Raw genomic sequence first — 115,343 nt, forward strand, 5'->3', positions numbered from 1 at the left:
GTGGTAAATACGGATGTCACGGCCTTAGATGAACAAAGAAAAACCCAGTGGATAGATACTGAATCGCTACAAGACTTTCTTGACCCTAATGATAGCAGTAAAACTATTGAGGGCTACCCGGCGCCCAAACGTGCCATATTTATTGCTAATGTCTAACAATAAAATGCAACCACAGAGGACACCGAGTCTCGGCTACACAGAGAAATAAAGGTAGCGTTTGTGTGATTCCCGACTAGAAATTCGGGAATGATGACCAAGACCTTGAGGAGCCTCCTATGCTATTTTTGTTAGCTTTATTGATAGTTAACACCTTTTAAGTAACCTGAAATTTCTGCTGTCATTCCCGAAGTGTTTTGTCGGCAATCTATTTTCTTTCCAGAAAAAAGCACATGTATATACCAGTTCCCATGATACTTAGCCACTTTTACAAAACTAAATAATGCCAAAGGAAATGATGTAAGTTATAGTAACTTCAAGTAGTTAAGTTACCTTTAATCGGTTAATTCACTTACATAACTTCGCCCAGTTTTACTAAGGAACGCTATGAATGATGTTTGGTTAGCAAGACGTCTGACAAAAGTTACCAACAGACAACAAGATCACCGTGACCCTTTTCAGCGTGACAGAGCCAGAATATTACATTCTGCCTCTTTTCGTCGTTTGCAAGCAAAAACCCAAGTAATGGGTAGCGGAAAAAGTGATTTTTATCGCACGCGCTTAACCCATTCATTAGAAGCCGCGCAAATTGGCTCGGGCATAACGGCGCAGTTACGCGGCAAATACCCAGAGCTATGCGCAGCACATTTCCCTAAAAGTGATAGTTTAATAGAAACAATTTGCTTAGCCCATGATATTGGCCACCCGCCTTTCGGCCACGGTGGTGAAACCGCGTTAAATTATATGATGCGTGATCATGGTGGTTTTGAGGGTAACGGCCAAACTCTGCGCATAGTGGCGCGCTTAGAAACCTTTAGTGAACACTTTGGTATGAATTTAACCAGAAGAACACTACTTGGTTTAATGAAATACCCACAGTTAATAAATAGCCTGAGCAGAAAAACCAAGCCAGAGTGTGTTGAAAGTTTTCGACAACTCAAAGCCGATGACTGGCACCCTGCCAAGGGTTTATATAGCGACGATCAAGATATTATTGACTGGGTACTTGAGCCACTATCAAGCGCAGATCGTACCTTATTCCAAAGTATGAGCAGTCAAGGTGAAAACATGCCCGCTAATAACCAACATAATAAAACCCGTTTCAAATCCCTAGATTGCTCCATTATGGAGCTAGCCGATGATATTGCTTACGGTATTCATGATCTCGAAGATGCCATAGTAACCAACATAGTCAATCGCACTGATTTTGACCGAGAAGTAATAGCCAAGCTGCAACAAATTGACGACCCTTGGCTACAAGAATATAGCAAGACCCTAACGGATAAGCTTTTTAGTGATCATCATCACCTACAAAAAGATGCCATTGGCGGTTTAGTCAATTATTTGATTACCGCGATAAAGCTAAGTGATTTAAATGAGCAAGATGAGTTAAACTTTGCTGAGCCGCTACTACGCTATAATGCCACCTTACCAGCATCGACAGCACAAGCACTGAACATATTTAAAGATTTTGTTTACTTTTATGTCATCAAATTAACTAGCTTGCAACGCCTAGAATATAGAGGTCAACAAATAGTGATGGAGCTTTTTCAAGCGCTATCATCAGACCCTATACGTTTATTACCGACTAATAGCGCTAAGCGCTGGCAACTAGCCTTTGATAACAAGCAAAACCCACAGCGAGTCATTGCTGATTATATTGCCGGCATGACCGATGATTACGCCACTCGCCTTTATCAAACCCTGTTTAATGCCCATGGCGCGTCCGACTACCGGTTAAGCTAAGGTGTTAGATAATTTACCAAACATGAGATTATTGCAGCAATGCTAGAGATATACGCTGGAAAAAACGCCTTAAAGACCATACAAGAGCAAGGCTTTAAACAAGAACTTTTCACTAATTTCCTTGGCGCTAGTGGTGGCCCTAAATGGTTTACCCTGTTTGGTTTAGATAAATACCTTTTTGGTGAGTTTTTCAAAGGCCGCAGTTCAGAGCTAAATTTAATCGGCTCTAGTGCCGGTGCCTTTCGCGCGGCATGTCTAACACAAAATAACCCGGTACAAGCCATAGAGCGGTTAGCACATAATTATGCCCATACTGTTTATTCAAAAAAACCGAGTGCCGAGGAAATAGCAAGTACAGCGGTAGATATAGTTGACCAGATATTTTCGACTAATGGCGCCGTTGAGGTTATCAACAATAAAGTATTTAAAGCTCACTTTTTAGTGTCTAAATGCCATGGCTTAACCGCTTTTGATAATAAGCTGTTGCAAGGTGCTGGATTAATTAAAAGTATCTTGCTAAATAAAATGGCTAGAAGGTTACTTAACAAGCAATACCAACGATATATATTCAAACAGCCAAGCAGCACCTTAACAATAAATGACCCCTATAATTTCAGCAATGTTTATCAAAACTTAACCCGCGATAATATTAAAAGTGCCCTACTCGCTTCCGGTTCAATCCCAATGGTGATGTCGGGCATCAAACATATTGCTGGCTCAGCTAAAGGCACCTACCGAGATGGTGGCATTATTGATTATCATTTTGACTTTTCCTTGAGCAATGGTGGTCAAGGGCATAGTTCCGATAATTACAAGGTCGATAAAGACAGTCAAGAAGTTGTAAGTACTGGGAAAAATGACGGTTTAACCCTGTATCCGCACTTTTGCTCAGCACCAAAAGCGGGATGGTTTGATAACAATTCAACTCGCCAAGTACTCACCAGCAGTTATGAAAATACCGTACTGCTAGCCCCATCAGCGAAATTTATACAATCACTGCCTTTTAAAAAAATCCCCGATAGAACTGACTTTACCGAGCTTGATAGTTCAACCAGAATTAAGTACTGGTTAAAGGTATTAGAACAAACAGCTAGGCTAGCAGAGTGTTTTAATGAGTTTGTCATGAAACAAGATATAACAAAGATTAGGCCATTTCAGCCATAAAGGAGTTGGAATGGTAGCTAGCAGAGAAATAATGTGCCCAAAGTAAAAATTGTCATTCCCGAAGTCTCTAGTCGGACGTGGCATGGATGCTACTTATGAAACAATGCAGACGGTACAGGAAGTACCTTATTAGAGAATGTAGGAGTAATTATCCTGAGCATATTGTCAGCAATCGCCACTTAAGCTCTTGTGTCTTCTCGGTGTAGCGAAGCCCCTGTGACCTCTGTGGTAAATTTGCTTAAAGTTACTAAAAACATTAAATCACAACCACCGAGAACACCGAGGTGCTACGCCCTACACAGAGGAAATAACTTGAACTAGTAAAGAACATAAAGTTATGAAAAACATGCTTATTTTTACTTGTTATTTCAGATTTAACCTCTTCTCTGTGGTGAAACATTACTTAAAGCTCTTTCTTAATTTCACTAATAAATAATTCAAAGTCGACCAGGTGATGGTTAATTACCGCTTCTACAATATCCATATTTAACTCTTTATAGTCATGAACCGCTATATTACCTAGTCCAATCATCTTCTTTAAATTAGTCGCCACAGATGATGAAATAAGTCCTGCAGAAGTCAGAATTTGAAAGCTATCACGACTACTTTGCGGTATTGCCAATTGCTTATTTTTATTCAAATAATTAGCAATATCAATAGAAGCTTCACAAGCACGTTGCAAATTTAAAATAACAGAGTCCTGCCGGGTATAATCATGAGAGAAGTTATCCCCTGCTTCCGCATAAACTTCACGAATACGCTTTAAGCAACGAGTAATCGTCGATAATTTATTTACTAAAACATCATCCATATCATTCTCCTTTAAATGCCGTTAATAACGATGACCGTTCTTCATTTAAATGCTGATACATAGACATTACTTGCATTTCAAATTCGCCCTTATAATCCTTAGCATCATACAAACAATTGCCTTTATTAACAATTTCATTTTGCATCACTGTCGAAGCGGATAATAAATCAATTAAATCGACATCGACATTAAATTCTACCGCTAATTCTTGCTGTATTTCCCAACGAGTTACCGTAGAGATCTTATTTGCTAACAACACAGCTAAATCAATATCACTGTTTTTGTGAGCTTGATTACTCACATGAGAACCAAATAAATATAACAGTTTTATATCAGGAAAATACTGTTTAAGGGCAGTAATAAGCTGAGTATTAAGATCAATGACCATATAGATTCTTATAAAAGATGACGAGAACTGTGATGATTATATACTAAATGATCTAGACAAGAAAAAAGACAATCAGGGAAGTAACTATAAATATTAAATCGCTACCACCGAGAACACCGAGAACACCGAGGCGCTAAACGCTACACAGAAGAAGTGACTTAAACCTGCCAAAGCCCCTGAACACAGATACACTAAGCTTTAATAATTTCTTGCAAAAAAACTTTAAAATCATCACCCAACTCTGGATGACGTAAAGCGTACTCTACATTAGCTTTCATATAACCGAGTTTAGAGCCGCAATCGTGAGACTTACCCGTCATATGAAACGCTTCAACGGTTTCAATTTTCATTAAACTGGCAATAGCATCGGTCAATTGAATTTCATCACCGGCACCAGGCGGTGTAAATTCGAGCATGTCCCAAATTTTCTCTGATAGCACATAACGACCAACCACAGCTAAATTCGACGGTGCTTCATCCATAGGGGGTTTTTCAACCACTGCAGTCATAGCTTTAGATTCACCGGCAGCAAGCTTGTGCCCTTCACAATCAGCCACACCATAATTACTAACCATGTCCATAGGAACAGGCTCAACCATAATTTGACTATGCCCTACTTCGTTATAACGCTTTAACATAGCGGCTAAATTTTCAGTTTTTAAATCCGCTGTGGCATCATCTAAAATAACATCAGGTAAAACCACCACAAAAGGCGAATCGCCAATAATAGGACGTGCTTTTAACACCGCATGACCTAAACCTTTAGCTTCACCTTGGCGCACATGCATAATAGTTACGCCTTTAGGGCAAATTGCCTGTATTTCTGATAAAAGTTGACGCTTTACACGATTCTCTAAGGTGGTTTCCAACTCAAACGATTTATCAAAATGATTTTCAATGGCATTTTTAGACGAATGAGTTACTAAGACTATTTCTTTAATTCCCGCAGCCACACACTCATCAATAATATATTGGATCATAGGTTTGTCGACTATTGGCAACATTTCTTTGGGGATGGCTTTTGTGGCGGGTAGCATACGAGTACCAAGACCTGCTACTGGGATTACTGCTTTTGTTATTTTGTTGTTCAAAACTTTACTTCCATTTATTATTTATATATTAATACTATTGCTATTAATCATTTCCAAAAAGGTCACGAGTATAAACTTTATCAATTACATCGACTAAATTATCGCACATACGGTTTAAAACAATGACATCCGATATTTCTTTAAACTCGGCCAAGTCAGTAATCACCCGAGAATGAAAAAACTCAGACTGCTCACCCACAATTATGATTGACGCGTGAATAATATCAAATAGCAAAAATACTCATGTCGTTTATTAACTTCAGCTTGGGTTGTTTTGGGGCATTGAACCAGCGTTCAACTAAAACATTGCTTTTAAACAATTGTCCCCAACACAGGATACTTCATCATCACGCCACGAAAGGGTGGTAACATTATCAACCTTAAGAACTAAATAATAACGATTACTCATAGTTGAATAAGCGTAAAACTCAATAATAAAAAAGAATATAACAGGATTACTGTAACCACTAATCATTGCTTACGGTGATAAAATCATTGACTCTAAGTTTCTCGTAACGACACAAAAAAGCAAATAAAACACAATAAAAATAAAGCTAACTTTTACGCGCACTTGCTATTTTCTGGATTGTATCATCCAATTGAGGGATGTCCCTTATAACTCATATTAGATAATTTCGATTTTCATATTCAACTATTTAAAGTTTATTCGTTACTGCCAGCCAAACAAAACTCAACAGTTTTAGCTGCCTGATAATTCTACTTGGTTGATTACAAAGTCGGTAAAACCATTCAAGACCAAATTTACAGAACATTTTCGGTGCTCTTTTAACATTACCGGTATAGACATCGTAAGTTCCGCCAACACCCATAAAAATGGCCTTTATTCCTGCTTTCTTGCACTCAAAAATAAAAAGCTCTTGTTTTGGGGACCCTAATGCAACTGTTACAATTTGTGCACCACTATCTTTTATTTTTTGGATCATTTCTGCTGTACCTTGAAAAAAACCATTGTGATAACCAGCTATTGGCGTTTCATATTCAGCTACTAGTTTTCGTCTTGTTTTTGTTAACACATCTTCTGTCGCACCAAGTAAAAAAACAGGTGTGTTTCTTATACCCGCTTCCTTCATCAGAGACTCCCACAACTCACAACCTGGTATTCGCTGCAATTTCATTCCGCTTTTATGTTGTAAAACTTTTACAACACCAATACCGTCTGCATAGCGGATGTCACATTGATTTAAAACGTGCGCAACGTCATGACTAGATAACGCGGAAAGAACTTTTTCAGGGTTAACAGCAACTGCTGCAGTAGCAAGATTACTAGAGAGCCTAGAATACATTTCACTAAGAATTGCTTTTTTATCTGCAAATATGGCAACTTGTAAATTGCCAACTTTTATCTCTTGCATGACCCACCCTTAATTCGGTTAAAGAATCCTAACAACCCACGAGATATTTTATCTGGGCTAAAATATTGTAAAACATGTTGCTTGCCAACAGCTCCCATTTCAACTTTGTGTAAACAACATTGTAAAATAGCCTTTGCTACCTCTTCTGGTTCACTACTATCACATAAAATTCCAGCTTTGCCATTAGGAACTACGTCAGGAATCGCTTGATAATTTAATGCAACAATTGGTACCCCGTATGCCATTGCCTCTATATAACACATGCCAAATGAATCATACTTAGAGGGTAAGCAAAAAACATCAGCCTGCTGATATATTGAGCTTTTCTTTTCGTAAGAAACCCAACCTAAAAAGAAAACTCGCTCATTTAAATGAAGCTTATCCACTAGCTTCCTCAATGCGTTTTCATAAGGACCGTCACCAGCAATATGTAACTCATAATTCGCTGGCAGATATGACATTGCTTTTATAACATGTTGAAAACCCTTACCCTCTATCAACCTAGCCATGGATAGAATTTTCACTTGTTCACTGCTGCTTATTACTTTAGTGGTATTAGCAGCTATCAACAGTTCAGAGTCAAGCGGATTAGGAGCAATAAAAATACGTTTTTCTAAAAAAGGATAGTACTTTAAAAATTGTTTTTCCCACCACGGTGTTAACACAATGATGCCATCAGAAAGCAGTAACATCACTTTCAATAATTGCCTCTTCCAGCTTGACTCAAAATAATCAGCAATTATAGGGGAATGAAAGTGAAAGAAAATTTTATGGCCTCTCAATTTAGCCAACACAGCTAGAGTAAACTTTCTCGTTAAACTGAGCCACTGAGCACAATGAAACCAATACATCACATCTTTCTTTCGATCGAATATGATATGTTTCACTACCGATAAAAACAACTTAAATTTGTTTTTATCATCATGTGAGCAAAGGTACTCAATACTATTTTTATTCAGTACACTTGATTGCTGATAACCTACCAAGGCAGTACTTATACCACCTTTTCCACTTTTTATACTTGTAGAAACAACGCAAATTTTAGTTTTCAAAAAAACACCTTATTTACAATTTTATTAACATATAACACAAAACAATCAGTTTAAAGCATAACCAGGCTATTTTTTAAATAGCAAGAAAAAACTTTGTTAAGCTTAGTCCCCTACTCATTGTATAGAGCCCTAGGGCTCTATAAGTGTTCCTACCCTGTTGTCATATCTATTACTTAAAGCAATAGATTCTATTTGTTGTAATGTCGTAAAATAATGTGGTTTATTCTGAGTAATTGTTTTTACGATTTCTGCCGGATTAGTTACATCTACATATAACGGATAGTTAGCTCCTAAAACTTTCACTACAGGCTCATTTTTAGCTGTTAGCAGTGGAAGATTCCAAGTCAGTGCATCAAAAAATTTAATCGGATAGGTTAAATTATCATATTCATTAATGGGTCTAGAGTGAAACATATACGTTATATTATTTTCTTTTATAAATTTATCTACCCCTACTTTATCTAAAGTGTGAATAGTTACTTTTTTCCTTGATGACGTTGATAAACTATCTAGATAATTAAATATCTCTTTATCGTAGGTAACAATATAAAATAGATACTCTTTAGGCGAGTATTCTACCAAGTTGATAAAGTTATTTATTCCTGAGTATTTATAATTAATCCCCCCCAAATACATAATCTTTATTGCTTTTAATCTCTCATTAGCAACATCCTGGGTGGCTTTTTGACATTCGATATCACAAGCTGGGGGGAGTTCAAAACTATTTATAACCTTTAGTTTGTTTTTCGAAAAGAACACTATTCCCATCTCATTCGTTGGAAAGGCAAAATCCGTCGCAATATAAGCATAAAATTTAATGGTTAGCTGGTTAAAAAAAACAGTAACTCTTTTCCTGAATGTTTTATATTCCTCGGGAAATAGCTCTACATAGACATCTCGTATATAGACAACAACTCTCTTAGATTTCCTTTTTAATATAAGCAAGCTAATTAAATCAAATAAACTTATGCGATTGGTCGATGACTCTATATACAAGAGATCTGTTACTTTAGCACTCAAACTTTGTTTAAATTTATTAAAGCCGTCAGCAAAAATAATGTTGGAACTCTTTATTTGAGCTATTTCTTTGTTTATTCCATTAACCCTTACTAAAGGGCCTGTAGTGATGTTTTTACTGTAAGGAACTGAATATGATGTTATTTTATTTTTCAATATATTCCCTCAACCCTTAACCCGGATGGTTTTAAGTAAATAATAGTTAAATACATAATATTTAGCCCTGCATATAAAAATAAAGTTATTGTTAACTCTCGGTAGTATTTCACATTAATCTGCTTAAATAGGAACGGGATCAATATAATGTAACCCAATGATATAATACCTGACAGCCGAATTCCTAATGTAGTGAAACCAAATAATGAAAAACCTAACAATATGCCTGTTGCCATCAGTAAAAACATAAGCACATCTTTATGGTATTTCGATATAAATAACTGTCTGTTTTGTTGAAGAATATAGGTTGTTGTTGCTTGGAAAAAAAGGGTGAAATAAATATACGCAGATTTAGATAAACTCACTAAATTAACTAGCTTGTCTTTTTCATCTTTATTAAAGAGCACATCATAAATTTTGGCAAAAATATAACTATCGTACGCAGAGCCCAAAATGAATTTTTCATAAATACTGCTAAAAAGCAAAACAAATAAAATAATAAAAGAAAATGAAATGATAAAACTGTTTCTTCTTATTACTTTTTGACCGAAAAACATCAAGATAAATATAGTTGCTGTAAAGTGAAAAAAGACTGCCATCAGATAAAAGATAATAGTTAAAAAATATTTTTTATTCGCGCTTGTATATATCGCGAATAAAATAAAAAGGGAGGCAACCATTGATCTGATAGATTCGTATGCGCCACCCGTAAAAAAAAATATAAAAAATACTGACAGTGCTATAGATAAATTAACTTTTGATAGTTTTACAATACTAATGACTAGAAAAAAAGTGATGGTCGCATATATCAATAAAACCCCTCTAAAGCCCCAATTTAAGTAGTGAGAAAATATACTTATATAATATATTGATGGCTCATATATTTTTTCTAGCTTTCCTATTCGTTGACCTAGCTCATAGGAATTAAGCGTAATTTCATCTAAATAAATTGAATGATAATTACTTAAATCAAAACCTAAATACCTAAAACTCATCAACATAATTAATGGTAATATGATTAAAGGTATAAACTTAAAGTAAGGATTTTTCGTTATAAACCTTATCCCAGCTAAGAACTGAACATTCATTAAAATAAAAACTTCAATTAAAGCAAACATATTCTTCCAATATCAATTTTCTTAACTAGATTTTGACCATTATACATGTATGAATTTACCTTCACTTTATTATAATCCTGTAGAATAATATTAAATAAAATAAGAGGAATTAATAATAAAAACACTATCGCATGAAGAATATCACCTTCATTGTCGTGCTTAGCAATATTGTAAAAAACTGGCTAAAATAAGAGTGAATATTAAGCACAATGGAAGCTACTTCCAAAATATACAGTTTTAATAAGGGTATTATTGATATTAAAAATTAATGTGTAGCTTAGTAGACCTGCGATAAAAGCCTAAATTTTCTCTTCCATTTACCTCTAAATAGTAAGTGTACCGTAGGTGCAGTCAATTACATCTATAGGTATATACATGCAAATAACAGGTCTACACTTCTACAAACTATTTAAAGTAACGTTTAACTACACCCAACAGAGTCAACACTTGATTTTTCTCAATGCTAGTGTGATTTTCATACAAATCAATACAGTCTGCCTGTAGTTCTTGGTCAAATGCTAAAAGCTTTATATTAATCTTAAAGTAATCATCTAAATACGTTTTCAAATCCTGATTAGTATTATACCAATAGTCCAAAGGATTCATATGCTTTCTTGTATTCAAAGAGGAATTACTAACCCCTAACTTTCTTAATAAATAATTTGTTATTATTTTAGGTGCTTTGGATATTGGAAGTGCTCGACCGAATAATGTCACTGTTTTTTCTGATATTTTAGATCCCGTTTTTTCCCAGACATACTTAGCGGCATCTGGGTACTTCATTAATATCCATTTTTTATAAATGTTATGTCCGAACCTTAACTCTACTGGTATAGATAAACAAAACTCCATAAACTCTAAATCATAAAATGGTGAATATGTTTCACTAAACTCTTGTGATATTAACAGTCCCTGATTAATACCAGAAAACCCTCTAGTATAAAATTTGAAAATTTCTTCATTTGAGTAATGTTCAGGAATACTTTGATCATTGAACCTCCCCTTTAAAACAGTTGAATATGCTCCACTACTCTTATTAAATTGTATTTTATGTGTTTTTTCAGAAAAATAAGTTCCAATAACCACATCGCCTAATTGTCCAGAGTGGACTAATCCAAAACAATTTCTATTTAATAAATCTAAACAACTTTTGCCATGTGCCAGCCCATAATATAAAGCTCCACCTGCTGATATTTCAGTTATTTTATCTATGTTTTTTAAAAAGGAGCCGTTATCTAGAGCTTTAAAAATCCACTCATGTTTAAGATCCCTTGCTATTTTTTTAGGGATTGTTTCATCTAAATAATCTGACTCTGAAAAAGTAAAGTTTATAATATTTGACCCATAGCCTAAATCATGTGCCACACAATTTGTCATTCTTGAATCTAAACCACCGCTTAATGCTACTAAATGCTTATAACCATATTCACGGTCTTTTTCAAATGCCCTAGTAACCGCTTGCCTAAAAAGCATATCTAATTTTTCAATTATTTCTGCCTCACTTTGATTTTTATTCGGAGTATTATCAATTTGATGGTATTGCTTAACTTCAACCTTTGAATCAGTTATTTTTATATAATGTCCAGCGACTAACTTTTCAACTTCATTGAACATAGTATTATTTTCAATTAAAAAGCCGTAAGTTAAAAGAGCATAACTAGAATTTTTATTTAGTGTATAAGAATGATTTTCTTCTTCAAAAACCTTGATTAAGAAATCAATTTCAGAACCAAATAGAAACATTTCTGAAGGTAAGTAGGAGTAAAAAACTTGCTTACTACCAATGTGGTCGGTAAAAATAATTAAACTATTATCTGACTTATTTAAAAGGCAACCAGAAAAGCTACCTCTAAATTCAGTGAAAAATTCATCACCTTTTTCTTCATACATATTTACAGTTGTTTCGGCGAAATTTTGTGCTTTAAATTCATCCTGCAAAGCAAGTGAGTTTAAAATTACCCCTTCAATAACAATAGTATATAAATCGTTATCTAAAAAAACCTTGTCTTTATCGAACTTATTAACAGTTAATTGCTTAATACTTAAAAATTTATTTTCAATATCATGCTCATTTAAGTTCTCTCTTTTGTTAAATGATATGTGAGATAAACTTTGCTTACTATTGTAACAACCAACAAAACCGGGCATAAAAAGTTCCTAGTGTGATTTGTAATATTTTAAAACAAACGCTCTAAAGCTTTTATTAGTAAAGAAGTACAGTGAAAAAATAAGTAATGTATAAATAATGGTAACAATACATAAAGCAAAAATGTCTGGAAAATTCAAGCCTAAAATCAGTTCATAAAAAAGTAATGATGGCAATAATGCTATAATATTTAATACCAACGGAATAAACAAGTGACTTATGTATTCATTAAATTTAATATCAATTAGCCTAGCTACCAAAAACTTCCAACCTGGGTAAAGTAAGCCTATCCGCAAAATAAGAGTTCCTATTAAAAATGTCATAATGCCATCAGATGCCGTTAAATATATAAACGGAGGAAATATAAAGAACAGGAATAAATTCCAGTAAAACCCCATATCGGCACGCCCCTTTGCTAATTGCAATGAACCGGTAGGATTACCAAAAACAATAAATAAACATGAAGCACTAATTAACTGAAAGTATTTTGCTGCATCAGCCCAATCTTGTCCAAGATACAAATCTAAAAGGAAAGGAGAAAATAAAGATAAAAGAAAATAAATAGGGAATACTGCGAAAGTAATAATAGACAAAGAGCTTAAGAACGCACTTTTTAATCCCTTTTCATTATCTTGTATTTTTGCAAAAACAGGGAAGCTGACTTTATTTATAATCGGGTTTAGCATTTGAAATGGTTTATATGCTAACATTTTAACTATGCTATAAACCCCTAATACTTCAGTCCCTAGTACTTTACCAATGATGATAATATCAAACTGAGAATTAAAGTAATTAAGACTTCTTTCCCCCATTTGAAATAAACCAAAGCCAATCATACTTTTTATTTCGTTATAACTGAAATAAAATTCAGGCTTGTGTTTCTTAATGCCTTTAACAAGAAAAATTGTATTGGCAATAACGACTTTAGTTAATGAAGCATATACAAGTGAATAAACCCCATAACCTTCTACTGCACATATAACAGCGACAACAAAAGCAATTATTGATGATAAAATTTCAACTTTTGCTAACTTATTAAAAAATAGCTCCTTTTGGTATAAAATTCGATATTGATTACCTATCGAAGAAAATACAAACGTTAAGGCCAATAACCTAATTAAATTAGTTAACGAATTTTCATCATAAAATAAGGCAATAGCGGGTGCTAGAATATAAACAATTACAGCTAATACAATACCCGCAATAATATTTAACCAATATAAGCTCGATAATTGATTTTTAGTTATATCTTGCTTGTGTATTATCGCACTAGATATTCCCATATCCATAAAAAGTGCACTAAAACCAATAACAACGGAAACGATAGCCATCAAACCAAAGTCTGAAGCATCTAAATACCTTACTAATATGGCCATTTGAGCTAATTGTAAAACAGCAACAATGATTGAAGATAAGCCTGTCCATTTCACACCAGCAAGTGCTTTTACTTTTAAAGACATATTAAGAGAAGAAAGCTTTTATTTGAGTAATAACATGCGCAATATCAGTTTTAGATAATCCATAATACATTGGTAACCTTAATAATTTTTCACTCTCTTTTGTAGTGAACTGGTCTTCACCATTAAAGCGAGAGTATTTTTCACCTGCAATTGATGAATGCAGTGGTATGTAATGAAAAACTGACATTATTTCCTGCTCTTTTAAAAAATCAATTAAGGCTTGCCTTTGGCTTAAGTCTTTTAGTTTTATATAAAACATATGTGCATTGTGCTCAATTTCGCTAGGAATAAAAGGCAACTCTATTAATTTTTTATCGGCAAGTTCTTTTAACCCTTGGTAATAGGTATTCCATGATGCCAAACGATTATTATTAATTACATCAGCAGACTCTAGCTGGGCATATAAATATGCAGCTTGTAATTCGCAAGGCAAATAACTACTACCAAGATCAACCCATGAATATTTATCAACAGCACCACGAAAAAACAAACTACGGTTAGTTCCTTTCTCACGGATAATTTCAGCACGTTCTACAAATTTATCATCATTAATAATGAGTAATCCGCCTTCTCCTCCACTGGTATAATTTTTTGTTTCATGAAAGCTAAAAGCACCTAAATGACCAATTGAACCTAACGTTTTACCTTTATAAGTAGACATTACACCTTGAGCAGCATCTTCAATTACATATAAGTGATGGCGCTTAGCTATTGCCATTATGGTATCCATTTCACAGGCGATACCCGCATAATGAACGGGTACAATGGCCTTGGTTTTATCCGTTATTGCTTGCTCAATTAATGTTTCGTCAATATTCATTGTATCTGGACGAATATCAACAAAGACAATTTTTGCGCCACGTAATACAAATGCATTTGCGGTACTAACAAAGGTATAGCTAGGCATGATAACTTCATCACCTGCTTTTATATCAATTAAAATAGCGGCCATTTCTAGTGCTTGAGTGCAGTTAGGTGTTAATAGCGATTTAGCACAATTTAATTTTTTATCAAACCATTGATGACATAATTGGCTGTATTTACCATCGCCTGATATTTTATTGCTTCGCATAGCCGATAAAACATATTGATCTTCATTACCGGTGTATGGGGGGGTGTTAAAAGATATCATTGACTTCTACTTTTTTATTTTATTGTGGTTAATATAGTCTACTATGAGGTTCACTTTATTCTCAACTTCTTAAACCTATCACCAAAATTTGTTTCCTCTGCAAATTTAAAGCGAACAGGGACTTTATAAATATCTAACTTTCCTCGACAGTAACTACGGATTAACTTATTTTCTGATGTCCCATCGTGTAAAGTCACCTGTACGGCTACCATTTACCCAGTTATTTTGTTTTTATCGCAGTATACAATGCAATCATCAATGATATCTATATTGACTCAACTTAATTCATTTGAAACGTCATAAACCTCTTTTTGTATGAAGCGAAGCCAAGGAGAAAATTTTGTATTTAACATAGGTATCTTATCAAAGTATTAGCTTATTGTTATTTCACGAGTTAAAGATTCAGTTAAGTCTTGCCCATCCCAAATAATATTAAAATCTAAAGCAGCTCCAATAGGAACAACCCTATCAATACCATCAACACCTTTAGACAACCACGTTGAAAAATCAGAAGGTTCAATACCAAAGTAAGATAAGGTTTGAATGTGTCTGGATATTTTAGCGCTAAGATCAAGAAGAGTATCAATTCTTGCCTCTAAAAACAAACCTGAACCACAATGCTCAGAAATATCCATTGAAGATTCCACAGAAGTCATTATACAAGAAACTAAATTTTCATCTTTTACTTCTCTTTTTTTAGATTTATTTTCAATCGCATGGGCACAAGTATAAGTGTACTTATTAATAAAATCGGCATCTGACAACTCATGTTCAAATTTCTGAAGTCTGCTGTCAACGGCATGCCAAAATCGTTTTTCTTGAGTTACATTATCACCTAACCAATAAACAGTACGAGGTGATGAACAGGCTTTTTGACCAAAAGAATAACTGTCATTAACAAATTTTTGCGCTAGAGCATTCAGTTTTTCATCTGATAACTTCTCTAGAGCATCTGTAGATAACACGGCAATAGAATATTTATTGGCAAATTTAATATCAATAGCTCGAGGAGATACCGGAGCCGCACATATTGTTGAAATAGTACTGTCTCCTCCCCAAATAATTCGCACATCACAATGAGAAGCAAAATATGCATTAATATCACTATTGTGTTCATATCCAACAAGTGCAATAGTATTTTTGATTTTAGTAAATTCATCTCGTGCAAATAGTGTATTTAAACTACCTACAATAAGATCTTTTTGAACACTTTCCTTACCTGAAACTCTAATAACATTACGGTTTCCAAGTAAAACTGAAATGATCAAAGAATAAATAAATATCGTATCTACATTAGATGGGGCAATATGAAAAACAAGACCTCTAGACACTTTTAACTTGTTAGTATTTCGGTTAAAAAAATCATTTTTAACTTTACGAATACTCGCTTGCCGCATCCAAAAACCCAACGCCACAATTTCAGGAAAGTTTTTAAACTTAGTATCTGTTAATAATAACTTCGAAAAAGCATCAACAAATTCAATAACAACATCATTAAAAGGCTCAAGACTACCTGCTGTGGTATTTATAATATATTCTAAATCATCCCGTCCCTCAGGAACCAGTATATTTATTTTAGTTAAGTAGCTCATTTTGAAGCCTCACTTGCATGGGTATCACTACACCCTCTCACTTCTGCCTTAGCAACACGACCATGCACTAAAAAATATTTTCCTTTGAAGCCGCATTTACAATCATCCTCACCAACAATAGTTCCTACGTCTTCAGTTAATAATCTATGTCCAGGATAACTTGAGGGGAGTGCAGAATGAACTGCTATCACACCATCTTCACCAAATGGGACTGGCTCCATATTTTGCATATTTAGCATTTCGATATCTGAATACACAGGAGTATGAAGATAACCCTCTGAACATTCGACAAATATAGAGCCTACCTGCTCAACCATGCCATAAAAATTATGTACACTGTTAATACCTGCTAACTCTTTAGCTGCGCTTTTAAAGGTTGCATTATCAACAGCAATATCTTGTAACTTTTTCCACCCGCCACTATGAATTAAAACAGCATCCTGTAAATCAATTTTTCGATCAGAAGATTTTAACGCTTGAAGAAAGTACTTCCAAACCATAAAGGTAAAACCAAACAAAAAAATCTTTTGGCCTTTATTTTTTTCCATAAAAGTAACAATGGCATCAAAGTTAATATTCATATCATCATCAAGTGCATAGGTATGATTTCGACCAAAAGTTGATAACCCAAGTATACCGGCACCACGAGCTGAAAAAGACAACCTATCCTTAATTACGTTAGGATGATCAATAATTAACATTGGCAATCTTTTTTTACCTAAAAATTGCTGCATTATTTTAACTAATACTTTTGTTTGTGCGGTCGATGTATCCCTGTCAAGATAGATTCTAGAAACTTTCTGAGATGTTGTTCCTGATGATGTCAATGTCTTAACAATACTTTCATCGTTGACACTTTTCAAAGCAAAATCTTTAAATAATCTAACGGGAAGCAGTACTTTTTTACCCTCTGAAGAAATAGAATCTACAATGCGTTTATAACTTTCACAATTAGCATAATGAAAATCATCTAAGAATTTTAAACGTGGTTGCAGAAGCAACTTTTTTTCTTTTTTATTTAACTCATATGGAGATGATAAAGTATAAAACTCTTCTAAATTATTCATTTACTTCCCTATACTCTTCAACAAGAGTTTATAATCAATTTTACCATTTGCTGTTCTTGGTATTTCCAATAACATTTCAACTTCAATATTATTAATATTAATTTTATACTCATCTGCTAACAATTCTTTCAATACAGCCTCATCGGCCTCATCAATTAAGCAAACAACTAATAGATCATCCACACCGGTAGCAACAACATTGTATTGTTTAGCTTCCAGCCATGTTTCTATAGAATCTAAACTAAGTCTTAAACCATACATTTTGATGAAACGCTTTAAACGACCCGTTATATAAAAAAAGTGATCATCATCAAAATAGCCAAGATCACCCGTTTTCAACATGCCTTGACACTCATCATCAAGAGCCAAGTCACTTAATGACTCGGCATAACCCAACATAACATTCGGCCCTTCATAGTGAATTTCACCTTCTACAAGGGCATCTTTAACTAACTCGCCATTAGTATCAACAATAGTCAATTTACCGTTAGGTATTGCAATACCGATAGAGCCGGCCTTAGAGGCTAAACGATCAAAAGGCACATAACTCATACGAGCTGTTGCTTCGGTTTGACCATACATTACGACAAATTCTTGCCCTTGGTTAGTGCACTCGTCCATAAAATAGTTAATAGTCTCAACATCCAACTTGCCCCCTGCCTGAGTTATGTAACGAATCCCCTGAGTATTAAAACGTTTATACTTAAGCTTTCTAAGCATTTGATAAAGAAAAGGGACACCTGCCATACTGGTAACTTTAAAGTCGTTTATTTTCGCCCATAATTCGCGACTAATAATACCGTGTTCAGAAAGTACAATTGCAGCTCCTTTATGAAAGTGGCTATTAATTACAGACAGTCCATAAGAGTAGTTCATTGGTAAGGTGGTAATAGCACGATCATCACAAGTAAGACGCAAATATTGTGCAATAGACTCTGCGTTAGCTTGCACATTATCTGCAGACAAACGGACTAATTTCGGTGATCCTGTAGAGCCAGATGTAGAGAGTAATAAAGCAAGTTTGGGGTTTAACTTTAGCTTATCATTATGGCATTGCTCAATTTCACCTTCACTGCAAATTAAGTTAGGACGATAACAAGCAACTAGGTTATCAAACAAATCTTCTGATAAATTACTATCCAACAATAGCAAGGGGTGTTCTGCTTTTAAACATGCTAAATAGGTAACTATTGATGCTTTAGAATTAGAAACTTTAGAAAAAATCAACGCTTTATAATCAGGCAGTTTATTTATAAACTCATTAACTTCTTCCGCTAGCATAGCAAAGCTGATTTCAGAGCCTTGATCATCAACAATAGCAATGTTTTTTGAATGTTCCGCTGAAAAATTCCAATATCTTGTTTGCATAAATAAACCAATAAACTAATAAAAATTCAGGCATGCTTATATAAGCATGCCGCCATCAACGCCAATAACTTGCCCTGTTACATACTCGCTTAAATTTGATGACAAATAAGTAACCGTTCCTGCGATTTCTTCTGGTGTACCAATGCGCTTCATACCAATAGAACTTACACGCTCAGCAAACACATCTTCGGTAATAGAACGAACCAAGTCAGTATCAATAAATCCTGGAGCAACAGCATTCACTCTAATCCCGGTAGCAGCCAATTCTTTTGCCAAAGATTTAGTAATACCTATAACAGCAGCTTTAGAACCACTATATACGGATTGGCCTCTATTACCGTTAGTCCCCATAATTGAGACAATATTTACAATGCTACCTGATTTATTCCTAGACATTATGCGAGAAGCATACTGGCTCATGTACAACACAGAAAAAGTATTAACCGAAAACGTATTTTCAATCTGCTTTTTAGTAACCATACCAATCAATGCATCATCAATAACACCTGCATTATTGACTAAAACATCTAATTTTTTAGATTTTTTAAGGAACAATCTAAATGCTGTTTTAACCGAATCAGCATCCGCAACATCACAAACAAAGCTTTCAGCTAGAAAACCTTCATTTGTTAACTTATCTACCACTTCAGTCACTTTTTTTTCATCACGGCCATTTATAAAAACTAATGCACCTTGCTGACAAAATTGGGTAGCGATAGAGAGGCCAATCCCGCGTGTTGCACCAGTAACGATTGCGACTTTATCTTGAAGTAGCATGCTATAGCGTAACCTCATATTTTTTCAATATTTCTTTTGCTTTAGCAACACTACTCATATCAATAATATCATCAGTATCTAACATAATATCAAAGCGTTCTTCTAGCGCAGCTATCAATGTCATGTGAGCAACAGAATCCCATTGGGCAATACTATTGTATTCCAAGTCATCCACTACAAGTTTTTCATCTACGCCTAACGCTTCTACAAAACATTGTACTAATACACTTGAACCCATTTCCAACTCCTAATTATATTAAATTAAACGGTTTTTTATAACTCACTTCGCAGACTAATAATAGAATTATATTCTGCATCAAATTTGACACAGCTATGTGTATCCAAAATACACTTAACTCCATCTTTCATTTTAAGTAACACGGTTGATTTAGTTCCCATAAACACTTTAAAAATAGCAATAACACGAGGACAAATTAACAGAAACTCTAGCCATAGAAACCTACAACGCAATTTTTTTATGATAACCTAAAAGGCACTCATCAATATTGAATGAAAACTTGTTATACAAATTCAAAACTTTCGTATTTGAAGAAGATACCATTGTAGTTATTTTATCTACATTTAAATATTGAGCTCTTTTGAAGGCAGCAGTCCACAACGGTAAAGCAAACATACTATAATCAGAACTAACACCTGTCAGAATCCAACTAACTGTATTTTCTTTTTCATTAAGATATTCAGCATGAAAACCTACATTTTGCCCACGAAAAACACCTTTAAACAAACTAAAAGGCGCTTTTGCTAGGTCATCAATCCAGTTTTCATTTCTATTTTTAGCTTTACATTCCTCCACATAGCAATCCTCTATCAATCGCCCATGATGAAAATCATTTCTTGCAATGTCTTTAAACCCTTGCAAATCGCCTTCACACGCCTTAACTAACTCTAGGGAAAAACGGTCTAATGAAGATATATTTTTATTAGCTGGTTTCATTAAAGATAATTTCATACTTGTTTCAGCAAAATAGTAACCTGTTTCTGTCAAAGCTTTTTTGCTAATTTTATCATTACCATTAACTCTTATTTGAATGAAAGAAATTTCATTTCGAAGACACCATCCATCTAGCTTTCGGAGCAAAGAATAAGTATCATTAAAACAAGAAGAATGAAATTCTATAACATCACATGTTCCTATGCCCATTACTTTTTCATCCCACGGTGTTAGCCTAACTGTAAGCCAACTATCATTGTGATATATTTTTTCCATAGTTTATCCTGTCAAGCTTAACAAGTAATGTCCATAACTATTCTTCATCATGAGTTTAGCCAATTCGGTTAAGGCTTCTGCTGATAGCCAATTATTGTAAAAAACGATTTTTCCTAAACAAGCTACACTTCCAGTTAACAACATAGAGTTCATTTTAGCGAGGGTAGGGCCAACAATACTGTGACCGTCAAGCCAGACATCATCTTCCAGAATATGTTCACCTTCAGAATGCCATTGACGACCCGCCAATGTATCCCCAAATTTCATATGACTCCACAATTGAGAATGAGCACCAACACCAACATTATGGCCAAGCCAATTATTACCGCCTAGTGAACCAATAATGCTGTAGTGAGCTATCCAACAATTATACCCCACATGTGTCCTTACACCATGAATAATGGTGCCATGATGGATGGTTGTATAATCACCTATGTGGAAATAATCAACATCTATATATACATCTCTACCTATATAGCAGACAAGTCCAATAGTGTTTTTTTACATCTAGGACTAAGTACAACATTATATTGAATAATTGTTTTATCCCCTATATGTACTTCACAATTTTTATTTTTATGTCATCAAACATTTTTGACCTTTAAACGCATAACGGATAAGACACTTTCATAAAACGTCTATTTAATGAATATCAGTTAACTGTGTTACCAAATTTTCAGAATTAAAATATTTTTTATTCTTGATTAAAGTCTTCAATCCTTATTCTATTCACATCAAAGACTTTAAGTTTGAGGCTCTCAACCAAGCTAAAAGGCGTTATATCATTTCTCATATAAATTTTTAGAGGTAATTGCATTACCCATCGCCTGTTACCTTTCGTACGCAAAAATAGCAATACCAACATCCTCAAGAACTTTTAAATATTAATTAAAAAAATTAAAAAGTATAAAGTCAGCGAACAGTGTAGAGCGTTCCCAAAACGTGTGAAATACTCATGATTTTTATACCAATGAAACTAAATATTGTCCATAACTATTTTTTATCATAGGTTTTGCCAGCTCTTTAATTTTTCAACCGTTAGCCAGTTTTGATTAAATGCGATTTCTTCTAAACGAGCTTCTTCACTTTCAACCATTGACTGTGTTGTTTTCACAAAATGACTGGCGTCAAGTAAAGATTCAAGGGTTCCTGTGTCTAACCAAGCAAAACATCGCCTTAGCATTTCTACGGTAAGCTCGCCTTTTTCCAAGATGTACGTTATTAACACAAGTTTTTTCAAGCTCGCCACGGGCAGAGGGTTTAATTGATTTAGCAATTTAAATCACGCTATTATCATAAAAAACAGGCCTGTTACTGCTTAATTTGATTTTGGCTTAGTGGGTTTTTCTTCTATTGAAAGTGCTTTATTATTTTTATCCAACATAAACACCCCAAGGTTCTGTACTTTTATTTACTAGTGTCATAGCACCAATAGAGCAACCTTCAGCAGTAATAACGCCTAGAAAAACCTTTGAACCTGCACCTATAATAACATGATTACCAATATGAACTTGCTTCTTGGTTTCTTTTTTGTATTTACTAGGTAACGTAGGGCTCCTTAGTGACCGACCTTAGAAACATTCCATTTACATTCCTTTTTTCACCACCCGCAAGTAAACAAAAGGTGCTATATGAACCTACATACCTAGACTAACTTTGCCCGAAACAACACAAAAAACATCTATTCTTAAGTTATCATCTATTGATATTAATTCAGGATCATAAACACTTGCTTTATCACTGATTTTTACATCTTGACCTAAAATTTAAACCCCATATTATCTAATTGTTCGCTGCTCAAATATGCCAGATCATCCCTCAAAAATTCTCTGTAATTGTTTGACTAAATTTACCTTTGAAAAATATCGTTTAACATTTTTTTTATTTTTGCTAACAGTCACTTGATCTAACAGTTCAAGCTCTAAGACATTCACATTAAAAACGTTAATATCTAAACTTTTAAACAAGCTAAAAGGCGTTATATCATTCCTCATATAAACTTTTTTACCTAAACCCAAGAGTGTAATTGTGTTCCCCATTGCTTGCTGTCTTTCATGTGCAAAAATAGCAATATCAACATTTGCAAGTATTTTTAAATATTCAGTAAAAGGCATAAAATCAACTAGCGCGGCAAAACGATTTCCAAACATAGATTTCCCAAGCTGTTTAATTTTCTCCGCGTGAGTTCTATCTCCATATGATAATGGACAAATAATATTAAAACTTTTATCTTTTAACATACTTAGTTTTTTGAATGTTTCTTCATGATTATTGGTAGGATCCGCAGAGTTCCCAACTAATACAGTCAACATTTTTTTTGATACATCAGGTAATGTTAATTCATTATACAGATTACTTGGGTACATAATACATTCATAATATTTCCCCTTTGCTCCATATAATTTTTTAGCTAGTTCATAGTCACCTTTAATAAAAGTTATGTAACCAGCGAAGCGCTCTTTAATCTTATTGTCAAAAAACTGATGTATTTTTTGTTTCCATGTTTCGGCTGGGGATATTATAGGTTGGTATAAGTCTCCTCCCCATAGTACCCAGTACGCTTTAGATAAAATAGAGGGATTAAAATATAAATACTTGTTAAAACTCCCCGTAAAAGCCCCATGTACAATTACTTTATCTGAATCTTTCAAATAACGGGACACTTCCTTCCATAAGATAAAAAAGTTCTTAGAGCTATTTAAATTTAATTTAAACTCAACAATATTATTTTGCTTAGGTAAAGGAAACTTTTTTTTATTTAAATTTGAAATATTTAAAAACAAATGATCAGAAGTATTAAAATTATTGTTTATCAACTCGATAAAGGGTTTTATAAACTTCTCGTTGCTTACAATATGTACAACCCTATATTTCATTTCATTTTACATATAAGTTGTGTTAAATATTGACCATATTCATTTTTCATCATCGGTTTAGCCAATTCTTTTAATGCTTCTGCTGATAACCAATTATTGTGAAAAGCGATTTCTTCTAAACAAGCTACTTTCAACCCTTGTCTGTGTTGTATGGTTTGTACAAAATGACTGGCTTCAAGTAAAGATTCAGGGGTTCCTGTGTCTAACCAAGCAAAACCTCGCCCTAGCATTTCTACACTAAGCTCACCCTTTTCAAGGTAAACATTATTAACACAAGTTATTTCAAGCTCACCACGGTCAGAGGGATTAATTGATTTAGCAATTTCAATTACACTATTATCGTAAAAATACAGTCCTGTTACAGCGTAATTTGATTTTGGCTTAGTGGGTTTTTCTTCTATTGAAAGTGCTTTATTATTTTCGCCAAACTCAACCACGCCAAAGCGTTCTGGGTCTTTTACTTGATAACCAAAAACTGTTGCGCCTTTGCCTTCTTCCGCTCTATTTACTGCATCTTTTAACTTTGGTGAAAAGCCTTGCCCGTAAAAGATATTGTCGCCTAATACTAAACAGACATTATCATCACCAATAAAATCTTCACCTATGATAAACGCTTGTGCTAATCCGTCAGGGCTTGGTTGTATTTCATAACTTATATTGATACCAAACTGCGAGCCATCTTTTAATAAGCGTTGGTAACCACTAATGTCTTCAGGGGTTGATATTATTAATATATCTCTAATACCTGCAAGCATTAATACTGATATGGGGTAAAAAATCATGGGTTTATCGTAAATAGGCAATAGCTGTTTTGATACACCCATGGTAATTGGATATAAGCGTGTGCCTGAACCGCCTGCTAAAACTATACCTTTCATTTAAACTTCCTTTACCATAGATTCTGAATTAAGTTCAGATTGATTATTTACTTTAACGTTATTATTAGCACCTAGGCGTTCACGTTGATATGATCCGTCTTGCACTCGTTTACTCCATTCGTTATTTTTCAAATACCATTCTACTGTTTTTCTTAACCCAGTTTCAAAGGTTTCAGTTGGTGTCCAGTTTAATTCTTTTTCTATTTTTGATGCATCAATTGCATAGCGCATATCGTGACCTGGGCGATCTTTCACATAGGTTATTAACCCTTTGAAGCCGCTTGAATTTCCGCCTGAACAGGAATGAATGTTACTAGGTACTAATTCTTCTAATAACATACAAATAGTTTGCACTACTTGTATGTTTTGCTTTTCGTTATGACCACCTATATTATAGGTTTCGCCTATTTTTCCTTCAGTAACTACTTTATATAGTGCTCGGGCATGATCTTCTACATAGAGCCAATCACGAATTTGTTCACCTTTACCATATATTGGTAATGGCTTACCTTCTAGCGCATTTAAAATAACGAGGGGTATCAATTTTTCTGGAAAATGAAATGGGCCATAGTTATTTGAACAGTTAGTAATAATAGTAGGTAAGCCATAAGTACGTAACCATGAGCGTACTAAATGATCACTTGCCGCTTTTGATGCTGAATAAGGGCTACTAGGGTCGTATGATGTTGTTTCAGTAAATAAATCAGTCGTACCATCTAAGTCGCCATACACTTCATCAGTTGAAACATGATGAAATCGAAAGTTTTGTTTTTGTTCTGTTAGTAGTTCATTCCAGTATTGGCGCGTAGCTTCTAGCAACGTATATGTGCCAACAATATTAGTTTCTATAAACGCAGATGGTCCGTCTATTGAGCGATCTACGTGGCTTTCAGCCGCTAAATGCATTACTGCATCGGGTTTATGATGTTTGAAAACACGATCTAACTCTGCACGGTTACAAATATCAACTTGTTCAAATACATAACGTTCCGAATCAGAAATATCAATCAGTGACTCTAAATTACCCGCATAAGTGAGTTTATCTACATTGATAATAGAATCTTCGGTATTTTGTATTATATGTCGAATAACTGCAGAACCAATAAAACCTGCACCACCTGTGACTAATATCTTCACTACTTCCAAATTCCTTTGGTGTCTATTACATTTGCTAACTCTACTTTATTGGTTTTAAACTCTTTATGATCAACTAACATTAGGTGAATATCTGCTTCTTCAATGGCACGTTCAAAACTTATTAGTTCAATATTTGTTATATGGTTCGGTAATTCATGAATGTTAGGCTCTATACCTAAAGTTCGACCTGAATGAATGCTTGCTAGCTGTTGCGCTATATTTAACGCAGGGCTCTCACGTAAATCATCAATATCAGGTTTAAACGCTAAACCATAGCAAGCAATCGTTACCTCTTTAGTTATTTTACTTGGATTGGCTTGTAAAAAATCAGCTATGGCTATTTTAACTTTATCAATTACCCATTGAGGTTTTGAATCATTCACTTTACGTGCTGTATGAATTAACTGTGCTTGCTTGGGTGTTTTAGCCACAATAAACCATGGGTCAACGGCAATACAATGCCCTCCAACGCCAGGGCCTGGTTGTAAAATATTTATTCTTGGGTGTCTGTTAGCTAAAGAAATTAGCTCCCAAACATTAATATCAAGCTCGTCACATATTATTGATAATTCATTGGCAAAGGCTATTTGTACATCTCTACAGCTATTTTCTGTTAACTTAGCCATTTCAGCGGTACGCGCATTGGTAATAACACAATCACCTTGTACGAAGGTTTTATATAGCTCTACAGATTGTTCTGAACATTTAGTTGTCAAACCGCCTATTACTCGGTCATTTTCCACCAATTCACGCACTACATGGCCGGGTAATACACGTTCTGGACAATGTGCTACTCTAATGTCTGATTCTTCACCGTGAGTTTTTGGAAAAGTAAGGTCACTTCTGTATTCAGCTAGCCAATCGGCCATTTGTTCAGTTGCACCTACAGGGGAAGTTGATTCTAGAATAACTAAATCACCTTTTTTAAGTACCGGCGCTATAGATTTAGCTGCTGCTTGAATATATTTAAGATCCGGCTGAGGGATATCACCTTCATTTTTAATCGGTAAAAATGGCGTTGGTACAGCAATCAAAAAGGCGTCGGCTGGCTCTGGCTTTAATACAGCTTTTAGTTTTCCGTCTGTTACCGCTTTATGAACAATAGCGTCTAGGTCTGGTTCTACTATATGAATTTCACCACGATTTATGGTGTCAACTGTGTTTTTGTTTACATCAACGCCAATGACGTTTTTTCCGTATGCGGCGAACATTGCTGCTGTTGGTAGACCTATGTAGCCAAGACCAATTACTGATATTGTTTCGAATGACATTTTTATTTTATTACTCTTGTATTTAAGACCTAAGGCCAAATTTAGTAAGTGCGCGAATAAATTCCCGCCTACAGTATTCTTTATTTATGCTCTGCTAATATGTCTAATATTTTACCGCATGCTTTGCCATCACCATAAGGGTTATGGGCAAAACTCATTGCTTTGTATGCTTCTTCATTATCCATTAATTCATTAATTGCAGAAGTTATTACATCAACATTGGTTCCTACTAATTTAACTGTACCTGCATCTACAGCTTCAGGGCGTTCCGTAGTATCACGCATTACTAAAACAGGTTTACCTAAGCTTGGCGCTTCTTCTTGAATGCCACCCGAGTCGGTTAAAATAATATACGCACGGTTCATTAAATAAATAAAAGGCAAATACTGTTGAGGCTCTATTAGAAAAATATTTTTTATGTCTTTCAATATGCGGTTAACAGGCTCACGTACATTGGGGTTTAAATGCATAGGGTAAAGAATTTGAGCTTCTGGATATCTTTTAGCGGTAATGGCTAAGGCTTCGCAGATACGTTCAAAGCCACCACCAAAACTTTCTCTTCTATGACCAGTAACTAGTATTAACTTTTTATTAGCATCTAACATAGGAAATTGTTCGGCTAATTTATCATGTAGCGTACTGTCATTATCAATTTTATTTTTGATCATTAACAATGCATCAATTACCGTATTACCCGTTACATGAATGTCGTTTTCTGAATAGTTTTCTACCAATAGATTTTGTTTTGATATTTCTGTGGGTGCAAAGTGATATTTTGTTAAAGCACCTGTTAGTTTGCGGTTACCTTCTTCAGGCCAAGGTGAATAGATATTACCTGTGCGTAGACCAGCTTCTATATGCCCTACGGCTATCTGTTCGTAATATGCGGCTAAACTTGCGGCAAATGTAGTGGCTGTATCGCCATGTACAAGTACTATATCTGGCTTAAACTCTTGTAGTACAGGTTTTAATTCTAATAAAATGCGGGCAGTAACTTCGTTAAGTGTTTGTCCTGCTTTCATTAAGTTTAAATCATAATCAGGCTTGATTTCAAAAAGGTCTAGTACTTGGTCTAGCATTTCTCTGTGTTGTGCTGTTACGCATACTTTGGCTTCGAATCTTGAGTCTTCTGCTAATGCGTGTACAAGGGGAGCCATTTTGATGGCTTCTGGGCGAGTGCCAAATATTGATAATACTTTCATTTTAGCTATTTAGATTCTCAATGTTAGAGGTTTTTATTTAGTAATATGTCGAATAGCCAGATTATAGATAATAAACATCACTAAAAAACCTATCAACATTACACTTTCAGCAACTTGAAAATATTCACCTGCTAGACCTATTACCGACATAATTACAGCAATTGTTGATATAGCGACTAAGGTTTGACGTGAGGATAAACCTGCACGTTGCAATATATGATGTAGATGATCTCTGTCTGGTTTAAACGGCGACTTACCATTCTTATAACGTCTTACCACGATGGCTAACATATCCATCAATGGTATTGCACAAATCCACAGGGCGGTTATTGGTCTAAAGGATGCTTGTTCGCCTTGAGTGCCCATAGTTAATAACCAAATAACACTTAGGCCGACAAACATGCTGCCCGCATCACCCATAAAAATCTTTTTGCATTCTTTATTAAAAAACTTTTCGAAGAAGCCTAAGTTATACATTAAATAAGGTACTGTTGCCGTAGCTAGTATCAAGGGGTAACTTAAATAATCTGTTTGTCCACTCATAATAAATAAAATGGCAATTGAAGTAAAAGTATTAATACTTAGGCTACCAATCAAGCCATCAATACCGTCAATCATGTTATAAGCATTTATAACGACGATAATACCGACATAAGTAAAGATTATACCCAATGGGCCTAGCGTTACCTCACCAAAACCAAAGATGTTACCTAAGTTCGAAATATAGCCACCAACACCATAGATCATTAGGCTAGCAATAATTATTTGTCCGACGATACGAACACGTACACGTAGGTCAAACTTATCATCTAGGGCGCCAATAAAGACCATCATAGCCGAAGCAATAAGGTACATACGCAGCTCTAAGGTATTAGGTAACCATAATAGGCTGGCAGCAAGAACCGCTAAGAATATTGAAATACCACCAATAAGGGGAATATGTCCTGAGTGCTGTTTGCGCTCACAAGGTTTATCAACTAAACCGATTTCTATTGCTACTGGGTTAAAAAATTTAATCGCTAAAAACGCAAAGATGAATGCGGTAGTAGCTGTAGCAAGAATATACATAGTTAAGTTCCGATAGCGTTAGCTAAATTTTCGCCCTAAAGGCCTAAAGGTAGTTAAAAATTAATTTCAAAGGTGATAACAAAGACAATAAAACAATATGACATTATTGTTCATTAAATCAATCAACTACCTTGTTTCTGATTTTATTATAATTAGTGAGTTTTCTAACGGGCAGAGTATACTTGAGTTAATAGACTATTGCAGTAAGAAAGTGTTTCTTATTGTAAGATTACTACAAGTAATAATTACTGACCATGCCCTTTAGACTCACATTTGTTAGTTATCTTTTCTGCTAAAGTATCGAATCAGTACGATTAATACCGATAATATGCCACCAAGCATAGTACCTAATACCACAATTAACGCGCGTTTTGGTTTAGCTTTGGTATCAGGGACTTGTGCAGGGTCTATGGTTTTAAGGACATATTCTTTTTTAACCATAGTTAACATCATGTTTTTAGTTTGCTCTTCAATCAGCTGATAAAACACCACTTCCATTGAGGCAACTTTAATATTAATTAACTGATTAGTTAAATAGTCTATCGATGCTTTTGCCTCAATTTGGTCTTGCTCACGCATAAATTCGTTAATATCGTGGATTAACCAGGTTAACCATTGTTTTGCCATTGCAGGAGAATAGAATTCAATATCGATATTAACCATTGAAGTGGTTTTATCTTGAGCAACTGTTACTAAATCGGAAAACTCCCTATAAGCTTCCCAGGTCGATGGTTCAGGGGTTTTCGGCGCTTTTACTTCTCTTATCCACTTGTTGGTTGTTTTATCATATAGCTCATCATCTAAGATCAAGGTATCACTTGCCCTATCCCAGTTTTTTGCTGCCATCAATGGCACTAACAACTCATGTTTACTGATAAATCCTTCGATAAATGAACGTGACTTTAAGATCTCTAACGCTAACGCCGTTTTATCACCACCGCCACCGCCAAGATTTATGCCTGCCATACTGGCTAAACCTGCCATACCCGCGAGTGCGCCAAGACCACCTGCGCCACCTTCACTTGAAGCTGGTGCTAATATAGCTGAAGCTTTATAAATATCAGGTTTAGACAGCGCGAAGAAAACAGAAGCAACTGCAAAGATCATACTGATAATAATGATGGTAAATTTACCCGCCCAAATAGCACGCCAAAGTTCAGCTAAATCAATCTCATCATCATCGTTTTGAGTTTGTTGAAGCAGCAGTTGTTGCTGCAGTAACTGTTGTTGCAATAATTGCACACTGGCATCATTTGACATTATTTGGGTATCTACTACAGAGTTTTCGACTGACTTTGACACTATTCACCATATCCGCTTGGCATATATTACTCGTATTCGCTTTATTAGCTTAACGAGCAACAATAAAATTTGCCGCATTATACGAAGAATCCTAACAAAGTGAAAGAGCTTCTAGTTTGTTATAACCTTGAATAATGAAAAACATGGATTCCCGACAATATATTTCGGCAATGACGGCAATAAACAATGGATTTCTAACAACTTTCGCATTGTCTAAATAAGGAGCATCCATGCCACGTCCGACTATACACTTCGGGAGTGACGAACCAAACTGATGAGCCACTGAAAACACAGGAGCATTATGACTATACAGCAGCAGTTAACTAAAGTTTTTCTGTACCGTTTTTAAGTTTTTTTAAGCTTTTTAATAAATTAGCCAGACGCTCTATTTTAATATTACTCAGTTGACGGTAATCAAAGTATGGGCAAACAATAAGTTTCTTCTGGCTATCAATAGCAAATTCATCATTTAACCACACTAAATTAGCATTGAGTTGACCGTTACTGATTAACGCTTTGGCATGGCCTTTACCACAAATGATATGTACTATGTCTTTGCTCGGCTCTAACTGCGGCGCGGAGAAGAGCAAGGCAGTTTTATGTTGTGCTTGTAATAGAACTTTATCACGATAGTCTTGCCATGTTGGCGCTTGCGTTGAAAAGTCATAATACTTTTTATCCAAAGCATAAAGCACTTTAGCGTAGACATTAAATACTTTACGCCAGCCATTACCACATGATTGATTAATCGCGCTAATTTCACCATTAACCAGTGGCATAACGGCAGTCAAGCTTTGATATTCGAACATATTAGGCTTGTTTGCTATATAAACAGCAAAGTTAAAACCACTATCACCAAAACCGATATTAGTCATATTTCCGCTATCCCCCTTTAATTATTTATCACACTAATATTTACCCTGCTTTAATCAAGCAATTCAGGCCAATTTACTTTTGAGTCATCTAAGGAATTTTTACAGCTCATTGGCTCATCGCCTTGGTAATTTCGACAGCCCCAAAAATCACCATTTTTACTGGTACGAAAAACCATTTCAGCATTACATTTATCACAGGTTGGTATAAGACTTTTACATGAATCATTTAAACAAAGTTTAAAGCCGAGATAGCGTTTACGTGTCATGGGACTGGCACATTTTGCACAAGGTTTTTCTTTGTGCTGACAACGAGGAAAGTGAGAACAAGAATAGAAATCGCCATAGCGACCGCTGCGTTTTGTTAAAACACCAGTTTCACAAAGCAGACAATTGATATCCTCGACCACTGATTGACTTACCGTGCTGCCAAATTCATCCAGTTCAATTTGATGGTCATCCACCAGCTCTTGCACAAAGGGGCTAGCCGTTGTCATATCGGCAATGATATAAACTCGGGTTTTGGCTCTGGTAAGCGCGACATAAAATAAGCGTCGTTCTTCGGCATAGGCAAAGGTTTCTTTTTTCGCCAGTAGCGCATCAACAAGTGCAGGGGTTACTTTTTCAGAAGGAAAACCATGGACCCCTTTTTTGAGACCAATAATAATGACATAATCTGCCTCTTTCCCTTTAGAGGCATGAATAGATTGCGACTCTATCTTTAATAACGGGTATTGACTATTCAATCGTTTAAGATCTAGCTGACTCGGTAAAAGAAACCAAAAACGAGCAAGTAAGTACACACTAACAGGCTGATCTACCTTTACTGAAATAGCCGCTAAAACATCATCAATGGCGCCATTTTCCAGTTCATCAATAACAGTCGATTTTTGTGAATTGACTCGGCTACTATCTCGTTTGAGCAGCGATACAGCCGGCGCTTTAACCTGGTGCAAAGAGTTAATGGTTTTATTAATTTGTGCCGGGTTTTTACTGATAAAAGCTGTGGCGACTTCTCCTATTTTGTTATTAAACCTAAAGGTTAGGTCTAATTCTGCTAGCGTGGTAGCGCCAAAGTAATTTTCAAACTCAGTTGTCAGGGTAACATCAGCGCCACTAAAGCGGTAAATCGCCTGCCAATCATCACCGACAGCAAATACCGAACATGCTTTATTATTATCACGTAAAGCTTTGACTAAACGCGCTCGTGGCTCTGATATATCTTGAAACTCATCTACCATAATATAACGCCATGGCGAATGAAACTTTCCCGTTTGAACATACGCTAACGCTTTATTAATCATATCGTCAAAATCAATTTCACCGTGAGATTTTAACTGCTGTTCATAAGCGCTTAAAATTGGCTTAAGTAACGCTAACGCCTTTTTGGTCTGTTTTGGCTGCGCTGAGTTAGCGATGACTGTATCGGTTAAAGTGCTGTCTAAACACGCTGATTTATAGAGCCCAACTAGCTGAGAAAATGTTTTCGCCAGCTCTGTTATTCTGCCACTTTCTTTTAGTTTTGCCAGTATAAACTCGCTAGGTAACGCTGCGAAGTCAATTTTTTTAGCCGTCAATGACGCCATTAAGGCGCTAAGCAAGGTGCCTTGTTTATGTTGAGCATAAGTAAACTCTAAACATTGAGTGTTAAATTTTTCATGAGTATTTCGTCGCCATTTAATCGCCTGATGGTATTCGTCTTTATCTATATAGACAGCGGTATCGCCATGCTCATCTAGCCCATAATATTCAATATATAAATTTAGCTCAGGTAAGAAAAAATTTGGCTGATATTGTTTACCACCTAACGTTTTCACCTCATAAGCATAGTTAGCTTGATACTGATATTTGATACCATGAGAAAATAACCAATTGGCAATATAAAGCTCAGCAAAGTTTTTCACCTGCTCGCCTTTAAAGGTGCGAATATCATTGTCGGTTAAATATTGGTAATACTCGCCAAGGCTATCAAAATCAAATTCGTTACGCTCAAGGTAGTAATATTGACTGAAATATTCGAGCACAAGCTGACGATATTGGCCCGACTCATTCATTATCTGGTCAAAATAACCTTGAATCCATTGAAACTTTGCTTTTTCATCTTGTGCAAATACCGATAAGCTAGGCTTGCTCCCTTCAACCTGGGCAATAATACTAAGCCCAAGACTATGAAAAGTAGTCGCGCTTATTTTTTCAGTCGATAATTTATCCTTTATTCTTTCATCCATTTCATCAGCCGCTTTACGACCATAGGCTAAGAGTAATATTTCGCCCTTACCCGCCTGTTGGCTAGTTAATAAATAACCTGCGCGACCAACCATAACACTGGTTTTCCCCGTGCCAGCGCCAGCTAACAACAGATTATTATCATTATCGATAATACATGCTCGGCGTTGAGCTAGTGTTAATGGATTAGACTCAACCGTATCAAAAAAACTTTTATAGGTTTGAAGTTGTTTATTGATATAACGTTCACGACACTCAGCTATACCCTGCTCGGTCCACTTTTGGTAAAAGGATAACAGTTGCAGTTTTTCAGCAAGATCGGCCAATGCTTTACTTGCCTTACTTAACTTACTTGAGTTGCTTGAGTTGCTTGAGTTAAGCCAAGGGAACCAACGTTTACCTTCTTCATTTGCCGATAATTGCATACGCTCAATGCTTGATTGGCGTAAGTAGCGATTAGTTGTAACTTTTTTTATCGCCGTTAATAAGGTGTCAACACGGTTAATATTGGCTAATACCCAAAGCTGTTCAAGCTTACTCTTTTGCCTGCGTTTGGCATTATAGGCAAGCATAGTAAAGACATAGTTTTTGTTTGCCGTTTTAAAGGACATAATTTGTCCGAAAAAACTCAGGTGAAATTCAGGGGGTACTAGCAACTCTTGCCATTGAATGGTGAGTAAGCGCTGGTCAACGTCAATAACTAAGCCACTTGCACTGATCTTTATTACCGTTGGGAGACCAATAAATCGGCCAAGAAAACTTGAAGATATACATTTCATTGACAACAAAAACCCAAATACGGAAAGAGAAAAAAGCCAGAATGATTATTCTATCATTAGTACTGTGTTCAGGTACCAATGAAGTGATAAACAAAGTAGGAAATTAATAAGCAACTTGAGATAAAGGAGTTAATAACCTTAATACTCTCATTAAATTCATCACCAAAACATAAAGTATGCTATCAAAATATCAGCTAGCACTTTTGACTACTGTAAAAGTTTAATTTTTAAGAATTAAAGGAAAAAACATTAAAACACAACTAAGATTAGTTGTATAAGTTAAAAAGGGTAAAACAGCTCAGGAGAAACAAATGAAATCCATTAGAATTGAGGATTACATGAACAAACACCCTGTAACCTTTACTATTGACATGTCAGTTGCAGAAGCTTCAGAAAAATTAATTGACTCCCCTCAAAACGGTGGACCGGTACTCGATGTTTACCAACGTGTTATCGGTTTTTTATCAGAGCAAGAGTGCTTAATTCACCTGCTTGAAGATACCTATTTAAGTGAGCCTCACGCGACTGTGGCAGATATGATGCGAACCGATGTCCTAACGGTAGGTTGTGAAAACTCTGTAGTCGATTTAGCACAACAAATGACTAAAAACAAACCAAAGCTTTACCCTGTGGTTGATGAGAATAAACGGTTACTAGGTATTATTACCCGCAGTGATATTTTAAAGGCTATCAATATTCACCTACGCTCATTTTATCAAAAAGGCCATGGTCGCCTGGTATAAATAAAGGCTAAAAATACCCGCTTCCGCCATGTGTAAAAGTACATTCAGTGCTGTGCCTACATGAATGGGTGATAACGCAGTCTATATTTCCAACACCCGCAGCCGTTCCCCTTCATTAAAGCATAAATTTTTACTGTTTTTTCATTGAAAACACTGAGCATATTTTAAAGTAAAGCAGCGTGTAAAACTCATCGCTAAAAAACTTTATTCTGCCTTGGTTTGTTGAAAATTTATACTATGCTTTTATCAAGTACTGTAACTTCCTCATATTTAATTGATTTTCAGTTGATTTTAACTAATAAAGAAAAATAAAGGTTAAGGTGACTTATGCTTTCAACCAGTTTTATAGTTTATTTTATCGCCACTATATTATTAACCATCACCATGTTATTGGTGTCTCATTTACTCAACCCTAAAGTCCCCGCCAGAACCAATAATGAGCCATTCGAGTCTGGCATCGTTGGTCAAGGAAGTACTGATATTCGATGGAATATCAATTACTTTTTAGTGGCTATCTCGTTTGTGATTTTTGATATAGAAGCCGTCTTTTTGTATGTTTGGTCCATCGTGGTGATGGAAGCCGGTTGGCATGGTTTTTTTATCACTTCTTTTTTTATATTCATCTTACTAACCGCCCTACTCTATGAAATCAAACAAGGCGCCTTTCTCTGGGGTGAGAAAATTCCCGTTAAAAGTGTGCACACCCCGTTAAGTAAAGAGGCTTAAAATGCGTTGGCAATTAACTAAACCCGAGCAAGTAATCGATACTCAAGTGGCGGGTATTGAAGACCTCACCGAGAAGAATTTACTTTTAGCTAAATTAGATGACTTAGTAGCTTGGGGTAGAGGAAATTCTCTTTGGCCTTTTAATTTCGGTTTATCTTGCTGTTACGTTGAAATGGCCACCTCTTTTACCAGTCGTCATGATATCGCCCGTTTTGGCTCCGAGGTAATACGTGCCACGCCTAGAGAAGCTGATTTAATTGTCATCTCTGGTACTGTTTTTTTAAAAATGGCCCCCGTTATACAATACCTTTATGAGCAAATGCTCGAGCCTAAATGGGTGATTTGCATGGGTTCATGTGCCAATTCTGGTGGCATGTATGATGTTTATAGTGTTGTACAAGGCGCTGATCGGTTTTTACCAGTTGATGTCTATGTACCTGGTTGCCCGCCTCGCCCTGAAGCTTTAATGTACGGCTTAACCTTATTACAGCAAGCCATCAAGGAAGGTTACTCAAAACAAAAAAGGCCGCTTAATCGTATCATAACAGCTGAGGAAATTGAAAAATTTGCCACCCGTAATCTAAGAGATGAAAAAAATGCTTCTCGTATGGCAGTCACAACACTTCGAACGCCCGATGGAGTCTAGTTTATGACAGCAGAGAATAATAATAATAAGATAACCGATGAGCTAATAGCGCAAATCCCTGAGCTGTTTAAGCAATTCAATAAAGAGCATTTTGCTCCTCAAACTACCTGTGACGACATAGTGACTTTATGGGTTTCTAGTAAAAGAGTAATTGCAATTTTATCCTTTATGAAAAGCATCACTGACCCCTTTGATATGTTATACGATTTATATGCTGTTGATGAAAGGCTGCGTTTAGATAAAAACCAGTACCCTATATTAGATTTCACTGTGGTTTATCAGCTGTTATCAATTAACAGAAATAAACACATTAGATTTAAAGTTGCCCTCGATGAAACACCGCTAGAAATTGCAACCATCACGCACTTATTTAAAAATGCCAACTGGTATGAAAGAGAAGCATGGGATCTGTTTGGTATCACCTTCATTGATCACCCACTGCTAACCCGAATTTTATTACCACCAACGTTTAAGGGCCACCCATTACGTAAAGAATTTCCTTGTCGAGCGACAGAGAATGACCCTTTTACTTTAGATGAACAAAAACTACAAAAGGAACAACAAGCACTAAAATTTATTCCTGAGCAATGGGGCATGAAAAAAAGTAACGATGATAACGACTATATGTTCCTTAACTTAGGACCAAACCACCCGAGTGTTCATGGTGTCTTTCGCATCGCCTTACAGCTCGATGGTGAACGTGTTATCGATGCCGTACCCGATATTGGCTTTCATCATCGCGGCGCTGAAAAAATAGCAGAACGCCAAACCTGGCATGGTTTTATTCCCTACACAGATCGCATCGACTATTTAGGCGGCGTGATGAATAACTTCCCTTATATTTTAGCCATTGAAAAATTAGCCGGTATTGAAGTCTCTGAGCGGGTTAAGTGCATTCGCGTGATGTTGTCTGAATGTTTTCGAATATTAAGTCATATGTTGTTTTTTGGTACCTTTGCCCAAGATATAGGTCAGTTGTCACCTATATTTTATTTATTCATCGATAGAGAAAAATTATTTGCCATTATTGAAGCCATAACAGGTGCAAGAATGCACCCCAGCTGGTTTCGTATCGGCGGTTTAGCACAAGACCTACCCCAAGGTTGGGATAAAATGATGCTTGAATTCACTGATTATTTTCCAAATAAATTAGATGAATACGAGGTCATGGTGATGCAAAATAGCATTATTAAAATACGTAGCATAGGTATAGGTAAATATACCAAACAACAAGCCATTGACTGGGGTGTAACCGGGCCTGGTTTACGCGCGACCGGCTGTGATTATGACTTAAGAAAAGTATCGCCTTATAGCGGCTATGAAAATTACGACTTTACCGTACCTCTCGATGATCAAGGTGATGCCTATGCTCGCTGTAAACTTCGGGTAGAAGAAATGCGCCAGAGCATCCGTATTATTAAGCAATGTATTAAACATATGCCTCAAGGTCCATATAAAGCCGAACACCCATGCACAACACCCCCGATGAATAACCTCAGTAAAAATGATATTGAAACACAAATTCAGCACTTTTTAAATACCAGCTGGGGTGCTGTTATGCCAAATGGTGAATCATCTTTTGCCGTTGAAGCCACTAAAGGCATTAACAGTTATAGCATTATCAGTGATGGTACCAGCTCAAGTTATCGTACCCGCATCAGAACGCCTTCTTTTCCACATTTACAAATGATCCCTGAAATATCAAAAGGTTTAATGCTTGCCGATTTAATCGTCATTATCGCCAGCATAGATTTTGTTATGGCTGATGTTGATAGATGATACTTATATATGGCTCAGTTCCAAAGTACTTGACCACTTCAACTGTTCTCTAAATGGCAGCCATATGATTTAACAGGAAGTATTGCTGAAGTGATAAAAGCGAGCTTCACAAGCAAGGATGCTTGTGTAGAGCCCCAGGGATGGGTTTACGCGTTTCGCTTGGTTACTCAGCAATACTAAACGACAACAGAGCCTTATATTTATATATGCAGTGAAGTAAAAATAAACGAGGAGATGCTCTATGACATTAGCCAACGAGATCCCAACAAATGAAACAGTTGAGCTCAGTGATGTTGAAAAAGCCCAAATTGATACCTTGTTACTTAAAACGCCCTATACCTCTGGGGCGAGTATTGATGCCTTAAAAATAATACAAAACCATCGCGGCTGGGTTAGCGATGGCAGCCTGTTAGCTTTAGCGCTTTATTTAAATTTACCCTTAGCCGATCTAGATTCCCTAGCCACTTTTTATAACCTTATTTTTCGCCAGCCGGTTGGAAAAGTGGTCTTGCACCCCTGTGATGGCATTAGTTGCGATCTTATGGGTGGCCAAAAAATCAGACAGTGCCTAAACAAACAGCTAAAAATAACCAATGGCCAAACCACAGATGATAATCAATTTACCCTGATCCCGCTGCCCTGTTTAGGTGCATGTGATAAAGCGCCAGTAATGATAGCCAATGAAACACTGTTCGAGCTAATACAAGCAGAAAACTTACCCTTGATTTTAAACAACTTAATCAAGGAAAAGTCTACATGAATACTGAGAAAAGTAGCGAGAAAAGTACTTATCCGACCAAGCCTTTAACCCGTTTTATCACCGATGATGATAACTGCTGGCAGTTACAAGAATATCAAGACTTAGGCGGTTATGATGGCTTAAAACATGCTTTAACCCTATCGAGAGCCGCGGTATTAGATGAAATAAAAGCATCCAATCTCAGAGGACGAGGCGGTGCGGGTTTTCCTACCGGATTGAAATGGAGTTTTGTGCCGCAAGGTGATGACGCCCCTCACCCAAAATACCTTATAGTGAATGCCGATGAAATGGAACCCGGCGCATTTAAAGACAGATTATTATTAGAAAAAACACCACATCAAATCATAGAAGGCTTACTTATCGGAGGTTATACCTTAGATGCCGACATAGGCTATATTTTTATTCGAGGTGATTATTATAGCGCTATCCAACATATCGAAATAGCACTGCAAGAATGCTACGACAATAAGCTCTTAGGTAAAGATATTCTTGGCAGTGGTTTTAATTTTGAAATACATATCCATACCAGTGCTGGACGCTATATTTGCGGCGAAGAAACCGCTTTAATCAACGCCCTTGAAGGCAAACGAGCCATCCCCAGAGCAAAGCCGCCCTTTCCACAAGTGGCAGGCTTATGGGGTAAACCTACCATAGTAAACAATGTCGAAACATTTTGTAATTTACCTCATATTTTAAATTTTGGTGCCGATTGGTTTAAATCTTTGGGACGGTTTAAAGATGCTGGAACAAAAATATTTGGCGTTAGTGGTCGGGTTAAAAACCCTGGTTTATGGGAGTTACCTATGGGTACACCTATTGGTGAAATTATTGAGCATTATGCCGGCGGTATGTCCGATGGTTATAAATTAAAAGGCTATCTACCAGGAGGTGGTTCAACCGATTTTTTATTAGCGAAGCACTTCGATACCCCGATGGATTATGACGAAATAGGCAAACAAAGAAGCCGTATGGGCACAGGCACCATTATTGTCTTAGATGATAAGTACTGTCCTGTGGCTATGGTATTAAATTTAGTTAAATTTTTCGCTCAAGAATCCTGTGGTTGGTGCACGCCATGCAGGGATGGTTTACCTTGGGCTGCGGTATTACTTGAGAAAATTGAACAAGGTAAAGGTGAGTTAGCTGACATTAAGCAGCTGGAAGATTTATGTAAATTTGCCGCCCCCGGCAATACTTTTTGTGCCCTGGCCCCAGGTGCGGTCGAACCCTTACAAAGTGCCCTCAATTATTTTAGAGATGATTTTGAACAACATATAAAACAAAAGTCATGCCCATATTGCGTTCAAAGCTGCGAACAAAGCCATTTGGAGGAAGACCATGACAAATAAAGTCACTATCTTTATTGAGGACTTACCCTACCAAGTAGCTAATGATATTAACTTGCTGCAAGCTTGTTTGAGTTTAAAGTTGGATATCCCCTATTTTTGTTGGCACCCCGCGATGGGCTCGGTCGGTGCTTGTCGACAATGTGCGGTTATGCAATATCAAGATGAAGAAGATACCCGAGGCCGATTAGTGATGTCTTGTATGACGCCTGTATCTGAAGGCATGCGCATATCATTTAGCCATGAAAAAGCCGAAATCTTTCGTGCCACCAATATAGAAGCCATGATGACTAACCATCCTCATGATTGTCCGGTCTGTGAAGAGGGCGGCGACTGTCACTTACAAGATATGACTTTGCTCACTGGCCATATAACACGCCGTTATCCTGGCACAAAACGTACTCATAATAATCAATACCTAGGGCCTTTTTTAAACCATGAAATGAATCGCTGCATAGGATGTTATCGCTGCGTACGATTTTACCGTGATTATTGTGGCGGTAATGATTTAAATGTATTTTCTTCAAAAAATAACATTTTTTTTGGTCGTGCAGAACCGGGTAATTTAGAAAATGAATTTAGTGGTAATTTAGCTGAAGTATGCCCAACAGGGGTATTTACCGATAAGCCGTTTAGCCAACACTACATTCGTAAATGGGACCTTCAATCAGCGCCGTCAATTTGTACTCATTGTAGTGTCGGCTGTAATACTTATGTCACTGAACGTGGTGGTATCATCCGCAAGATCAACAATCGATATAATGCAGCAATAAATGGTCATTTTTTATGTGACCGTGGCAGATTTGCTTATCAACATGTCAATCATGACAATAAATTAACCCAAATATGGTCTCGTGCTCAGCAAAGCCAAACAACACATATTTTTGATAATGAGCAAGCACATAGCCAATTATCCCAATGGCTCAATGAAACTGATGCACAAGTATTAGGCATTGGCTCTGCCCGCTCCTCCCTTGAAAATAATGCCGCATTACATAAGTTAGTCGGTGGCAATAATTTTTATGCCGGCATAGCCAATAATGAATTAAAGCAACTGCAGTTATTAACTAAAACCTATGAAAGTAAGCAAGTGGCTTTAGTTTCTCTTAGCCAAATAGAACAAAGTGATGCGGTACTTTTAGTGGGTGAAGATGTAACACAAACTGCACCTAGATTAGCCTTATCGATAAGACAAATGACTAAAAATGCTGGCATTGCTCAAGCCGCTAAACTGGGGATAAAACCATGGCAAGATGAAGCCGTGAGAAATATAAGCCAAGATAGTAAATCACCGCTTATTATTATCAATACTGATGAAACTAAATTAGCTGATGTGGCAAAATATAACCTAAAGCTAGCCCCGAATAAACAGCTTGAGTTGCTTATAGAGATTGAAGCTTATCTAACCAGTAAATATGCGCTAACACCTTCTGCTGAAACGTTTTCTGACCTCGCCATCGCTATCGCCGAGGAATTACTTGCCGCAAATAACCCTGTAGTTGTCACTGGCACCCATAGTTTTGATATTGCCTTATTATCAGCATGCTTGAGGCTGAGTATTTTATTAAGAAAACATAAAAATAACTCAGGTTTTTATTGTGCAACATCATCGATTAATGCCTTAGGACTGTCTTTATTAGCACAGCCTGATCATGATATTGACAATTTAATACACTCGATAAAATCTACCCCGCCGACCCTACTTATCATCATGGAAACGGATTTATACCGGTATTGCGCCAATGAAAAACTAAGTAAATATTTAGATAACATTAAACACATTGTTGTTATTGAACAAATAATGAACGATACCGTGAAAATGGCAGATTTAGTATTGCCAGCGGCCTCTTTTGCTGAACAACATAGCAGCTGGTTAAATAATGAGGGTAGATTACAACGAGCTTATGCCGTTATGCCAGCAAGTGATATGAGACAAACGCCAGTGCAATGGCTAGCACAACATAATGCACTTGATGATGGACAAAACCTTTATCGCTACATGCAAACTATCACGCCTCTTTTACAACCGATAATGCAAATTGTAACGACTGATAAAAGTGACTTTCCCGTCGCTCGCCAACCAATGCGTTCATCGGCTCGAACGGCTTTTTTCGCTAATATAGATGTTAAAGAATATGCGCCAAAACGTGATAAAAAATCCAATTTAACCTTTACCATGGAAGGTGTTGCTGGCTTTAGACAACAAACACTCGATAATAGCCAACATAAAATAACCACGCCAGTGACGGGTGTCTGGTCACCTAAATGGAATTCAAATCAAGCGCTGAATAAAGACTTAAAGCAATCAAGTTTTCAAGATGAAGCGGACTCAAGCTTAGGCGCAGATTTAGGCTTGAAAATATTTGACCAGCTCAATAGCCAAGAGTTTACAGTACCTGCTGCGCAAATAGATTCACCAAGTCAGCCATTAAATAACCTAAGTATTTGTCCTCAACATCATATTTATAGCAATGACGAGCTTGCCATTTATTCGTCAAGCATTCAACAACTAAGACCTGAGCCGGTAATTTCACTTAATCAACAGCAAGCAAACCATTTATCCCTTAAATCAGGTGAAAATATCATTATCAGCTCTGATGATTATAATATCTCTTTGCCCTGTTTTATTAGCAAGACTCTGGCAGATAAAGTGGTTTTAGTACCCTTTACAGAATTTCTTCGCTTAGGAACTAACATGCACGTTGCAACTAAGCACTCTGCTGGCAATGCTGAGGGAGAATGTAATGACTAGCTGGTTAACACCCTTAATCATATTAATTGTACTGCTGCTGTTAGGAGCTTGGTCTATTTGGCTAGAACGCAGAGTGCTGGCTTTATGGCAAGTGACTAAAAATATCCAGCCTTCGTTAAATAACCTTGAGGAAGAATGTAATGACTAGCTGGTTAACGCCATTGATCATTTTAATCGTTTTGCTCTTATTAGGAGCTTGGTCTATTTGGCTAGAACGCAGAGTGCTGGCTTTCTGGCAAGACAGATTAGGACCAAATCGTGTTGGCCCCTTTGGTTTATTGCAAGTTGTTGCCGATATGATAAAGATTTTCACCAAAGAAGATTGGGTGCCACCCTTTGCTGATAAAGTGCTCTTTATCATCTCGCCTATGATAGTCATGATCATGACACTGTTAGGCTTTGCCATTATTCCCTTTGCGCCAAATATACAAATTGCCCAATTTGATCATGCCTTATTATTTTTATTAGCCATCAGTTCATTATCTGTTTACAGCATCATGCTAGCGGGATTTTCATCTAATAGTAAATATGCGCTGTTAGGGGCTATGCGCACCGCAGCTCAAATGATCAGCTATGAAGTATTTATGGGTTTAGCGTTAATGGGCGTGGTGATTTTAGCCGATGACTTTAGTTTATCTGCCATCGTGGCAGCACAAGCAGATGTTTGGTTTATTTGTTATCAGCCATTAGGTTTCGTGCTATTTTTTATTGCCGGTATAGCAGAAATTCATCGTGCGCCGTTTGATTTACCTGAAGCTGAAACAGAAATCGTCGCAGGTTTTCATACCGAATATTCCAGTATGAAATTTGGCATGTTTTTCATTGGTGAATATTTAGGCGTGATATTAATTTCCAGCTTAATCACTACCTTGTATTTTGGTGGCTGGCAAGGCCCTTTCTTACCGCCTTTATTATGGTTTATCTTAAAAACTGGATTTTTCATACTATTCTTTATTCTTTTACGAGCGGCAATACCAAGACCTAGATACGACCAATTAATGGTATTCGCTTGGTATATTCTATTACCTTTGTCTTTACTGAACCTATTAGTCACAGGTGCGGTTAAGTTAAGTCTTTTAGGTTAACAGGAGCATTTATTATGATGAGCCAAATTAGAACCTTATTAAAAGTACTCAAACATACTTTTACTAAAGCTGACACGGTGCAATATCCAGAGCAACAGCCCTATTTATCACCCAGGTATAGAGGTCGTATCGTGTTAACGCGCGATCCGAATGGCGATGAACGCTGTGTCGCCTGTAACCTGTGTTCCGTAGCCTGCCCTGTTGATTGTATTTTTGTTGAAAAAGATGAAACTCAAGGTGGCCGTTGGCAAGCTAAAACATTCAGGATAAATTTTTCACGGTGCATTATGTGTGGCTTTTGTGAAGAAGCCTGCCCAACACACGCCATACAACTGACTCCCGATTTTGAAATGGCTGAATATGATAGGCAAAACCTAGTATACGAAAAAGAACATTTATTGATTAACGGACCTGGAAAATATCGTGATTACAATTTTTATCAGGTGTGTGGTAAAGCCATTGAAGGAAAAGCCAAAGGGCAAGCAAATAACGAAGCACCTCCGATAGATATTAAAAGTTTACTACCCTGAAATAAAAGGTTTACTTGTTATGTTAGATAATATGTTAAACACCATTTTCATTATTACTGCGGCCATTATTTTAATCAGTGCGCTGTTAACTATCACTGCGCATAACGTCGTACATGCCTTGTTATATTTAGTGATCACTATGTTAGCCGTTTCTTTAATATTTTTTATTTTAGGCGCCTCATTTGCCGCCGCTTTGCAAATTATTATCTATGCGGGTGCCATTATGGTGTTGTTCATCTTTGTCACCATGATGCTGCATCAGGGCGAAAAGTCTTTAGCGCAAGAGCGACATTTATTTCACTTTTCCACCTCAATAACCGCTTTATTTTTATCTAGCATGTTATTTTTTGAATTGATTTTCATGTTGTTTATGACGCCTGCTGGTAGCGCTAACAGTAGGGTAACGGCGCCATCATCCGCAATTATCACCGTAAAAGATATAGGTACACAATTATATGGCCCGTATTCGTTGCTCGTGGTGATCAGCGCTTTAATGCTGCTTAGTGCCTTGATCACCGCCATTCATATCAGTAAAAGCCCAGTCACTAGTGAGATAAAAACAAAGGCAGATAATTTATGATCCCTATTTCTTGGGTTTTCATGCTCAGTTTAAGTTTATTTGTTATTGGACTTTTTGGCGTTCTTGCTAGACGAAACCTGTTATTTATCTTGATTTCTTTAGAGTTAATGTTAAATGCGGTCGTCATCTTGTTTATTGCGGCCAGTCGCTATCACTCGGCTTCGATAGCAAATAGTGATGGCCAAATAATGTATTTGTTAATACTGACCTTAGCGGCATCTGAGATTGCCGTTGGATTAAGTTTAGTGGTCCATATGTACCGTCAACATCATCACTTAGATATAGATAAACTCAATAAGTTAAGGGATTAATATGACGGAATATGCGATTTTATTAGTGCTTGTGCCACTGCTGCCACTTTTTAGTGCCCTTATTTTATTATTTTCCAAGTTACCTAAATTATGGATCTCAATTTTCGCGGTAGGCTCTGTTGCCAGCGTTGCTTTAATTAGCTTATTTTTAAATGTTATATTTTGGCAACAAAGCGATTTTGTTCTTACCGCCAGTTTAGGCACTTGGATTAACATTGCCCAATTAAAGGTAAACTTTGGTTTATATTTAGATCCCTTATCTTTGGTGATGATCACCATTGTATCGGGCGTGGGTGCGTTAATACATCTGTATTCAACAGGATTTATGTACCAAGACAATGATTTAAAACGCTATTTCACTTATTTGAATTTATTTGTTTCTGCCATGCTATTTTTAGTACTCGCGGATAATCTTTTACTGCTGTATCTAGGTTGGGAAGGTGTTGGTTTATGTAGCTACTTACTCATTGGCTTTTGGTATCAAGATCGAAAAAACAACTTAGCGGCCAATAAAGCCTTTTTAATGACCAGAATTGGCGATACCGCCATGGCTATTGGCTTATTTTTATTGTTCACCCAATTGGGCACATTAGATATACAAGAAATTCAAATTAAAGCCCACGCTGTTTGGTCACTTAACAATGATAACAATACCATGGCAAGCTTATGCTGCTTATTATTATTAGCTGGCGCGGTGGGCAAATCAGCGCAGTTACCTTTACAAAACTGGTTACCCGATGCGATGGCAGGCCCCACGCCTGTTAGTGCCTTGATTCATGCCGCCACTATGGTTACCGCCGGAATTTATTTGATAGCACGCAATAGTCAATTATTTCAACTTGCACCCGATGTGCTATATCTCGTTGCCCTTATTGGCACTTTCACTTTATTGCTCGGTGCCAGCGCTGCTATGGTGCAAACTGATTTAAAACGTATCTTAGCTTATTCAACGATTAGTCAATTAGGCTATATGTTTTTAGCTTTAGGTGTTGGCGCAGGGGCCAGTGCCGTTTTTCACTTAATGACCCATGCGTTTTTTAAAGCCCTACTCTTTTTAGCCGCCGGCGCGCTTATTTATAGCTTACACCATGAACATAATATTTTTAAAATGGGCGGTTTGCTTAAAAAGCTTCCTGTTGTTGCGGTGTCATTTTCCATTGGCTGTGCTGCATTGGCTTCGTTACCCTTCACTGCCGGATTTTTCAGTAAAGAATTAATCTTAGCGCAAGTAATTGCTTCCGGTCATAGCGGATTATGGTGGGCGGCAGTATTAGGCGCCTTTATCACGGCATTTTATAGTGCCAGATTGTTTTTTGTCGTATTTTTAGGTCAAACACAGTTATCACCTAACGCAAGGCCAACAAAGTCGATGAGCCTAGCATTGGTTATTTTATCGGTCTTGTCATTATTTGGTGGCATACATCCTGAAGGCTTAAAAACCTTAATGCCGCAACTTGATACTGACGGCTTAAGCACTTTACAACATTGGTTGCCTATTATTTTACCCTTTATTGCTATTTCATTGGCGTGGTGGCTGTTCAAAACAAAACGTTTTGGCAAACCAGTACCTGCTTTTATGCAAGGTGTTCATCAGTTAGTTAAAAGTGGTTGGGCCTTTGATCACCTTTATCAAACAATTATTGTCTCGCCATTTAATACTTTATGCCAAGTAAACAAAGATGATTTTATTGATTTATTTTATCGTTTAATAGAAAAAACCAGTGGTAGATTACATATGGTTTTTAGCAAATTTCAAAATGGACAATTAAGACGTTATAACGCCAGCCTGATCCTATTTTGTATTTTAGCCTTTGCCTGGTTTATCAGTGGAGAGTTAATGCTATGACCTTATTTATACTTTTATTAATGCCTTTATTGGGCGGACTACTTGCTTGGTATAGCGAAAGGTTTGACGCTGATTTACCCAAAAAAATTGCTTTGTTATCTTTACTTCTGTGCTGGTTACCTTTAATTCCTTTACTTAGTAGCATGCCGTTTGATGCCAGTTCATTACCGAGCTCACAGTGGCTTATAGATGAATCTTATCCTTGGATACCATTCTTTAATATCAACGCCCATTTAGCACTAGATGGCCTGAGTTTATTATTAATTTTACTGACGCTGTTAATGGGCTTAGTCGCCCTGTCTTCAGCTTGGCATGAAATTACCAAACGCACAGGGCTATTTTATTTAAACCTACTTTGGACCTTGGCCGGTGTCATAGGCGTATTTTTAGCAATTGACCTGTTTCTATTTTTTGTTTTTTGGGAAGTTATGTTAGTACCTATGTACTTTTTGATCTCAATTTGGGGCTATGAACAGCGCCACTATGCGGCAGTTAAGTTTTTTATCTTCACTCAAGCGGGTGGTCTATTAATGCTAATAAGCCTATGCGCACTAGTAGGTATTCACTACCAGCAAACAGGAATATTAACCTTTGACTACCTTATTTTAATACAAAACCCCATTAGCGGTGACTTAGCCTTTTGGGTCGCACTGGGGTTTACCATCGCATTCTTAGTAAAATTACCGGCTTTACCTTTTCATTCTTGGTTAGCCGATGCTCATACTCAAGCCCCCACCGCCGCCAGTGTCATACTCGCAGCAGTATTATTAAAAACCGGTGGTTATGGCATTATTCGATTTGTGCTGCCGTTATTTCCACAGGCATCGATACAACTCGCGCCCTTTATGATGTTGTTAGGCGTAATTGGCATCATCTATGGCGCTATGATGGCTTTTGTACAAACTGACTTAAAACGTTTAGTGGCCTATTCAAGTGTCAGTCATATGGGCTTTGTCTTATTAGGCTGTTTTGCTTTAAATATTTATGCCCTGCAAGGGGCAATTATGCAAATGTTAGCCCATGGCATCAGTACCTCAGCATTATTTGTTTTGGTTGGCATGATACAACATAGATACCACACCAGAGATCTCAATAAGCTAGGCGGCTTATGGCTTAATTTACCTAAGCTCAGTGCTTTTGGCTTGTTTTTTGGCATTGCTTCTTTAGGCATGCCAGGTTTGGGCAACTTTGTTGCTGAATTTTTGATATTAGTGGGCAGTTTTGAGCAATACCCTATACTGACCATATTTGCCGCATCAGGTTTAATTTTAGCGGCGGTGTATTCATTATTATTAATTTATAAAACCTTTTTTGGGCCAATAAAGCGTCCACACGACAGTAAAATAACCGACACCAATACCAAAGAGTGGTGCACCCTTATCTCTATGTGTTTTATTCTCATTTATTTAGGCTTACACCCGCAACCATTTTTTGATTTGGTGCCGATTACCTTGATGAAACTGAACTTTATAGCCGCTGATATTGGAGCTTTATTATGAATGTAAATTATTACCCTGCATTCATTTTAATGTGTGGTGCCTTGATGATATTAATTCAGCTGTGCTTTAAAAGAAGCCATATCACCAGCTATTTAATTTCAGGACTCAGCTTATTTCTTGCCTTATTAACGCAGTTATTTTTACAAAATCATGCTGATACTAGCGATGTTTTATTTGTTTTGAATGCCCAAACAAGCTTTGTCTCGCTATTATTATTAATGGTGGTCGGCTTAATTTGGGCGCAACTTTATCATTGGCTTAAAACCATAAACGAGCAAAAAGAGGAATATTATTTACTGTTTTTATTCACCACCATCGGTGGTTTGATCATGGTTTCGAGTAATCATTTTGCCAGTTTTTTTCTCGGCTTAGAATTAATGAGCCTGTCGTTTATTGGCTTGATTGCTTATTGTGGCCCTGATCAAAAAGCACAAGAAGCAGGCATTAAATATTTAATTTTATCAGCCCTTGCTTCCGCCTTTATTTTAATGGGCGCGGCTATTTTATATCTTCAATTTGGCTCTTTATCTTTTTCAAACTTGCTGCCAAATACTTCGAGCCAAATTTTACCTCCGTGGGCTATTATAACGGCGATCATTTTTATTTTTACCGGGCTATTTTTTAAACTTTCTTTAGTGCCCTGTCATTTATGGGTTGCTGACTTATTTGAAGGTGCACCGCTGGTGACTGCGGCTATGTTAGCAACTTTATCAAAGTTAGCGGCGTTCATTATATTATGGCGCTTAGTCACTTTAGGACATTGGCAACAATATCCAATCATTATAGATATTTTATCTATGGTAGCGATTGCCTCTATGTTTATCGGTAACTTCTTAGGCTTATTACAAAAAAATCTGTTACGTTTAATGGCTTACTCTTCTATCGCACACTTTGGTTATTTATTAATAGTGTTGTTATTAATAAATAACAATGCCATTGAATTTTCCAGCCAAAGCTTTAATACGCAAACCCTCTTTTTTTATTTAGTGGCCTATTTATTTACCCTAGTCGGTGTTTTTTCTATCTTTATGCAATTGCCAAAAATAAAAACACTCGATGATTTAGCCGGTTTATTCTGGCACCACCCTGTTATCGCCATCACGTTAATGCTGTTAATGCTTTCCTTAGCAGGTATCCCCTTAACCTTAGGTTTTATGGCGAAATTCTATTTGGTCATGGCTGCGGTCAGTCAACAATTATGGCTGGTATTATCTGCGTTAGTGCTCAGCAGTATTATTGGCTTATTCTATTATTTAAGAGTGATTATGGCGATGTTAAAAACCCCCGCAGATGAATTAAAATTAAAGGAAATTAATTCATCTGGCAGTAGCCTATCACTTAATATACTTATATTATTTTTAGTGATAGGTTTCGGTGTGTTCCCTTCATCTTTAAGTCAATTTATTCAACAAATATCAGGTTAAAATGCTCAGCTGTAAACGCAATTTTGCCAACGATTACATGTTTGTTACCAGGAAATATCAGGATAACGTGCCAATGTAATACGAGATGGTTTATCATGGTAAAATATTAAAAAATAATTGTTCCAAAATGCGTAAAACAACTAACAACTAGACTAAACACCTTGATTTAAAGAACTAAAAAATAAGAGCTCACATTAATGAACAACACCGAACAGCCCTCAATTCTTTGGCACGATTATGAAACCTGGGGTATATCGCCAAAGTTTGATAAGCCTTCTCAATTTGCCGGCATTCGTACCGATCTCGAGTTAAACATTATTGGCAAGCCAGAAATGTTTTATTGTCAACCGCCGGTTGATTACCTGCCACACCCGGAAGCTTGTTTAATTACCGGTATAACGCCGCAAAAAGCACAACGTGAAGGGCTAACCGAAGCAGAATTTGCTGCGCGCATACATGAATTATTTTCAGCGCCTAATACTTGTGTCGCTGGCTATAACAATATTCGCTTTGATGATGAAGTTACTCGCTATTTATTTTACCGTAACTTTTACGACCCTTATGCGCGTGAATGGCAAAATGGCAATAGCCGCTGGGATATTATCGATATGGTGCGGGCCACTTATGCCCTACGCCCTGAAGGTATTAACTGGCCAACCGTTGATCGCGACGGCGAAGAAGTTGTTAGTTTTCGCTTAGAGTTATTAACCAAAGCCAATGGTATTAGTCATGAGTCTGCCCATGACGCCATGAGTGATGTTTACGCCACTATTGCTATGGCAAAGTTGATCAAAGAAAAACAGCCGAAACTCTATGAGTTTATTTTTAACTTAAAAAATAAAAATCACGTTAAAGATTTGATCAATACCGCAGACATGACCCCCATTGTCCATACCTCAAGTAAAATATCCTCGGCACACGGTTGTACCAGTTGGTTTGCACCGATAATTTATCATCCCGTTAATAAAAATGCGGTTATTTGTGTCGATTTGGCCCAAGATATTACACCTTTATTAACACTTAGCAGTGAAGAAATAAAAGCGCGTTTATATACCCGTCATGATGAGTTAGCGCCGGACGAAAAGCCTATTCCGGTTAAACTTATTCATGTAAATAAATGTCCGATGATCGCACCTGCAAAAACCCTATTACCTGAAAATGCCGAGCGTTTGGCCATACCAAGGGATTTTTGTTTAGAAAATTTAGCGTTATTAAAAAAGCATGCTGAACTGAGAGATAAGCTCAGTGATGTTTTTGCCAGCTCTGATTTTGATAATACTGACGTAGATGCCGAGCAAGCATTATATGGCGGTAAGTTCTTTAGCCATAGCGATAAAGCGCAAATGGATATTTTGCGCGGTTTAACGCCAGAGCAATTAGCTAACCATCCGTTTGAATTTCAAGATGAGCGTTTAGGCGTGTTGTTATTTCGTTATCGAGCGAGAAACTTCCCACTCACTTTATCTACAAGTGAGCAACAAAAATGGCAGGATTACTGCCAAAATAAAATGCAATACGGTGGTAAAGGTATTTTGTCACTGGATGAATTTATGATGAAGATTGAAAATTTAGCGCACGAGCATGAAAAAGATAAAGCTAAGATGTCGGTACTCAAAGCATTATATGAATATGTACAAGGATAAAAATAATATTAATATTAATATTAACAGGCGCAATTAAGCGCCTTTTAAATAAGCTGAGGCTTTAGCGTTTAAAGCGAGAAATTAAACTCGAGCTATCCCAGCGGTTACCGCCACTGTCTTGAATTTCTTGGTAGTAGCCATCCAGTTGCTTAGTCACCGTTAAGTCAGCACCTAGTTTTTCAGCTTCGGCAAAAGCAATGGCTAGGTCTTTTCTGACCCAGTCAACAGCAAAGCCGAAATCAAATTCACGCGCGCACATTGTTTTACCACGATTATCCATTTGCCAAGAGCCAGCAGCGCCTTGACCAATAGTTGCCAGTAATTTATCGGTATCCAAGCCTGCTTTTTGTGCAAAATTTAAGCCTTCGGCCAAACCCTGTACGGTATTAACAAAACAAATTTGATTGACCATTTTGGCTAATTGACCTGAGCCAACGGCTCCCATCAATTGACTGAAACGAGCAAAAGCCGCCATTACCGGCTCAGCTTTATCAAATACCTTTTCATCGCCACCAACCATTACCGTAAGAATGCCATTTTCCGCCCCCGCTTGACCACCAGAAACTGGCGCATCGAGAAAGAACTTATCTTGTTCTTTGGCAATAGCCGCTAATTCACGCGCTAGCTCCGCCGAAGCCGTAGTATGATCGACAAATATACTCTCTTTAGCTAGACCAGTAAAAATGCCATCTACACCTAAAGCAACTTGACGAACATCATCATCATTGCCGACGCAACAAAAGGCAATTTCACAATCATTCACAGCCAATGCCGGTGTTGTCGCAATATCACCATCAAACTCTTGCTGCCAAGCCAGGGCTTTATCGTGATTCCGGTTATAAACACAAACTTGATGACCCGCTTGTTGCAAATGTCCCGCCATGGGATAGCCCATGACACCTAGACCAATAAACGCTACTTTCATATGCCAACCTTTAACTGATTAATTCGTTAATTCATTCAATAGCGTCAGTTTACGATAGTTTACTATTTTGCTCTAGCATCTTTGCAAACCAGCAGTTTTTCATCTACAATGCCAATTAGGTTGCACGCAATCAAATAGTGTAAAATTTAAATTGCCGCTATAATAGCGACCGCTTGCTTAGTCAAACTAGCTTGCTATTTTATCTTTAGGAGATAACGGATATGAGTAATATTTATCAATTTTCAGTTGAGAACAATAAACAAGAAACGACTGATTTAACTCAGTTTAGCGATAAAGTATTACTTATCGTTAATACTGCCAGCAAATGTGGTTTCACCCCACAATATCAGGGTTTACAAACACTGCATGATACTTTTCAAACAAAGGGTTTTGAAGTTTTGGCCTTTCCTTGTAACCAATTTAAGCACCAAGAAAGTGGTAGTAATGAAGAAATTCAGCAGTTTTGTGATTTACACTTCAACATTAAATTTCCTTTATTTAATAAAATAGAGGTCAACGGTAATAACGCTCACCCACTATTTAACTATTTAAAACAACAAGCGCCTGGCATCCTCGGCTCTACATCAATTAAATGGAACTTCACTAAATTTTTAGTTAATCGCCAAGGTGAAGTTGTACAACGTTATGCACCAACAACTAAACCTGAAGCAATAACCGCTGATATTGAAAAGTTATTGTCAGTGCCGCTGAAAACTAATTGAGAATAAGCAATGAGTAATAATTTACAGCTAGAAAAGCAATTATGTTTTCGCCTGTATAGTTTGAATAAATTAATGTGCCGCCTTTATGCTCCGCTATTAAAAGAGTTAGCGTTAACCTATCCGCAATATTTAGTCATGATGGTGTTATGGCAATATCGACAGGGGATTTCGGTTAAAGACTTAGGCGGTCAGCTTGATTTAGATTCAGGCACCCTTTCGCCGTTATTGAAACGTATGGAAAAGCAAGCGCTTATCAAGCGAGAACGTCAGACAAAAGATGAACGAATAGTGCTTATCAAGCTCACTCAAGCAGGCATTGACTTGCAACAAAGCGCCGAACATATTCCCGCTAAAATGTTTGCTGTGACTGGCTTGTCTGCCGAAAAACTGCAAGCATTAAACCTGACACTTGATCAGCTTATTGAGAATATAGCTAATTAAACGCTGAACCTTTAAGTAATTAGGCGGGTTGCGCTATGTATAGCCCAAGGCTGTTAACATAAGCTTTGGGCTAAATAAGGTGTTATTAATTTATAGTTTAGGAAAACAAGCTATTATGCAATTTCTCAACCACAGAATTGGCATCAGCTTCAGCAACTAAAAAGCATATATTATTGGCACTAGCGCCATGGCAAATCAAACGAATATTGATATCATTTATCGTTTGAAAAATGCTTTGTCCTATACCTTTCGCAGACGTTAAACCATTACCAATAACCGCAACAAGTGATAAGCCATGCTCGACACTCACTTCACAAAGCTGTTCTAATTCAGTAACAACTGCATTGGTAATTAATGATTGTGTTGAGCCACTTGGGTTATCAAAGGTTAAGGCAACACTGATCTCACTGGTAGTGATTAAATCAACACTCAGGTCATGTTTTGCTAACACAGTAAATACTTTCGCTAAAAAACCACTGGCATGTAACATAGCAGGACTTTTTACCGTCACTAAGGTTTGCTCACGTCGCAAAGCGATTGAACGATAGGTAGGGTTGGAATCGACTTTTTGCTTAATTTGCGTACCACCCTTTTCCGGCTCTTTACTTGAGCCGACAAAAACAGGGATATTACAACGCATGGCCGGAATAAGGGTCGCTGGATGTAATATTTTAGCGCCAAAGGTTGCCATTTCGGCCGCTTCACCAAAACTAATTTCTTTAATCGCTCTAGCTTGATCGGTAATACGTGGGTCGGTAGTAAAAATACCCTCTACATCGGTCCAAATAGACAAATTATCGGCATTTATCGCTTCAGCCAGTAATGCGGCTGAATAATCTGAACCGCCTCGCCCTAGCGTAGTGGTATGGCCTTGACTATCTTGACCAATAAATCCTTGGGTCACAATAACTTTATCATGAAGTTTAGGTACTAATAATTGTGCACTTTGTGTTGCCAGCAGCTTGATATCAACCACAGCTTTACCATATAAACTATTGGTTTTCATCACTTGTTGAACATTAAAATACTCAGCCGCTACGTTAATCGACTGGAGAACTTGGGTAAAAACACGTGAGCTTAATTGCTCACCAAAGGCAAGGATCGCATCGGTAGTTTTACGGCTAAATTGTAGTGATTGTGTTAAAGCCTGCTGGGTTAATTCATCAAGCAAGCTATTTATTTCTTGATTAAGCTCACTGGCAACGTCCTTGGCTAGGTGCTGGGTAATATTAACTTGAATGGTACGAATATTTTCCACAATGTCTTTTTGCTCATCAACAGCAACATTTTCCTGACTTAAGCGCACCAAATAGTTGGTTACGCCAGCACTGGCGGAAACAACCACTAAGCGATTATTGGTATCATTTTTAATAATATTTGCGCAACGCAGCATGGCTTGGAAATCGGCAACACTGGTGCCGCCAAACTTGGCTACGGTTAATGATGATATAGATTGTACTAGATTCACAAATTTCTCCCCTAAAAACACTAGCTAGTTACCGAGCTTTTGCGGAACTCTTTACTGAATGAATAATTGAGTAAACTAGCGATTGGAAGAGCGTGACTGAGTAGTTAGCGCATGGGGTATTCTGCCTTGTTAGCAGACCCAGCTCATAAACGGAAAATGAGACGAAACTTTTTCAGCCAGAAGCTCTCCACCCTTTTACTTAATGCTAATAATGCCTAATAAACTAGGTTATATTTAACAAATACGTCAGGTGACAGCCCTAAGGATTCAACCTTAGTGACCGAGTATTTAAGCCCACCATCAAATACTCTCGGCGATAACGTCCCTCGAAAACGGTCATAGGAAGTGTGGTTCCTCACGTTTTCTACCTCAGTTTCGCACCTCTTCTGGTGTGTTGAAATATAGAGTATTAACCCTAAACCGCAATACGCCATATTAGACCCTATTTTGGCTATTATTGCAACAGTTTTTTTGCCAATGGACATTTTTTCAACAAGAACTTTAGCACAATACTTGATATAGTAGTTTTATATCAATGTTGTCGGTAAGTTAACAAAATCATGGATTTATTTCTCCTTAAAAAGATCATCACTGTCTTAATCATGCCTATTAATATAGTGCTGTTATTACTTATTTTTGCCCTCTTTCTTCATGGGAGAAACCCCAAAAAAAGCATAAAAAGCTTATCGGCGGCCATTTTTATTTTACTGATCAGCGCTTTTCCACCCTTTTCTGATACAGTTATGACCGCGATTGAAAATGATTACCCTGCTTATGTTAGCAGCAATGACAGTATCGATTATATTGTCGTGCTAGGTTGTCGCCATACTAACAATAGCAATTTACCGGTTACCAGCCAACTAGGTACTTGTTCATTACAGCGCATGGTTGAAGCCTTGCGACTATATCAATTGCACCCTGAAGCAAGAATAATCACTTCTGGCTATGGTGGCCATAACCCGGTATCAAATGCTGAAACCGTCAAGCAATCATTGATACTTTTAGGTGTGCCGGCACAAAAAATTATTACGGAGAACTTCCCCAAGGATACTGAAGAAGAAGCAGAGCTGATTGCGCCTAGGGTGCAAGGTACAAAAATAATACTGGTGACTAATGCCGACCATATGCCTAGAGCAATGAATTACTTTCAGGCACAAGGTATTTACCCTATTGCGGCACCCACAGGTTACTGGGTTAAAAATCCAGACAGTAGCAAAAGCTGGGCATATTATGTACCAGACAGTAAAAAATTACAGCAGAGCACTATTGCCTGGTATGAAAGTTTAGGATTATTAGTGCAATGGTTTAAGTCGCTTTTTAATTAAGAAACTACATTATAAAACGGCAACTAGCCTGTTGTTAGCTACTAAACGGGATTATCAATATCAACAAATAGCACTTCAAGACCATGCTCCTTGGCCAAATGCTCACCTAACGCCTTTATGCCGTAACGCTCAGTGGCATGGTGACCGGCCGCAAAGCAGTGAATATCCATCTAATGAGCAATAATATGGCTAGTACGGTTGGTTTGCTCAGACCCTTTCCCGTTAGATAGTTGCTGCTATTGAGTTGAGTTAAGCTAAGTTGAGCCCAGCTTAAACCTTAAACCTTAAACCTTAAACGGGATTATCAATATCAACAAATAGCACTTCAAGACCATGCTCCTTGGCCAAATGTCACCTAACGCCTTTATACCGTAGCGCTCAGTGGCATGGTGACCGGCCGCAAAGCAGTGTATATCATCTAATGAGCAATAATATGGCTAGTACGGCTGGTTTGCTCAGACACTTCCCCGTTAGATAGTTGCTGCTATTGAGTTGAGTTGAGTCCAGCAAACCTTAAACGGGATTATCAATATCAACAAATAGCACCTCAAGCCCATGCTCCTTGGCCAAATGCTCACCTAACGCCTTTATGCCGTAACGCTCGGTGGCATGGTGACCGGCCGCAAAGCAGTGAATATCCATTTCATGAGCTATATGCGTGGTTTGTTCAGAAACCTCTCCCGTTAAAAAGGCATCAATGCCTTGCTCAGCAGCAAGTTCAATATAACCTTGCCCGCCGCCAGAACACCAAGCAATGGTTTTTATCGGCTTATTACTCGGTGGGGCTATATGCAAACATTCGCGCTCAAGGGTAGTATTTATTAGCGTAGCAAAGTCTTCGCCACGCCACTCTTGTTTAAAGCTGCCCTGCATAGCCACACTTAATGGGTTGCCCAGCTCAAGTGGCGCGACATTTTCAATGTTAAATAACTTAGCAAGTTGGGCATTGTTACCCAAGGTAGGATGAATATCTAGCGGTAGGTGGTAAGCAAATAAATTGATGTCATTGACCAATAACGACTTAATACGGTCATGCTTCATACCCCGAATAACATAGGACTCATTTTTCCAAAAATAGCCATGGTGTACCAGAATGGCATCGGCTTGTTCACTGATTGCACGTTCAATAAGGGCTTTAGAGGCGGTAACCCCAGTGATCACTTTATTGATGTCTTTACACCCTTGAATTTGTAAACCATTAGGGGTGAAGTCTTTTATTTGCTCTGGCTTTAATAAAGCAGTTAAATAATCTTCTAAATCTTTACTTTGCATAAATCAGGTACTTTTTAAGTATGGGCAATAATGAATAGCTAATCGTTCATTTCAAAAGATAAATAGCTATCTACTCTTAGGGTTTTTTTTGTTATGTTCGACTGACTCTCTATGTGTATTCATAGTAGTCACTTTTACTGGATTAAACTCAGGCCGTATTTGCCATTTAGGTTTAATGGGTGTTAGCGGTAGCACACGTTTTTTCGCTACAATCACATAAACAGAGCCCAAGGCAGGTAAATAGCTTTTAGCAAAATTATGCCAACTGCTATTTAAGGTGTCAGTGCTCAATTTTCCTGTTAAGCCAGAGTGTAAACAGCGTTGGTCGGCTAAAATTTCAAAGCCCATCAAGTGCAGCCAATCTTTGACTCGCATCGGTGAGAAAAAATGTTCATTCCATGGTGTTTTACTGCGCCGGTAGGGTAATAAGCGGTTTAAACCGACCAGACTTAACGGATTAAAGCCCGTTAACACTAAATAGCCATTAGGGATCAACACTCTATTAGCTTCACGTATGACATGATGTGGATCAAGAGAAAACTCTAAGGCATGACTCAACAAACAAACATCGACACTATGCTCTTGCAAGGGTAAATCATCAATATCTCCGAGCACATTAGCTAAACTACTTTTACCGCTGATACTGACTTGATGGTTTATGGTGCAATTGCTTATCTCTATTTCACTACTTAAGGCACCCAGTTTAACCAAATGATAACCGAAGAATTTTTGCCACCAAGGAGCAAGCTCTTGCTCAATGGCTTTTTTAATTACCTCACCATTAGGTAAAGCCTGCCACGAGCTTGGATAATACGGTTGTCGAAAAGCTAACGCTGGTTTCATAGAGTCTTCTTTAGGCGTATAATAAGAAAAATTGTGGTGATGCCGAAAATAGCGCCAATGTAAAAGCGTTATCGACAAGTTAACACGGTAAAGCACTAAGTATATAACGAACTAAAGGTAAAATCTCATATGTCTAATACTCATCATATTGTTAGCGCAATAAAGGCCTTTAACGATAATTATATTTGGGCGCTAGCGAGTAAAAATAATGATAAAATTGCCCTAGTTGATCCCGGTGACGCTCTGGTATGTATTGAGTATTTACAAAAAAACAAGTTGGTTTTATCAGCCATTTTGATCACCCATCATCATCGCGATCATGTCGGTGGTATCGAAAAATTACTCGCTTATGCCAAAACTAAGGCATGGCCGGTGACTGTTTATGGCCCTGCTAATGAAAATATTGCTCAGCTCGATGTCACCCTTAAAGAAAACGATATCGTCACCTTAACCGAGCTCAATTGTCAGTTACACATACTCGACCTTCCCGGCCATACTAGCGGCCATATTGCTTATTACAATAATGACATGCTATTTTGTGGAGATACCTTGTTTTCAGGTGGCTGTGGACGATTATTTGAAGGCACAGCGGAGCAAATGCATAGCTCACTGACTAAATTAGCAAATTTACCCGGAAATACCCTAATTTACTGTGCCCATGAATATACTCAAGCAAACTTAGCCTTTGCCTTAGCTGTTGAACCCAGTAACAGCGACCTGCATACCTATGCAGAGCAGGTAAATTTAAAACGTCAGCAAAGCCAAGCAACTCTACCCAGTAATATAGCGTTAGAACGCCAAATCAATCCTTTTTTACGCTGTCATAAAGCTAGCATAAAATTAGCGGCACAAGCTTATACTAATCAAAGTCAAAGTAGCGACAGTGAAGTTTTTGCCGCTATTAGAGCGTGGAAAGATAATTTCTAGCGGCTTAGCTTATAGCAGAAGTAATTTACCGCCCAAGACTAGTTAGGTGAATTATGCTAGTCTGCTAAATCATTTTTATTTCCCGCTGATGTTACTGGTTATCCATGAAGTATTTATTATTACCTGCAATTGTTCTTTTAACTGGCTGTCAAAGCCTTTCCCCAAGTGATGTTAATGCCAATAATGACTCCGTTGTTAACACCCATCTTGAAGCGGCAAATTCCGTAGAAATCAATCAAGCACTGTTAGCCGACGAAAATATTGATGTTATCCACCCCATTGCTGATGTAGACATCGTTTTAACAGACAAAGACAGTGTTGAACAGCATAACCTTTGGTCACGCATTCGCAACCAGCTAAGCTTTGATATTCCTGAAGAGAAACGCCTTATAGCGCAGCGTAATTGGTATGTTAACCACCCAAGTTACCTGAAACGTGTCGCTAAACGCGCCGAGCCCTTTCTTTATTATATTGTTGAAGAATTAGAAAAAAATGATATGCCCATTGAATTTGCTTTATTACCCGTGGTTGAAAGTGCCTTTGACCCTTTTGCCTATTCTCACGGCAGGGCTTCAGGTATGTGGCAATTTGTCCCTGGCACGGGTGAACGCTTTGGCATGAAACAAAACTGGTGGTATGACGGCAGGCGAGACATTGTCGCCTCGACCGAGGGTGCCATTAAATACCTTAAATATTTGCATAAATTTTTCGATGGCGACTGGATGTTAGCACTGGCCGCTTATAACTCAGGTGAAGGTCGAGTCAGGAATGCCGTTAGAAAAAATAAACGTTTAGGTAAACCTACCGACTTTTGGTCGCTCGACTTACCAAAAGAAACTCGCGCTTATGTGCCCAAGTTATTGGCCTTAGCTGATATTATAAAACGCCCTAAAGATTTCAATTTATCACTTTACTCCATAGACAATAAAAGTGTTTTGACACAAGTTGATATTAAATCACAACTTGATTTAGCCAAAGCGGCCTCTTTGGCAGGTTTATCATTAGCAGAATTACAACGTTTAAATCCAGGTTTCAATCGTTGGGCTACGGATCCTGACGGACCACATAGGTTGTTATTACCCTCGCATACGGTAGAAAAATTTAAACTGGGCTTAAGTAAACTTAGTAAAAATGACCGTCTAGCTTGGCAACGTTATAAAATTAAAAACGGTGATACTTTAGGTGGTATTGCCAATAAATTTACTACTCGTGTTGATTTAATACAACAAGTTAATAATATTAACGGTAATCAAATTCGTGCCGGTAAGTATTTGCTTATTCCGGTAGCCGCGAAGTCACTCGACAGCTATGTGTTCTCACAAGCACAACGCATTGCAAAAAAACAAAACAGACCACAAAAAGGTCGTAAAATCGTCCATACGGTAAAATCTGGCGATAACCTGTGGGACATAGGCCGTAAATATAAAGTCAATAGCAAAAGTATTGCTACTTGGAATGGCTTTGCCCCAAGAGATACCTTAAAGCTAGGTCAAACATTAGTGATTTGGCAGAAGGATGCCAGTAACACCAAGACATCGAGCTATGCCAATAGTAAAATGGGTAACATAGTAGAAAATGCCATCATACGTAATATTACTTATAAGGTACGTCGGGGTGACTCTTTTGCTCGTATAGCGGATAAGTTTAATGTGCGTATCAGTGATATTGAACGGTGGAACAACCTTGATAGAAAAAAATATCTTCAGCCAGGTCAACGCTTAAAACTATCGGTTGATGTTACTAATAACATATAACGCGTAGCGGAATAACTTATCCCCCTTTGACGAAAAAGCGAGCAACTCGGCTCGCTTTTTCCTTATTGGCGCTGACTGATAAAGTCGACAAAAAATGTTTGCTCCTGCCCCTTTAACTCTACCGTAAGCCATAAACGCCAAGCCATATGTTCATCACCACAACTGGCCAGTAAGCTTTGCGCTATAAATACCCCGGTGTTATCGGTTTGTTCAAAAAAAACTGGCACCTTGCCCATAAACATTTCCTTACCCTCTAAATAAGCTGAAATGTGAGTTATGTTTTGCTTAGTAACTTGTTGGGGCTGAGCTAATCCAGCGAGTTCAGTTAACTCAGCCAATTCAATAACAAAAGGTAATTCAGTTTTAATCTTATCGGCTAACTGCGGTTGCGAAAATTTAATGGTAAAATCAGCCAACTCTGTCTTGATTTGGCATTGACTCTGACTAGTAATGCATAATGGCGCTAAGGTATGCAGACTATCAGCCAAACCCTGTTCACTTACTGGTTTACAAGCACTAATGAGGTATAAAAAACCGATCAGGGGGAGTTGTTTGAACACGTTATAGCCTACCTTCTGTGAAAAAAAGCTATTATCTACTAACGTCAGTAAACTAGCCACTATTAGTCTTAGCGGGTTGAGCTTAATGCGGAACATCATTCATCAAAGCAACGCACTAAAGCGATTAATAGTCACCTTGCTAACTATTAATCGCTTACCCGCACTGTTAATTTATTGAGAAACGTCTATAAATAAGGTTATTCCGGTGCGTGGCAATGTTGGTGAATTGATAAAAAGTCAGCCACATTGAATTTTTTTTAACTCATTGAGCTTACTATTGTATTTTTATTGTTCAGTTAATATCCAGCCAAAATTAAAGGGTAATTATCATTTGTTGATCTACATCAAATTTAAACGCGCATAGTTGTTGATTTATAGCCTCGCCAAAGGTTAAAATTACCGGGATTTCGACACATTTGCTTACAGCGATGCGACATATCTCACGGCTCAATGAGCAAACACATAGAATTAGTATAAATTGTGTCCTATATCTAAGACTTTTACGTTTAGGTATTACAGCAAGAAATACTTTCTGATTAATAATAACACTGCGGAATTCTTAACATGACCACAAGTAATACGTCAGCAGTAGACTACAACTTCGATGTTGTACGTCAGTTTACTGTAATGACTGTAATCTGGGGAATCTTTGGTACACTTGTAGGTGTACTTATCGCGGCACAATTAATTTGGCCTGCGTTAAACTTTGATACACCTTGGTTAACCTACTCCCGTCTTCGTCCACTTCATACTAATGTTGTAATTTTTGCATTTGGTACAAGTGCTTTATTTGCCACATCTTATTACGTTGTCCAGCGTACCTGCCAAACACGACTGTTTGGTGGTAAGTTAGTGGCGTTTACCTTCTGGGGCTGGCAAGCAGTCATTGTAGCCGCAGTTATAACCTTACCTTTAGGTTATACCTCTTCAAAAGAATACGCTGAGATGGAATGGCCAATTGATATTCTTCTTGCCGTGGTGTGGATTAGTTATGCTATTGTGTTTTTTGGCACACTGGTCAAACGTAAAGTTTCACATATTTACGTAGCTAACTGGTTCTTTGGTGCCTTTATTCTTGTTATTATGGTATTGCATATTGGTAACAGTATGGCGATACCTATTTCAGCAATGAAATCCTACTCCATTTATTCTGGTGCCATTGATGCCATGATGCAGTGGTGGTATGGACATAATGCCGTTGGTTTCTTATTGACTGCCGGTTTCTTAGGTATGATGTATTACTTCGTCCCAAAACAAGCAGAGCGTCCAGTCTATTCTTATCGCTTATCCATTGTGCATTTTTGGGCGTTAATCTCGCTTTATATTTGGGCTGGCCCGCATCACTTACATTACACAGCATTACCTGACTGGGTACAAACCGTTGGTATGACCATGTCTATCGTATTATTTCTGCCTTCATGGGGCGGCATGATTAACGGTATTATGACGTTATCGGGTGCTTGGCATAAACTTCGTACTGACCCTATTTTACGTTTCTTAATTGTTTCTTTATCTTTCTATGGTATGTCTACCTTCGAAGGACCTATGATGGCAATTAAATCAGTCAATGCTTTATCTCATTATACTGACTGGACTATTGGCCACGTTCATTCTGGTGCTCTAGGTTGGGTTGCTATGATTTCAATTGGTGCCATGTACCATTTAATACCGATATTATTTAATCAAGGACGTATGTACAGCATTCGTATGATTAACGTACATTTTTGGTTACACACCTCGGGTGTTATTCTTTACATTGTCGCTATGTGGATCTCAGGTGTCATGCAAGGGTTAATGTGGAGAGCAGTTAATACCGACGGCACCTTAACGTACAGTTTTGTCGAAAGTTTAACCGCATCATACCCCTTCTATTTTATTCGTTTCATTGGTGGTGTGTTAGTCGTGTCTGGCTTTATCTTAATGGGCTACAACATGTTGAAAACCATTTATGCGAAAGACGGAAGTCTGCAGCCTGTTGAAGAAACATAAGGAGAACAAAGATGAAAAACATACATGAAAAAGTTGAAAAGAATGTTGGCTTGTTCTTTCTATTTACAGTAATGGCTATCAGTATTGGTGGTTTAGTCGAAATAACCCCCTTATTTTTTCAAAAAGAGCTAGCACAACCGGTTGATAACTTAAAACCTTATACTGCCTTGCAAATGGAAGGACGTGACATTTATATTCGTGATGGTTGTCACGTATGTCATAGCCAAATGATTCGTCCATTTAGAGCAGAAACAGAGCGTTACGGTCACTATAGTGTTGCGGGTGAACACGTTTGGGAACATCCATTCTTATGGGGTTCAAAACGTACTGGCCCTGATCTAGCACGTGTTGGTGGCCGTTACAGTGACGATTGGCATCGAGCACATTTATTAGACCCTCGTTCGGTTGTACCTGAGTCTAATATGCCCTCGTTTAAATGGTTAGCTGAGAATATCCTTGATGGTGAATTAACGGGTAAGAAACTAGCTACCTTTAATTGGTTAACAAAAAACCGTAGTCATAAAGACGAAAATGGCAAAGCAATTCCGCTTTATACTCAAGCAGAAATTGATGGCGCTAAAGATGCGGTTAAAGGTAAAACAGAAATGGAAGCCTTGATTGCTTACTTGCAATCACTTGGCCATGCATTAAAGTAGCGGGAGTAATAATGGATTACGGAACACTTAGAGGGCTTGTTGCCCTCCTTATATTTGCCTTGTTTATAATTATTGTGCTGTGGAGTTATTCAAAAAAACGCAGTGCTGCATTTGAAGATATTGCTAATTCTATTTTTGAAGAAGATGAACTAAGCAAAAAAATAAAACAAAGCCATCTTGATACAAATAACAACCAGGAGACTAATAATGTCTAGCTTCTGGAACATATGGATTTGGGTGCTTACCCTAGGCTCACTAGTAGGTTGCTTTTTACTACTACGCTGGTGCTTAAATGACCATACTGGTGTTAAAGAAGGTGAGTCTATGGGGCACTCCTTTGATGGCATAGAAGAATTAAATAATCCACTACCAAAATGGTGGAGCACGTTTTTCTTATGTACCATTGTTTGGGCCTTTGGTTACCTGTCACTTTATGGCTTAGGCGGCTGGGGTGGACTTTTAGGTTGGAAAAGCTCGAACCAGGGCATACTAAGCCTAGCTGAATCAAAAGCCAAAACTGTCGCAAGCTTAGCTGAAGGCTCTGCGTTCTTGGTGCAATATGACCGTGAAATGGCTCAAGCAGATGCTAAGTATGGTCCAATTTTTGCTGCTTACGCTGCGCGTAGCATTGAAGATTTAGCCACTGATGAACAAGCATTAAAAGTAGGCCAACGCATATTTATTCAAAACTGTTCGCAATGTCACGGCTCTGATGCTCATGGTACGACAGGCTTCCCTAACCTAGCGGATAAAGACTGGTTATACGGCGGCAGTCCTGCAACCATTAAAGAAAGCATTATGAATGGTCGTAAATCATCTGGCATGATGGCTTGGCTAGGCGCATTAGGCGGCGAGCAAGGTGTTAAAGAAGTTGCAGCTTACGTTATTAGTTTAAGTGGCCGCTCTGTTGATCCTGAATTAGCGAAAGCGGGTCAAGGTAAATTTGCTTTATGTGCTGGTTGTCATGGCACTGAAGGCAAAGGTAACATAGCATTAGGAGCACCAAATTTAACCGATAACATCTGGTTATACGGTGGCTCCAAACGGGTAATTGAAGAGTCTATCCGTAATGGTCGTGCAGGTGTTATGCCAGCATGGAAAGACATTCTTGGTGAAGAAAAAGTTCACCTAGTGAGTGCCTATGTTTATAGTCTTTCTCAAGATTAGCCTATAGTGCTGCGCGGTTGAAACCACGCCTACTAAAACGCCCTTGGTTACACATTGTAACCAAGGGTTTTTTTATGCCTTTAACCGAGGAGAAAACTAGCTGCAAGTTGATAAAAAAGGTATAATCACCCCCCATATTCTACTGTTAAAATAAGCTATTTTATGAAAACCTCTTGGTACCGCGAGCCTTGGGCTTGGTTCATTTTTTTTCTTCCTTGTACTGCTGTTGTAGCAGGTATTACTACCTATTTCATTGCCAATACAAATCCCGATACCTTAGTCATTGGTGATTATTATAAAAAAGGCAAAGCCATCAACTTAGAAGTTGGCAAAGTAAAAATGGCGCAAAAATTGGGTATGCGTTTTGCGCTGCAGTTAAAGGATAATGAGTTAATAATTAAACCAACGGGTATTGAAAAATCTTTTCCTTTACTCAATGTGACTTTTTTTCACCCTACCCTTGAAGACAGAGATTTTTATCTGGCGCTAACACAAGATGGTAATGGTTATTTCAGACACCACTTTGAGCAAGCGGTTACTGGCAAGTGGAAACTCACTATTAGTCCCTTTGAAGGTCATTGGAAAATTCAAGATACCATTAGCTTACCACAAAGTGATTTTATCGATTTAATTCCAAATCCAATTAAAGCTCAGTAAAAGCTCAATACGTTAAACGCCTCTATACCCGATACCATTCAAGATGCATGTTTCAGAGTGCTTGAGCAATGTCAATTCAAGGCGCTGTGATGAAATAATGGTTGTTCCATTATAAAATCACAGCAACGATGAAGTGATGTTGCTCAAACGCTTCTTCGATGGGTTTAAAAAGACTTTATACCGCGTTAAATAATAAAACCATAGAGTGACTATGCTTACATTATTTTCCTTGCCTAAAGTCCTTTTAATTCCCACTGAAATCCTGCACTTTGATTGGTAACGGGTATAAACATAGCAACATTAAATTATTATAGTGAGCGCCTTATCGCTCACTATTTTATTCCCAGCCCTTAAGAAAGTAAGCCATGACTAGCCAATGTTTTCACTGCAATGAAGAAATTCCCTCGGGTATTAAGCTGTTTGTTACCATCAATAACACAGCAAAAATAATGTGTTGTGTGGGATGCCAAGCGGTAGCTCAAACCATTGTTGATAATGGCTTAACGCAATATTATGCCGTAAGAACTGAACCGGCGCATAAAAGCCAAGCTTTAGTGCCTGAACAATTGCAAAAACATAAGTTACTTGATGAAGCGGTATTGCAAAGTGAGTTTGTTTTTCAAGGTGATAGTCAAGATAAAGAAAGTAAAGAGGCGATACTAAGCATTGATGGCATGAGTTGCGCCGCCTGTGCTTGGCTTATCGAGATGAAGCTGGGTAAATTAACCGGTTTACTTAGTATTAACGTGAATGCGACGACCCAAAGAGCCACGGTAAAATGGCGTGATAGTGCGATAAAATTAAGTACTATTTTATTAGCTATCGACAATGTTGGCTACCAAGCACTGCCTTTTAAAGCCAATGATGCGGAATTAAGCAATAAAAAACAAAGTAAAGATTTTATTAGACGCTTGGGTATTAGCGGTATTTTAATGATGCAGATCATGATGATAGCCTTTGGTCTTTATTTTGGTGCCTTTACAGATATGACTGAACACAATAAAGTCTATTTACGCTGGGTCAGCTTTATATTGGCTACGCCTATTATTTTTTATGGTGCCTGGCCCTTCTATATCGGGGCAATAAAAGCCCTGAAAACAAAGCGTTTATCCATGGATGTACCCGTCTCTATTGCCATTATTTTAGCCTTTACCGCCAGTGCTTGGGCAACGATTACCCAGCAAGGTGAAGTGTACTTTGAGTCTGTTGCCATGTTCACTTTTCTTCTGCTTATTGGTAAATTCTTAGAATTTAGAGCGCGTGCGCACGCCGCGCAAGTCTCGGCTAACTTATTAAAATTAATGCCGATGACGGCAACCAAAGTCATCGCGGTGAGCGATAACGTCGACCTAGATACGCCAAGCAAAGAGACTCACCACAAAGAAGTATTAGTAGCAGCAAAACAGTTGCTTAAAGGCGATATCGTTATTATAAAACCCGGTGAAGTAGTCCCAGCTGATGGTGTTATTACCTCAGGCGTTAGCCAATTAAATGAGGCCATGCTCTCGGGCGAGCAATTACCTATTAGTAAAACAATAAATGACCGTGTTTTCGCTGGTACACTCAACGGTGACGGCAATATTACCGTACAAGTGCAACAAGCGACTAGCCAATCATTTTTGAGCCAACTGATTCGTTTAAGTGAGCAATCACAAGCGCACAAACCCAAAATAGCCCAGTTATCGGATAAAATAGCTCAGTACTTTATTGCCCTTATTCTATTAACCTCCATTGCTACGGCGATTTATTGGCAGCAACACCTGCCAGAAGAAGCCTTTTGGATTACCCTTTCCGTTTTAGTGGCTACCTGCCCTTGCGCACTTTCTTTAGCAACACCTACCGGATTAACGTGTGCCACTACGCGGTTAAATCGCGCTGGCATTATGATTAAAGGTGGTCATGTTATGGAGACCATGCCAAAAATAAATTGTTTTGCTTTTGATAAAACCGGTACCTTGACCACAGGTGAATTTACCATTCACCTGGTTGAGTTAATTGATAACGATGCAAGTATTACTGGCTCAAACTACAGCCAAGCGCAAGTACTCGCCATTGCCGCAGCATTAGAAGCGCACTCTGAGCACCCTATTGCCAAGCCTTTTGCCGAACATAGAGATTACAGTCTAACGGCGAAGCAGGTAAAAGTTCATTCTGGTCAAGGTGTTAGCGGTATTATTGATAACATTGACTATGCCATTGGTAAACGCTCCTGGTTAGAGAAAAACGCTGTGCTGGATCATAGTCATACACCATCATTTAATGGTACCCGCTGCCTGTTAATGGCTAATAAAAAGATTATTGCCGCTTTTTACTTAATTGATAAAGTTCGTGATGAAGCCTTTGCCACCATATCTAGCTTAAACAAAGACAACAAAACTTTATTGTTATCGGGTGATGGCCAAGTAGCATGTGACAATTTAGCGAAAATACTCCCCCTTAATACAGTCTTGGGCGGCTTAAGTGCCCAAGATAAAATGCAGCAAATTAAATATGCCCAAGAGCAAGGTTTTAACGTCGCTATGATTGGGGATGGTGTTAACGATTCACCGGTATTTGGCGCGGCTCATATATCTATTGCCATGGGCTGTGGTGCAGATATTACTAAAAGTGGCGCAGATGTGATATTGCTTAATAACAAACTAAGCAGTATCAATACCTTGATAGAAGTGTCTCGCCGAACGCGTCGAATAATCTTCCAAAATTACTTATGGGCCTTTGGTTATAATGCTATGGTATTACCCTTAGCTGTGGCCGGTTATATAACACCTTATATGGCAGTAATTGGCATGTCGGCCAGCTCGATTCTAGTGATTAGTAATTCATTACGTATACTTAAACAGTAAATTAAACGGTAAATTAACAATGAGCATTATGTATATTTTAATCCCAGTCGCCGTTATGTTAACCGCTTTAGCGATTTACCTATTTTTCTGGGCAGTGAAGGCTGAACAATTTGACGACCTTGAGAAACAAGGCATGAGTATTCTTTTTGATGAAAAACAACAGCCAAAAAGTAATAAAGAAAGGCCAGAGGATGAAATAGCCAGCAGTGCCAGAGCACAGAAAAGTCTCAAATAACTAATGAGTTTAGATCTGTTTTCCGCTTTTATCATCGGTTTACTCGGCTCTGGTCACTGCTTGGCTATGTGTGGTGGCATTACCACTATGCTGACCTCGGCTATCAAACCGACTCACTTAGCAAGGGCTAAAAACACTAGCCCAGGCGATATACCTGTTACGGTAAACCTTGCACCGTCCAACTGCTCCCCAGCAACATCTCGTTTGAATTTAGTCTTTTTCTACCATATCGGACGTATTGCCAGTTATTGTTTAATTGGCGCGATTGTCGGTTTTACTGGCTCAATTGCCGCTAAGAATATTGGCGTACCTATTGCTGGCTTGCGTTTACTTGCCGCTGTCTTCCTTATTTTATTGGGTTTATATATCGGACAATGGCTTTTATGGCTTAACCGCATTGAATCACTGGGTAAAGGTTTGTGGGGGTTTATATCGCCACTTGCCAAACATGTGATCCCTGTTGATAATAGTAAAAAAGCACTGGGCTTAGGCGCTTTATGGGGCTGGTTACCTTGTGGCTTAGTCTATTCGACCCTAACGTGGGCACTCGCTAGCGGTAGTAGCCTAACAGGCGCAGCAATTATGCTTTTTTTCGGTTTAGGCACTTTACCGGCCTTAGTAGCATTATCACTGGGGATCGGTAGCATAAAAAAACTACTAGTCAACCACATTTTTAGGAAAATCATGGCAATTTCACTTATTGGCTATGGCTGCTATAGTTTTATTGTTGCATATCAACTTATGTTCTAATAACATAGACTTGCCTTATTTTAGTGTAACTAGTTAGATCACAGAGTAATAACATGCCCAATATAAATTGTCCTTCGACACAACATATCAATTGTCAAAACTGTAGTATTAGTGAGCTATGTTTACCCTTTTCTCTCAATGATAAAGAACTTGATACCCTTGACGGAATTATTGACCGTAAACGTCCGGTTCATAAAGGCGATAAAATTTTTCATGATGGTCAAAAATTTAATGCCTTATATGCCATACGTTCAGGTACATTCAAAACGTTTACCGTTAATAAACAAGGCGAAGAGCAAATTACTGGCTTTCATTTAGCGGGTGATTTACTTGGCTTTGATGCCATCGCTGAAGATTCTCACCCAAGTTTTGCCCAAGCGCTAGAAACCTCAATGGTCTGTGAAATTCCATATACTCAGTTAGATGTATTATCTGATACTATGCCTAAGCTGAAAAAACAGGTGTTACGTTTGATGAGTAACGAAATTAAAACTGATCAGCAAATGCTTACCCTGCTTAATAGAAAAAATGCCGAACAACGTGTCGCCACCTTCATCGTCAGCTTAAGTGAGCGCTACCATGCCCGTGGCCTATCAGCGACAGAGTTTCGTTTGACCATGACCCGTAGTGACATTGGCAATTATATTGGTTTAACCGTGGAAACGGTTAGCCGCTTATTTAATCGCTTCCATAAAAGTGCTTTAATTAAAGTCGATGGTAAATTAATTACCATCTTAGATACCGACAAACTCTGTGAGACAGCCGCGCTCTAACCCCCCTCAACTAGTTTCTTGCTCTTGGTTTTATATATTCCTAAAGATAATAAAACCAAAGAAAATTAAACTTGATTTAAAACAAGCATTAATTTGTCAACTTTGCTATAAATAAGCTAACGTTGCTGAACTTACCCTTTATTTTGCCAGAGGTTGCCATGGACATGTATCAAAATATCCTTGTTGTGATTGATCCGACAACAGAAGAACAAAAAGCACTTAAAAGAGCCATAGACCTTGCTGAAAGAATTCACACGGCTCGCCCTGATCAGCAAATAAATATTACCGCTTTTTTTAGTATTTTTGATTTTTCTTATGAGATGACCACTATTTTATCCAGTGTCGACCGAGATAACATGCGCCAAATGGTTATTAAAGAAAGACAAGTATGGCTAGATGACATTATCTTAGCAACAAATTGCAAAATGAAGATTACCAGCCAAGTGGTTTGGCATAACCGACCTTTTGAAGCCATTATCAAGCAAGTTATTGCACATAATTATGATTTAGTGATTAAAGGCACACACCAACATGATAAGTTCAAATCGGTGGTATTCACCCCAACCGATTGGCATATATTGAGAAAATGTCCTTGCCCAGTGTTACTCGTTAAAGAGCACGAGTGGCCTCTACAAGGCAATATATTAGCGGCGGTTAATGTTGGTAGTGATGAAACTGAACACTTATCTTTAAATAATACCATAACCACACAAGCAAAAAATCTTGCCCAGTTAATTACCGCCAATGTGCACTTAGTGAACTCCTACCCTGGTACCCCAGTCAATATTGCTATTGAAATCCCAGAGTTTGATGCCAGTGAATACAACAGTACCATGCAAGCACACCATCAAGAAGCGATGAGACAGCACGCAAATAGCTTTGACATTCCCTTGGCTAACACTTATGTTGAAGAAGGTTTGCCCGAAAGCGTTATTGAGCAAGTAGCGTTAAAAATTGATGCTGAATTAGTTATCTTAGGCACTGTTGGTCGTACTGGCATCTCTGCCGCGCTGATTGGTAATACGGCCGAGCATGTTATCGACCAGTTAAACTGTGATGTACTGGCCCTCAAACCTGATGGTTATGTGTCACCACTGGCTGATTAAACGGCCCCCGCAAACGAAAAACTTAAATAAACGGCAAAACTACCTCAGTGTTGCCGTTTTGTCTTTTAAATATTGTTAATGCCGCTAGTTATAAGTGAATAAGCTGCGCTTGTTTAAGGCGACTTAAGTTAAGGTGAAATAAGTTATCTGCTTGTGACATGGAGATAGCCTCAAAGTGCACACTATCACCTTGGCGTAATTGCGAAAGCTTGGCACAATCGGATGAAATAACTGCACCAATTTTAGGATAGCCGCCAATAGTTTGTCTGTCATTCAGTAACACTATGGGCTGACCATCTGCCGGTATTTGCACGGCGCCATAACAAATGCCTTCCGATAATATACCATTAATATCTGCCTTTATCGCTCGCCCTTGCAAACGATAACCCATACGGTCCCAGTGTTTACTCACTTGATAGTCATTAGCAAAGAACAGCCTTTTCTCTATCGCGGAGAAGTGTTGCTGCTGATAACTGAGTACCGTGTGTAATAGCACCTCATTGGCATAGTGGGGTTGTCGAGACTCAGGTAGCATTAAGTGTTTTCGCAGATAACCTCCTCTCGACACAACATGGCAAGGTAATACCTCATTAACGGCGATTTTAGCCCCCTTTAAGCCGCCGACCGACTCTCGACAAACGGTGGCTGTGCTACCAAAACTGGCTTTAATGACAAAGCCACCCGCTACCGCTAAATAGCAACGTACACCAACAGACGCAAACCCCAAGCAAACACTATCACCGGCTTTAACAAGGAAGCTTTGCCAAAGTGTTTTTGCGCGGCCGTTGACGGTTAGCGGCATGGGTGCACCGGTAACCGCAATAATACAATCGACTTGTGCTATTAACTGTAAACCACCTAAACTAATTTCAATAACGGTCGCATTAAGTGCATTACCACATAAGCTATTGGCCCAATAAAAAGCTAAGGAGTCTGCCGGGCCGCCGTTGGTTAGTCCTAAATTAAAGGCGCCAAAACGGCCTGCATCTTGAACTAAGCTCAACACCCCGGCATTAGTGACTAAAAAACCTAACGGGTTAATAGCCGCTTTAGTTAGTACTTTACTCATAAGGCTATAACCTTCATCCCCGTACTCACCTGCCCTCGTTTAAGCTTATTTAAGTGGCTATTGATTACCGTCCCAAACATCAAGATAATTTCCCGCCTTGGTTAAGATACAGCTGTCTATCAATGGCGATAAACTTTACCCTATCGCCTACTGCGAGTGGCATTATCGGCTTTGCTTGCGGATTAAACATATCAACAGGACATAAACCTATAATATTCCAACCACCGGGAGATTGGGCTGGATAAACCGCTGTTTGTCTATCCGCAATAGCGACCGCGCCTTTGGGTACTTTTAATCTTGGTGTCGTTAGCCTTGGCATAGCAATACGCTCATCAACTTCACCTAAATAAGCAAAACCTGGGGCAAAACCTATGGCATAAACACGATACTCTTGCCCTTGATGTAAAGCGATAACTTGCTCGACACTCAGCTTGGCGTGTTTAGCAATGCGCACTAAATCCATGCCTGATTCGAGCGAATAATAACAAGGTAGCTCAATTAACCTGCCCAGCTTACTGTTGGCTAGGTTACATTGCTTTAATAGTTCTTGCAGCTGGTTACGTAAATGGTGATGGTCAATTTTAACTAAATCGAATACCACTAAAATAGAGGCATATGAAGGGATAAGATCAACAATCACTGCTGATAGATGTTGCCGAATAAGCTGCTCTGCTTGCTGAACTTTACGGTTGATTTCAGCAGAAACAACAAGCGAATTCTGCTCACGGGGTGAGAAATAAAGTATCAGAGCATTTTCACCGGCAACGTCGAGGTGAATAGTATCGTTAATTTTCATCGGCGGTAAGTATCATTAGTCTTAACTACCATGATATCAGCTCAGTAAAGCTTTAATGTCGCTAATGGCTTGCACCCCGGCAAGGTTATCTCCATGCACACATAAGCTATCGACGTTCAGTGCAAGTACCTTACCTGATACAGTAGTGATTGTGCCCTGTTCAACTAGTTGCTTAACTTGCGCCAACATGGCAGCTTTATTTAACACGGCACCCGCATGGCTGCGTGCTAGTAACTTGCCTTCATCGTCATAACAGCGGTCGGCAAAGGCTTCTGCGTATACTGAGATGCCAAACGTATTAGCTTGTGTTTTAAACGCCGCCAACTCGGGCGTAGCTTGTAACATCAGAGTGAGTTGCTGTGGATATTGACTTAAGGCCATTAAAATAGCGGTAAATACTGCCGGCTTTTCCATCATATCGTTATAAAGCGCACCATGTGGTTTTACATAATCTATCGACAGTCCTTGTGCCCTTGCCATACCGTCTAATGCCGCTACTTGATAGTGGATTAGGGCAATAATTTCCTCGGTTGAGCAAACCATAGCACGTCGGCCAAAACCTACTAAATCAGGGTAGCTAGGATGTGCACCGACACTCACTTGCTGTTGTTTTGCTAAGGCCAATGTTTTTTGCATTACTAACGGGTCGCCGCCATGAAAACCGCAGGCAATATTTGCTTGGTCAATATGGGGCATGACTTCATCATCGAGTCCCATGGTCCAAGCTCCAAAACTCTCCCCTAAATCACAGTTTAATTTCATCTTCATCAACATTTACACCTACTAAGATAATTTATCTTAACCAACTAATCTAATCGAACTTATTGTTATAAAAGATTATATACCTAAAGCAAGTGGTTAAAATAGTAACTTATTAATAGTGTTCATTTCAAAATAAAAAAGCCGACCAGTGAACACACTTGTCGGCTTTAATTGTCCGGTATCAATAAGTTAACTAGCTAGGCTATACTTTAACCCCTAACTCACGTAGACGTTCGAGTAAATAACTGGCTTGGGTATGTTGCTCAGATAAAACCACTTCACTACGTGGATGCAAAAATAAAGGTAGAGAAATACGAGATTTATCGCTGCCTTTACCGCTAGGGTTGATCACGCGATGGCTGGTTGATGGAAAATAACCACCCGATGCTTCTTGTAACATATCACCAATATTAATGATTAGATTGCCAAAATCAGACGGTACATCCATCCATTCGCCATCTTGACCTTGTACTTGCAAACCTGGCTCGTTGGCAGCGGGTAATATAGTCAATAAGTTAATATCTTCATGGGCTGCGGCTCTAACCGCACCCGCTTCCTCATCACCGGTAAGCGGTGGATAATGCAATATTCGCAATAAGGTATTAGGGGTATCTTTAATCATATGCGATAACGCTTCAGCATACTTATCGGCAACATCAGCTGGACTGTGCTCTTCTACCCAGTCCAATAACTCAGCTGCCAGCTGTGATGTTAATCGATAATATTCAAGAATTTCATCTTTAAGTTGTGTCGGAATACGACCCCAAGGATAAACATGGAAATATTCTTTAATATCTTTTTTACTATGACCTTTAGCCGTTTCAGATATCTCAGCAGAAAAATAACCATCTTGTTTTTCTGGGTCAAAAACAAACGAATGCTTCTCTTCGCTTAAGAAAAACGCCTGCCAGTTTTTATAAATTGATGCCACTAAGCTTTGTTTTATTGGATGATTGATAAGTACAGCAAAACCAGTTTCGTGTAAGCTTTTAACAAATTTTTCAGCCGCGTCTTTTGCTGTGTAATCGACAACTTGTACTTGCATAATTTAATTCTCTTTGAAGATAATTCTTTAAACCAATGAAGATATTTTACTCTTTTATCGCTTTTGTTCAACAGCGACAAGCTAAAAAGCTGACCACATGGTCATTTAAAATATAAAGTAAACTTGCAAAAATTACCGCCATTCGCTAGCTTAACTTTTATTATTTTTATATTGATAGGGCTACTGATGCTTTTCAGTCTTAATTTATGGCAAAAAAGAGCTTGTTTGTTTGCCTTTTTATTTTTCACTCCCGCCAGTACAGCATTATCGGCTCAAACAGTGGTTATCTTAGCTGACATGCCCTACAGCGATAAAGAGAAACTGATGTTACAAGGGCCTGATGGCATATTATATCGTCTGATCAATGAAATAAGCCCCAGTGTCGTTATGCATCTTGGCGATTTTAAAAGTGGTGGCAAGTCATGCACTGACACCTTATTAAAAGAGCATAAAGCACTGTTAGCACAAATCTATCTCGGCAGAGTTATTTACACGCCTGGCGACAATGATTGGACTGATTGTGATCGCTCGTCATTACGGTACAGTTTTAATGAGTTAGAACGGCTCGATTTTTTAATTACCTTAATGTTTAAGACGCCACCGCTATTAGACAAAAACTTAACCTCATTAACGTCGCAACCTGCACAAATAGAAAATAAATTATGGATCAATGATCGCCTAGCAATAAGCACTTTACACCTAGTCGGTACCAGTAATGGTCGAATTCATATCGATAAGTCTAAACGAGAAAATGCCCTTAAAAAAGCTGATCATCGAGACAAAGCCAACCTAGCTTGGCTAGAAAACATTGCAGATAAAACAAAAGAATTTGATGCCTTAATCATCGGCTTTCAAGCTGATATTTATCAACAAAAGATATTGCAAAGTAACACTTGTGACAGTTCATCATTAAAAACATGTGATGCTTTTGCTATGTATCGACAAGCATTTAAACAATTAGCCAAAAGAATAAATAAACCAGTATTAATTGCCCATGGTGATACCGGGGAGTTTTGCTTTGAAAAATTAGACCATAATCTTTGGCATTTAAATGCTGCTGGGGACTTTCGCTACCTTGATGCAACAAAGGTTAGCTTTAATAAAAAATCGCCTGAACAACCGTTTACGGTAACGGCTCTGATTAATCCAACCCTACCAAATATTGGTTGCCTCAACTAATCCATCCTTGGCAAGAATATTTGCCTGTTTGTTAATGTATAACTAGTGTAATGTTGCACACCAAACAATACCTGACCGAATGGTTAGGAAAGAGAGGCTTGATGAAAAATTCCACCTTAATAACACTGGCACTACTATTTACACTATTTTTCAGTGTTAGCACTCAAGCCGAGGAGATCAAAATTGCCTCTTGGAACATTGCTTGGTTAGGCTCTCATGAGTATAACCAACGTAGTGAAGCTGATTACCAGCAATTAGCACATTATGCCAAGCAACTAGATGCTGATGTTATTGCGCTACAGGAAGTTGAAAGCGAGTACTGGGCCCGAAAAGTTTTTGGCGATGGTTATGATTATTATTTTTCGACTAAAGATTGGGTGCAGCGTGTTGGTATAGCAGTCAAAAAATCACGAGGTTTTACTGTTAAAGCCAAGGAGTATAAGGCCCTAGATATTGGTAAAGTACGCCATGGCATGGATGTTACCTTAACAAAAAACGGTAAAACCTTACATTTACTGGCAGTACATCTAAAGTCAGGTTGTTTTGCTGCTCCCTTAGATAATAACAGTATTGATGCCATGCCTAATTCCTCTGAAAAAGAAATAAGGCGTAAAGAGGCCTGCGATAAACTCAGTAGACAAATAAAACCGTTAGAGCAATGGATTGATTTACATGCCGCACAGGACTCTGCTTATATTGTATTAGGCGATTTTAATCGCCGCTTTTCTCAAGATATTGCTTTGCAATACTCTGAGAAGAAAGGCTTATGGCAAGCCTTAAATGGTGACGGACAAGCCGCACTTTGGACACCAACAACAACAGTTAACTCAGACTGTTGGGGCGGTTATTATAAAGACTATATAGATCATATTCTTTTTAACCCAAAAGCCAAAAAGTTATATGTTGATGCTTCATTCGAACAACTCGTTTTCAAAGGTAAATACAGCAAAGAGTTATCACGCAACTTAAGCGACCACTGCCCTATTTCGGTAAAATTGCAACTAAAAATGTCCACATAGAAGGTCTCATAAATAAATGGGCGCTATAATTAATAACCATTAGTTGGTAATATTTATCATTTATGTTAATAACTTTACCCACTAAGATTGCACTGCTAGGACCTTTATCATGCATAACAACCAACTTCCCCTCCTTGATTTACATCGACACTTAGATGGCAATATTCGCCCAGCAACCATTTGGCAACTGGCACAAAAAAACAAGATAAAATTGCCTACTGACAACTTAGACGCATTTATCCCTCACGTGCAAATTACCGATAGTGAAGCCGACTTGCTTGCCTTTTTGAAAAAGCTTGATTGGGGTGTTGGGGTGTTAAAATCCCTTGATGATGTAGTGCGTATCGGTTTTGAGAATGTCGAAGATGTTTACCACGCTAACATTGATTATGCTGAATTAAGGTTTTCGCCTTATTACATCGCCATGACTCACAACCTGCCAATAGAGGGTGTGGTTGAAGCGATTATTGAAGGCGTGAATCAGGGCAGAAATAAATTTGCCACTCAAATTAATTTAATCGGTATCTTAAGCCGTACTTTTGGGGTCGAACATTGTCAAAGTGAACTTAACGCCCTACTCGCCTATAAAGACAACTTAGTTGCGGTGGACTTAGCCGGTGATGAATATAACTTTCCAGGAAGCCTTTTTGAAAGCCACTTTAACCAAGTAAGAGATGCTGGCTTGAATGTTAGCGTACATGCTGGTGAAGCTGCAGGTCCTGAAAGTGTATGGCATGCCATTGAAAAGTTAGGCGCAACACGTATCGGTCATGGTGTCGCTTGCGCTAAAGATCAAAAACTAATGGATTATATGCGCGATCATCAAATTAGTATTGAGTCTTGTCTTACCTCTAATTACCAAACAGGTACCATTAAGGACCTATCGGCACATCCAGTAAAAACATTTTTAGCAAACGACCTGATGGTTTGTTTAAATACCGATGACCCTGCGGTTGAAAATATAGAGCTTGCTGGTGAATTTGAACTCGCGCGTAACGTACTTGGCTTGAATACTGAGCAAATTAATCAACTACAACACAATGCTGTACAAATGAGCTTTTTGTCTACATCAGAAAAGCAGACGCTGCTCAATATTAAGCAAAGCTCACTAAAATAGTACTGAAGTAATACTAAAGTCAGACTAAAATAATATGGTTAAACCTTTTCATTAAGTTTGTGATCTTGTTGTGCTCAGGAAAAACATTTCAGCACAAGGCGCTCGATTGACCAATAGCGGGCTATTGGGATTGAGAGCAAGGCAGTCTTGGGCTATTTTAACCCGCACAAGTGGGCAATACCTTAGTGACATTGGTATTACTTGATCAAGAATTCACTTAGCATTATGATTAACTGTACTTTTTTATTGATAAATATGCACTTTATCATCGCATTCAATCCGTAAAAAAGTAAATGAACAGCAATTTTATCAGTAAAAAACCCTTGATAGCAGCATGAATGATTCTATTCTGGCTAGAAACTTACTGAGTTATTATACTTACATATTAAAGGATAACTCTTATGCCAACCCCTCATATTGAAGCTCAAGCAGGTGATTTCGCCGAAACAGTATTAATGCCAGGCGATCCACTTAGAGCCAAATTTATTGCCGAAAATTTTCTAGACGATGTTAAGTGTGTCACTCAAGTACGCAACATGTTTGGTTATACTGGTACTTATAAAGGTAAACGTATTTCGGTTATGGGCTCAGGCATGGGTATACCAAGTATATCTATTTATGCCACTGAGCTTTATAAAGATTATGGTGTGGAAAAAATCATTCGCATTGGCTCTTGTGGCGCCATCCGTGATGATATCAAGATTCGTGACATAGTCATTGGTATGGCTGCTAGCACTGATTCAAACGTAAACAGACAAAGAATTAATAATATTGATTTTGCTGCGTGTGCAGATTTTTCTTTATTAAAAAGTGTCGTTGATACCGCGGAAAGGCTAGGTAAAGCTGTGCATGTTGGTAATATATTCACTGCTGACTTATTTTATACTCCGCAGCCAGAAATGTTTACCACCTTGGAAAAATACGGTGTTTTAGCGGTGGAAATGGAAGCTGCTGGCCTTTATGGTGTTGCTGCTGAATACGGTAAAAAAGCATTGACTGTGTTAACGGTCAGTGATCATATTAAAACCGGTGAACAAACCACGGCTGAAGAGCGACAAACCACGTTCAAAGATATGATGGAAATAACGTTAGAGAGCATACTGTAAGAGCAAGCAGTTTAAGCAAGTACTTACTTCTTTATGCTCAACGGTATACAGTCTAGCCAATCGGTTTTGACAAAAAAAGGGTTAGCATTTTGCTAACCCTTTTTATTTCATTAAAAATCAGATAAAGATTTTATTTATCAATGAAGTGTTTTAGAAGAAAGACACTTTAAACGCGGCGCCAACAAAACGCTCTTCATTCACCATGCCTGAGTTGTTATTAAAATCAACACCACCAATAATGACTTGCTCATCGGTAAGATTACGAACAAAAGCAGACACTTCATACTCATTATCTCCCATAATCCAGTTATAACCAGTACGAGCGCCAATCTCTACTAGGGCTTCGCCTTCAAACTCTTTTGCTCGATATAAAAAGAAATCAACTTTACCACGGTAAGTTAAATCAGTATGAGCAAAGAACTCACCCTCACCAACTTCTTTTACATAACTTAAGGTTAAGTTTGATATCCACTCTGGCGCGTTAGGTAAACTATTGCCATCAATATACGCCATGGTAACAGGGCCACGACTACCAGGAACTTGGAAGGTAGCATCGGTTACGGTACAGGTGCCAGAGCCACAAACGGCAACAGCAAGACCTTTATCATTAATTTCAGTTTTGTTATAACTGAGATTAAAAGTAGCAATTATGTTATCCGTTAAAATCCACTCAGAATCAAGCTCAATACCATAACCCTTGGTACTGTCTGCATTGAGTAGTGTATTGGAATTTGAAGTACCACCCACAGCAGTTAATTGCTGATTATTCATATTAAAATAATAGACTGAGGCATTAATTCGACCTCTGCCGTCTAAAACATCAGACTTTATACCTGTTTCATACGAGGTAATGGTTTCAGAATCAGCAACACTAACATTTTGATCATAAAGTACACGACCTTGAATGCTCGGTGCTCTAAAACTGTTTGCTACACGGGCATACCAATTGATATCTTGGCTAATTTTATAAACACCACTAATATCCCAACTTACGTGACTATCACTTGGATTTACCGACTTAGAGTAATTACCACCATCAGCACCTGGAATGAATGGATGGTCTAATAGTTCCGCAGTAAAGTCTTTTTCATCATCAGAGTAACGAAGACCTACCGTTAATGAGAAGTCATCGGTAAAATCATAATCAACAGAGCCAAAAACAGCCCATGCGGTTGTTTCTTGGTATTGCGTTGATTCACCATTCTGCGCACCATGTTCAGGATCCGATGGTGTTGAGTTAGTATCACGAGTATAAAAATCAAAAGTATTAATGGTTAAATCTTCGTAAAAGTAGAAAAGACCAACTTGATAGTTTAACTGACCAACAAAATTTGAAGCTAATCTCAGCTCTTGCGTGTATTGGTGATGATCAGGGATTTCATCAGCCGTTTGGGCGCCCCACCATACGGCATTCGCATCACCTGCTGGAGGAAAACCATTATAACCGCCATCAACATCGGCTCTAGAGTATATTTCAGCACTCTCCCAAGCCGTTATCGAGGTAAGCGTGTAATCTTCAATATCCCATTCAAGTTTTAAACTACTACCTTGGGTACTCACTTGTTGAGTAGCAAACTGACCCGCATCTTGATAAACGACATCTGCTGCAAAATCAGGACGAATATTATTAGTGCCTGGAGTCGCAATATTTGGGTGAAAAGTAATAGGTGAACCATCTAGATCTCTAAAGTGATAATTAAATAAGGCACTGAAAGAATTGCCTTCATATAAAAATTGAATACGGGCTGCATTATCCTCATAGCCACCTAACTGATCAGTTTGTTCAAAGCCAACCGCGCGATTATCAATATAATCATCTTTTGATTGATGTAAAGCTGAAACGCGAATGGATAAGTTATCAGTCAAACCACCACCAATCGCAGCAGATGAATTAATTGCGCCACGAGAACCATAGGAAACAGCAGCATAACCATCAAAAGACTGTGATGGTTTCATTGAGTCAAACTTAACCAAACCAGCAGGGGTATTACGGCCAAACAAGGTTCCTTGTGGGCCTCGAAGTACTTCTACTCGTTCAACATCAAAAACAGGAAAACCCTTTAAAATTGGGTTTTCTTGCACTATATCATCAACAATATAAGAAACAGGCTGTGAGGCATTTAAATCAAAATCGGTATTACCTAAACCACGGATATAAAAGCGAGGGAAACTTCGACCATATGAAGATTCAACGGCAAGACTTGGAATACGAGCGCTCATAAAGCGAATATCCATACCTGCAGAACTATAGGCATCAAGGTTTTCACCTTGTAATGCTGACACAGAAACAGGCACTTCTTGCACATTTTCCACTCGTTTACGGGCAGTAACTTCAATCACTTCAAGTTTAAGTTTACCCGCTTCTTCAGCTTGCACTATTGAAGTAACTCCGCCACCGGTGGCGAGGATTGCTGCGCTAATGCATAGCGATAGCGATTTTTTCTTAAAAGAGTACATGTGTTTATTCCCCAGATATAAATCAAATTAGTGATAGCTCGCTCTGAACGGCGATTCTAAAATCACTACTAGTATAGTTTCAGTTTTACAATTAACCTTTGAAATTAAGCTTTGACAAAAAGCTAGTGCCATAATCCATTGGCTCAACCTTAAATAGTTCCGCAATGGTTTGCCCCAAGTCAGCAAAGGTTTTTCGGTTACCTATATTAACAGATCCGACCTGTTGATGGTAAGCGATAATCGGTACATATTCTCTAGTATGCTCAGTGCCTGGCCATGTTGGGTCACAGCCGTGATCGGCGGTTAAGAATAAGATATCATCAGCAGACATCGCCTGAAACATTTCAGGCAGACGCACATCAAGTGCTTCAAGCTCTCTTGCATAACCGATGGCATCACGTCGGTGACCAAAGTCTTGATCGAAATTAACCAAGTTAGTAAAAATAAGTGAATTATCTTGAGCAGTATTGATATGAGCAAGCGTGGCGTCAAAAAGCGCATGCAAACCAGTCGCTTTGGTTTTTTCATCAATTCCTTGATGGGCAAAGATATCGGCAATTTTACCCACACCAATCACATGGGTACCGGCCTGAGATATTTTATCTAGTACGGTAGGTGCTGGCGGTAACACCGAGTAATCTCTTCTGTTACCTGTTCTAGCGAAGTTGTCCGCATTATCCCCAATAAAAGGTCTAGCGATAACGCGTCCTATATTCAAGTCACCGAGTAATTCACGTACCGTTTCACAATATTTATAAAGGTTATCTAAACCAAAATGCTCTTCATGAGCCGCCACTTGAAAAACACTATCTGCCGAGGTATAACAAATAGGTAAACCCGTTTTAATATGCTCATCTCCCAAACGTTTAAGTATTTCAGTACCCGAGGCATGGCAATTACCTAGCATACCAGTAAAACCCGTGGCTTGATGAATACTGTTGGTCAATGATTTTGGAAAGCTATTTTCTTTATCGGTAAAGTAGCCCCAGTCAAAAAGCACAGGTACGCCTGCCATTTCCCAGTGACCACTCGGAGTATCTTTACCTGTGCTAATTTCCTCTGCAAAGCCATAAGCCCCTTTACTTGGCGCTCCGCCTTCATAAGGGAAGTCCTGATTAGATGCCTGCTGACAGGCTTTTATTAACCCTAAGGCAGATAAATTGGGTAAGGCAATCTTTTTACCTGTTGCGGCAAAATATGCACGCGCTAAATTAGCTAAAGTATTTGCACCAACATCACCAAAATCAACGGCATCAGGAGAATAACCAATGCCAAAACTATCAATAACCAAAATTATTGCACGTGCCATAATATTTCCTTTTTTACTTTTAAATTACAAACAACAACAAATATTAAAATAATAATACAAAAAATATGACCAAGTGGTCAAGTTGTGTTAATTTATCACTTTTCTAAATAAGGCGACATAATTCCTTTCCTACTGGCTAACTATTTAGCCACTGTATCGTTTATTGACCTTATAATACTAAAATAAATATCGCTAATAGCTACTAGCTACAGGTAAGATAAACACTTGTACTTAATTATTAATTTTTGCTTTAACAACAGGCTGAACATTGAAACCATTTAAACCGACCATTATTGCTATCGCTGGCCCATCAGCATCAGGGAAAACACTTTTTGCCCAAACAATTCATGATGAGCTTGTTACAGAGCTGGGTAAAAATGGAATTTCAATTATTTATGAAGATGCTTATTATCGTGATCAATCACATTTGTCAATGCAAGAGCGTGAGCAAACAAACTATGATCACCCGGATGCCTTCGAACATGAACTGTTGTCTGATCACTTAATACAACTCACTGAGAATAAGACCATAAACAGTCCTGTTTATTGTTACAAAACTCATACCCGTATCAATGAAACAAAGACTTTACTACCGACAAAAATAATCCTGATCGAAGGTATATTACTACTTTCGAATCAAGAGCTTAGAGACTGTTTTGACATTAAAGTTTATATGGATACGCCGTTAGATATCTGCCTGATCAGACGGATTCAACGAGACTTAGTTGAACGTAATCGCAGCATAGAGTCAGTTACCAGCCAATACTTAGCAACGGTAAGACCTATGTATCATCAATTCATTGAACCATCAAAAGCTTGGGCTGATATTGTCATTACCCGAGGCGGTAAAAACAGAATGGCCATTGAAGTGCTCAAAGCAAAAATTCGTCAACTGTCACAACAACCCACACAATAATAACCATAATAATAAAAACATAAGAGGTATTCATGGATTTAGGTGCACTTAGAGGTGTTATAGGCATAGTGGTATTGCTAGGAATAGCTTATGCCTTATCAAATGGCAAAAAATCTATAAACATGCGTACGGTTGGTTTAGCTTTTGCCCTACAGCTTTTACTGGGGGCCTTTGTTTTATATGTGCCTTTTGGCAAAGATTTTTTACTGTCTATGACCAATGGTGTGCAAAGTGTTATTGACAGTGCCAAAGTAGGCATTAACTTCCTTTTTGGTGGTTTAGGCACAGATGCCATGTATGACAATGGTGTCGGTTTTGTTTTTGCTATCAGAGTATTACCCAATATAATTTTCTTTTCCTCTTTAATTGCGGTCTTGTATTACCTCGGCGTAATGCAATGGGTTATTAAAATCATTGGTGGTGGCTTACAAAAGCTATTACAAACCAGTAAACCCGAATCACTTTCAGCCACGGCCAATATTTTTGTTGGTCAAACTGAAGCGCCACTCGTTATTCGCCCTTATATTGCCAAGATGACCCAATCAGAATTATTTGCCATCATGGTGGGTGGTTTAGCCTCTGTTGCCGGCTCTATTCTTGCAGGTTATGCTGGGCTTGGTATCGAATTAAAATATCTTATTGCTGCATCATTTATGGCCGCTCCTGGTGGCCTATTAATGGCAAAAATCATTTATCCTGAAACTGAACACGACAAAATAGCCAAAGACCCTATCGATTATGACGACGATGACAATAAACCCACTAACGTTATTGATGCCGCCGCCTCTGGCGCCGCATCAGGCTTGAAACTTGCGGTAAATGTCGGCGCTATGTTACTGGCTTTTATCGCGTTAATTGCCTTACTAAATACTATCGTTGGTGGTGTTGCTGGTTTATTTGGTTATCAAGATATCACCATTGAATTTTTCTTAGGTTACCTATTTGCCCCCTTTGCTTATATTATCGGTGTGCCAGCCAATGAAATGTTGCAAGCGGGTAGTTTCATTGGTCAAAAAGTAATCGTTAATGAGTTCTTTGCCTATGTCAATTTTATTGAAATAAGAGATACCTTAAGCCCAGTAACGCAAGTCATTGTCACTTTTGCTTTATGTGGTTTTGCCAACTTATCATCTATCGCAATTTTACTCGGTGGTCTTGGCTCTATGGCACCAAGCCGCCGCCACGATATTGCCAGGATGGGTATGCGAGCAATGCTTGCTGCAACATTGGCAAACTTAATGAGCGCGGCAATTGCCGGTATTTTCTTTGCTTTATAACAAGTAAAATAGGAAGATAAAAATTATGTCAAATAACTTACCTAGTGCTGAGAGTAAAGCAGTCGCTCTGCGTGCACTGTCATTGATGGATTTAACTAGCCTTACTAATACGGAAACTGAGCAAGACATTATTGAACTTTGTCGACAAGCAAAGTCGCCTGTCGGCGCAACAGCCGCTATTTGTATTTTTCCGCGTTTTATTCCCATCGCTAAAAAGGCACTGAAAGCACAACAAAGCCCACAGATAAAAATAGCTACGGTTACTAACTTTCCCCATGGTAATGATGATATTGATATTGCTTTAGCCGAAACCAAAGCTGCAGTAGCCTATGGCGCAGATGAAGTAGACTTGGTCTTCCCTTATCGCGCGTTAATGCAAGGCAACGAAACCATTGGTTTTGATATGGTTAAAATTTGTAAACAAGCCTGTGCTAATTCAGCCAAGCTTAAAGTGATTATTGAAACAGGCGAACTCAAATCGGAAGTGTTAATTCGCCAGGCCAGTGAAATTGCCATTAATGCCGGTGCCAATTTTATTAAAACATCGACCGGTAAAGTAGCGGTAAATGCTACGCCAGCCGCAGCAAAAATCATGTTAGAAGTAATAAAACAAAAGAACACTGCCGTTGGTTTTAAACCAGCCGGTGGGGTAAGAAACGCTGAAGATGCTGCTATATACCTTGATTTAGCCGATAGTATATTAGGCGGTGAATGGGCTGATGCTAATCACTTTCGCTTTGGTGCCAGCAGCTTACTTACCAGTTTATTAGCTACGCTAGGACAGCAGAGTAATACTAAGACCTCAAGTAATACCGATATACCAAGCAAATACTAAAACTGACGAATAGCTGACGAATAGCTGACGACTGAGTAAAGCTAGCACGATCAGTTTTATAAGATAATATTTAAAAAAGCAGTAAGCAATGGCACAACTTTATTTTTATTTTTCATCGATGAATGCCGGCAAGTCAACTCACCTGCTGCAATCTTCTTATAACTACCAAGAACGTGGTTTAACAACCGCTATTTACACTGCGAAAATTGATGATAGATTTGCTAAAGGTAAAGTTACTTCCAGACTTGGCATTGATGCCGACGCTTTTTTATTTGACGATAAAACTAATCTATTCAAAGATGTTGAGCAGAAAAATCAAGCTAGAAAACTGGACTGTGTACTCATCGACGAAGCTCAGTTTTTGTCAACAGAGCAGGTTAAACAGCTTACTGATATAGTCGATGTATTGCATATTCCTGTACTGGCTTATGGTATACGCACTGATTTTTTAGGACAAACCTTCTCCGGTAGTGCCGCCCTGCTCGCTTGGGCAGACAAGCTTGTTGAATTAAAAACCATATGTCACTGTGGCCGCAAAGCTAACTTTGTTATCAGGCAAGACGCTAACGGTAAAGCGGTACAAGATGGTGAGCAAGTCGAAGTTGGCGGTAATGAGCGCTATGAACCCCTTTGTCGTGCTCACTTTAAGCAAGTTGTCAGATTATAAGACCAGGTAGTGTTCATACTGGTGATAAGGTTTAGTTCATACTGATGATAAGGTTACTACTTTATTATCAAAGTAGTTCCGATGAAGAGTTCATCTAAAAGGTAACTCATGGTTAAGCGTATTTTAAACGTAGTCTCTGCAGTTGCGGGCATTTACTACCGAGCAACTGCTGTTAGCATCTAAGCTTATTAGCTTTAACTATTTATATATTACTGGCGGCAACTCAGGAGCCTCTTCAGTATAACTGAGCGCATTATTAAATTGCTCAATGGCTCTATCGGCTGAGTCTTGATCTTTGGCATGAACACGGGCAATCACTTCACCACGATTCACTTGTACACCAAGTGGTAATATCCGATCAAAACCAACACTGTGATCTACCGCTTGTGTCGGTGCGGTTCTACCGCCCCCTAAGCCCACCACCGACATGCCAACAGCACGAGTGTCCATTTGTGCAATATAACCATGCTGCCTTGCTTTCACTGCCACGATAACATTTGCCTTGGTCATTGAGTCCCAAGGTTTTTCGACGAAGTTTTTCGGGCCACCTAATGCTGCGACCATACGTTCAAAGACTTCTGCCGCTAGCCCAGATCTTAATACTTTATCAATTTTTTCATGGGCTTCTTTTTCATTACTCGCTAGCTTGGTATTAATAAGCATGGCACTGGCAAGTGCTTGTACAACTTTATGTAAGCGCGGCTCTCGTTGTTTACCGGTTAAATACTTAACCGTTTCAGCCATTTCTATGGCATTACCGGCACTGGAACCAAGTACTTGGTTCATATCAGTAATAATAGCCTGTGTCTTCACACCTGCGCCATTAGCAACACTCACGATACTATCAGCAAGCGCTTTAGCATCCGCCAAGGTATGCATCATAGCGCCATTGCCGACCTTAATATCCATTACTAAGACATCTAAGCCAGCAGCAAGTTTTTTAGATAATATTGAAGCAGTAATTAAGGGAATAGACTCAACCGTGGCGGTCACATCTCGAATTGAATACAAACGTTTGTCGGCTGGGGCTAAATTATCGGTTTGCGCAATAATAGCCACACCTACTTCTTTAACTATGCGCTTAAACTCACTGATGCTTGGCTGAACATTAAAACCGGCGATGCTTTCTAGTTTATCCGCGGTACCACCAGTGTGACCTAAACCTCGACCAGAGATCATCGGCACATAACCACCACAAGCAGAGACAATAGCAGCCAACATAAAGCTGACCTTGTCACCTACCCCTCCGGTGGAATGTTTATCAACAATAGGACCGTCAAAACCTTGCCAACTTAAGACCTCGCCTGAATGCATCATAGCTTTGGTAAAATTGACTTTTTCATCAACTGACATACCCTGTTGAAAAATAGCCATGGCCATAGCGCCAACTTGACTATCGGAGAAACTGCCATCGACCAGGCCTGAAACAAAAGCCTTTATCGCTTGTTCATTGAGTACTTTACCGTCACGTTTAAGGCGAATAATTTCTTGCGGGAGCATTTTATTTGTTACTGACATGAGTTAACTCCTTATAAGTCTAATAAATCTTTCGGGGTGAATGCATCGGGTAATAACTCCTGCACCGTCCACGTTTTTCGTTCATTTTTATGGTTAACGGCAAGCACTGGCGCCGATTGCTCAAAAAACTCTGCAATTACTTGCCGACAAGCACCGCAAGGTGGTGTTAATTTATCTTGTTCGGTATAAATAACAATCAGCTGAAATTGCTGTTCGCCATTAATTACCGCCTGACTAATACAGTTACGCTCTGCACAGACCGTTAAGCCATAGGACGCATTTTCAACATTACAACCTTTCACTATATTGCCATTGGCTGTTAACGCAGCAGCGCCAACATGAAAATTACTATATGGCGCATAAGCCAATTGATAAGCGGCTTTAGCTGCTGCAATGACATCTTCAATTAATTCTGTTCGTATTTCGTTCATTATGTTCCCAAGTAACCAACAATATTGATAACTTCAGCATACCATTACTGACCACTTGGTCAAGTATTTGTCTTTTTAAAATAATTTTCTTTTATAACAACAGCCTCAACTGAATTCTGGTCATAAAAAAGCCCTTTAATAAAATTAAAGGGCTTTATACCAAACGGATTAATTAACTGAGCAACTTAGAACTACGTTAGTGAGCTTAGAACAAACAAAATGAGTTAAACATAGTTATTCTATATTTCATTCATTTTGTGACGTTATCAGTTTACTAACGAGTTCCCAAAGGGCGAGTTTAAAAGGCTTACATGCGGCGTTATTGATTTTGACAAGGGAATAACTATTCTCTTCAATCAATGCCTTGCCTCTAAGCCTTTTAATTCTCGCTAAGTGATCAGTTAAATAGTCCGATTGGTATTACTTGGTTTAGCTCACACTATCAGTCAATTAGAACGTATAGCTAATACCAACTTTCATCTGCCATGAAGAAGATGACTTAACAATAGTATTATAATTACGCGTATCAGCGCCATTAAAGCGAGGATCGATAATATAACGTCCTTGCTCATCTAAGCCACCTAAATCATATAATGCTTGGTTAGGGTAAGTCATGCGTTTCTCTACTCCCCAATCATCATTTAACAAGTTAGCAAAGTTATCAATCATAAAGAATATTTGACCTTTATGACCTTTAGTAAAACCAGGAATTTCTTGCTTGATGCTAATATCTAAGGTAGTTAACCAAGGTTGCGTACCGGTATTTCTGTCCATAATTGAACCAGACGGTGAAATTCCAGCTTGTGCCATTAAGACCGATAACTCATTCCAAGAAAGATCTGACTCTTCCCAATTCACATTCGGATCATCGGCACCTGATGGTATATAAGCTAGGTAAGCAGAGTTTGAATAAAAATCTTTTGTATCACCAAAATCATCATCTTTATACATGCCCATTACCGTACTATATGGGCGACCTGAGCGGCGCTCAAAATATGCATTAAAACGTGTTTGATAACCAGAAAAAAACTCAGTGTTATAACTGAAAGTCATTTTGAAGCTATGCTCAACTTCATAGTGACCACGAGCTACCATATCTTCATTGCGGTTTTTAATAACATTATGTTTATAGTTACTTTGTGCACGAGATGAAGAACCTGCTTGGTTTTCCGTCACATCTTGATGAGCATAGCTCATAGTAATACCAATACCATTATCCCATTCCTTGGCAAGTGCCGTTGAAAGAATAATTGAGCGACCATTATTTTCAGCATTAGTCATCATGATATCGAAGTTATCTTCTAAATCACCTGAATAGATACTTTCATTGATAACACGTTCACCATCAGCGGCAAGGCCTACAGAGCGAATTGCGGTATTTTTCCACACCGCTTCGTTTTCTTTAATGTGGTACATCACTTCAGAGGTCCACTTAAAGTTATTACCTAGCATTGGCACATCAAACATTAAGTCAAAACCTAATTGTGTACGCCAGCTTGAAGGTAATTCAAAGTTAGGATCGGTATAGTTAGTACTACCCGCACCTTTAGTCATCGCATCTTGTATTGCTTGTGGAACTTGCGTGATATCAACTACGGGGTTGTTGTCATAGTAATCAGTGATTGCACTGTCTGGGGCAGAAACTAAGGTAATACCATCGTTTTGAAATGGATTATTATACCAAACATTGGGTATACCACCTTGGAAGCGACCTACACCAGCACGTACCGTTAAGTCATCGGTAGCAAACCAAGTTAAATTAACACGAGGTAAGATAATATCTACACCATCAAGGTTTTCTTGGTTAGTGAAACCGTAAGTTTCTTTAAAGGCTTCGTTTAACATTGGTTTATCATCAGACGATAAACGTTCATAACGAACACCAACAGACATTTCAATATCGTCTGTTAAGTAAAATTTATCTTCTACGTATAATGAAATTTGTGAACGGAGTGCATCATAGGCAGTATCATTTGAATCATTTGTGTAAGCATTATCATAGCTAAAGTCATAGTCACCTCTGAAAGATCCAAGTTCTCTATTACCAAAGTCTTCTATGCTATCAAATTCCCAAGAACCTAATGAGTTTTGGGCAAATAGGTTATATAAACGTAATCGCTCATATTGGCCACCAAAGGTGATTTCATGTTCACCTAAAAGATATGTTACATCTAAAGACAGAAGAAAGTTTTGCGTTTCTGATTTGTTCGCATGTCTAAACACGTCTCGGCCAAACTGATACTCAGGGCCTTTGTAGTATTCTTCAACAGTTACACTACCTAAATCCGAGTTATTTTGACTCTCTGATGAAACATCTTTATAGCTTATACCAATTTCAGTGGATAAGTTATCTGTCCAATCTGAGTATACTTTGGTCGCAAAATTATTCATCTTCGAGAGGTAAGTATAACGAGCTGAGTCCATCTTAACTGTGCTACCACCAGTACCAAAGTTACGCTCATCTATATCGTCTTGCCACTGATAAGTAAAGTCTAAACGGTGGGCGTCATTAATATTCCAGCTCAGTTTAGCTAGTAGCGTTTCATTGCTATCTTTAGGGTTACCGCCTAAAGAATCTTCAAGGTCATAAGTATTATTTAAATGACCAAGAAAGTCATTATAGTTTGCTTCGGTAACATCATATTCGTGTGTAGCACCACTGCCGTCAAAACCATAATCCATCTCAAGCTTGCTGCTCCAGCTACCATAGTTAACGAAGTAGAACAACTCATTTTCAATAATAGCGCCACCAACATTAAAACCAAAACGTTGTTGTGTTTCAATTGGCGCTACTTTTGTTGTTTCATAGGTTCTATTACCATTTTCATCAAAAACCGGATCTAAGCCGCCCCATTGATTCTCTTCAAATACTTGTGATTCATTATCCACATCACCCGCCATACTAGGCGTTGAGGTCTCATAAAAGCCAGAGAATTTGAATTTATTGGTACCTGATTTAGTTACCGCATTAATGATACCACCACCAAAATTACCTTTTTTTGCTGAGAAAGGCGATACATCAACCGATATTTGCTCGATAGCATCTAACGATACTGGCGGTTGTTGTGTTGGGTAACCACCGTAGTTCAAACCAAAGTCATCATTTTGACTAATGCCATCAACCGTTAAAGTGTTTGATCTAGGGTTACCACCGGCAAAAGTAAGTTCACCGTTACCATTAATGCTCGCCAACGGGTTCATGCGCGCAATATCTTTAATATCTCGATTGAAGCTAGGACTGTTATTAATGATATCTCCACCAAAAACACTGTTTGAGCCACCAACATCTTGTAAAAAGTTACCGCCCGTGATTTCAATACGTTCTACCGACAATGGTGCTAACTGTTCATTTAGGCGATAAGTATCACCAAGTGCAAGAAAAATGTTAGTTAGCTCAACATCTCTGAACTTATCAGAGTCAATAACTACCGTGTATGGACCACCTACACGCAAGCCTTTAGCAATAAATATTCCATTATCGTTAGTAACGTACTCATTTACTCTTCCTGTAGGAGTATGAATTAATTGAATTTTAACATTGCTTGCTACATTACCCTCTGGACCAACAATTTTTCCTCGCATTGAAGAAGATGTCTCAGCCGCTAAAGCTGAAGTTGATAGCCCAAGTGCAAGGACTAACGCACTAGTTATATGTGATAGACGATAATTGTTCATCTGTTATTCCTATGTTTTGTTTTGTTTGGTTCTATTTTATTTTAAAGTGATATTTATTCTTATTATTTTTAAGCAATAAAAAGTTAACCAATTGCTCTGTTTTTCATTTCGATTGAAATTAGAGCAGAATTTTATTACAGTTTCATTACATATTTTAACATCTTTACTGAAGCAGTATAAACATAAACATCAGACCAGTTAAATAAAAAACAACAGGTAGATAGTAAAGTAACGTTAATTCAATTGGTTAGAATCAAATCACCCCTAGTAACTGTTAAAATAATTACTGATATTATTTATATATAAAATATAGTTATCGATAGCTGTGGTTTTAATTACATTTTAATATAAGAAACCATCCAATTGGTCAGATAAAAAACCAAGCTTAACTAAACACTGGTGATTAAAGCGCTGAAATTACAGTAAAATACTGACGGCTAGGAAAGTATGTTATTTTATTCACATAAGTATATTATCTAGCACAGCTGAAATTACATGTTTTAGGTTACTCACTACAAAAATGTAATCAAGTGGGGATATAGTGTACTTTTCCTTGTCAATAACTTACATTTATAGTCGGTATAATGAGTTAAAATATAAAGTACTATCTTTTAACTATCTGACTAAATGGTTAACAATAATTTGAGAACGGGTGTGACTTATATCGCTACGACTGGTAAAAGTCCTATAAAAACAGTCATGACCGTCATCATAAATACAATAACGAACACTGAGTAAAGAATATGACTAGCGCTAATCAAGTTAAGAAAAACGGCAATATTAGAGCGAAAAGCCAAGTTAAGATCCTCACAGCAGCTAGAACCGAGTTTGTTTTACAGGGGTATAGGGGCGCAACGGTGCAATCTATAGCTGATCGAGCCGAGATGCCAAAAGCTAATATCCTTTATTATTTCAAAAACAAAGAAAACATATATCATGCAGTGCTGGAACATACACTTGAGATGTGGGATGAAGGCATTGGCGATATCGAAGCAGACAAAGGGCCAAAAGTCGCGATAGAAAAATTTATTGAAGCGAAAGTCAGGATGTCATTTAAACACCCTGAAGCGTCAAAAATATATGCGATGGAGATAATTCAAGGCGCACCGCATTTAAAAGATTATGCACGTACTTATCAACGTCAGTGGGTAAGAGAAAAAGCTAAATTATTTCAACAGTGGATTGATAATGGTGAAATGGCCAATGTTGACCCGGTACATCTTATCTTTCTAATTTGGTCAGCCACTCAGCACTATGCTGACTTTGAGACCCAAATTTTAACGATAATGAATCGTGCCGACTTCGAAGAAGATGATGTACAACAGGTAATCACTTTTCTTTGTGACATTATTTTACGTGGCTGCGGCCTAATTAAATAGGATTGGTTTAAAATACGGCTATGAAAAAACACACCATTATTGCATTACTTGCCTTGGCGTTACCTCAGATGACTTTTGCACAAGCAACAACACTAAAAATCGCTACCTTTAATGTCAGTATGGAAGCGTTAAATTATATTGATCATAATCGCGCTGAAGCAGAAAGTGTTTCGGAAAAAACACTAGTTAACGCATTGGCTAGTGATCATCAGCAAATAAAAAACATTGCCGAGATAATCCAAAGGGTTAACCCTGATATCCTTTTGCTCAATGAATTTGATTATCAAGACGACAATAACAAAACCTTGAAAATCTTTATTGCTAACTACTTAAATAAAGGCCAACAGGGGCAAAAAGCCATTGATTACCCTTATTTTTACCAAGGTCCGGTTAATACCGGCATAAATTCAGGTTTGGACCTGAATGGTGATGGTGAAAAGGGCAAACTACCTGGTGATGGTTTCGGTTATGGTCATTTTCCCGGCCATTTTGGTATGGCGCTATTATCAAAATACCCGATAGATATCGCCAATATCCGCAGTTTTCAACATTTCAAACGCCATGATATGCCTAATGCACTAGTGCCAATAGACCCGGTAACGAACAAACCTTGGTACAGCAATCAAGTATGGCAAGCGCTGAGATTATCATCTAAGTCTCATTGGGATGTGCCTGTTGAGGTCAATGGTAAAACTATTCATATACTGGCGAGCCACCCAACACCGCCCGTATTTGATGGGCCAGAAGATAGAAACGGTAAACGTAACCATGATGAAATTCGTTTTTGGCATGATTATATTACCCCTGAAGCTTCCGACTATATTTACGATGACAATGGTAAGAAAGGTGGTCTTAAGGCCGCGAAAGTATTTGTTATTCTCGGTGACTTAAATGCCTCAAGTGTTGATGGCGAGGCAATCAACACCAGTATTTCAGCGTTACTACAAGACAAAAAAATTCAAGATGTTATGCCGCAAAGCCAAGCGGGTGAATTGCATACACCTGACAATGTTAACGCTAAACATCATACTTCAAACTGGGGTATGAGAGTTGATTATGTCTTACCTTCTGCTCTTGACTTCACTATCAATGATTCCGGTGTTTTTTGGCCCTTAGCAAGCGACGAGAGCTACCGTTTGATCAAGGATAGAAATGCTTCATCTGATCATCGTCTGGTATGGCTTGAGCTAACAACAAAACCCGAATAGCCAAGCAGGAAATAGCGAAGCACACATAAAAAAGCCGACAAGTGGCCACACAAGTCGGCTGAGCTTACTTAAATTGAGCGGCTATTGACGTTCAATGGCCTCTTGTAAGCAAAACTAGTTAGCAGTTACCCTAAATACAATGGCGGTTAATTGATGTTAGCGATGAGTGTATCTTTATTAGGGTTAACATCGCCAGGCCGTCAGCGGCAACTAGCCTGACACAGGGGGTGATAGGCGATTTGAAATAATAACTAACTTGATTGATGTTGGCGGATATAATCCGCCTTCAGGGCTAAACCTAGTGGTAAATAAACGGCATAACGGCTATGACAATAGCGGATCAACCTTAATGGCTTTTTAACTGAAAAAAGCCATTAAATAACATGCCTATGTAGTTTACTCAGGATCTCTTTGTAAACGTCATCTTCGAAGTCTCTGATCGAAGATCCATTGCTCTTTATGCACTGGATCCCCGATTAAAACACCACGGGGATGACGATCCTGAGCCAAGTGCATAGGCATGTTAAATAATAACAGTGACTTTATATCCTTAATATTTAAATTGCCTGACTAATGTCGACATATTTACCGCTAATTTGGCTAAATCATTGGACGCTTGCGAGGTTTGCAGCGCTGCACTAGAGGTATTCTCAGTGTAATCAGAAATATCAATTATATTTTGATGAGCTTCATTAACACTATCGCCTTGAAGCTGAGCAACTTGGGCACTTTCTATATTTTTAGTACTTACCTCTTTTACTAAACCTTCCACTGTTTTTAAACTTGTTGCTGTTTGCTTAACAAGATCAATGCCTTTATTCGCAGCTGTTGAAGCTTGGTTCATGGCTGTGACTGATTGCAAAGATGATTTTTTTAAGCCTTCAAGTTTCTGTTGTATTTCAATGGTAGATGCTTGTGTTTTGGCCGCAAGGGTACGTACTTCGTCGGCAACAACGGAGAAACCACGCCCAGATTCGCCCGCTCTGGCCGCTTCAATGGCCGCATTAAGAGCCAACAAATTAGTTTGGTCAGCAATGCTATCAATAACACTTAAAATACCCGTAATCTCTTCAACTTGAGTATTCAATTGATGCAGTTCTTTTGCAGCAATATTCACTGAGTCTACTAAGTCGTGGATTGCTAATTGAGCACTTTGCGACAAAGTTGAACCTTTAGCAGATTCAGTACTTGCTTCAGTCGTCATGGTCGCTGTTTGAGAAGAGTTTTCGGCTATTGAATTGATACTGGCATTCAAGTCAGACATTACTGCCGTAGTGAGTTCAGTTTTCTCTTTTTGCCTCACTATGATTGCATTAGTCTCTTTGGTTACCGCAGATAACTCTTCCGATGAAGACGCTAATTGACCTGCATGTAAATCAATTTCAATGATAATATTCCTGATTTTACTAACAAATTGATTAAAAGCTTTACCTATATCGCCTATCTCATCATTACGCTGAGCTAAGTCTAATTCAACCGTTAAGTCACCATCGCCTTCGGAAACTTCTGAAATGCGTTTGACTAGGACATTAAGCGGGTTAACGATAATATTGGCGATAATCAAACCCGTAGTGATGCTGATTGCGCCAATAAAAAGCAGTGACAATAAACTATAAAAATATAATTCCTCTGAAAGTTTAGCTGCGTCAAAAAAAGCTTCTTCAACATCAATCTCGGCCATTAGGGCCCAAGTTTGATTGCCGTATTTTAATGGCATATAGGCCGATAACACCTTAACATTTCTATAATCTAAAAATTGAGCGAAGCCTTTATTTCCTGCCAGCGCTTCAGCGACGCCTGGGGTTTTTACAAACTGCATTCCTATCGCTGAATTGTAAGCCTTTATTTGTTGTAGATTAGGCTGAGAACCCGAATCTTCTAGAGCCTTGAAATAACTTTGTTTGTCTTCAATTAAAAAGCGACTTTCACTACGTAATTTATAGTCAGGGCCAACTAAATATGTTTCTCCCGATAAACCTAGCCCGACATCTAACCACCTTTCATTATTTGTCATTATTTTATTAATACCGTCAATTGGCATTTGAAATATTAAGATAGCTTTTGCCTTGCCTGATTGGTTTACTATTGGGGAGGCAATAAAAGAAGCGGCTTGATCATAGGAAGGAAAGTAACTTTCATAATCAACCAAAACGACACTGTCATTGTCATTGAGTAACTTAGCTTTATTAAAGGCTTTTGCCAGTCCAGAATTGGCGTATGGACCTGTTATCAAGGAGGTCGCATAGTCTAGTTCTTTAAAAACGGAATAAATAACATGGCCACTATCAACATCAACGATAAAAATATCATAGTAACCAAAGCTATTGAGGTAATCTCTAAACATTGGGTGGTATTGTTGATGAACTTTGTCGTAAGGCGTGTCTCCAGCACTGTTAAGCTGTTCTTTATTGCCCAACGGAAATCGATTTTTGGCAATATACTTGTCTTGAAAATAAATAGCTAAAGGGCCAAGCTGGGATAATTTATGGTGAACTGAGAAGTTTGCCTGTGGATTTTTGTTATTAAAAGCCTGACTAAATTGGCTTTGGTAATAACTCGAAACTCTGTTTTTTCCAGCATTTAATTGTTCTTGGAGATTAGAGGGCTTATAAAATGTATTGGAATAGTTTGTTGCCGCAGCTATGACTGAAGGGTTTTTAGATAACGAAATAACTTGCGCTTCAATTGTGTTTAAATATGAACTGATTTGCTCTTTTTTTAATTCTCGAAGAGAAATAAGTTGTTCTTTCGATTTTTTACCCAACGCTTCAAAGGAAGACTGGTTAGCTTGTAATGTTATTATCACCGCCATAATAAAGGCTGGAACAATAGCGAGAAATATAGCTTGGGAAAGTAATTTATGTTTAATTTTCATCTGAACATCCATGAATAGGTAATATCTGCCAGTAAGTAACTTGCTGATAAATAATCTTTACCAGCAAGTGCTATTTATTACAAATCAAAACTCTTGCTATAAGACAGAGATACTAGAGTATCTTCAAAGGCATCATTACCTGTGAGTGTACTCACCATTAATGAAAAGCCACTTTTGCTTAAACTGATATTAAAGTCGTTATAATCAGCATCTGCTGGTAGATTATAATAGCCGGCATGAAGGTCTAGAGATATTTCGTATGGTAAAGAAAAACCATAAGCGGCTTCAAAATAATGGCTATCGCCAAATTCACCATCAGTATCATTATCAACTAGGGTCGAAACAGCCAAGGAAAGTGTTTCATAACTTGCACGTAAATATACCTCACTAAAGGCCAAGTTATCTTCGCCTTGATAGCCGTAATAGATATAGCCGATATCCCAGTCGATATTGGCAAAGTTAGTTTGGTAGCCACTATAAAAATCATACTCAAAATTAGTATCATCATTGAAATCTACGGTGGCAGCCCATGTGCCCAGATAAAAACCAGATTCATGGTTATAGTCAGCACCTGCGGAAACGCTGAAATTATCGTCCGATTGAGTGATACCACGCCAAATATAGTTACTTGTTATACCGATATTTGCTGAGAATGCATCGTCAGCAGAGGCTGCAGTGCTAAAAAACATGGATGTTAATAAAGTTGAAGAAAGTAAAGCGGGGAGAATAATCATCTTGTTCATAGAAAAACATATACCTTTTTAAAATTTTTTAAGAGTGAGAGAGTGAATTGTTAAATAGTGGCTCCTTGCAACAAAATTTACAGTATTGAATATATAACGAATTACTCCACTTGCTTATTAGAGCAAATGCCATTGTCAAAATAGTTTTAAGCTGAATGGTCTGAATTATTAGAATCATAAATATCACTTTTAATACAGTTGAGTAGTATAACTTAACCTTGTCATACTCATTTTGACTGTTTTATATACAGTGAGATATACTTTTTATGACTTAAAGTCCTGTAAACACCAAGAATGCTGAATAATATTCATTATCACTTGTTTACTAGTAGTTTGTAATATAAATGTAAATAAACACTGTTGAATATTGTATATAGTTGTTTACACAAGATAACTCGCCTTTGATGGCAAAAAGTTTACCAAATATATATTTTAATTTTTTGGTAGGTAATTCAATATATAGTTTTAACCGTAACATGATGCTTACGCATGACTATTGAATATGGCGACTTTACTCAACGGTGACATCCAAAGGTCCACTTTCAGAATCATTGTTAAGTGTGTTGTTAATTAAAGCTCAACCAGGCTATTAGTCGCTGGTTCAGGCTAGCTATAAATAATACCGGAGCTGAGCATAAAACCACTTGCTCTTGTCGGCTTAATAAACAAAATAGCCTAAAGAGTAAGTCCTGAAAAACAAATGCCTTCATGCTGAATTAAAAGTACAGGCCATAGAGTTATAAATGCTACTGGCACAGATATTCATCTAATTATTAAGTGTAGAGGGGAATAGTTATAAGGTAGTTGAAGGGTAAGGTAGCGTTTGCCTGTGACAACTTCTGATTGACAGCAAGCAGATGTTCACCACGTTAATAAATATATCTGTATATCAGCAAGATGAAAAAACATCAACCATGGCCTATTTGACCTAACCCGTGGTAAGGCTAGGTCAAACTAAATGGTTAAATATGCCTGTGCAAATAACAGATCATACTAATAAAGTTACTCTGTCTTACCGGCTCAAATTAGAAATACTTGAGCCATAATCCTGAAGTCTTTATTAAGCTGACTAATCTTCTACGCGAACGCCCCAAACATCATGGTCATCGGCATGAATAATTTGTACCCAAATCAGATCGCCAGGCTTGGCATCAAAATCATCAGACAAATAAACTTTGCCATCAACTTCTGGCGCATCAGCATAAGAGCGCCCTACCGCACCAAGCTCATTAACTTCATCAATGAGAATTAAATATTCTTGACCTATGCGTGCTTGAAGTTTTGCCGCACTAATTTTAGCTTGCACCGCCATGAATTTTTGTAAGCGCTCTTGCTTAACCGCTTCATCAACATGGTCGGGCAAGTTATTGGCGGTAGCGCCGTCAACATCAGAATAAGCAAAACAACCAACTCTATCTAATTGTGCTTCTTCTAGAAAATCTAATAACTCTTGAAACTCGTCTTCGGTTTCACCCGGAAAACCAACAATAAAGGTTGAACGAATGACTAATTCAGGGCAAATTTCACGCCATTTCTTTATCCGCTCTAGCGTTCTATCTGAACTACCAGGGCGTTTCATCAACTTCAAAATACGTTTACTAGCATGTTGTAATGGTATATCGAGATAAGGAAGGATTTTACCTGCCGCCATTAACGGAATAACTTTATCAACACTAGGATAAGGGTAAACATAATGTAAACGTACCCAAATACCTAATTTCCCTAACTGTTCACACAAAGCTAGCATGCTTGTTTTTACCGGCATACCATCCCAGAAATCAGTTTTATGTTTAACATCTACGCCATAAGCGGAAGTATCTTGCGAGATAACCAATAACTCTTTCACGCCAGCATTTTTTAAACGTTGCGCTTCACCTAAAACATCACCAATGGGACGGGAGTCTAAATCACCACGCATTGACGGGATAATGCAAAAAGTACAACGATGATCACAACCTTCGGATATTTTTAAATAAGCATAATGTTTAGGCGTAAGCTTAACCCCTTGTGGCGGAACCAAGTCAATAAAGGGATTATGCTCAGGTTTGGCGACATGTTCATGCACTTGTTTTAATACTTCATCATAAGCATGGGGGCCAGTGACACCGAGGACATTAGGGTGAAGTTCAATAATTTCATCTTTCTTAACACCTAAACACCCGGTAACCAACACTTTACCATTTGCGGCTAACGCTTCACCTATGGTATCTAAAGACTCTTGTACTGCGCTATCAATAAAGCCACAGGTATTTACAATCACCAGTTCAGCATCTTCGTAACTATTGGTTACATCGTAACCTTCTGTACGAAGTTGAGTAAGAATACGCTCTGAGTCGACCAAGTTTTTTGGACAGCCGAGACTGACGAAGCCTATCTTTGGAGCGCGAACTGGACTTTGTTCACCTTGGTTAGCTTTAGTGGTGAAAATAATTGACTGCTCTGCAATGACCTTTTTAGGTGTTTCTAGGGTGGTGGTTTGTTTCGGGTCAAATTGAGTAACTGTCATAGCGCGCCTTTACTAATGTAAATGATTCAGGTGAATTTTAGTGCGCGGATTATACACGATTATGAAGTGAATGTCTTTAGTGTTTAGACTTGGTGGTTAGAGCATCATAAGTGCTTGTTTAACTGCCTTTAATGTTGGAGTGGTGTTTTTTGTACTAGGGGTTTTAAAAGAGGTTGTGAGGTGTTATTGAAATGCGTTAGTGAATGTTTGCGCTACAAGCAACGCTTGGATTAGTTTAGGCAGCCGAGACTCACAAGCCTATCTTGCAGCGCGATTTGACTCTGGGTTTGCAGTAACAACGGCCTGATGCTGTTCTTCAATCATTTTAGATGGAATGTCTAACGTAGTTGTTTGGCTTGCGGCTGAATTACTGGTGCTTGGGTCGAATTGTTCTACGGTCATAGTGGTTTAACTTATTTCGATGCTGATTTATATGGTGAGCATTATACAGGATTGTTTGGGGGCGTGGAATTGTTTGTTTATTTTTGAGTGGTAAAAGTCACCTTTCTACTAGACCAGTTTTAAGATGCTTATAAATTGTAATGCAATTAGCATCCCTCATTTGAAAAGACCTTTTATCTGCAGGAATATTTTTGTTCCGCTTGATTGCAAATGCTTTTATTAACTCATACCTTTTATCTGCTTTCTGATTTATTTTTTTTACTGCATATGTGAAGTAGCTATATAAGCCATTACGAAACACTGATTCTTTAGAGCAAATAACCTCAATAGTCTTACCCTCAATACTCAATACCACAGATAAATGAGAGTCCTCACCATTCATTCGCCTATCATAGATTGTAACGAAAGCTTCTGAATTTAATAAATATCTGATGCCTTTTTTCATTTTAATACTCGATTAAACTTTTAGTTCACTTTATTAACCACTCTTAAAGTGGCCATGAAAGAGAAATGAATCCTACTTTTTTTGTCCGCTTGAGAAAATTATAGCTTTTTCTCTATGATAAACTGACTCTTCTACAAGCTTACCAACTATCTCTTTCTTCTTGCATATCTTGCTCGATAGACATTTCTTCTCCTTCAAGCTTTGCCATAGAGAAGTTTAATTTATCTACCTCACTAGGTTTTCCAGATGAAATATACTCATAGCGTAATCGAGCACAGAACTCACTATCCGACCACTTTTTTTGCAGTATTATTGTCCGAAATATTTTCAGCATCGCATTTCATGAGATGACAATATTTCCCCCTGAGTTTAAGAACAACGATATCATAGATATCATCATCCACCACTTGAACGTTATAACGAAAATATCGAATTTTTATGCTTTCAACTTGCTGTAATTTATTTCACGTATGAATAAAACCCTCCCCCCTCTTCTAAGAATGAAGTTTTTATAATTGCTTTGAGTTTCACCGAACATTTCAACAACAAGATCAACAAGAACTACAGAAGTAATAGAGTTTATTAAGTCTTTTGGAGTGCATGCACCAACAACACCTAATCTATGTATTGTAGAAGCATCACGATAACCTATAGCCAATTCTTTATCGTTTTGAGCCACCCCTTCAATTTTGTCGTTGATATAATCACAGAAATAAATCCGTATATAATCAAAGAAATCTTTCTTTGAAGTAAACTTACTATTTTTTATTTTCTCGAATACATATTTAATATCATCCATATTACCCCCCTTGCAACCAAAAAATTAATGAAAATATGCATGAGTGATTATGGGTGGCATAATAACTTATTAAACACACCGCTTTTACAGCTCTTCAAAACTTACAATGTTGCCAAAACCGAGTTCTGATTCCGCTTTTTGTCTTGCATCTGTTTCTGTATATGCTGAAACTGTTACTGTATTTCCATATTGGTCTGTTGCTATATAAGTTTTCATGATTTTCCTTTTTCAGTTATAAATAAGATTTATTTTTACTTCAAAATAGTAAGTTACATATAAATACCGTCACCAAGGTAAACATCTTCTTCTGTTGTGTTTCCCTCGCTTCGCTCATTATCTAACCAAGAGTCTAAACTTCCTTGCTCATTAGCAACAGCCTCTTTTAACCACTCAGGGTAATCACACTTTTTCTTATCGTATATTTCACACCATTCTTTTGTTGTTTTATTCACTTGATTCTCCTGCATTATCATAAATAATCAATTGTGTTTTTTTCTTGCTTTGCGCTGAGCCTTAGATTTTTCCTTGCGTTTTTTCTTAGCTTTGTCTGATATAGTTTTACTGATAAGTTCATCTGTTAAATCAAAAGACAATGAACCTTGCCTCATGAATGAAGGTGTAGAACCCGATTTCATTTGATTGCCCCATTTATCCCTTTATACATGCGTATACTGATAAGAACATCAAACCCCACATTTTATGTGGTTCTATTAATTACCAGCACAGTAACACCAATACCGCCAAACATTGCCAAACTCCAGTAACAAGTTGTAATCAATTCGCTTGCTCAAACCATTCATCATACGGTTAAATAAGCTTCATTGTTATTCATTCAAATCAAGGAAATCAAGGGGGTCAGAACCCTTGATTCATTTGTTTATACACTGAAGATCTTCGATCACCGCCATGGCTATCAGAAATAACTTTTCTTCCTAATAAGTTTTCAAGTTCATCAATGAACTTTTTATTACCAAGCGCTTGTGATTTATGTGCCGATATACGCAGCTCAGTAAGAACTTTTAATGGAATAGTATTTTCAAATAGTGATTGGTAATTTTTTTGTCTTTCTAAATTCGTTTTTCCCAACATCATGAAGCATTGGTGGTGTGTTATTAGTTCATCAAAATATCCTAATGCATTAGTACGATAACTCGACCAATCATAGCTTTCTGGTTTTTCAACCATATTAGCCCTCACTGGGTTTAACTCGATGTAACGACTAACAATCAAGAAATAATTTTCACTGTCAATCAGTGACGATTTGAAACGCCCTTCCCACAAGGTGCCGCTTCGCTTATAACTTTTGTTAAAATAACGTACATAACTTCTACCAAGAGACTGCATTAACAGACTTACTGAAAACTTTTCTTCTGGTGAAAGCAATAAATGGACATGGTTATTCATCAGCACATAAGCATGAATTTTGACATTGAATTTTTGACTATATTCTTGCAGTTTGTTCAAGTAATATTGCCTATCCCTGTCTAATAAAAAACAAGCATTTCGATTATTACCACGTTGTATCACATGCTGTGGAATATTTGCTAAATTAAGGCGGGGTAATCTAGGCATAGTGTAAGTCCATTTACGTTATGATAATTTAAACTTAGCGTGTATTTAATTAATTACAATGTACTTGGCTAGTAAGTAAATTAAATCAACTGTTCTGACCCCTTGTTTCTATTGTTTCTAAGTTAACATCCCAATTAATTCGATTAGCTTCCATATGAGAGAAAACATTATTTAGCCATCCATTTCTGCGTGCAGCACTTAAAGCTTTTGGATTAGACGCTCTGAATTTTTTATCGTATTGTATTTTAGAGCTTCCTTTTTTACGGATTCAAAGTCCATTTTTTATGGCGTGGTAGCATATGAGAGCACACATCTTCTAGTAGCTTTTTCTGCACCGCTGGTTTATAAGCCCCTGCATTCGCAGCCTTAAATTACCCCCCTGATTCGTATTTAGCAGCTTCATTGGTAAGCGTACTTTTTGTCCACTTAAGGTCATGTGGAGTTCGCTTTGTGTTACTCATAAGTTCAAAGTTATACCATTAAATTTCTAAGACAATTCTGTACATGTAGTGAGGTATAAGAAAGGGATTATGAAGTGTTTTTGAAATGCGTTAGTTAGTGAATGTTTGCGCTACAAAGCAACGCTTGAATTAGTTTAGGCAACCGAGACTGACGAAGCCTATCTTTGCAGCGCGAGTTGGACTTTGTTCGCCTTGCTTAGCGCTGGTGGTGAAAATAACTGACTGCTCTTCAATGACCTTTTTAGGTGTTTCTAGGGTGGTGGTTTGTTTCGGGTCAAATTGAGTAACTGTCATAGCGCGGATTATACACGATTATGATGATATAACTTGGCACTGGCTGGTTAGAGCGTCATAAGTGCTTGTTTAACTGCCTTAATTGCAAAGTTAATTATTACTAAGACAGTTGTTTAATTCAGGGAATAGTCAGAAATGTTAGCTGGGGATGAATAATTAGTTTTATTCATCTTTTAACTAAGAACTGTTTTTTGAAGCGGTGTATGTTTACAGTTCTAATTAAATGGGACGTTAACCTATGCCAGTTCAGCCACAACCAATGACTGCCAATGTTAACTTATGAAAATTGTTGTTCTTTTTCATCAACAGTTTTTTTATTATGGTGTTGACACCAAGTTAAAAATTCATTTTCTGCTAAAGCCGGAGCATACAGCCAACCTTGAAAAACATCACAGCCTAGGGCTTTTATTGCATTTGCTTCAGCTTGAGTTTCAACACCTTCAGCAACAGTTTTTAATTTCAAGTCTCGAGCTAGTTGCAGCGAGGCTTTAACAGCCGCATAGCTTTTGCTGTCTGTCAGCATTTTTTGCACAAATGACTGGTCAATTTTCAACTCAGTAAAAGGACTAGAAATAAGCTGTGATAAGGATGAATATCCAGTACCAAAATCATCAATTGAAAGCTTAATGCCATGAAGACGTAATCTACACATAACTTCAAGTTCTTTGGCCATGTTTGGACGTATATCACTTTCAGTTATTTCAAGTGTTAAAAATTTCGCCGGTAACTGGTGTTGCTGTAAGAGTTCAAGAACACGCTCTAAAAAATTTGATTCGACGAGATCTACCGGAGAAATATTCACAGAAATATTAAAGTTAAGCCCTTGTTGATGCCAACGAGAGCAGGCAGCAATTGAAGACTCTAATACTTGTAAGGTCAATAAATGGGACAAGCCTAGTTTATCAATTTGTGCTAAAAAGAAATAAGGTGTTAATACACCTCTGGTTGGATGATGCCAACGAATAAGCGCTTCAGCACCGGAAACAATGTCCGTTGCCACGTCAATATGTGGCTGAAAAAACACCACGAACTGTTCTTGGTCAAATCCGGTAATAATTTCATCATCTAGGTGTTGATATTGACAGTGCTCTGATGGTTTTTTTACCCATTTTTTTTCTATTAGCTCTGATAAAAGCTGCTCTAGCTGCTTTTTACTAATGGGCTTATTTAGGCTTGAAATATCAGGCATACCACAAGCCAATGCCATTTCTTTTACCGATGAAATCACATCTTTTGATACGGAACTGGTCAGTACTACCTTAGAATCCAAATTACGCTGGGCGATAATTCTCAAAAACTCAACACCGTCCATGCCGGGCATATTTAAATCGCATAAAATAAGCTCAGGTTCAGCTATTTTATCTAGTTTACTCAGAGCTTCTTGACCATTAGCGGCGGTCGTGATTTTGGCAGATGTTAATGTTGACAAAATTTTTGAAATTAGTTTCTGTTGAAAGAAATCATCTTCAACAATAAGTATATTATTCAGCATGTAATTTCTTCCCTGTATGCTTTAAATGAATTGTTTATAATAACAATTATCGCTAAATCACCTGATCTAATTTGTAAGAAACTTCTTTTACTTGTAATTGCTTGGTAAGTAATTTGCTAGCAACTCGATAATCATCAGTTAACACCTCGGGCGTGTTTTTCAATACCTCATGGCAACGGATCACCACCTTAGTAACCGAGTTTTTACTCCAGCCCATAGGCCATGCTTTAGACAAGCAAATAATAGCCAACTTGGCTGTGCCGATATCAGAGCTATCAAGCTCTAAAGCGGGAATAATTAACTTAACCGCTTTTTCAAACTCTCTGATTTTCAGGTATGAAAAGCAACGTTTCTTTGCTCTGCTCACATCGCTCCTTATCTGCTCTAACTTGCTTTGCCAGTGGTTTAAATAGAGCGTTAATGTTTGTTGTTTATAGGGTTCACCTTGCGCTAAACAAGCATTCACTCTACTGATAGTTGCTTGGTATTTATCTATTTCATGCAATATAGCATGGACTTTAGCCAGTTCTATTAATTCATATACTGACGAAATATGCTCATCGTCTTGCCATTGTAAGTATTCATTCAGCAATGCTTTGCATTTGCTAATATTACCTTTTATACCATGCGCTCTTGCTTTAAGTAGTAGTTCGAACGGCTTGTAGTCTTTTCGGGAATAATAACTGCGCCAATGTTTATAACGTTCAACGAAACGTGCAAATAAAGCACTTTTGCCATCATCATGAGTAAATTGGATGACATTTAAATTTAATTGGGCAACCATTTGATGTAACAGCAAGGTCTCTCGGTAAGAGTAACGAGATTGACTTAATGCCATATCTAAGATGGCATAAGCAGACTTAACATCAAACATTGCCATCGCGATATGTGAAGAAAATATATAGTTTTCTATATTTTTGGGAGAAATTTTCACACTTTCCGTCATTTTCTCGAGCGCTAAGGATAACTCCTGCTGTGCTAAGTAACACTGGGCAGAAAGCAACAATACTTCAGTGCAATGTATAGGATCATTTTCAAAGGGGGATAATGTTGCCAAACATGATTTATATTGTGTTTGTTTAAATTCTAAACGTGCAAATTCAATTTGTACCTCAGCACGCACTGGTTTTCCTTGAATATTAATTAAAATGTTTTTTGCTTCATCACATTTATTTAATTGTATTAACGCCTTAGCTTTTAAAAATTGAGCACCATATGAAAGCTGAGTGGCATTAATAATACCTTCCTCAGCTTTAGCTATGGTGTCGGTAAAATCTCCCTTGGCAAAAGTTATTAGCATATTTGCTAATAGCCGTTTTTTTCGAGAAAACTTAGGCAAACGCTCTTTAAATGTCACATAATTGAGTGGTTTAACCAGATATCCGTCTGACCTTAACTCAGAAAACCCACGTACGACACTTGCTGATGAGTCACCGGTAATAATGATAATTACGCAGTCTGCTGATAACATCTGGCAGTTGACCATTTCATCCAAAAGCTGGTGACCATTTTTTTTATCGCCTAAGTTGTAATCACACAAAACTAACTGCACGGGTTTATGTTTTACGATATCTAGCGCAGTAACCGCATCTTTCGCTAATAAAATTTTCTCTGCTCTAAAGCCTAGCTTTAATAGCATCCCTCTGGTGGCAGTACGGTATATTATACAATCATCAATAATTAAAATAGGCCTTGAGCGCTCAAACATCCTAGCAACGTTATTCATACTATTTACCTTCCACCATAAAGAACACTTTCTATAAATATGTTATAAATAAGTAGAGTGTCATATATTTAATAGAATATATTTTAACCAGTTACTATAAAGACGTCTGTTCTTTAAAGAACAGAATTGGCTGTTTTTTAACCTTAAAATAATCCTAATATAAAAGTGGGTGAAAAACAAATGAATTTTATAAAGTGTACAAAAAATGACAAATTAACAATCAAAACAATAGCTAGCTTTATGTTTAGTTTGGTGATCGTACTGAGCTTTTCAACTCAAATTATCGCGAACGAAATAAAAGCAGATATAGAGCCAGCTATTACGCATCAGTTAGAGCCATTAAATATTGCTCTGCCAAAAAGCTTATCAACACAAAATAAACGCACTTACAATGTGTTGGTTAATTTTTGGCAACAATGGGCTCTGCAACTCAACATCCAGCCACACTTCATTGAACTTAACTATAAAAAAGCACTGTTAGCATTAGCAAATGGCGATATAGATGTCATTGCTATCGGTCAGTATGAAGAACAATATAAAAATAAATTCTACTTTTCTTTACCCGTAATTAAAGAGCAAGGGGTGCTCTATCAGCTTAAGAGCAATCAAAATAAAGTAAAAGCAACACAAACCACCTCATTAGCAATACATAGTCCTTTTTATAAAAAAGATATTTTTACTGAACAAAAAGCGATGCAAGTAACTTTTAGTACTGAGCTTAGCAACATTCTTGCTCAACAAACAAGCTATGATTATATCTATTCTACTCACCCTAATAACTTCGAAAAAACCAAAAGATATCAAGACTACCAACGGGTTAAAAAACATTTTAATCCTCTTTTGATTCGAGCCGTGTTTGCTAAGAATAAACGCCAACAAGCCCTCGCTTTTAATGAAGGCATCAGGAAATTTGATAATTACTCTGCCGAGGTAAGATTATCGTTCCATAGAGAAGGGGAAGAAGCCACTTTTGAAATGCTATTAGGTCACTATTTATCTCAGATATCGATTGAACAACAAGAATTCCTTATTGATAACCCGGTAGTTACTTACGGTATTGTTGGCAAGGGTTACCCACCGTATCAAATTTTTGCAGATGGTGTATTAACTGGATTAATAGGAGATAAACAAGCATTGATCAGTAAACGAATTGGCATCACTTTTGAGCCAGTATTTTTTACTTCATTTGACCTAGTCCTTGCCGCACTTAAAGAACAACAAATTGATTTTATACCTATTATTTCTAAAACTGAGCAACGTAGCAAAGATTACGCCTTTACCTCGACCATTGGCGCATCACAGCTAGCGATAATAAGCAGGCATGCTGACAAAATAAATTCATTGAACGCACTCGCTAATAAAAGAATAGCGGTAATAAAAGGCTTCTTACATTCAAAAATAATTAAAAACAAAGTACCTGGCGCCCAATTAATTTATGTTGATAAACCAGAAGATGCGTTACAAGCAATCAATAATAATCAAGTGGATGCCTATATTGGAGACCTATCTAACACTATATATTTAGCTAACAACCTAAAACTACATGCTTTATATTTTCACATGAGTAAAGACTTCAATACGGTTTCATTCATTAGCATGGCAACCACACAATCAAATGTCATTTTAAGGGATATTTTGGATCTAGGTTTGAGTTTAATCAATGATGAAGAAGCTAGAGAAATCAAGAATAAATGGCTAAAAAAAACGCTAGTGATACAGACTGATGATCATCGTTATCAAGCGTTGATTGATAGGGGAATAAATATTGTAGTAATAGTTATTATTACTATTGTACTTTATATGTTCTATCGCTACCGACAGCAGTTAATTGCGGTGAAATACCGGCAACAAATCGAGCTAGCATTAGAAGAAGCAAAAAAGGCGCGAGATGAAGCTGAACAATCAGCAAGAGCTAAAACAGATTTTTTAGCGCGCATGAGCCATGAAATCCGCACCCCGATGAATGGCGTACTTGGTATGGCTGAAGCAATGAGTTTTACGCAATTAAAGCCGGACCAAAAAGAGTTACTTGATACGCTAAATAGTTCTGCGAAAAGTCTAATGACTTTACTCAACGACATCCTTGATTTTTCAAAAATGGATGCCGGTAAACTTACCTTAGAGTCGACGCCAACAAATCTAGAAGAGCTAGCAAATGCAGCAATGAATAATTTCCGCTATAAAGCTGAATCTCGTGGCTTACAGCTTATCATTAACGTTGACGAAACAATTAAATACAATTACTTAAGTGACCCTACTCGGCTGTTGCAAGTGCTGAATAATTTAATTTCCAATTCAATCAAATTTACTGAGCATGGTTTCATCCAACTCACGATTAAACTAGCAGCTCAAACGGTGCCAAAAAACGATAAATGGCACGATATCCTTTTTGAAATAAAAGACAGCGGCATTGGTATTGCCCAAGAAAAAACTGGCACTTTATTTACCCCTTTTGTTCAAGCTGAACAAGATACTACCCGCAAGTTCGGTGGCACTGGCCTAGGTTTGAGTATTTGTAAAGAGATAATTGACGCAATGGCAGGCACCATTTCTGTCTCGTCAATTATCAATGTGGGTAGTTTATTTACCATAAAGGTGCCGTTAGCTCCTTGTAAAGAACAGCCAAAAACGGCACTTAATATGTTCAAACCGACATCATTAAGTGAAATACAAAATGATACCTTACCGCCATTAAAGATATTGTTAGCGGAAGACAACCCTGTTAACCGTAAAGTTATCTCAGGCCAGTTAAAGCAGTTAGGTCTACCGTGTGATATTGCCGAAAACGGCTTAATTGCTTACCAAATGTATCAACAGGCTGACTACGATATTATTTTATCTGACTGTCACATGCCTGAAATGGATGGCTTTACCTTAGCCAATAAGATATCAACAGAGCGTAAAAGCATTAAACCATGGTTAATTGCCATTACCGCGGATGCCCTAGAGGGAGCAATACAAAGCTGTCTGGATGCAGGTTTTGATGATTATTTAGCTAAACCTTGCCCGATAAGTAGTTTAAAAGAAAAACTTGAAATAGCTGCCGCGGCATTGTTGATTACGCAACCAAAAGGCTTTAAGGAAGAGTCCACGCTTCAACAAGCCGATTTAACGAGTCCTGCAGTAAGACAAAAAGGTAACTCAATAAACAAAAACACGGGTATAGAGACCACACCACACCTTAACCGTGAGATTACGTTAGAGCTTACCGGTGAAGATATTGAATTAACCCTAGAAATTCTAGAGGCATATTTAACTAACAACGATGATTTTAATGACTTAATTAACGCACATCAGCAATCTCAATTATCCAAGGTTAAAGATATTGCTCATAAAATAAAAAGTGCCATTAGATACCTTGGCGCAGAGGATTTAGCCAATATCGCTGAAACAATTGAAGAACATTCACCGAATGAAAAGTCCAACCAGTTAAATGAACTTATTGCCACGTTAGGAAAAGGATTAGAACGCTTAACGGAAGAAGTAAATCATTGGTGCAATGAAATAAGAAACAAAGAAGAAATAAAGTAATGGCTTCAATACTTAAACCTAAAGTAGCATTGATGATGGCGATACCACTGGTGCTAATTATTGCGCTGCAATTTTATTTTCAAGCTAAAATGGAGCTTCAAGCAAAACTATCGACCGGGCGAAACATACACTCTTTGTTGAAAACAACAGAGCAAGCACTTATTGCCTGGAGGAAAAGGGTAAAAACTGATGTATTTCTAGCATCAGACGATGCCAGTGTTCGTCAGTATACCCTAGAATTAATTAAAGCCGATAAAAATGAAGAGCGACAACAATTATTAACTGCGCAAAACAAGATGAAAGAAATATTTTCTAATGCAATAAAGCATAGAGAATACATCGGCTTTTCTATTATTTCACCGTAAATGAAAATATTATCATCAAGCTTTAACAAGCAAACCCATTGGACCATTGACCTAGAAAAGAAAGTAAAACTGCTTGCTATGACCTTTAAAGGTCAGCCGAAGTTTTACTTTCCGGACTATAAATATAACGGTATTAGCAAAGAGAAAAAACAAGGGTTATTCCAACCTTTCATTCAAGCAGAAAACAACAGTACAAGATCATACGATGGTTCAGGGTTAGGGTTGAGTATTTGTTACGAATTAGTAACTTTGATGTCAGGGAAAATATCAGTGCAGTCAGAATTAGGTCTAGGTTCAACATTTGTTTTGACGTTAAGTTTGCCCATAACAAAGCCGACAAGTGCTGTTTTTTCTGAGCCCTTAAAAAGTACCGAACTAAAAGAAAATAAATTGACTTCACTTAATGGTTTAGCCTTAAAAGTATTAGTAGCAGAAGATCACCCGGTAAACCAAAAAGTTATTGTTGGACAATTAAAACAGCTAGGTATTACCGCTGATGTCGCCTGTGACGGACTGATTGCTTATGAAAAATGTCAGCAAAAGCACTACGATATTGTCCTTTCAGATTGTCATATGCCTAACATGGATGGTTTTGAATTTGTTAAAAAAATAATGAGTAGTAACATGAAAAAAAAGCCTTTAATTATTGCAATTACCGCTGATTCAGTAAGTGGCATAAAAGAAAAGTGTCTAGCCGTAGGTTTTGTAAATTATTTAAGAAAGCCATTCAACATGAATCAATTAGAGCAGAAAATATTGGAAACCGTTGCATAAAATTGATACTAAAAAATCAGCATGATTAATATTCACTAATGAATTGTCGAGGATCCCGTAAACTAACATTGAGATTGTTTAAGCGAGCAGCTAGTTTTGGCAAGTTAATTATGCGTAAGCTGCCACGCGCTATTTCAATTTCTTCGGCAATTTCCAACTCTTTTAGTACTTCATTAACTCTATGCCTAGAAAGGCCAGACAATAAAGCTAGTTGTTGTTGAGAAATTTTGATGGGGGGTATTACATCACCTTTTTTAGGGTGTAGCACCAGCAGTTCCAGTAGAGAATAAACAATACGCATTTCTTTATCGTGTATCACTGTAGCTGCTGCTTGCGTCCATTTTTTGAGTAATGCCTGAGCGATATAAAATAAAAACTTGAACACTTCACTGTCTTGTGCAGCCAGGTTTAATAATAATTTGTTAGGAAATGCCATTAACACTACGGGAACGATTTCCTCTGTGGTATAAATCGGACGATCTGACTCATCCATGCTACCAACACCAATCCAGTCTTGAGGCCCTATAACACCCCCTACGGTGGTCGAAGTATTTGGTGTAGACGTACAAAGTACCGCAACGCCCTCAAAAAGGTAACAAATATCGCTACAAAATGGATGTTTAGGTGAGCCACCTAAAGAGGTAACTCCATGTTTAATACTTGCGATAGAAAGTAAACTTTTTTTCAATGATAAACTTAACTCACACGGCCAAACGATGTCATCGATAATAGTTTTATTTGACACTGATAAACTCCATTTCTTATTAAGTTTTTACGCTCATGGGTAAAAAACATCAATACATTAATATCTAACATAGCAGTTGTTCATCAGTGTTGCTTAAATATTATCTATATACATAACGCTATATTTTAAAAGGATTTTGCATATCCCCTGTTAATATCAACCTTGGTTCCTTAGGCTGCAATAAACAGTTAATTTTGTTGGTGTTCATAACTATCATAGGATCAAGTCTATTCTGACCTTGACCGCCTATTCGTCTGAGTTAAGTAAACCTAAAGTTTGGCCTTTTTTACCGCGTTATTGCCACAATTTATT

103 protein-coding genes, 2 pseudogenes and 1 riboswitch (1 of these 106 cut by a window edge) are annotated in these 115,343 nt (G+C 37.8%); of the genes and pseudogenes, 47 read left to right on the plus strand and 58 right to left on the minus strand.

Going from position 1 to position 115,343, the window contains the following annotated elements; genetic code table 11:
• The 3 genes from cmoB to CMT41_RS10580 form a co-directional block, all read left to right on the plus strand.
• Positions 1-156 carry the 3' end of a tRNA 5-methoxyuridine(34)/uridine 5-oxyacetic acid(34) synthase CmoB gene (gene cmoB, locus CMT41_RS10570; protein ID WP_058027223.1) on the plus strand. 813 nt of this gene lie to the left of the window's left edge, so only the last 156 of its 969 coding nucleotides appear in the window; its start codon lies off the left edge, out of view; its stop codon occupies positions 154-156.
• 387 nt (positions 157-543) lie between these two features.
• On the plus strand, positions 544-1,902 hold the full coding sequence (locus CMT41_RS10575) for an anti-phage deoxyguanosine triphosphatase (RefSeq protein ID WP_058027224.1): 1,359 nt from the start codon (positions 544-546) through the stop codon (positions 1,900-1,902).
• A gap of 39 nt (positions 1,903-1,941) precedes the next feature.
• Positions 1,942-3,066: a patatin-like phospholipase family protein gene (locus tag CMT41_RS10580; protein ID WP_058027225.1), complete on the plus strand. Its 1,125-nt coding sequence runs from the start codon at positions 1,942-1,944 to the stop codon at positions 3,064-3,066.
• A gap of 403 nt (positions 3,067-3,469) precedes the next feature.
• On the opposite strand, the gene hepT is transcribed toward CMT41_RS10580, so the two are convergent.
• The 28 genes and pseudogenes from hepT to CMT41_RS10720 all read right to left on the minus strand — a co-directional run bounded on the left by hepT (position 3,470) and on the right by CMT41_RS10720 (position 34,453).
• Positions 3,470-3,877, minus strand: a complete 408-nt coding sequence (gene hepT / locus CMT41_RS10585; RefSeq protein ID WP_058027226.1) for a type VII toxin-antitoxin system HepT family RNase toxin — start codon at positions 3,875-3,877, stop codon at positions 3,470-3,472.
• Between the two features lies 1 nt (position 3,878).
• Positions 3,879-4,265 carry a type VII toxin-antitoxin system MntA family adenylyltransferase antitoxin gene (gene mntA, locus CMT41_RS10590; protein WP_058027227.1) on the minus strand — a complete coding sequence of 129 codons (387 nt, stop codon included), beginning with the start codon at positions 4,263-4,265 and terminating at the stop codon, positions 3,879-3,881.
• Positions 4,266-4,456: 191 nt separating this feature from the next.
• Complete coding sequence (gene galU / locus CMT41_RS10595) at positions 4,457-5,356, minus strand: UTP--glucose-1-phosphate uridylyltransferase GalU (RefSeq protein WP_083494269.1); 900 nt, start codon at positions 5,354-5,356, stop codon at positions 4,457-4,459.
• Between the two features lie 43 nt (positions 5,357-5,399).
• Positions 5,400-5,549 (minus strand): annotated as a pseudogene (locus CMT41_RS19555) (UDP-glucose 6-dehydrogenase); the annotation flags it as partial.
• 463 nt (positions 5,550-6,012) lie between these two features.
• Entirely contained in the window at positions 6,013-6,729 is a 717-nt protein-coding gene (locus CMT41_RS10605; RefSeq protein WP_058027230.1) for a WecB/TagA/CpsF family glycosyltransferase, read from the minus strand.
• Positions 6,717-7,781, minus strand: coding sequence for a glycosyltransferase family 4 protein (locus CMT41_RS10610; protein WP_058027231.1), 1,065 nt, complete (start codon positions 7,779-7,781; stop codon positions 6,717-6,719). The genes CMT41_RS10605 and CMT41_RS10610 overlap by 13 nt, the downstream gene beginning before the upstream one ends.
• A 129-nt stretch (positions 7,782-7,910) precedes the next feature.
• Positions 7,911-8,954, minus strand: coding sequence for a hypothetical protein (locus CMT41_RS10615; RefSeq protein ID WP_058027232.1), 1,044 nt, complete (start codon positions 8,952-8,954; stop codon positions 7,911-7,913).
• A complete protein-coding gene (locus CMT41_RS10620) occupies positions 8,951-10,072 on the minus strand; it encodes an EpsG family protein (protein ID WP_058027233.1) in 1,122 nt (373 codons plus the stop codon). Before CMT41_RS10620 ends, CMT41_RS10615 begins: the two co-directional genes overlap by 4 nt.
• Before the next feature lie 405 nt (positions 10,073-10,477).
• Positions 10,478-12,220, minus strand: coding sequence for an asparagine synthase-related protein (locus CMT41_RS10625; protein ID WP_058027234.1), 1,743 nt, complete (start codon positions 12,218-12,220; stop codon positions 10,478-10,480).
• A gap of 9 nt (positions 12,221-12,229) precedes the next feature.
• On the minus strand, positions 12,230-13,678 hold the full coding sequence (locus CMT41_RS10630; RefSeq protein ID WP_058027235.1) for an MOP flippase family protein: 1,449 nt from the start codon (positions 13,676-13,678) through the stop codon (positions 12,230-12,232).
• A 1-nt stretch (position 13,679) separates the two neighbouring features.
• The gene (rffA, locus tag CMT41_RS10635) at positions 13,680-14,810 is read right to left on the minus strand and encodes a dTDP-4-amino-4,6-dideoxygalactose transaminase (RefSeq protein ID WP_058027236.1); all 1,131 of its coding nucleotides are present in this window, start codon (positions 14,808-14,810) and stop codon (positions 13,680-13,682) included.
• 371 nt (positions 14,811-15,181) lie between these two features.
• A complete protein-coding gene (locus CMT41_RS10640; protein WP_058027237.1) occupies positions 15,182-16,402 on the minus strand; it encodes an acyl-CoA reductase in 1,221 nt (406 codons plus the stop codon).
• Entirely contained in the window at positions 16,399-17,469 is a 1,071-nt protein-coding gene (locus tag CMT41_RS10645) for a LuxE/PaaK family acyltransferase (protein WP_058027238.1), read from the minus strand. The genes CMT41_RS10640 and CMT41_RS10645 overlap by 4 nt, the downstream gene beginning before the upstream one ends.
• Positions 17,470-18,837, minus strand: coding sequence for an AMP-binding protein (locus CMT41_RS10650; RefSeq protein WP_058027239.1), 1,368 nt, complete (start codon positions 18,835-18,837; stop codon positions 17,470-17,472).
• 36 nt (positions 18,838-18,873) lie between these two features.
• Positions 18,874-19,614, minus strand: coding sequence for an SDR family NAD(P)-dependent oxidoreductase (locus tag CMT41_RS10655; RefSeq protein WP_058027240.1), 741 nt, complete (start codon positions 19,612-19,614; stop codon positions 18,874-18,876).
• Position 19,615: 1 nt separating this feature from the next.
• Positions 19,616-19,852 (minus strand): acyl carrier protein, encoded by a 237-nt coding sequence (locus tag CMT41_RS10660; protein WP_058027241.1) that lies wholly within the window; start codon positions 19,850-19,852, stop codon positions 19,616-19,618.
• A 222-nt stretch (positions 19,853-20,074) separates the two neighbouring features.
• A complete protein-coding gene (locus tag CMT41_RS10665; RefSeq protein WP_058027242.1) occupies positions 20,075-20,842 on the minus strand; it encodes a hypothetical protein in 768 nt (255 codons plus the stop codon).
• A 3-nt stretch (positions 20,843-20,845) separates the two neighbouring features.
• On the minus strand, positions 20,846-21,220 hold the full coding sequence (locus tag CMT41_RS19800; RefSeq protein WP_058027243.1) for a hypothetical protein: 375 nt from the start codon (positions 21,218-21,220) through the stop codon (positions 20,846-20,848).
• A gap of 625 nt (positions 21,221-21,845) precedes the next feature.
• Positions 21,846-22,082: a sugar phosphate nucleotidyltransferase gene (locus CMT41_RS19905; protein ID WP_198149738.1), complete on the minus strand. Its 237-nt coding sequence runs from the start codon at positions 22,080-22,082 to the stop codon at positions 21,846-21,848.
• Between the two features lie 571 nt (positions 22,083-22,653).
• A complete protein-coding gene (locus CMT41_RS10680) occupies positions 22,654-23,718 on the minus strand; it encodes a TDP-N-acetylfucosamine:lipid II N-acetylfucosaminyltransferase (RefSeq protein WP_058027245.1) in 1,065 nt (354 codons plus the stop codon).
• Positions 23,715-24,596, minus strand: a complete 882-nt coding sequence (rfbA, locus tag CMT41_RS10685) for a glucose-1-phosphate thymidylyltransferase RfbA (RefSeq protein ID WP_058027246.1) — start codon at positions 24,594-24,596, stop codon at positions 23,715-23,717. The genes CMT41_RS10680 and rfbA overlap by 4 nt, the downstream gene beginning before the upstream one ends.
• Positions 24,597-25,733: a dTDP-glucose 4,6-dehydratase gene (gene rfbB, locus CMT41_RS10690; RefSeq protein WP_058027247.1), complete on the minus strand. Its 1,137-nt coding sequence runs from the start codon at positions 25,731-25,733 to the stop codon at positions 24,597-24,599.
• Positions 25,733-27,004, minus strand: a complete 1,272-nt coding sequence (gene wecC / locus CMT41_RS10695) for a UDP-N-acetyl-D-mannosamine dehydrogenase (RefSeq protein ID WP_058027248.1) — start codon at positions 27,002-27,004, stop codon at positions 25,733-25,735. The genes rfbB and wecC overlap by 1 nt, the downstream gene beginning before the upstream one ends.
• A gap of 80 nt (positions 27,005-27,084) precedes the next feature.
• Positions 27,085-28,206 (minus strand): non-hydrolyzing UDP-N-acetylglucosamine 2-epimerase, encoded by a 1,122-nt coding sequence (gene wecB, locus CMT41_RS10700; protein WP_058027249.1) that lies wholly within the window; start codon positions 28,204-28,206, stop codon positions 27,085-27,087.
• Positions 28,207-28,239: 33 nt separating this feature from the next.
• Positions 28,240-29,274 carry a UDP-N-acetylglucosamine--undecaprenyl-phosphate N-acetylglucosaminephosphotransferase gene (wecA, locus tag CMT41_RS10705; protein WP_058027250.1) on the minus strand — a complete coding sequence of 345 codons (1,035 nt, stop codon included), beginning with the start codon at positions 29,272-29,274 and terminating at the stop codon, positions 28,240-28,242.
• Positions 29,275-29,550: 276 nt separating this feature from the next.
• A complete protein-coding gene (locus CMT41_RS10710) occupies positions 29,551-30,576 on the minus strand; it encodes a Wzz/FepE/Etk N-terminal domain-containing protein (RefSeq protein ID WP_232299945.1) in 1,026 nt (341 codons plus the stop codon).
• Between the two features lie 323 nt (positions 30,577-30,899).
• Complete coding sequence (locus CMT41_RS10715; RefSeq protein ID WP_058027251.1) at positions 30,900-31,451, minus strand: DUF6942 family protein; 552 nt, start codon at positions 31,449-31,451, stop codon at positions 30,900-30,902.
• A gap of 50 nt (positions 31,452-31,501) precedes the next feature.
• Positions 31,502-34,453, minus strand: coding sequence for a UvrD-helicase domain-containing protein (locus CMT41_RS10720; RefSeq protein WP_058027252.1), 2,952 nt, complete (start codon positions 34,451-34,453; stop codon positions 31,502-31,504).
• A gap of 311 nt (positions 34,454-34,764) precedes the next feature.
• Here CMT41_RS10720 and CMT41_RS10725 point away from each other — a divergent pair, with 311 nt between their 5' ends.
• The 16 genes from CMT41_RS10725 (at position 34,765) to sbcB (ending at position 52,123) form a co-directional block, all read left to right on the plus strand.
• The gene (locus tag CMT41_RS10725) at positions 34,765-35,196 is read left to right on the plus strand and encodes a CBS domain-containing protein (RefSeq protein ID WP_057181283.1); all 432 of its coding nucleotides are present in this window, start codon (positions 34,765-34,767) and stop codon (positions 35,194-35,196) included.
• A 327-nt stretch (positions 35,197-35,523) separates the two neighbouring features.
• On the plus strand, positions 35,524-35,922 hold the full coding sequence (locus CMT41_RS10730; protein WP_083494270.1) for an NADH-quinone oxidoreductase subunit A: 399 nt from the start codon (positions 35,524-35,526) through the stop codon (positions 35,920-35,922).
• Between the two features lies 1 nt (position 35,923).
• A complete protein-coding gene (locus CMT41_RS10735) occupies positions 35,924-36,568 on the plus strand; it encodes a NuoB/complex I 20 kDa subunit family protein (RefSeq protein WP_057181284.1) in 645 nt (214 codons plus the stop codon).
• Positions 36,569-36,571: 3 nt separating this feature from the next.
• Positions 36,572-38,347, plus strand: a complete 1,776-nt coding sequence (gene nuoC, locus CMT41_RS10740; RefSeq protein ID WP_058027253.1) for an NADH-quinone oxidoreductase subunit C/D — start codon at positions 36,572-36,574, stop codon at positions 38,345-38,347.
• A gap of 241 nt (positions 38,348-38,588) precedes the next feature.
• The gene (gene nuoE / locus CMT41_RS10745; RefSeq protein WP_058027254.1) at positions 38,589-39,107 is read left to right on the plus strand and encodes an NADH-quinone oxidoreductase subunit NuoE; all 519 of its coding nucleotides are present in this window, start codon (positions 38,589-38,591) and stop codon (positions 39,105-39,107) included.
• On the plus strand, positions 39,104-40,456 hold the full coding sequence (gene nuoF, locus CMT41_RS10750; RefSeq protein ID WP_058027255.1) for an NADH-quinone oxidoreductase subunit NuoF: 1,353 nt from the start codon (positions 39,104-39,106) through the stop codon (positions 40,454-40,456). Before nuoE ends, nuoF begins: the two co-directional genes overlap by 4 nt.
• The gene (gene nuoG, locus CMT41_RS10755; protein ID WP_058027256.1) at positions 40,446-43,205 is read left to right on the plus strand and encodes an NADH-quinone oxidoreductase subunit NuoG; all 2,760 of its coding nucleotides are present in this window, start codon (positions 40,446-40,448) and stop codon (positions 43,203-43,205) included. Before nuoF ends, nuoG begins: the two co-directional genes overlap by 11 nt.
• Entirely contained in the window at positions 43,198-43,353 is a 156-nt protein-coding gene (locus CMT41_RS19150) for a hypothetical protein (protein WP_157466359.1), read from the plus strand. The genes nuoG and CMT41_RS19150 overlap by 8 nt, the downstream gene beginning before the upstream one ends.
• The gene (gene nuoH / locus CMT41_RS10760; protein WP_058027257.1) at positions 43,346-44,290 is read left to right on the plus strand and encodes an NADH-quinone oxidoreductase subunit NuoH; all 945 of its coding nucleotides are present in this window, start codon (positions 43,346-43,348) and stop codon (positions 44,288-44,290) included. Before CMT41_RS19150 ends, nuoH begins: the two co-directional genes overlap by 8 nt.
• A 14-nt stretch (positions 44,291-44,304) precedes the next feature.
• Positions 44,305-44,820: an NADH-quinone oxidoreductase subunit NuoI gene (gene nuoI, locus CMT41_RS10765; protein ID WP_057181290.1), complete on the plus strand. Its 516-nt coding sequence runs from the start codon at positions 44,305-44,307 to the stop codon at positions 44,818-44,820.
• Between the two features lie 19 nt (positions 44,821-44,839).
• A complete protein-coding gene (locus tag CMT41_RS10770) occupies positions 44,840-45,400 on the plus strand; it encodes an NADH-quinone oxidoreductase subunit J family protein (protein WP_198149739.1) in 561 nt (186 codons plus the stop codon).
• Positions 45,397-45,711: an NADH-quinone oxidoreductase subunit NuoK gene (nuoK, locus tag CMT41_RS10775; protein WP_057181291.1), complete on the plus strand. Its 315-nt coding sequence runs from the start codon at positions 45,397-45,399 to the stop codon at positions 45,709-45,711. The genes CMT41_RS10770 and nuoK overlap by 4 nt, the downstream gene beginning before the upstream one ends.
• A gap of 1 nt (position 45,712) precedes the next feature.
• The gene (nuoL, locus tag CMT41_RS10780) at positions 45,713-47,557 is read left to right on the plus strand and encodes an NADH-quinone oxidoreductase subunit L (protein ID WP_058027258.1); all 1,845 of its coding nucleotides are present in this window, start codon (positions 45,713-45,715) and stop codon (positions 47,555-47,557) included.
• Positions 47,554-49,056 carry a complex I subunit 4 family protein gene (locus CMT41_RS10785; protein ID WP_058027259.1) on the plus strand — a complete coding sequence of 501 codons (1,503 nt, stop codon included), beginning with the start codon at positions 47,554-47,556 and terminating at the stop codon, positions 49,054-49,056. The genes nuoL and CMT41_RS10785 overlap by 4 nt, the downstream gene beginning before the upstream one ends.
• A complete protein-coding gene (locus CMT41_RS10790) occupies positions 49,053-50,480 on the plus strand; it encodes an NADH-quinone oxidoreductase subunit N (RefSeq protein WP_058027260.1) in 1,428 nt (475 codons plus the stop codon). Before CMT41_RS10785 ends, CMT41_RS10790 begins: the two co-directional genes overlap by 4 nt.
• 197 nt (positions 50,481-50,677) lie before the next feature.
• Positions 50,678-52,123: an exodeoxyribonuclease I gene (sbcB, locus tag CMT41_RS10795; protein WP_058027261.1), complete on the plus strand. Its 1,446-nt coding sequence runs from the start codon at positions 50,678-50,680 to the stop codon at positions 52,121-52,123.
• Positions 52,124-52,184: 61 nt separating this feature from the next.
• Here sbcB and CMT41_RS10800 read toward each other — a convergent pair whose 3' ends face one another.
• The gene (locus CMT41_RS10800; protein ID WP_058027262.1) at positions 52,185-53,048 is read right to left on the minus strand and encodes an NAD(P)-dependent oxidoreductase; all 864 of its coding nucleotides are present in this window, start codon (positions 53,046-53,048) and stop codon (positions 52,185-52,187) included.
• 221 nt (positions 53,049-53,269) lie between these two features.
• Here CMT41_RS10800 and CMT41_RS10805 point away from each other — a divergent pair, with 221 nt between their 5' ends.
• Both CMT41_RS10805 and CMT41_RS10810 read left to right on the plus strand, forming a co-directional pair.
• Positions 53,270-53,770 carry a glutathione peroxidase gene (locus CMT41_RS10805; RefSeq protein WP_057181297.1) on the plus strand — a complete coding sequence of 167 codons (501 nt, stop codon included), beginning with the start codon at positions 53,270-53,272 and terminating at the stop codon, positions 53,768-53,770.
• Between the two features lie 9 nt (positions 53,771-53,779).
• On the plus strand, positions 53,780-54,211 hold the full coding sequence (locus tag CMT41_RS10810; RefSeq protein WP_057181298.1) for a MarR family winged helix-turn-helix transcriptional regulator: 432 nt from the start codon (positions 53,780-53,782) through the stop codon (positions 54,209-54,211).
• A 97-nt stretch (positions 54,212-54,308) separates the two neighbouring features.
• On the opposite strand, the gene lysC is transcribed toward CMT41_RS10810, so the two are convergent.
• Positions 54,309-55,679, minus strand: a complete 1,371-nt coding sequence (gene lysC / locus CMT41_RS10815) for a lysine-sensitive aspartokinase 3 (protein ID WP_197410278.1) — start codon at positions 55,677-55,679, stop codon at positions 54,309-54,311.
• Positions 55,680-55,851: 172 nt separating this feature from the next.
• Positions 55,852-56,073: riboswitch (Lysine riboswitch) on the minus strand.
• A 166-nt stretch (positions 56,074-56,239) separates the two neighbouring features.
• Between lysC and CMT41_RS10820 the strand changes: the two genes are divergently transcribed.
• Positions 56,240-57,004: an ElyC/SanA/YdcF family protein gene (locus CMT41_RS10820; RefSeq protein WP_058027263.1), complete on the plus strand. Its 765-nt coding sequence runs from the start codon at positions 56,240-56,242 to the stop codon at positions 57,002-57,004.
• Between the two features lie 41 nt (positions 57,005-57,045).
• Here the strand turns inward: CMT41_RS10820 and CMT41_RS18705 are convergent.
• From CMT41_RS18705 to CMT41_RS10830, 3 genes and pseudogenes are all read right to left on the minus strand, one after another.
• Positions 57,046-57,171 (minus strand): annotated as a pseudogene (locus CMT41_RS18705) (Nif3-like dinuclear metal center hexameric protein); the annotation flags it as partial.
• A gap of 346 nt (positions 57,172-57,517) precedes the next feature.
• Entirely contained in the window at positions 57,518-58,276 is a 759-nt protein-coding gene (locus CMT41_RS10825) for a Nif3-like dinuclear metal center hexameric protein (RefSeq protein ID WP_057181300.1), read from the minus strand.
• Between the two features lie 66 nt (positions 58,277-58,342).
• Positions 58,343-59,119, minus strand: a complete 777-nt coding sequence (locus CMT41_RS10830; RefSeq protein WP_058027264.1) for a class I SAM-dependent methyltransferase — start codon at positions 59,117-59,119, stop codon at positions 58,343-58,345.
• 129 nt (positions 59,120-59,248) lie between these two features.
• On the opposite strand from CMT41_RS10830, the gene gloB reads away from it, so the two are divergent.
• Together gloB and CMT41_RS10840 are read left to right on the plus strand one after the other, a co-directional pair.
• Positions 59,249-60,046 carry a hydroxyacylglutathione hydrolase gene (gene gloB / locus CMT41_RS10835; RefSeq protein WP_058027265.1) on the plus strand — a complete coding sequence of 266 codons (798 nt, stop codon included), beginning with the start codon at positions 59,249-59,251 and terminating at the stop codon, positions 60,044-60,046.
• A gap of 104 nt (positions 60,047-60,150) precedes the next feature.
• Positions 60,151-61,800 carry a LysM peptidoglycan-binding domain-containing protein gene (locus tag CMT41_RS10840; protein ID WP_058027266.1) on the plus strand — a complete coding sequence of 550 codons (1,650 nt, stop codon included), beginning with the start codon at positions 60,151-60,153 and terminating at the stop codon, positions 61,798-61,800.
• A 62-nt stretch (positions 61,801-61,862) separates the two neighbouring features.
• Here CMT41_RS10840 and CMT41_RS10845 read toward each other — a convergent pair whose 3' ends face one another.
• Positions 61,863-62,360: a hypothetical protein gene (locus CMT41_RS10845; RefSeq protein WP_057181360.1), complete on the minus strand. Its 498-nt coding sequence runs from the start codon at positions 62,358-62,360 to the stop codon at positions 61,863-61,865.
• Positions 62,361-62,924: 564 nt separating this feature from the next.
• Here CMT41_RS10845 and ccoN point away from each other — a divergent pair.
• The 10 genes from ccoN (at position 62,925) to uspE (ending at position 72,536) form a co-directional block, all read left to right on the plus strand.
• Positions 62,925-64,349 carry a cytochrome-c oxidase, cbb3-type subunit I gene (gene ccoN, locus CMT41_RS10850; RefSeq protein WP_057181304.1) on the plus strand — a complete coding sequence of 475 codons (1,425 nt, stop codon included), beginning with the start codon at positions 62,925-62,927 and terminating at the stop codon, positions 64,347-64,349.
• An 11-nt stretch (positions 64,350-64,360) separates the two neighbouring features.
• Positions 64,361-65,005: a cytochrome-c oxidase, cbb3-type subunit II gene (gene ccoO / locus CMT41_RS10855; RefSeq protein WP_057181305.1), complete on the plus strand. Its 645-nt coding sequence runs from the start codon at positions 64,361-64,363 to the stop codon at positions 65,003-65,005.
• Positions 65,006-65,016: 11 nt separating this feature from the next.
• The gene (locus CMT41_RS10860; protein ID WP_058027267.1) at positions 65,017-65,220 is read left to right on the plus strand and encodes a CcoQ/FixQ family Cbb3-type cytochrome c oxidase assembly chaperone; all 204 of its coding nucleotides are present in this window, start codon (positions 65,017-65,019) and stop codon (positions 65,218-65,220) included.
• Complete coding sequence (gene ccoP, locus CMT41_RS10865) at positions 65,213-66,172, plus strand: cytochrome-c oxidase, cbb3-type subunit III (protein ID WP_058027268.1); 960 nt, start codon at positions 65,213-65,215, stop codon at positions 66,170-66,172. The genes CMT41_RS10860 and ccoP overlap by 8 nt, the downstream gene beginning before the upstream one ends.
• A 162-nt stretch (positions 66,173-66,334) precedes the next feature.
• Entirely contained in the window at positions 66,335-66,829 is a 495-nt protein-coding gene (locus CMT41_RS10870; protein ID WP_057181308.1) for a FixH family protein, read from the plus strand.
• 365 nt (positions 66,830-67,194) lie between these two features.
• Complete coding sequence (locus tag CMT41_RS10875) at positions 67,195-69,672, plus strand: heavy metal translocating P-type ATPase (RefSeq protein ID WP_058027269.1); 2,478 nt, start codon at positions 67,195-67,197, stop codon at positions 69,670-69,672.
• A 28-nt stretch (positions 69,673-69,700) separates the two neighbouring features.
• Positions 69,701-69,907 (plus strand): cbb3-type cytochrome oxidase assembly protein CcoS, encoded by a 207-nt coding sequence (gene ccoS, locus CMT41_RS10880; RefSeq protein WP_438819290.1) that lies wholly within the window; start codon positions 69,701-69,703, stop codon positions 69,905-69,907.
• A gap of 3 nt (positions 69,908-69,910) precedes the next feature.
• On the plus strand, positions 69,911-70,657 hold the full coding sequence (locus CMT41_RS10885; RefSeq protein WP_057181311.1) for a sulfite exporter TauE/SafE family protein: 747 nt from the start codon (positions 69,911-69,913) through the stop codon (positions 70,655-70,657).
• Between the two features lie 53 nt (positions 70,658-70,710).
• Positions 70,711-71,430 carry a fumarate/nitrate reduction transcriptional regulator Fnr gene (gene fnr / locus CMT41_RS10890; protein WP_058027270.1) on the plus strand — a complete coding sequence of 240 codons (720 nt, stop codon included), beginning with the start codon at positions 70,711-70,713 and terminating at the stop codon, positions 71,428-71,430.
• 158 nt (positions 71,431-71,588) lie between these two features.
• A complete protein-coding gene (gene uspE, locus CMT41_RS10895) occupies positions 71,589-72,536 on the plus strand; it encodes a universal stress protein UspE (protein ID WP_058028212.1) in 948 nt (315 codons plus the stop codon).
• Between the two features lie 88 nt (positions 72,537-72,624).
• Here the strand turns inward: uspE and CMT41_RS10900 are convergent, their stop codons facing one another.
• From CMT41_RS10900 to CMT41_RS10915, 4 genes are all read right to left on the minus strand, one after another.
• Positions 72,625-73,605 (minus strand): biotin-dependent carboxyltransferase family protein, encoded by a 981-nt coding sequence (locus CMT41_RS10900; protein ID WP_058027271.1) that lies wholly within the window; start codon positions 73,603-73,605, stop codon positions 72,625-72,627.
• Between the two features lie 79 nt (positions 73,606-73,684).
• On the minus strand, positions 73,685-74,401 hold the full coding sequence (gene pxpB, locus CMT41_RS10905) for a 5-oxoprolinase subunit PxpB (protein ID WP_058027272.1): 717 nt from the start codon (positions 74,399-74,401) through the stop codon (positions 73,685-73,687).
• Between the two features lie 36 nt (positions 74,402-74,437).
• Complete coding sequence (locus tag CMT41_RS10910; protein ID WP_083494359.1) at positions 74,438-75,163, minus strand: 5-oxoprolinase subunit PxpA; 726 nt, start codon at positions 75,161-75,163, stop codon at positions 74,438-74,440.
• A gap of 202 nt (positions 75,164-75,365) precedes the next feature.
• On the minus strand, positions 75,366-76,208 hold the full coding sequence (locus tag CMT41_RS10915; protein ID WP_057181317.1) for an isopenicillin N synthase family dioxygenase: 843 nt from the start codon (positions 76,206-76,208) through the stop codon (positions 75,366-75,368).
• 186 nt (positions 76,209-76,394) lie between these two features.
• On the opposite strand from CMT41_RS10915, the gene CMT41_RS10920 reads away from it, so the two are divergent.
• From CMT41_RS10920 to deoD, 4 genes are all read left to right on the plus strand, one after another.
• Positions 76,395-77,387, plus strand: coding sequence for a hypothetical protein (locus CMT41_RS10920; RefSeq protein ID WP_232299946.1), 993 nt, complete (start codon positions 76,395-76,397; stop codon positions 77,385-77,387).
• Positions 77,388-77,488: 101 nt separating this feature from the next.
• A complete protein-coding gene (locus tag CMT41_RS10925; protein ID WP_058027274.1) occupies positions 77,489-78,406 on the plus strand; it encodes an endonuclease/exonuclease/phosphatase family protein in 918 nt (305 codons plus the stop codon).
• A gap of 109 nt (positions 78,407-78,515) precedes the next feature.
• The gene (add, locus tag CMT41_RS10930; protein WP_057181319.1) at positions 78,516-79,523 is read left to right on the plus strand and encodes an adenosine deaminase; all 1,008 of its coding nucleotides are present in this window, start codon (positions 78,516-78,518) and stop codon (positions 79,521-79,523) included.
• 401 nt (positions 79,524-79,924) lie between these two features.
• Positions 79,925-80,629 carry a purine-nucleoside phosphorylase gene (gene deoD / locus CMT41_RS10935; protein ID WP_058027275.1) on the plus strand — a complete coding sequence of 235 codons (705 nt, stop codon included), beginning with the start codon at positions 79,925-79,927 and terminating at the stop codon, positions 80,627-80,629.
• 150 nt (positions 80,630-80,779) lie between these two features.
• Here the strand turns inward: deoD and CMT41_RS10940 are convergent, their stop codons facing one another.
• Positions 80,780-83,086, minus strand: coding sequence for a TonB-dependent receptor (locus CMT41_RS10940; protein ID WP_058027276.1), 2,307 nt, complete (start codon positions 83,084-83,086; stop codon positions 80,780-80,782).
• Between the two features lie 91 nt (positions 83,087-83,177).
• Positions 83,178-84,395 carry a phosphopentomutase gene (locus CMT41_RS10945; RefSeq protein WP_058027277.1) on the minus strand — a complete coding sequence of 406 codons (1,218 nt, stop codon included), beginning with the start codon at positions 84,393-84,395 and terminating at the stop codon, positions 83,178-83,180.
• A gap of 268 nt (positions 84,396-84,663) precedes the next feature.
• On the opposite strand from CMT41_RS10945, the gene udk reads away from it, so the two are divergent.
• The 4 genes from udk (at position 84,664) to CMT41_RS10965 (ending at position 88,090) form a co-directional block, all read left to right on the plus strand.
• The gene (gene udk, locus CMT41_RS10950; RefSeq protein ID WP_057181323.1) at positions 84,664-85,311 is read left to right on the plus strand and encodes a uridine kinase; all 648 of its coding nucleotides are present in this window, start codon (positions 84,664-84,666) and stop codon (positions 85,309-85,311) included.
• A 32-nt stretch (positions 85,312-85,343) separates the two neighbouring features.
• Entirely contained in the window at positions 85,344-86,588 is a 1,245-nt protein-coding gene (locus CMT41_RS10955) for a NupC/NupG family nucleoside CNT transporter (RefSeq protein WP_058027278.1), read from the plus strand.
• Positions 86,589-86,613: 25 nt separating this feature from the next.
• Complete coding sequence (deoC, locus tag CMT41_RS10960) at positions 86,614-87,423, plus strand: deoxyribose-phosphate aldolase (protein WP_058027279.1); 810 nt, start codon at positions 86,614-86,616, stop codon at positions 87,421-87,423.
• An 88-nt stretch (positions 87,424-87,511) separates the two neighbouring features.
• A complete protein-coding gene (locus CMT41_RS10965; protein WP_058027280.1) occupies positions 87,512-88,090 on the plus strand; it encodes a thymidine kinase in 579 nt (192 codons plus the stop codon).
• 198 nt (positions 88,091-88,288) lie between these two features.
• Here the strand turns inward: CMT41_RS10965 and deoA are convergent, their stop codons facing one another.
• The 3 genes from deoA to CMT41_RS10980 all read right to left on the minus strand — a co-directional run bounded on the left by deoA (position 88,289) and on the right by CMT41_RS10980 (position 93,714).
• Positions 88,289-89,608, minus strand: a complete 1,320-nt coding sequence (gene deoA, locus CMT41_RS10970) for a thymidine phosphorylase (protein ID WP_058027281.1) — start codon at positions 89,606-89,608, stop codon at positions 88,289-88,291.
• An 11-nt stretch (positions 89,609-89,619) separates the two neighbouring features.
• Positions 89,620-90,039, minus strand: coding sequence for a cytidine deaminase (gene cdd / locus CMT41_RS10975; RefSeq protein ID WP_058027282.1), 420 nt, complete (start codon positions 90,037-90,039; stop codon positions 89,620-89,622).
• A gap of 450 nt (positions 90,040-90,489) precedes the next feature.
• The gene (locus CMT41_RS10980) at positions 90,490-93,714 is read right to left on the minus strand and encodes a TonB-dependent receptor (protein WP_058027283.1); all 3,225 of its coding nucleotides are present in this window, start codon (positions 93,712-93,714) and stop codon (positions 90,490-90,492) included.
• A 743-nt stretch (positions 93,715-94,457) separates the two neighbouring features.
• Here CMT41_RS10980 and CMT41_RS10985 point away from each other — a divergent pair.
• Positions 94,458-95,093: a TetR/AcrR family transcriptional regulator gene (locus CMT41_RS10985; protein ID WP_057181329.1), complete on the plus strand. Its 636-nt coding sequence runs from the start codon at positions 94,458-94,460 to the stop codon at positions 95,091-95,093.
• Between the two features lie 20 nt (positions 95,094-95,113).
• Positions 95,114-96,301 (plus strand): endonuclease/exonuclease/phosphatase family protein, encoded by a 1,188-nt coding sequence (locus CMT41_RS10990; RefSeq protein WP_058027284.1) that lies wholly within the window; start codon positions 95,114-95,116, stop codon positions 96,299-96,301.
• A 550-nt stretch (positions 96,302-96,851) separates the two neighbouring features.
• Here the strand turns inward: CMT41_RS10990 and CMT41_RS10995 are convergent.
• From CMT41_RS10995 to CMT41_RS11040, 14 genes are all read right to left on the minus strand, one after another.
• The gene (locus tag CMT41_RS10995) at positions 96,852-99,176 is read right to left on the minus strand and encodes a methyl-accepting chemotaxis protein (protein WP_057181331.1); all 2,325 of its coding nucleotides are present in this window, start codon (positions 99,174-99,176) and stop codon (positions 96,852-96,854) included.
• A gap of 77 nt (positions 99,177-99,253) precedes the next feature.
• Positions 99,254-99,919: a TorF family putative porin gene (locus CMT41_RS11000; RefSeq protein WP_082606523.1), complete on the minus strand. Its 666-nt coding sequence runs from the start codon at positions 99,917-99,919 to the stop codon at positions 99,254-99,256.
• A 1,069-nt stretch (positions 99,920-100,988) separates the two neighbouring features.
• On the minus strand, positions 100,989-102,425 hold the full coding sequence (rimO, locus tag CMT41_RS11005) for a 30S ribosomal protein S12 methylthiotransferase RimO (protein ID WP_058027285.1): 1,437 nt from the start codon (positions 102,423-102,425) through the stop codon (positions 100,989-100,991).
• A 258-nt stretch (positions 102,426-102,683) separates the two neighbouring features.
• Positions 102,684-102,827 carry a hypothetical protein gene (locus tag CMT41_RS19155; protein ID WP_157466361.1) on the minus strand — a complete coding sequence of 48 codons (144 nt, stop codon included), beginning with the start codon at positions 102,825-102,827 and terminating at the stop codon, positions 102,684-102,686.
• A gap of 97 nt (positions 102,828-102,924) precedes the next feature.
• On the minus strand, positions 102,925-103,272 hold the full coding sequence (locus CMT41_RS19385; protein WP_198149740.1) for a hypothetical protein: 348 nt from the start codon (positions 103,270-103,272) through the stop codon (positions 102,925-102,927).
• Between the two features lie 139 nt (positions 103,273-103,411).
• Positions 103,412-103,606, minus strand: a complete 195-nt coding sequence (locus CMT41_RS11015) for a hypothetical protein (RefSeq protein WP_058027286.1) — start codon at positions 103,604-103,606, stop codon at positions 103,412-103,414.
• Positions 103,607-103,708: 102 nt separating this feature from the next.
• The gene (locus tag CMT41_RS11020) at positions 103,709-104,071 is read right to left on the minus strand and encodes a hypothetical protein (RefSeq protein ID WP_058027287.1); all 363 of its coding nucleotides are present in this window, start codon (positions 104,069-104,071) and stop codon (positions 103,709-103,711) included.
• An 84-nt stretch (positions 104,072-104,155) separates the two neighbouring features.
• Complete coding sequence (locus CMT41_RS19730; RefSeq protein ID WP_257721026.1) at positions 104,156-104,287, minus strand: hypothetical protein; 132 nt, start codon at positions 104,285-104,287, stop codon at positions 104,156-104,158.
• A gap of 53 nt (positions 104,288-104,340) precedes the next feature.
• The gene (locus CMT41_RS11025; protein ID WP_157466363.1) at positions 104,341-104,523 is read right to left on the minus strand and encodes a hypothetical protein; all 183 of its coding nucleotides are present in this window, start codon (positions 104,521-104,523) and stop codon (positions 104,341-104,343) included.
• Between the two features lie 27 nt (positions 104,524-104,550).
• Positions 104,551-104,706, minus strand: coding sequence for a hypothetical protein (locus CMT41_RS19160; RefSeq protein ID WP_157466365.1), 156 nt, complete (start codon positions 104,704-104,706; stop codon positions 104,551-104,553).
• 220 nt (positions 104,707-104,926) lie between these two features.
• Positions 104,927-105,643 (minus strand): transposase, encoded by a 717-nt coding sequence (locus CMT41_RS11030; protein WP_058027289.1) that lies wholly within the window; start codon positions 105,641-105,643, stop codon positions 104,927-104,929.
• 590 nt (positions 105,644-106,233) lie between these two features.
• The gene (locus CMT41_RS19165; RefSeq protein ID WP_198149741.1) at positions 106,234-106,398 is read right to left on the minus strand and encodes a hypothetical protein; all 165 of its coding nucleotides are present in this window, start codon (positions 106,396-106,398) and stop codon (positions 106,234-106,236) included.
• Positions 106,399-106,675: 277 nt separating this feature from the next.
• Positions 106,676-107,890: an EAL domain-containing response regulator gene (locus CMT41_RS11035; protein WP_058027290.1), complete on the minus strand. Its 1,215-nt coding sequence runs from the start codon at positions 107,888-107,890 to the stop codon at positions 106,676-106,678.
• 52 nt (positions 107,891-107,942) lie between these two features.
• Positions 107,943-109,616, minus strand: a complete 1,674-nt coding sequence (locus CMT41_RS11040) for a response regulator (protein ID WP_058027291.1) — start codon at positions 109,614-109,616, stop codon at positions 107,943-107,945.
• Between the two features lie 240 nt (positions 109,617-109,856).
• Here CMT41_RS11040 and CMT41_RS11045 point away from each other — a divergent pair, with 240 nt between their 5' ends.
• From CMT41_RS11045 to CMT41_RS11055, 3 genes are read left to right on the plus strand one after another with little or no spacing between them, the layout of a single operon-like run.
• The gene (locus tag CMT41_RS11045; protein ID WP_058027292.1) at positions 109,857-113,147 is read left to right on the plus strand and encodes an ATP-binding protein; all 3,291 of its coding nucleotides are present in this window, start codon (positions 109,857-109,859) and stop codon (positions 113,145-113,147) included.
• Positions 113,147-113,512 (plus strand): hypothetical protein, encoded by a 366-nt coding sequence (locus CMT41_RS11050; RefSeq protein WP_058027293.1) that lies wholly within the window; start codon positions 113,147-113,149, stop codon positions 113,510-113,512. Before CMT41_RS11045 ends, CMT41_RS11050 begins: the two co-directional genes overlap by 1 nt.
• The gene (locus CMT41_RS11055; protein WP_058027294.1) at positions 113,513-114,286 is read left to right on the plus strand and encodes an ATP-binding response regulator; all 774 of its coding nucleotides are present in this window, start codon (positions 113,513-113,515) and stop codon (positions 114,284-114,286) included. It abuts the gene before it with no gap.
• Positions 114,287-114,311: 25 nt separating this feature from the next.
• On the opposite strand, the gene CMT41_RS11060 is transcribed toward CMT41_RS11055, so the two are convergent.
• Entirely contained in the window at positions 114,312-115,031 is a 720-nt protein-coding gene (locus tag CMT41_RS11060; RefSeq protein WP_058027295.1) for a Crp/Fnr family transcriptional regulator, read from the minus strand.
• Positions 115,032-115,343: the final 312 nt, after the last annotated feature.

Origin of the sequence: Colwellia sp. MT41, assembly GCF_001444365.1 — a bacterium.
Classification (GTDB): Bacteria; Pseudomonadota; Gammaproteobacteria; order Enterobacterales; family Alteromonadaceae; genus Colwellia; species Colwellia marinimaniae.

Coding starts and splice junctions, on each gene's coding strand:
- CMT41_RS10860 (WP_058027267.1), top strand. CDS start 65,017: ATGGATTACGGAACACTTAGAGGGCTTGTTGCCCTCCTTATATTTGCC.
- deoA (WP_058027281.1), bottom strand. CDS start 89,608: ATGTCAGTAACAAATAAAATGCTCCCGCAAGAAATTATTCGCCTTAAA.
- CMT41_RS10825 (WP_057181300.1), bottom strand. CDS start 58,276: ATGCAAAGTAAAGATTTAGAAGATTATTTAACTGCTTTATTAAAGCCA.
- CMT41_RS10870 (WP_057181308.1), top strand. CDS start 66,335: ATGAAAACCTCTTGGTACCGCGAGCCTTGGGCTTGGTTCATTTTTTTT.
- CMT41_RS19165 (WP_198149741.1), bottom strand. CDS start 106,398: ATGACAGTTACTCAATTTGACCCGAAACAAACCACCACCCTAGAAACA.
- CMT41_RS10655 (WP_058027240.1), bottom strand. CDS start 19,614: ATGCTACTTCAAGATAAAGTCGCAATCGTTACTGGTGCAACACGCGGG.
- ccoP (WP_058027268.1), top strand. CDS start 65,213: ATGTCTAGCTTCTGGAACATATGGATTTGGGTGCTTACCCTAGGCTCA.
- CMT41_RS10645 (WP_058027238.1), bottom strand. CDS start 17,469: ATGAATAATTTAGAAGAGTTTTATACTTTATCATCTCCATATGAGTTA.
- wecC (WP_058027248.1), bottom strand. CDS start 27,004: ATGTCATTCGAAACAATATCAGTAATTGGTCTTGGCTACATAGGTCTA.
- CMT41_RS11050 (WP_058027293.1), top strand. CDS start 113,147: ATGGCTTCAATACTTAAACCTAAAGTAGCATTGATGATGGCGATACCA.
- CMT41_RS10900 (WP_058027271.1), bottom strand. CDS start 73,605: ATGAGTAAAGTACTAACTAAAGCGGCTATTAACCCGTTAGGTTTTTTA.
- CMT41_RS19160 (WP_157466365.1), bottom strand. CDS start 104,706: ATGAAATCGGGTTCTACACCTTCATTCATGAGGCAAGGTTCATTGTCT.
- wecA (WP_058027250.1), bottom strand. CDS start 29,274: ATGTATATTCTTGCTACAGCTACTACCGCATTCATCTTTGCGTTTTTA.
- CMT41_RS10965 (WP_058027280.1), top strand. CDS start 87,512: ATGGCACAACTTTATTTTTATTTTTCATCGATGAATGCCGGCAAGTCA.
- CMT41_RS19385 (WP_198149740.1), bottom strand. CDS start 103,272: ATGAAAAAAGGCATCAGATATTTATTAAATTCAGAAGCTTTCGTTACA.
- CMT41_RS11035 (WP_058027290.1), bottom strand. CDS start 107,890: ATGCTGAATAATATACTTATTGTTGAAGATGATTTCTTTCAACAGAAA.
- CMT41_RS10580 (WP_058027225.1), top strand. CDS start 1,942: ATGCTAGAGATATACGCTGGAAAAAACGCCTTAAAGACCATACAAGAG.
- add (WP_057181319.1), top strand. CDS start 78,516: ATGCATAACAACCAACTTCCCCTCCTTGATTTACATCGACACTTAGAT.
- CMT41_RS10665 (WP_058027242.1), bottom strand. CDS start 20,842: ATGGAAAAAATATATCACAATGATAGTTGGCTTACAGTTAGGCTAACA.
- CMT41_RS10785 (WP_058027259.1), top strand. CDS start 47,554: ATGACCTTATTTATACTTTTATTAATGCCTTTATTGGGCGGACTACTT.
- ccoS (WP_438819290.1), top strand. CDS start 69,701: ATGTATATTTTAATCCCAGTCGCCGTTATGTTAACCGCTTTAGCGATT.
- CMT41_RS10620 (WP_058027233.1), bottom strand. CDS start 10,072: ATGTTTGCTTTAATTGAAGTTTTTATTTTAATGAATGTTCAGTTCTTA.
- gloB (WP_058027265.1), top strand. CDS start 59,249: ATGTCTAATACTCATCATATTGTTAGCGCAATAAAGGCCTTTAACGAT.
- pxpB (WP_058027272.1), bottom strand. CDS start 74,401: ATGAAAATTAACGATACTATTCACCTCGACGTTGCCGGTGAAAATGCT.
- CMT41_RS10640 (WP_058027237.1), bottom strand. CDS start 16,402: ATGAGCTACTTAACTAAAATAAATATACTGGTTCCTGAGGGACGGGAT.
- rffA (WP_058027236.1), bottom strand. CDS start 14,810: ATGATATCTTTTAACACCCCCCCATACACCGGTAATGAAGATCAATAT.
- CMT41_RS10840 (WP_058027266.1), top strand. CDS start 60,151: ATGAAGTATTTATTATTACCTGCAATTGTTCTTTTAACTGGCTGTCAA.
- mntA (WP_058027227.1), bottom strand. CDS start 4,265: ATGGTCATTGATCTTAATACTCAGCTTATTACTGCCCTTAAACAGTAT.
- CMT41_RS10820 (WP_058027263.1), top strand. CDS start 56,240: ATGGATTTATTTCTCCTTAAAAAGATCATCACTGTCTTAATCATGCCT.
- CMT41_RS10955 (WP_058027278.1), top strand. CDS start 85,344: ATGGATTTAGGTGCACTTAGAGGTGTTATAGGCATAGTGGTATTGCTA.
- CMT41_RS19730 (WP_257721026.1), bottom strand. CDS start 104,287: ATGAAAACTTATATAGCAACAGACCAATATGGAAATACAGTAACAGTT.
- CMT41_RS10940 (WP_058027276.1), bottom strand. CDS start 83,086: ATGTACTCTTTTAAGAAAAAATCGCTATCGCTATGCATTAGCGCAGCA.
- CMT41_RS10945 (WP_058027277.1), bottom strand. CDS start 84,395: ATGGCACGTGCAATAATTTTGGTTATTGATAGTTTTGGCATTGGTTAT.
- CMT41_RS10735 (WP_057181284.1), top strand. CDS start 35,924: ATGCGTTGGCAATTAACTAAACCCGAGCAAGTAATCGATACTCAAGTG.
- nuoC (WP_058027253.1), top strand. CDS start 36,572: ATGACAGCAGAGAATAATAATAATAAGATAACCGATGAGCTAATAGCG.
- cdd (WP_058027282.1), bottom strand. CDS start 90,039: ATGAACGAAATACGAACAGAATTAATTGAAGATGTCATTGCAGCAGCT.
- CMT41_RS10725 (WP_057181283.1), top strand. CDS start 34,765: ATGAAATCCATTAGAATTGAGGATTACATGAACAAACACCCTGTAACC.
- CMT41_RS11000 (WP_082606523.1), bottom strand. CDS start 99,919: ATGAACAAGATGATTATTCTCCCCGCTTTACTTTCTTCAACTTTATTA.
- ccoN (WP_057181304.1), top strand. CDS start 62,925: ATGACCACAAGTAATACGTCAGCAGTAGACTACAACTTCGATGTTGTA.
- fnr (WP_058027270.1), top strand. CDS start 70,711: ATGCCCAATATAAATTGTCCTTCGACACAACATATCAATTGTCAAAAC.
- CMT41_RS10830 (WP_058027264.1), bottom strand. CDS start 59,119: ATGAAACCAGCGTTAGCTTTTCGACAACCGTATTATCCAAGCTCGTGG.
- wecB (WP_058027249.1), bottom strand. CDS start 28,206: ATGAAAGTATTATCAATATTTGGCACTCGCCCAGAAGCCATCAAAATG.
- rimO (WP_058027285.1), bottom strand. CDS start 102,425: ATGACAGTTACTCAATTTGACCCGAAACAAACCACCACCCTAGAAACA.
- CMT41_RS19150 (WP_157466359.1), top strand. CDS start 43,198: ATGACTAGCTGGTTAACACCCTTAATCATATTAATTGTACTGCTGCTG.
- ccoO (WP_057181305.1), top strand. CDS start 64,361: ATGAAAAACATACATGAAAAAGTTGAAAAGAATGTTGGCTTGTTCTTT.
- CMT41_RS10885 (WP_057181311.1), top strand. CDS start 69,911: ATGAGTTTAGATCTGTTTTCCGCTTTTATCATCGGTTTACTCGGCTCT.
- CMT41_RS10810 (WP_057181298.1), top strand. CDS start 53,780: ATGAGTAATAATTTACAGCTAGAAAAGCAATTATGTTTTCGCCTGTAT.
- CMT41_RS11030 (WP_058027289.1), bottom strand. CDS start 105,643: ATGCCTAGATTACCCCGCCTTAATTTAGCAAATATTCCACAGCATGTG.
- deoC (WP_058027279.1), top strand. CDS start 86,614: ATGTCAAATAACTTACCTAGTGCTGAGAGTAAAGCAGTCGCTCTGCGT.
- nuoK (WP_057181291.1), top strand. CDS start 45,397: ATGATCCCTATTTCTTGGGTTTTCATGCTCAGTTTAAGTTTATTTGTT.
- CMT41_RS11015 (WP_058027286.1), bottom strand. CDS start 103,606: ATGCTGAAAATATTTCGGACAATAATACTGCAAAAAAAGTGGTCGGAT.
- CMT41_RS10605 (WP_058027230.1), bottom strand. CDS start 6,729: ATGCAAGAGATAAAAGTTGGCAATTTACAAGTTGCCATATTTGCAGAT.
- CMT41_RS10680 (WP_058027245.1), bottom strand. CDS start 23,718: ATGAAATATAGGGTTGTACATATTGTAAGCAACGAGAAGTTTATAAAA.
- nuoH (WP_058027257.1), top strand. CDS start 43,346: ATGACTAGCTGGTTAACGCCATTGATCATTTTAATCGTTTTGCTCTTA.
- CMT41_RS10920 (WP_232299946.1), top strand. CDS start 76,395: ATGCTTTTCAGTCTTAATTTATGGCAAAAAAGAGCTTGTTTGTTTGCC.
- CMT41_RS10660 (WP_058027241.1), bottom strand. CDS start 19,852: ATGGGTTCAAGTGTATTAGTACAATGTTTTGTAGAAGCGTTAGGCGTA.
- CMT41_RS19155 (WP_157466361.1), bottom strand. CDS start 102,827: ATGACCGTAGAACAATTCGACCCAAGCACCAGTAATTCAGCCGCAAGC.
- CMT41_RS10715 (WP_058027251.1), bottom strand. CDS start 31,451: ATGACTAATATCGGTTTTGGTGATAGTGGTTTTAACTTTGCTGTTTAT.
- sbcB (WP_058027261.1), top strand. CDS start 50,678: ATGAACAACACCGAACAGCCCTCAATTCTTTGGCACGATTATGAAACC.
- CMT41_RS10770 (WP_198149739.1), top strand. CDS start 44,840: ATGTTAGATAATATGTTAAACACCATTTTCATTATTACTGCGGCCATT.
- nuoE (WP_058027254.1), top strand. CDS start 38,589: ATGACATTAGCCAACGAGATCCCAACAAATGAAACAGTTGAGCTCAGT.
- hepT (WP_058027226.1), bottom strand. CDS start 3,877: ATGGATGATGTTTTAGTAAATAAATTATCGACGATTACTCGTTGCTTA.
- CMT41_RS11045 (WP_058027292.1), top strand. CDS start 109,857: ATGTTTAGTTTGGTGATCGTACTGAGCTTTTCAACTCAAATTATCGCG.
- CMT41_RS10995 (WP_057181331.1), bottom strand. CDS start 99,176: ATGAAAATTAAACATAAATTACTTTCCCAAGCTATATTTCTCGCTATT.
- CMT41_RS10800 (WP_058027262.1), bottom strand. CDS start 53,048: ATGAAAGTAGCGTTTATTGGTCTAGGTGTCATGGGCTATCCCATGGCG.
- CMT41_RS11040 (WP_058027291.1), bottom strand. CDS start 109,616: ATGAATAACGTTGCTAGGATGTTTGAGCGCTCAAGGCCTATTTTAATT.
- CMT41_RS10630 (WP_058027235.1), bottom strand. CDS start 13,678: ATGTCTTTAAAAGTAAAAGCACTTGCTGGTGTGAAATGGACAGGCTTA.
- CMT41_RS10925 (WP_058027274.1), top strand. CDS start 77,489: ATGAAAAATTCCACCTTAATAACACTGGCACTACTATTTACACTATTT.
- uspE (WP_058028212.1), top strand. CDS start 71,589: ATGGACATGTATCAAAATATCCTTGTTGTGATTGATCCGACAACAGAA.
- nuoF (WP_058027255.1), top strand. CDS start 39,104: ATGAATACTGAGAAAAGTAGCGAGAAAAGTACTTATCCGACCAAGCCT.
- CMT41_RS10790 (WP_058027260.1), top strand. CDS start 49,053: ATGAATGTAAATTATTACCCTGCATTCATTTTAATGTGTGGTGCCTTG.
- CMT41_RS10915 (WP_057181317.1), bottom strand. CDS start 76,208: ATGCAAGTACAAGTTGTCGATTACACAGCAAAAGACGCGGCTGAAAAA.
- CMT41_RS10875 (WP_058027269.1), top strand. CDS start 67,195: ATGACTAGCCAATGTTTTCACTGCAATGAAGAAATTCCCTCGGGTATT.
- CMT41_RS11055 (WP_058027294.1), top strand. CDS start 113,513: ATGAAAATATTATCATCAAGCTTTAACAAGCAAACCCATTGGACCATT.
- CMT41_RS10625 (WP_058027234.1), bottom strand. CDS start 12,220: ATGCCCGGTTTTGTTGGTTGTTACAATAGTAAGCAAAGTTTATCTCAC.
- nuoI (WP_057181290.1), top strand. CDS start 44,305: ATGATGAGCCAAATTAGAACCTTATTAAAAGTACTCAAACATACTTTT.
- CMT41_RS11020 (WP_058027287.1), bottom strand. CDS start 104,071: ATGGATGATATTAAATATGTATTCGAGAAAATAAAAAATAGTAAGTTT.
- deoD (WP_058027275.1), top strand. CDS start 79,925: ATGCCAACCCCTCATATTGAAGCTCAAGCAGGTGATTTCGCCGAAACA.
- CMT41_RS10805 (WP_057181297.1), top strand. CDS start 53,270: ATGAGTAATATTTATCAATTTTCAGTTGAGAACAATAAACAAGAAACG.
- CMT41_RS10730 (WP_083494270.1), top strand. CDS start 35,524: ATGCTTTCAACCAGTTTTATAGTTTATTTTATCGCCACTATATTATTA.
- CMT41_RS10650 (WP_058027239.1), bottom strand. CDS start 18,837: ATGCAAACAAGATATTGGAATTTTTCAGCGGAACATTCAAAAAACATT.
- CMT41_RS10720 (WP_058027252.1), bottom strand. CDS start 34,453: ATGAAATGTATATCTTCAAGTTTTCTTGGCCGATTTATTGGTCTCCCA.
- CMT41_RS10990 (WP_058027284.1), top strand. CDS start 95,114: ATGAAAAAACACACCATTATTGCATTACTTGCCTTGGCGTTACCTCAG.
- CMT41_RS10985 (WP_057181329.1), top strand. CDS start 94,458: ATGACTAGCGCTAATCAAGTTAAGAAAAACGGCAATATTAGAGCGAAA.
- rfbA (WP_058027246.1), bottom strand. CDS start 24,596: ATGAAAGGTATAGTTTTAGCAGGCGGTTCAGGCACACGCTTATATCCA.
- CMT41_RS10575 (WP_058027224.1), top strand. CDS start 544: ATGAATGATGTTTGGTTAGCAAGACGTCTGACAAAAGTTACCAACAGA.
- nuoG (WP_058027256.1), top strand. CDS start 40,446: ATGACAAATAAAGTCACTATCTTTATTGAGGACTTACCCTACCAAGTA.
- nuoL (WP_058027258.1), top strand. CDS start 45,713: ATGACGGAATATGCGATTTTATTAGTGCTTGTGCCACTGCTGCCACTT.
- CMT41_RS10980 (WP_058027283.1), bottom strand. CDS start 93,714: ATGAACAATTATCGTCTATCACATATAACTAGTGCGTTAGTCCTTGCA.
- CMT41_RS10910 (WP_083494359.1), bottom strand. CDS start 75,163: ATGAAATTAAACTGTGATTTAGGGGAGAGTTTTGGAGCTTGGACCATG.